The sequence below is a fragment of the Nocardioides abyssi genome (assembly GCF_030412915.1).
GTDB lineage: Bacteria > Actinomycetota > Actinomycetes > Propionibacteriales > Nocardioidaceae > Nocardioides > Nocardioides abyssi.
The window spans coordinates 1-115,343 of sequence record NZ_JAUHJR010000009.1 but is presented as its reverse complement, the minus strand read 5'-3'; the positions used below and the strand labels follow the sequence as shown (position 1 = coordinate 115,343).

The following is a 115,343-nucleotide window of genomic DNA, read 5'->3' as shown; positions in this document are numbered from 1 at the left end:
GACGGTGGTGCTCCTCGGCGGGGTGGTCGGGCTGCTGCTGTTCAACACCCAGATGCAGCAGGCGTCGTTCGCCGCCACCGCCCTGGAGAAGCAGGCCGACGCGCTCGCCGCCCGCGAGCAGACCCTGACCATGGAGATCGAGCGCCTCCGCGACCCGCAGACGATCGCCAAGCGGGCCACCCGCCTCGGCATGGTCGTGCCCGCGGCCCCCGCGTTCCTCGACCTCGACACCGGGCGGATCGAGGGCGACCCCACGCCCGCCGGGCCCGAGGGCAGGCTCCCGATCAGCCCCGGCCAGCCCGCGCTGCCCGCGGTGCTGGACCCCGCGCCGAACGTCGTCACCGTCGAGGCGCCGCCCGAGGGCGTGCTGCCCGAGGACCGCGGCCGCGGCAACGGCGGACGAAACTCCGGCGACACGACGCGTGGTGACGGCCGCAATGGCGACCGCGGCGGTAGAAACGCCTCACAGGAGTCCCAGCAGTCACAGGGGTCCCAGCAGAACCAGCAGAACCAGCAGCAGACCCGGCAGGGCCGCGCCCGCGGCTGACCCGGGCCCCCCGCACCACCCCCGTCCACCACAGCACGCAGCACCCCGGGAGACCACGTGCGCCGTACCCGCCCCGTCCGCGGCCGACGCGGCGCCCTCCGCGGCTCGCCTCAGCTGCGGCTGCGGGTCGGGTTCGTCCTCATCGCGATGGTGCTCTCGGTCTTCGGTGGCCGGCTCGTGCAGCTGCAGGGCCTCGACCCGGGGTCGTACGCCGCGATGGCGGCCGCCGAGGGCACCCAGGACGTGGTGCTCCCGGCCCGGCGCGGCGACATCCTCGACCGCAACGGCGAGCCGCTGGCCAACTCCGTCGACGGCCTCATGGTCGTGGCCGACCCGAAGCTGACCGCCGAGCAGGCGCCGGAGATCGCGACGTTCCTCGCGCGCCGGCTCGACGTGGACTACCCCTCGACGCTGGAGCGGCTGCGCGAGGCGGGCAGCCGCTTCGAGTACATCGCGCGCCAGGTGCCCTCGACGCTGGCCAACGACGTGGTCTCCGAGGCGCGCGAGCGCGGCTACGACGGGATCCTGACCCGGCGCGACCCGGTGCGGGAGTACCCCGCCGGCGACGTGGCGGCCAACATCGTCGGCGCGCTCGGCACGCCCGACCCGGAGAAGGGCGACCAGCCCCTGCTCGGCCTCGAGCTGGCCTTCCACCACTGGCTGGCCGGCAAGGACGGCTCGGCGCGCTACGAGGTCGGCGGCGGCAACAAGCTGCCGCTGGGCGACAACCTCAAGGTCGCCCCGGTCGACGGCAAGGACCTGCGCACGACGATCGACCGCGAGATGCAGTGGTACGCCCAGCGCGTGCTCCGCCAGACCGTGCAGACCTCGCGGGCCGAGTCGGGCTTCGCGGTCGTCATGGACTCCCGCACCGGCGACATCCTCGCCCTGGCCGACCACCCGACGTTCGACGCCAACTCCCCGGAGCTGGCCGACAAGGGCAGCCGCGTCTCGCGCGCCCTCGGCGACGTCTACGAGCCCGGGTCGGTGGAGAAGGTGCTCACGGCCGCCGCGCTCATCGACGCCGGCAAGGTGACCGCCCGCACCCGGATCACCGTGCCGCCCCAGCTGCAGCGCCAGGACAGCCCGATCGGCGACTGGTTCGACCACGGCGAGATCAAGCTGACCCTCGCCGGCGTCATCGCCAAGTCCTCCAACATCGGCACCGTGCTCGCGGCCGACAACTTCGAGCCCGGCCAGCTGCGCGACTACCTCGTCGACTTCGGGCTCGGGGCACGCACCGGCCTCGGCGTGCCCGGCGAGTCCGGCGGCATCCTGCCCAGCGGCAGCCTGTGGACCGACCAGACCGAGGACCGCATCGCCTTCGGCCAGGCGCTCTCGGTCAACGCCGTGCAGATGGCCGCGGCGGTCAACACGATCGCCAACGGCGGCGTGCGGGTGGACCCCAACATCATCCAGGGAACCGCCGAGCTCCCCGACGGCACCGAGGTCGGCACCGACACCGCGACCCGCCGCCGCGTGGTCAGCGAGGACGCCGCCCGCCAGACGATGAAGATGATGGAGCGCGTCATCGACCCCGACGCCGGCGTCGCGCCGGCCGCCGCCGTGCCCGGCTACCGCGTCGCCGGCAAGACCGGCACCGCGCAGCGCGCCGTCGCGGGCGGCTACAACGGCTTCACGGTGTCCTTCGCGGGCTTCGCCCCGGCCGACGACCCGCGGTTCACCGTCTACGTCGTGGTGCAGGACCCGGCCAACGGCGGGGGCGGCGGCTCGGTCGCCGGCCCGGCGTTCAGCAAGCTCATGGGCTACGCCCTCGGCCGCTACGGGGTCCCCCCGACGGGCACGCGGCCCTCCCGCCTGCCGGTCGAGTGGTGAGCCGCGGCGATACCCTCGCCGGGTCATGAACGCCCCCACCAGCCGCCCCCGCCACCCCCGCCGCACGACCCTCGCCGACCTCGCGTCGGCCGTGGGCGGCCTGAGCACCCGGGGCGGGGAGGGCGCCGACGACACCGCGGTCACCGGCGTCTCGCTGAGCTCCCAGCGGGTCCGGCCCGGTGACCTGTACGCCGCCCTGCCGGGCGCCCGCGTGCACGGCATCGACTACGTGGCGGGTGCCGTCGAGGCGGGTGCGGTCGCCGTGCTGACCGACCCGGCCGGCGCCGACCGGGCGCCCGCCGACGTACCCCTCCTGGTGGCGGACGACCCCCGGCGCCTGCTGGGGCGCCTGGCCGCCCAGGTGAACGGCGACCCGGCGACGCGGATGCGGATGGTCGGCGTGACCGGCACCCAGGGCAAGACGACGACGACGCGGCTGGCCGAGAGCGGCCTGACCGCCGCCGGCGTGCCCGCCGCGGTGATCGGCACGGTCGGCACCCGGGTCCGCGGCACCGACGTGGCGACGACGCTCACCACCCCCGAGGCGCCCGACCTGCACGGCCTCTTCGCCGCGATGGTCGAGCAGGAGGTCGACACCTGCCTGATGGAGGTCTCCAGCCACGCGCTGGTGATGGGCCGGGTCGACGGGATCGTCTTCGACGTCGCGGTCTTCCTCAACCTCGGCCGTGACCACCTCGACTTCCACGCCGACGTCGAGGACTACTACCGCGCCAAGGCGTCGCTGTTCACCCCCGAGCGGGCCCGGCGCGCGCTGGTCAACGTCGACGACGAGCACGGCCGCCGGTTGGTCGCCGAGACGACGCTGCCGGTCCGCACGTTCTCCGCCACCGGCGCCGAGGCCGACTGGCGCGCGGTCGACGTCGAGCTGCACCCGCACGGCTCGCGGTTCCGCGTCGTCGGTCCGGACGGCGTCGACGTGCCCGCGGCCTGCCCGATCCCCGGCGGCTTCAACGTGGCCAACACCCTCGCGGCCGTCGCCGCCTGCGCCGAGGCGGGGCTGGACCCGGCCACGGTCGCCGACGGCATCGCCACCGGCGCGGGCGTCCCCGGCCGGCTCGAGCGCGTGGAGGCCGGCCAGGACTTCGTGGTGGTCGTCGACTACGCCCACAAGCCCGACGCCGTCGAGGCGGCCGTGGCCGCCCTGCGCCCGGTGACCGAGGGCCGGCTCGTCGTCGTGCTCGGTGCGGGCGGTGACCGCGACCCCGGCAAGCGGCCGACTATGGGCGAGATCGCCTCCCGGCTCGCCGACGTGCTGGTCGTGACCGACGACAACCCCCGCACCGAGGACCCCGCCGCGATCCGCGCCGCCGTGCTGGCCGGCGCGACCGGGGGAGCCGAGGTCGTCGAGGTCGGCGACCGCCGCGCCGCGATCCGCGAGGCGCTCGCCCGCGCGCGGGCCGGCGACGTGGTGCTGGTGGCCGGCAAGGGGCACGAGACCGGCCAGGAGGTGGCCGGCGTGGTCCACCCGTTCGACGACCGCGAGGTCGTGCGCGAGGAGCTGGAGGCGGTGCGGTCGTGATCGCGATGACGCTCGACGAGGTGGCGGCGGTCGTCGGTGGCACCGTCGACGGCGACGGCACCACCCGGGTGACCGGGCCGGCGTACCTCGACAGCCGCGAGCCCGTCGTCGGCGGGCTGTTCGTGGCGGTCGCGGGGGAGCGGGTCGACGGCCACGAGTACGCCGCGCACGCCCACGCCGTGCTCGGCAGCCGGCGGACCGGGCGCCCCTCGGTGCTGGTCGACGACCCGGTCGCGGCGCTGGCCCGGCTGGGCCGCCACGTCGTCGACGGGACCGGCGCCACCGTGCTGGCGCTGACCGGGTCCCAGGGCAAGACCGGCACCAAGGACTACCTCGCCCACGTGCTCGCGACCGTCGCCGGCAGCGGGGTGCCCGACAGCACGGTCGCGACCCGGGGCAACTTCAACAACGAGATCGGCGTCCCCCTCACCGTGCTGCGCGCGACCTCCGACACCACCCACCTCGTCGTCGAGATGGGGGCGCGCGGCATCGGGCACATCCGCTACCTGTGCGAGGTCGCGCCGCCGACGGTGGCCGCGGTGCTCAACGTCGGCACCGCCCACCTCGGCGAGTTCGGCTCCCGCGAGGCGATCGCCCGGGCCAAGGGCGAGATCGTCGAGGCGCTCCCGGCCACCGGCACGGCCGTCCTCAACGCCGACGACCCGCTGGTCGCGGCGATGGCGCCGCGCACCGAGGCCTGCGTGCTGACCTTCGGAGAGGCCGGCGACGTCACCTGGCGCGGGCTCGAGCTCGACGAGCTCGGCCGCCCGACCTTCGAGCTCGGCCACGCGGGGGCCTGGCACCCGGTCGCGCTGCGGCAGGTCGGGGCCCACCAGGTCGCCAACGCCGCCGCGGCCGCCGCGATGGCGCTCGCCGTCGGCTGCGAGGCCGCCGACGTCGCGACCGCGCTGTCGACCGCGGAGAGCGCGTCGCGCTGGCGGATGGAGCTGCGCGAGCGGGCCGACGGCCTGGTGGTGCTCAACGACACCTACAACGCCAACCCGGCGTCGACCGTCGCCGCGATCGAGGCGCTGGCCGCCATCGGGCGGCGCGGCACGCGGCGTACGGTCGCGGTGCTGGGGGAGATGCGCGAGCTCGGCCCCACCAGCCACGACGACCACGTCGGCGTGGGCCGTGCCGCGGCCGAGGCCGGCATCGACGTCGTCGTCGCTGTCGGGGACCCGGCCGCCGGCATCGCCGAGGGCGCCCGGTCGGTCGCCGGCTGGAGCGGTGAGGCGATGCTCACGGCGGGGCGGGACGAAGCACTGGCCTGGGTGCGGAAGAATGCTGCGGCCGGGGACGCCGTCCTCGTCAAGGCCTCGCGCGGAGCCGCGCTCGAGGTCGTCGCGGAGGGACTGCTGGAGGCCGTGTCGTGAGAGCCGTACTGCTCGGGGGTGGGCTCGCCCTGCTCATCTCCCTGCTCGGCACCCGGGTCGCCATCACGCAGTTCACCCGGCTGGGCTACGGCCAGGAGATCCGCGACGACGGCCCCACCAGCCACCACACCAAGCGCGGCACGCCCACGATGGGCGGCGTCGTCATCATCGCCGCGACCGTCATCGGCTACTTCGCCGCCAAGCTGATCACGATGAGCGAGCCGTCGGCCTCGGCGCTGCTGCTGCTCTTCCTCTTCGTCGGCATGGGCCTGGTCGGCTTCCTCGACGACTTCATCAAGATCTCCAAGCAGCGCAGCCTGGGCCTGCGCAGCAAGGCCAAGATGGTCGGGCAGACCGTCATCGCGCTGGTCTTCGGCTTCCTGGCGCTCTCGCCGTGGCTCGAGGACGACCGCGGCCGCACGCCCGCCTCGGACCACATCTCCTTCATCCGCGACTTCACCGCCTTCGCGCTGCCGACCGTCGTGGTGATGGCGCTGATCTGGCTGATCGTCACCGCCACCTCCAACGCGGTGAACCTCACCGACGGCCTCGACGGGCTCGCCACCGGTGCGAGCGTGATGGTCTTCGGCGCCTACACGCTGGTCAACATCTGGCAGAACAACCAGTCCTGCGAGATCTCGCCCGGCGCCACCTGCTACGAGGTGCGCGACCCGCTCGACCTGGCCGTCATCGCCGCCGCGATCACCGGCGCCTGCTTCGGCTTCCTGTGGTGGAACGCCTCGCCGGCGCAGATCTTCATGGGCGACACCGGCTCGCTCGCGCTCGGCTCGGCGCTCGCCGGCTTCGCGATCCTCACCCGCACCGAGCTGCTGCTCGTCGTGCTCGGCGGGGTCTTCGTCGTCGAGACCCTCTCGGTGATGCTCCAGGTCGGCTGGTTCCGGATCAGCGGCGGCAAGCGGATCTTCCGGATGGCACCCATCCACCACCACTTCGAGATGCTCGGCTGGGAGCAGGTCACGGTCGTCATCCGGTTCTGGATCGTCACCGGCCTCTGCGTCGCCGCCGGCCTCGGCATCTTCTACGCCGAGTGGGTCGCAGGAATCTGATGGGCGCCGCCGACCGTCTCGACAGCCTCGGCCAGACCGAGTCCTGGGAGGGCGTCCGCGCCGTCGTCGCCGGCTTCGGGGTCTCCGGCTTCGCCGCCGCCGACAACCTGCTCCACCTCGGTGCCGACGTCACCGCGCTCGACGAGTCGGCCTCCGGCAAGGAGGAGAAGGCCGAGCTGCTCGAGGTGCTCGGTGCCTCGATCCGGCTCGAGCAGGGCGCCACGGCCGTCCTTCCCGACGACGTCGACGTGCTGGTCACCAGCCCCGGCTGGCGCCCCGACGCGCCGCTGCTGGCCCAGGCCCACGCCCGCGGCGTGCCCGTCTGGGGCGAGGTCGAGCTCGCCTGGCGCCTGCGCCACCCCGAGCACGCCGCGCCCTGGCTGGCGGTGACCGGCACCAACGGCAAGACCACGACCGTGCAGATGCTGGACGCGATCCTGCGCGCCGCCGGCCTGCGCAGCGTCGCCGCCGGCAACGTCGGCCTGCCGCTGGTCGAGGCGGTCATGGACCCCACGCCGTACGACGCGCTGGCCGTCGAGCTCTCCAGCTTCCAGCTCCACTACACCCGCTCGATGGCGGCCGAGTCCGCGGCCGTGCTCAACCTCGCCGAGGACCACCTGGACTGGTACGCCGGCGGCTGGGCCGGCGACGCGGACCCGATGACGGCGTACGCCGCCGACAAGGGCCGCGTCTACGAGGGCGTCCAGCGCGCCTGCGTCTACAACGTCGCCGACCCCGCGACCGAGCGGCTGGTCCGCGAGGCCGACGTGCAGGACGGCGCCCGTGCGATCGGCTTCACCCTCGGCATGCCGGGCGTCGGCATGGTCGGCCTGGTCGAGGACATCCTCGTCGACCGCGCCTTCATCGAGGAGCGCGGCACGAGCGCGGCCGAGCTGTGCACGGTCGCCGACCTCGCCAGCCCCGCCCCGCACTTCGTCGCCGACGCGCTGGCGGCGGCCGCGCTCGCCCGGGCCCACGGGGTCTCCCAGCAGGCGGTCCGCGACGGGCTGCGCGCCTTCCGCCCCGACGCCCACCGCATCGCGGTCGTGGCCGAGCACGAGGGCGTCACCTGGGTCGACGACTCCAAGGCCACCAACCCCCACGCGGCCCAGTCCTCGCTGCAGGCCCACGACCCGGTCGTCTGGATCGCGGGCGGCCTGGCCAAGGGCGCGCGCTTCGACGACCTGGTCCGCACGGTGCGCGACCGGCTGCGCGGCGTCGTCCTCCTCGGCCGCGACCGCGGGGTGGTCGCCGAGGCGCTCGCGCGACACGCGCCCGATGTGCCCGTGATCGACGTCGACGCCGGTGAGACTGGTGCCGAACAGGCTCCCATGGAGCGCGTCGTGGAGGCGGCGGCCACGTTGGCCCGACCCGGCGACACGGTCCTGCTGGCTCCCGGATGCGCCTCCATGGACCTGTTCGCCAGCTACGCCGACCGCGGGGAGCAGTTCGCGGCCGCCGTGCGCAGGAGGACCGGGCAGCACTGAGGCAGCGAGACGAGGAGGCGGGCCGTGTCCACCACCGTCGAGCCGCCCAGCAGCCGGTCGGCCGGCCGGCCGAGCCGTGAGCCGGGGGAGTCCCGCACGTCCCCGACGGCCCGGGAGCCCGCCGAGGCCGCCGAGCCGCGCACCGGTCGGTTCGCCTGGTTCGCGGCGGTCCGCGAGGCGCTCGACAAGCCGCTGACGGCCTACTACCTGCTGCTCGGCGCGTCCGGGCTGCTGCTCACCATCGGTCTGATCATGGTGCTGAGCGCGTCGAGCGTGTACTCCTTCCGCGTCTTCGACAACTCCTACGCGATCGTCACCCGCCAGCTCATGTGGGTCGCGCTGGGCCTGCCGGCGGCGTACGTCGCCAGCCGGATGAGCACGCGCTGGCTCAAGCGGCTCGCGTTCCCGGCGTACCTCGTCGCGCTCGTGCTGCTGCTGATGACCGCCTTCCTCGGCGTCACCGTCAACGGCAACCAGAACTGGCTCGCGCTCGGCCCGATCCAGATCCAGCCCTCGGAGATCGCCAAGCTGGCCCTGGTCATCTGGGCCGCGGCGACCTACGCCAACAAGGAGCGCCGGCTCGGCCAGCTGCACCAGATCATGGTGCCGGTCGTCCCCGGCCTGCTGCTGGCCACCGCGCTCGTCGTCGTGGGCCGCGACCTCGGCACCGCGCTGGTCTTCATGGCGATCCTGCTCGGCCTGCTGTGGGTGGTCGGTGCGCCCGCGCGCTTCTTCACCTTCAGCCTGTCGATCCTCAGCGTGCTGGCGATCTTCATCGCCTCCACCAGCTCCGAGCGGCTGGGGCGCATCACCAACTTCGTCGACCCCTTCCAGGACTACCACGACGCGGGCTGGCAGCCCGCCCACGGCCTGTACGCGCTCTCGACCGGCGGCGTCTTCGGCCAGGGCATCGGCGCCAGCCAGCAGAAGTGGGGCGACCTGCCCGAGGCCCACACCGACTTCATCTTCGCCGTGCTCGGCGAGGAGCTCGGCCTGGTCGGCACGCTGCTCGTCGTGGGGCTCTTCCTGACCATCGCCTACGCCGCGCTCCGGGTCGCCCGCGAGACCGCCGACCCGTTCGTGCGCTACTGCACCTTCGGCATCGTGGTGTGGCTGATCGGCCAGATGATCATCAACGTCGGCATGGTGCTGGCCCTGCTGCCGGTCATCGGCATCCCGCTCCCGCTGGTCTCCTACGGCGGGTCCGCGCTGCTCCCGTCCCTGGTGGCCCTCGGCCTGCTCATCGGCTTCGCCCGCCGCGAGCCGGAGGCGGCCCGCGCCCTCGCGCACCGCAAGCGCGAGCGCGGCCGCTCGCTCGTAGGCTGACCCGCGATGCGCGTCCTGCTCGCCGGCGGTGGAACCGCCGGCCACACCTCGCCCCTGCTCGCCACCGCCGATGCCCTCAAGCGGCTGCGGCCCGACGTGGAGATCACCTGCCTGGGCACGCCCCGCGGGCTGGAGAACCGCGTCGTGCCCGAGGCCGGCTACCCCCTCGAGCTCATCCCGCCGGTGCCGCTGCCCCGCAAGGTCGGCGGCGACCTGCTGCGCGTGCCGTCCCGGCTGCGCGCGGCCGTCCGCGCGACCAACGACGTGCTCGACCGGGTCCGGCCCGACGTGGTCGTCGGCTACGGCGGCTACGTGTCGGTGCCGGCGTACCTCGCCGCCCGCCGTCGCGGGGTGCCGGTCGTCGTCCACGAGCAGAACGCCCTGCCCGGCATCGGCAACAAGGTCGGGGCGCGCGTCGCGCGTCGTGTCGCGGTGTCCTTCCCCGACACGCCGCTGCCCAAGGCGGAGTACGTCGGCCTGCCGATCCGCCGGATGATCGCCACCCTCGACCGGCCGGCGCTGCGGGCCGAGGCGCGGGCCTTCTTCGGGCTCGACCCCGACCTGCCCACGCTCGTCGTGACCGGCGGCTCCCAGGGCGCGCGCCGGCTCAACCAGTCGGTCTCCGGTGCTGCCGAGGCCCTCGGTGCGGCCGGCGTGCAGGTGCTGCACGTCGTCGGCCCGAAGGGCGAGGCGACGCCCGTGGCGACCGGCACGCCGTACGTCGTCGTCGACTTCGTCGACCGGATGGACCTCGCGCTGGCCGCCGCGGACCTGATGGTCTGCCGGGCCGGCGCCAACAGCGTCACCGAGGCCGCCGCGTCCGGCGTGCCCACGGTCTTCGTGCCGCTGCCGATCGGCAACGGCGAGCAGGAGCACAACGCCCGGCCCGTCGTCGACGCCGGGGGAGCGCTGCTGGTCTCCGACGCGGCGTTCACCTCCGAGTGGGTCGCGGCGACCGTCCCGGGCCTGGCCCACGACGCCGAGCGGCTCGCCGCGATGAGCGCGGCCGCCAGCGGCCTGGTCCCGCGCGACGCCGACGAGGAGCTGGCCCGCATCGTGCTCGAGGTCGGCGGGGCCGGCGCGTGAGGATCCCCGTCCCGGACGTCGTCCCGCCCGCCGAGGAGCTCGGCCGCGTCCACTTCGTCGGCATCGGCGGCGCCGGCCTCTCGGCGATCGCCCGGATCATGCTGGCCCGCGGCATCGGGGTGAGCGGCAGCGACGGCGTCGACAGCGCCACGCTGGCGTCCCTGCGCGAGGCCGGCGCGACCGTCTTCGTCGGCCACGACGCCGCCCAGGTGGGCGACGCCGACACCCTCGTGGTCTCCACCGCGGTCCGCGAGGACAACCCGGAGTACGTCGAGGCCGTCCGCCGCGGCCTGCGCGTCCTCCCACGCTCCTCCGCGCTCGCCTCGGTCATGGCCGGTCGCCGCGTCGTCGCCGTCGCCGGCACCCACGGCAAGACCACCACCACCTCGCTGCTGACCGTCGCGCTCCAGTCCGCCGGCGCCGACCCGACCTACGCGGTCGGGGGCGAGCTCGCCGCCACCGGCACCAACGCGGCCGAGGGCAGCGGCGACCTCTTCGTCGCCGAGGCCGACGAGAGCGACGGCGCGTTCCTGCACTACGCGCCGCACGCCGCCGTCGTCACCAACGTCGACGCCGACCACCTCGACCAGTGGGGCACCCCGGAGGCGTACGCCGCCGCGTTCGACGAGTTCGCCGACACCGTCTCGCCCGACGGGTTCCTCGTCTGCGTGGTCGACGACCCCGGGGCGGCGGCGCTGGCCGAGCGGCACCGGGCCCTCGGCCGCCGCGTCGTCACCGTCTCCACCCGCGCCGACGCTGCGGACTCGGTCGACGTCGGCCCGGACGCGCTCGCGGGGATCACGCTCTGGTCGCCCGGCGACCACTACCTCGCCGACGCGCTGGCCGCGCTGGCCACCGGGCTGGCCCTCGGGCTCGACCACGCCGCGCTGGCGGCCGGCCTGGCGGCGTACACCGGGACGAAGCGGCGGATGGAGCGCAAGGGCGAGGCCGGCGGCGTCCGCGTCTACGACAGCTACGCCCACCACCCCGCCGAGATCATCGGCGACCTGCAGTCGGGTCGCGCGCTGGCGGGGGAGGGGCGGCTCGTCGTCGCCTTCCAGCCGCACCTGGTCTCGCGCACGCGGATCTTCGGCGAGGCGATGGGTCAGGCCCTCGGCGCCGCCGACGAGGTCGTGCTCACCGACGTCTACCTCGCCCGCGAGGAGGCCGACCCCGACGTCACCGGGGCGTACGTCGCCGGCTCGGTGCCGCTGCCGGCCGACCGGGTCGCGTTCGTGCCCGACCTGGCCGACGTCGCCGCCGAGCTCGCGCGCCGCGCCCGCCCCGGCGACCTGGTGCTGACGCTCGGCGCCGGCACGATCACCACCGTTGGCCCCCTCGTGCTGGAGCTGCTGGCCGACCATGGCTGACCGGTCGAGCACCGACACCTTCGAGCGCACCCGCCGCCGGTTCGTCCGCCGGCAGCGGGCCGGCCGGCGACGCCGCTGGCGGCTCGTGCTCGCGGTGGTGCTGGTGCTCGCGCTGCTCGTCGGCGGGCTGTGGCTGGTGTTCTTCTCCGAGCGGCTCGCCGTGCAGGGCGTCGAGGTGCGCGGCACCGACCGGCTCAGCACCGGCGAGGTCCGCAGCGCGGCCGCCGTCCCGACGGGGGAGCCGCTCGCCACGCTCGACCTCGCGGCCATCGAGGCCCGGGTCGAGACCCTGGCGCCGGTGCGCGAGGTCGACGTGTCGCGGCAGTGGCCGGACAAGGTGCTGGTCGAGGTCACCGAGCGCACGCCGGTGGCGGTGGTCGCGATCGGCGGCGACGTCCGCGGGCTCGACGCCGAGGGCGTGGTCTTCGACCGCTTCCGCAAGGCACCTCCGGGCCTGCCGCGCGTGCAGGTCTCGGCCGACGTCGCCGACGACGCGCTCGTCGAGGCCGCCGCGATCGTCGCGGCCCTGCCCGAGGAGCTCGCCGCCGCGGTCGACCACGTCGAGGTCCGCACGATCGACCAGGTCTCGCTGGCGATGCGCGACGGCCGCACCGTCCGGTGGGGGAGCTCGGACGCCTCGGAGCAGAAGGCCGAGGTCCTCGCCGGCCTCCTCGCCGCCCAGGAGGCCCCGATCTACGACGTCTCCGTCCCGGGCCAGCCCACCGTCTGCACCCAGCCCGCCGTCTGCGGCGACGACTGACCCGTCCCCGCACGACGCGGCACGCCCCGACGCGGCACACACGACGGGAGGCACGACACGCGCGACACGCGGCGTGTCCTCCCGGATCGGACCGGGTGTGCTGCCTAGTGTCGTCCGCACGACGAGGTTGACATAACTATAACCCTCCACCTGAGGGTCAGAGTTGCGGACACGCCGAGTCGGACGACTTCCCCGCGCGGGCCACCACCCGCGCCGCGTCGCACCCAGACCCGTACCGACCTCCATCGAAAGGCGAAGCCGCCGTGGCAGCTGCACAGAACTACCTGGCCATCATCAAGGTCGTGGGCATCGGCGGTGGCGGCGTCAACGCCGTCAACCGGATGATCGAGGTGGGGCTCAAGGGTGTCGAGTTCATCGCGATCAACACCGACGCCCAGGCCCTCCTCATGAGCGACGCCGACGTCAAGCTCGACATCGGCCGCGAGCTCACCCGCGGCCTCGGCGCCGGCGCCAACCCCGACGTCGGCGGCCGTGCCGCCGAGGACCACGCCGACGAGATCGAGGAGGTCATCAAGGGCGCCGACATGGTGTTCGTGACCGCCGGCGAGGGTGGCGGCACCGGCACCGGCGGTGCGCCGGTCGTCGCCCGCATCGCCCGCTCGCTGGGCGCCCTGACCATCGGTGTCGTCACCCGGCCGTTCGCCTTCGAGGGCCGCCGCCGCGCCAACTCCGCCGAGGAGGGCATCGCCGCGCTGCGCGAGGAGGTCGACACCCTCATCGTCATCCCGAACGACCGGCTGCTCTCGATCAGCGACCGCAACGTCTCGGTGCTCGACGCGTTCAAGCAGGCCGACCAGGTGCTGCTCCAGGGCGTCTCGGGCATCACCGACCTGATCACGACCCCGGGCCTGATCAACCTCGACTTCGCCGACGTCAAGTCGGTCATGGCCAACGCCGGCTCCGCGCTCATGGGCATCGGCTCGGCCCGGGGCGAGGACCGCTCGGTCGCCGCCGCGGAGATGGCGGTCTCCAGCCCGCTGCTGGAGGCGTCCATCGACGGCGCCCACGGCGTGCTGCTCTCGATCGCCGGCGGCTCCGACCTCGGCCTGTTCGAGATCAACGAGGCCGCGGCCCTGGTCGCGCAGGCCGTCCACCCCGAGGCCAACATCATCTTCGGTGCGACCATCGACGACGCCCTCGGTGACGAGGTCCGCGTGACGGTCATCGCCGCCGGCTTCGACGGGGGGACGCCGAAGCGTCGCGACGAGGGCACGGTGCTGCGCCGCGAGCCCAAGCCGCAGCAGTCGCAGGAGGAGACCCGCAACGCCGCGCAGGCGCTCGCGGCCGGTCGCCAGGAGGCGCCGCGCCAGGAGCAGCGCGAGCCGGTGGCCGCGGCCACCCGCCCGCAGGGGGCCCCGAGCCAGCAGGGGTACCAGGGCCAGCAGGGCCAGGCCCAGCCCCAGCAGGCGCAGCGCCCGGCGCCGCGGCAGGTGCAGTTCGACGACGACGAGCTGGACGTCCCGGACTTCCTGAAGTAAGCCGCAGGAGCACCGTGTACGCCTTCCGCACGACGCACGGCCCTGCTGGCCGGTCCGTGGAGCTCGCCTTCACCGACCGGCTCGGCGGGGTCAGCGCCGCGCCGTGGGACGAGCTGGACCTGGCGATCGAGGGCGAGGACCCCGAGGAGGCCCGTGCGGAGAACCTCTGCCGGGTGCTCGCGGACTTCGCCCCCGACGCCGGCCTGGCCGACCTGCGGCAGGTGCACGGCCGCGAGGTCGTCACCGCGGACGGACCGGTCGAGCGCGTGCCCGGTGACGGCATCGTCACCACCCGCTCCGACGTGGTGCTGATGGTCCGCGCGGCCGACTGCGTGCCGGTGCTGCTGTCCGGGGGCACGGTCGTGGGCGCGGCCCACGCCGGCCGGGCCGGGGTGGCGGCCGGGGTCGTCCCGGCGACGGTGGAGCGGATGCGTGAGCTGGGTGCGGCCGACGTGGTCGCGTGGATCGGCCCGCACGTGTGCGGGGGTTGCTACGAGGTGCCGGAGCAGATGCAGGAGGAGGTGGGGTCGGTGGAGCCGACGACGGTCGCGACGACGACGTGGGGCACGCCGTCCCTGGACCTCGGCGCGGGTGTCCGCGCCCAGCTCGAGCGCCTCGGCGTGGAGGTCGTCGACGTCTCCCGCTGCACGGTGGAGTCGCCCGACCTCTACTCCCACCGGCGCGACGGCCGGGGCGCGGGGCGCCACGCCGGCCTGGTCCGGAGGGTCGCGTGAGCAGGCGGGCCGAGCTCGCCGCCGGCCTGGCCGCGGTCCGTGAGCGGGTCGCCGGCGCGTGCGCCGAGGCCGGTCGCGACGTCGACGAGGTCACCCTCGTCGTGGTCACCAAGTTCTTCCCGGCCTCCGACGTGTGCCTGCTCGCCGACCTCGGGGTCACCGACGTGGGGGAGAACCGCCACCAGGAGGCCCAGGCCAAGGCCGAGGAGTGTGCCGACCTCGGCCTGCGGTGGCACTTCATCGGCGGGCTGCAGTCCAACAAGGCGGCCGCCGTGGCGGCGTACTCCTCGGTCGTGGAGTCCGTCGACCGGGCCAAGCTGGTCGGTCCGCTCGCCCGGGGCGCGGCCGGCCGGGAGCAGCCGATGGACGTGCTGCTCCAGGTGAGCCTGGACCCGCCCGGCCGGGAGGGCCGTGCGGGGGTCGACCCCGACGACCTGGGGGCCCTGGCCTCCCGGGTCGAGCAGGAGCAGGACCTGCGGCTGCGCGGCCTGATGGCCGTGGCGCCGCTGGGGGAGGACCCGGCGACGGCGTTCGCCCGGCTGGCCGAGGTGCGGGCGGCGTTCGTCGCCGAGCACCCGGCGGCGACCTGGCTGTCCGCCGGCATGTCCGGCGATCTCGAGCACGCGGTGCGCCTCGGCGCGACACACGTGCGGATTGGCTCGGCGGTCCTCGGTTCGAGGCCCACGGGCAAGTAGTGTCCGATTCATCCAAGGAGTGCCCCTCGCGGGCGCTGAGTCCCGAAAGGTCACACCCATGAGCGGCGCGATGCGCAGGATCGGCGAGTACCTCGGCCTGCTCGAGGACACCGGCCGGTACGACGACGAGTACGACGGCGACGACTACCACACCCAGGAGACGACGCCCGTCGCCGCGGCAGCGCGTGCCCAGCGGCCTCGTCCCGCCGGCCCGGCTCCCGTCGCGGACCTCGCCGAGCGCCGCCGCCCGGTGGCGCCGGTCGCCTCGGTGCCCGCGCCCGGCGTGGTCGCCGAGCTCAGCCGGATCACGACCCTGCACCCGAGCACCTACAACGAGGCGCGCACCGTGGGGGAGAACTTCCGCGAGGGCGTCCCGGTCATCATGAACCTCTCGGAGATGGACGACGCCGACGCCAAGCGGCTCGTCGACTTCGCTGCCGGCCTGGTCTTCGCCACCCGTGGCACGATCGAGCGCGTCACCAACAAGGTGTTCCTCCTGTCGCCGCCCAACGTCTCGGTGGCCGCGGAGGACAAGCAGCGGATCGCCGAGGGCGGTTTCTTCAACCAGAGCTGAGCTGAGGGGTACTTGAACGCCGTCTGGCAGATCGCTTACGGCCTCACCTGGGCGTTCGTCGCACTGCTGTGGGTGCGCTTCATCGTCGACTGGGTGCAGGTCTTCGCCCGCTCGTGGTCGCCCTCGGGCCCGCTCCTGGTGCTGCTCGAGGTCGTCTACTCGATCACCGACCCGCCGATCAAGGCGCTGCGCCGCGTCGTCCCGCCGCTGCGGCTGGGGAGCGTGGCGCTGGACCTGAGCTTCATCCTCGTGATGATCCTGGCCTGGGTCCTGCTCAACATCTTCCGCGGACTGGCCTACTAGAGCCTTCGAGAGCCGTCGAGAACCTGGCGCGTCCGGCCCCGGTGACCGGCGTCTCTCGTCGAGTCACACCTGTCCCAGGCCAGACGCTATTGTTCGACGGAGCAGCTGCCAGACGCTCTGCCACAACCGACACGACAACGAATGGGTGAGGTCATGCCGCTGACGCCTGAGGACGTGAGCAACAAGCGCTTTACTCCTGTCCGGCTCCGCGAGGGCTACGACATGGGGGAGGTCGACCAGTTCCTCGACGAGGTGGAGGCCGAGCTCGCGCGGCTCACGAAGGAGAACGACGACCTCCGGGCGAAGCTGTCCTCCGTGCAGTCGGGCACCCAGGCGGTGCCGGTGGCCCAGCCGGAGCCCACTCCCGAGCCGGTCGCCGAGAAGGCCCCCGAGCCGGAGCCGGTCGCGCAGCAGCCGGTCGCCGCTGCCGTCGGTGGCCCCGTGGAGACCATCCGCGTCGAGACGGTCCCGCAGGCCTCCAACGCTGCGGCGCGCCTGCTCGAGATCGCCACGCGCAACGCGGACGAGCTCGTCGAGGAGGCCAAGAACGACGCCGACAAGATCGTCGGCGAGGCCCGCACCAAGGCCGAGCGCCTCGAGTCGGAGTCGAAGTCGAAGGCCGACCGCCTCGAGTCCGACGCCCGCACCCGCGCGCAGATGCTCGACTCCGAGACCGCCGAGCGTCGCCAGCAGATGTTCGGTGAGCTCGAGCGCGAGCGCGACCGCCTCAGCAACGAGGTGGAGACCCTCCGCTCGTTCGAGCGCGAGTACCGCTCCCGCCTCAAGACCTACTTCACCCAGCAGCTCGAGGCCCTCGGCTCCGCCGAGAGCGCCGCGCCGACCGACGAGCAGCCCGCCCCCAAGCGGCTCCGCTCGATCCTCGGCGAGGACGAGAGCTGAGCAGCACCACAGCTGCGACGTAGGACCTCCGGACGGCCGGCCCCACTGGGGTCGGCCGTCCGTCGCGTCCGGGGTGCGGTTGGCGTGGCCCCCGCGCTCCGCTAACCTCCGCCCACACGGTGGCCCCACGTCACCGGGACCGGCCCGAGGAGGACCGATGGCAGGCAGCGCTGGGAGGACCACCGCGAAGGCGGCGGGCAAGGGAGCGGCCAGCACGAAGGCGGCAGCGGACCAGGCGCCGCTGGCCAGCCTGGTCGTCAAGGAGGGCGAGGAGGCCTGGACGAGCGCCGAGCTCGCCGAGGTCATCGACGAGCTGCACCAGCAGCGCGAGCACAGCGCGACGATCATCGAGGGGCTCGACGACGAGCTGACCGGGCTGATGCGCGACTCCGGGGACGGCGCCGGGCAGGACCAGGCCGACATCGGGTCGACGTCCTTCGAGCGCGACCACGAGCTCACCGTGCTCAACAACGAGCGGGAGAAGGTCGCGCAGATCGACCGGGCGCTCGGCCGCATCGACGACGGGACGTACGGCGTGTGCGAGTCGTGCGGCGAACCCATCGGCAAGATGCGGTTGATGGCTTTCCCGCGTGCGACACTCTGCATGCCATGCAAGCAGCGCGAGGAACGTCGCTGAGCGACGACACCGACCGTCCCGCCGTACCCTCGACGCCGCGCAGGCTCCGCCTCCGGCTGCTGCTCGCCGCGGTCTTCGCGGTGCTGTACGCCGTGGACGTGGTCTCCAAGGTCCTGGCCGTCGAGCACCTGACCGGGCGCCCCGACGTCGAGGTGGTCGGGGACCTGCTGGTCCTGCACCTGGTGCGCAACCCGGGTGCGGCGTTCAGCACCGGCACGGAGTACACCGTGGTGCTGTCCTGCATCGCGGCCGGCGCCGCCGTCGTGGTGCTGTGGCTGGCCCGCCGGGTCGGCAACGTCGTCTGGGCGGTCGCGCTCGGCGTCCTGCTGGCCGGCATCGTCGGCAACCTGACCGACCGGCTGCTGCGTTCGCCCGGGCCGCTGCGCGGGCACGTGATCGACATGTTCATGCTGCCCAACTGGCCGGTCTTCAACGTGGCCGACATCTGCATCAACGTCGCGGCGGGGCTGATCCTGCTCCAGGCGTTCCGCGGCGTGCGCATCGACGGCAGCCGAGACGGAGACGACGCATGACCCAGGTCGACCACCGCAGCCTGAGCGTCCCGGACGGCCTCGCCGGCGAGCGCGTCGACGCCGCCATCGCGCGGATGTTCGGCCTGTCGCGGACCCGCGCCGCCGACCTGATCGCCGAGGGCCACGTGCGCCTCGACGGGGCCGAGATCGGCAAGAGCGACCGGGTGCTGCCCGGCGCGGTCATCGACGTGACGATCCCGAGCATGGTCGACCCGCTCGAGGTCGTGCCGGAGATCGTCGAGGGCATCGGGATCATCCACGACGACGACGCGATCGTGGTGATCGACAAGCCGGTCGGCGTCGCCGTGCACCCCTCGCCCGGCTGGTCCGGCCCGACGGTGGTCGGCCACCTCGCGGGCGCCGGCTTCCGCATCGCGACCAGCGGCGCCTCGGAGCGCCAGGGGATCGTGCAGCGCCTCGACGTCGGCACCTCGGGCGTGATGGTGATCGCCAAGTCCGAGCACGCCTACTCGGTGCTGAAGAACGCCTTCCGCAACCGCACGGTCGACAAGACCTACCACGCGCTCGTGCAGGGCCACCCGGACCCGTTGGAGGGCACCGTCGACGCCCCGATCGGCCGGCACCCCAAGGCCGACTACAAGTTCGCGGTGATGGCCGACGGCCGCCCGAGCGTCACGCACTACAACACCCTCGAGGCGCACCGGTTCGCCAGCCTGCTCGAGGTGCACCTCGAGACCGGCCGCACCCACCAGATCCGGGTGCACATGGCCGCGCTCAAGCACCCGTGCGTCGGCGACATGACCTACGGCGCCGACCCGACGCTGGGCCGACGGGTGGGCCTGGAGCGGCAGTGGCTGCACGCGGTGCGGCTCGGCTTCGAGCACCCCGAGACCGGCGAGCAGGTGAGCTACGAGTCGACGTACCCCGCCGACCTGGCGCACGCGCTCGAGGTCATCCGTGACGCCCACTGAGCCCGGGACCGGTCCGGACGAGGTGACGGTCCGCCCGGCCGTGCCGGGCGACGCGGGCGCGATCGCCGCCGTCCACCTGCGCGCCCGCCGGGCCGCGCCGATGCCCGAGCCGGCCCACCCCGACAGCACGCTCGCCCCGTTCCTGGCGACCCGCATCGGTGCCGACCAGGTGTGGGTCGCGCAGGCGGGGGAGCGGGTCGTGGGCTACGCGCGCCACACCGCGACCTGGCTCGACGACCTGTACGTCGACCCGTCGGCCGCCCGCCAGGGCATCGGTTCGCTGCTGCTCGACGTCGTGAAGGACCGGCTCGCGGACGGCTTCTGCCTGTGGGTCTTCGCCTCCAACACCCCGGCCCGCGCGTTCTACGCCCGCCACGGGCTCGTCGAGCTCGAGGAGACCGACGGGTCCGCCAACGAGGAGCGGGCGCCCGACGTGCGCCTGGCCTGGCCGGGGCGCGAGCCGCTGCGCTTCCTCCGCGGGCTGGTCGACGAGGTCGACGAGGAGCTCGGCGACCTGCTGGCCCGCCGGGCGGCCCTGACCCGGGCGATCCAGCCGCTGAAGACCGACCGCACGCGTGACCCCGCCCGCGAGCGGGAGGTCGCCGAGCGGGTCGCCCGCCGCGCCCCCGCGCTCGGCGCCGACCGGCTCGTCCCCGTCGTCGACGCGATCATCACCGCCTCCCTGGACGCGGCCGCGTCCAACCGCTGACGGGTGCGTCACGCCCGGCGGGACTGTCGGCGGTGAGTGCCAGCATCGGGTCCGGCCGTCGAGTAACCTGACGTCCTTCCCCCAGGATCGACGCCGGGCCGTCCACCCGGTGGCTGGTGCTGCCCTACCGCCGCTTCGACCCAGAGGAGCTCGATACCGCCGATGTCGACCGGCTCGAAGGACTCGTTCGTCCACCTCCACGTCCACACCGAGTACTCCATGCTCGACGGGGCGGCCCGCCTCGGCGCGCTCACCGGACGTGCGGCCGAGCTGGGGATGCCCGCGGTGGCCATGACCGACCACGGCAACGTGTTCGGCGCCTACGAGTTCTACTCCAAGGCCAAGTCCGCCGGCGTGAAGCCGATCATCGGCATCGAGGCGTACTTCACGCCCAACATCTCCCGCTTCGAGCGCAAGGGCGTCAACTTCTACGACGGCGGCCCCGACGACGTCTCGGCCCGCGGTGCCTACACCCACATGACGCTGCTCTCGGAGTCGACCGAGGGCATGCACAACCTCTTCCGGCTCTCGACCGGAGCCTGGCGCGACGGCTTCTTCAAGCAGCCGCGCATGGACCGCGAGCTGCTGGCCCAGCACGGCAAGGGCATCATCGGCACGACCGGCTGCCCGTCCGGCGAGGTGCAGGTCCACCTGCGCTATGGGCAGTACGACGCGGCGCGCAAGGTCGCGGGCGAGTTCCAGGACATCCTCGGCCGGGAGAACTACTTCCTCGAGCTGATGGACCACGGCCTCGACATCGAGAACCGGGTCCGCGACGGCCTGCTGCGCCTGGCCAAGGACCTGAAGATCCCGCTGCTGGCCACCAACGACTCCCACTACGTGATGCGCGAGGACGCCAAGTCCCAGGAGCACCTGCTCTGCATCAACTCCGGCTCCACGATGGACATCCCGGCCGGCGACGGCCCGGGCCAGCGGTTCGCGTTCTCCGGCGACGGCTACTACCTGAAGTCCGCCGAGGAGATGCGGGCGCTGTGGGTCGACAAGTACCAGCTGCGCGAGGCGTGCGACAACACCCTGCTCATCGCCGAGCGGTGCGACGTGCAGTTCTCCGAGGCCGTCGGCAAGTACATGCCGAAGTTCCCCTGCCCGCCGGGCGAGAGCGAGGACTCCTGGCTGGTCAAGGAGGTCGAGGTCGGCCTCGCCAGGCGCTACCCGGCCGGCGTGCCGGAGCACGTGCGCAAGCAGGCGGAGTTCGAGCTCGGCGTCATCACCCAGATGGGGTTCCCGGGGTACTTCCTCGTCGTCGCCGACTTCATCGGCTGGGCCAAGGACAACGGCATCCGCGTCGGCCCCGGCCGAGGCTCCGGTGCGGGCTCGATGGTCGCCTACGCGCTGCGGATCACCGACCTCGACCCGCTCGAGCACGGCCTGATCTTCGAGCGGTTCCTCAACCCCGACCGCGTCTCGATGCCCGACTTCGACATCGACTTCGACGAGCGCCGGCGCGGCGAGGTCATCCGGTACGTCACCGACAAGTACGGCGACGACCGGGTCAGCTACATCATCACCTACGGCACGATCAAGGCGAAGCAGGCCGTCAAGGACTCCAGCCGCATCCTCGGCTACCCGTTCGCGATGGGCGACCGGATCACCAAGGCGATGCCCGCCGCGGTGATGGGCAAGGACGTCCCGCTCCAGGAGATCTTCAACCCCGAGCACAAGCGGTTCGGCGAGGGCGGCGAGTTCCGCTCGCTCTACGAGGCCGACAACGACGTCAAGAAGGTCGTCGACACCGCGATCGGCATCGAGGGCCTCAAGCGCCAGTGGGGCGTGCACGCCGCCGGCGTGATCATGTCCAGCGAGCCGCTGCTCGACATCATCCCGATGCTCAAGCGCCCCGCCGACGGCGCGATGATCACCCAGTTCGACTACCCCACCTGTGAGGGCCTCGGCCTGATCAAGATGGACTTCCTCGGGCTGCGCAACCTCACCGTGCTCGACGACGCGGTGAAGAACATCGCGATGAACCGCGGCGAGACCGTGGTGCTCGAGGACCTGCCGCTCACCGACGAGGCGACGTACCGCCTGCTCCAGCGCGGCGACACGCTCGGCGTCTTCCAGCTCGACGGCGGCCCGATGCGCGCCCTGCTGCGCTCGATGCGCCCCGACACCTTCGAGGACATCTCCGCGGTCGGCGCGCTCTACCGCCCCGGCCCGATGGGTGCGGACTCCCACAACAAGTACGCCCGCCGCAAGACCGGTCGCGAGCCGGTCGAGGCGATCCACCCCGAGCTGGCCGAGCCGCTCGAGGACATCCTGGGCGAGACCTACGGCCTGATCGTCTACCAGGAGCAGGTCATGGCCATCGCGCAGAAGCTCGCGGGCTACAGCCTGGGCCAGGCCGACATCCTGCGCCGCGCGATGGGCAAGAAGAAGAAGGAGGAGCTGGACAAGCAGTTCGCCGGCTTCTCGGCCGGCATGCAGGAGCGCGGCTACTCCATGGCCGCGGTCAAGACGCTGTGGGACATCCTGCTGCCGTTCTCCGACTACGCCTTCAACAAGGCCCACTCCGCGGCGTACGGCCTGGTGTCGTACTGGACGGCCTACCTCAAGGCCAACTACCCGGCCGAGTACATGGCCGCGCTGCTCACCTCGGTCAAGGACGACAAGGACAAGTCCGCGATCTACCTCAACGAGTGCCGCCGGATGAAGATCCGGGTGCTCCCTCCGGACGTGAACGAGTCGGCGTCGAACTTCACCCCGGTCGGCACCGACGTGCGCTTCGGCCTCACCGCGGTCCGCAACGTCGGCGGCAACGTCGTCGACGGGATCGTCGCCGCCCGCGAGGAGAAGGGCCGCTACACCGACTTCAACGACTTCATGGAGAAGGTGCCGGCCCACGTCTGCAACAAGCGGGTCGTGGAGTCGCTGATCAAGGCCGGCGCCTTCGACGAGATGAACCACCGGCGCCGGGCGCTGGTCGCCATCCACGAGACCGCGGTCGACCAGTACGTCGACATCAAGCGCAACGAGGCGATCGGGCAGGACTCGCTCTTCGGGGGGATGGACGCCGACTCCGGCGGCGGGTTCGGCATCTCGGTGACCGTGCCCGACCTCGACGAGTGGGACAAGATGACCCTGCTCGGCCACGAGCGGGACATGCTCGGTCTCTACGTCTCCGACCACCCGCTGCTCGGCCTGGAGCACGTCCTCTCCAACGGCACCGACTGCTCCATCGGCCAGCTGATGCTCGACGAGGACCGCTCCGACGGCTCGCCGATCACGGTCAGCGGCCTGGTCACCTCGGTGCAGCGCAAGATCACCAAGCGCGGCGACGCCTGGGCGATGATCACGCTGGAGGACCTCGACGGTGGCATCGACGTGCTGCTGTTCCCCAGCTCCTACCAGCTGGCGAGCACCTACCTGACCGAGGACGCGATCCTCACCGTCAAGGGCCGGCTCTCGCGCAGCAAGGACCAGCCCGAGATCCACGGCCAGGAGGTGACGGTCCCCGACATCTCCGACGGCCCGTCCGGGCCCGTGGTCATCAAGGTGCCGCAGACGCGTGTGAACACCGATGTCGTCGCTCACCTGAAGGACGTGCTCTCCACCCATCCCGGCATGACCGAGGTGCACCTGCGCGTGCTGATGCGCGACAAGACCCTGGTCATGCGCATCGGCGACCACCACCGCGTCACGCCGAGCCCGGCGCTCTTCGCCGACCTCAAGCAGCTGCTGGGGCCCGGGTGCCTGACCAGCTGACCGCGCCGTCCCGCGACCGGGCCGGTGCGGCGGCGTCCGCGCGCCGCTCGCCGGTCCTGGTGCTGGTGGTGCAGGCGCTCCTCGTCGTGGCCGCGCTGGCGCTGGCTGGCCTGGTCGCCGGCGTCATCTGGTTCCAGCTGTGGTCGCCCCCGGCCGGCGTGGTCCGCGACGGCCGGTGGCTGACCGACGAGGCGGGCCTGCGCGACTCCTTCGCCGGCACCGGCCTCTACGTGCTGGTGGCGGTGCTGACCGGGTTCCTGGTCGGCGCGGCGACGGCCTACCTCCTCGACCGCTCCGAGCTGGTCACCCTGGCGGCCACGCTCGTCGGCGCGGCGCTCGGGGGCTGGTTGATGCTCCGCCTCGGGCTGGAGTGGGGCCCGCCGGACCCGCAGGTCCTCGCCCGCACGGCCGCCGACGGCACCGAGCTCGACGGCGCGCTGGTCGTCGACCTGCCGCACGCCTGGCTCGCGCTCCCCGGCGGCGCGCTGGTCGGCACGGCGGTCGTCTTCCTCGTCACCACCAAGCGGCCGACCGGCCACCGTCCCGGCTAGCAGACGCAGACCGCCCCCGGCTCAGGGAGCCGGGGGCGGTCTGGTCGCAGCAGGTGTCAGTGCTGGTGCGCACCGCGGGTGTCACGGCCCTGCTCGTCGTCGTAGAAGTCGCGGCTCCCGGACTTCGCGAGACCGCGGCTGACCATGTAGCCGATCGTCAGCAGGGTGACGTAGAACCAGGCCTCCTGGGCGCCGAAGTCCGAGGCGTCCACGACCGCCGAGGCGATGAGGACGCCGACGACGGCGGCGAGGTAGGCGATCAGCTCGGTCGTCTTGAACGACGCCTTGGTCTCGGTGCTGATCCGGCGGGTGGCGGTGTGGCCGGTGCCGGCGGTGTCGTTGGTCGTTGCCATGTGTTGCTCCTTGGGTGTGCTCTCGCGGACCGACCCCATGTCGACCCGTTGCGAAGCACGTCGGGGGAAGTCCGGCGGACCGGACAGCAGGAGGTGCCCGACGCCCGACCGGGGCGAGCCTCACCCGACGGGGCGGTAGGGCGCCGACCACACGTGTCCTCGGTCACGGCCCGGCCACGTGGGGCGGACGCGGGTCCGCGGTCAGCGCGCGATCGGTGCGACGACGGCCGAGGTGGCCGCGACCAGGTCAGTGGGGGAGAGGCCGAGGTCGAGCCCGCGCCGCCCTCCGGAGACGTAGACCGTCGGGTGGTCGAGCGCGGTCGCGTCGACGACGGTCGGGTGCGGGCGCTTCTGGCCGACCGGCGAGATCCCGCCGGCGACGTACCCGGTGGCGCGCTCCGCGGCCGCGACGTCGGCCATCGCAGCCCTGCTCCCGCCCAGCGCCCGGGCGAGCGCCTTGAGGTCGAGCTGGCGGTCGACCGGCACGATGCCGACGGCCAGCTTGCCGTCGACGTTCGCCATCAGGGTCTTGAACACGCAGGCCGGGTCGAGCCCGAGCGCCTCGGCGGCCTCGAGGCCGAAGGAGGCCGCGCGGGGGTCGTGCTCGTACTCGTGGGTGGTGAACGCGATCCCCGCAGCGCTCAGCGCGACGGTCGCGGGCGTGCCGCCCGCGCGGGCGGCTTTCTTCTTCGCCATGGTTCCTCGGGTGTCGGGACCGCTAGTTCGGCGACCAACGGGTGCGCGCCACGTCGGTGGCGGGCAGGGACGGGATCACGTTCATCGCCCGCAGCTCGGTGCGCAGCAGGTCGGTGACCAGCACCAGGCGCTCCTCGGCGTCCTCGGCCTCGAGCAGCATCTGGCGCTCGGGCATCGGGAGCGGGGCGCAGGCCGCCAGCGTCCAGGAGAGGTACGACGGGTCGCGCGGCAGCGTGCCGTCGTACGGGTCGGTGCGGATCTCCGAGAGCGCCGCGCGGTAGGCGACGAAGGTGGCGCGGGCCTGCTCGAGCAGCGAGTCGGGGACCGGCTTGGTCGGCTCGGGCCGGTCGATGACGTGCCCGACGGGGAAGATCCCGGTCGGGTCGAGGTGGTCCAGCTCGATGCGGTCCAGCCCGACCGCGACGACGTCGAAGGAGCCGTCGGGGTGCGGCTCGACCTCGGTGAGCTGCACGCGCACGCCGATCCGGTAGAGCGACTGGGCACCGTGGTCGCCGACCTCGTAGCCCTCGCGGATGGCGACGGACCCGAAGACCCGCTCGGCGGGGTCCTCCACGCGCAGCAGGTGGTGGACGAGCGCGCGGTAGCGGTCCTCGAAGACGGTCAGCGGCACGCTGACGCCGGGGAAGAGCACCGCGTTGAGCGGGAACATCGGCAGCGTGTCGGTCACGGGTCCAACCTAGTGCGCGCCCGGGCCCGTCCGGCCAGCGTCACCGGTTCGGGGCGGTGGGGCGCGCGAACGTAGGATCGGGCCATGATCCGCCGCATCGACCTGCGCGGGACCGAGGGTTCCGTCGACTACCGCGACGTCGTCCCGAGGGCCGACTTCGACGTCGAGGCAGCGGTGCCCGCGGTGCATGCGATCTGCGAGGCGGTGCGCACCCGCGGCGTGGACGCGATCAAGGAGTACGCCCGCCGGTTCGACGGCGTCGAGCTCGACGAGCTCCGCGTCCCGGCCGGCGCGACGACCGAGGCGCTCGAGCGGCTCGACCCCGACATCCGCGCCGCGCTGGAGGAGTCCGTCCGCCGCCTGCGCGCGACCTGCGAGGCCGAGCTCGAGCGCGACGCCGTCACCGACCTCGGCCCGGGCGCCCGCGTGACGCACCGCAAGGTGCCGATCCGCCGCGTCGGCCTCTACGTGCCCGGCGGCCTCGCGCCGCTGGTCTCCAGCGTGCTGATGAACGTCGTGCCCGCTCAGGTCGCCGGCGTCGAGTCGATCGCGCTCGCCTCCCCGCCGCAGAAGGACTTCGGCGGCGCCGTGCACCCGACGATCCTCGCGGCGTGCGCGCTGCTCGGGGTGGAGGAGGTGTACGCCGTCGGCGGCGCCCAGGCGATCGCGATGTTCGCCTACGGCACCGGCCCGTGCGAGCGGGTCGACCTGGTCACCGGTCCGGGGAACATCTACACCGTCACCGCCAAGCGTCTGCTCAAGGGCCTGGTGGGCATCGACTCCGAGGCCGGTCCGACGGAGATCGCGATCCTCGCCGACGACACCGCCGACGCGGCGTACGTCGCCGCCGACCTGGTCAGCCAGGCCGAGCACGACCCGCTGGCCGGCGCCGTGCTCGTCACGCCGTCCGAGCGGCTGGCCGCCGCGGTGGAGGCCGAGCTGGAGACCCAGGTCCTGGCCACCAAGCACACCGAGCGGATCCGCACCGCGCTGACCGGCCCGCAGTCGGGCGTCGTGCTCGTCGACGACCTCGAGCAGGGGCTGGAGGTGGTCAACGCCTACGCCGCCGAGCACCTCGAGATCCAGACCGAGGACGCAGCCGGCTGGGCCGCCCGGGTGCGCAACGCCGGCGCGATCTTCGTGGGCCCGCACGCCCCGGTGAGCCTCGGCGACTACTGCGCCGGCTCCAACCACGTGCTGCCCACGGGCGGCTGCGCCTGCCACTCCTCGGGGCTCTCGGTGCGCGCGTTCACCAAGTCGGTGCACGTCGTGGACTACTCCCGCGACGCGCTCGCCGAGGTGGCCGACCACGTCGTGACGCTGGCCGAGGCCGAGGACCTGCCGGGCCACGGCGCCGCGGTGCGGGTCCGGTTCCAGGGCTGACCGGGGCCGAGATGACCTTCCCCCCGATCCGGGAGGAGCTGCGCGGCCTCGAGCCCTACGGCGCCCCCCAGCTGGACGTGCCGGTCCAGCTCAACACCAACGAGAACCCCTACGGCCCCTCCGAGGCCTGCGTCGCTGACATCGCGGCGTCGGTCGCGGAGGCCGCCCGGGGGCTGCACCGCTACCCCGACCGCGAGCACGTCGCCCTGCGCGCCGCGCTGGCCGACTACCTCGCGCGCGACACCCCGCACGGGATCGGGGTCGAGCAGGTGTGGGCGGCCAACGGCTCCAACGAGGTGATGCTGCAGCTGCTGCAGGCCTTCGGCGGGCCGGGCCGCTCGGCGCTGAGCTTCGCGCCGACGTACTCGATGTATCCCGAGTACGCCCGCGACACCTCCACCGAGTGGGTGCAGGGGCGCCGCGAGGACGACTTCTCCCTCGACCTCGACGCGGCCGCCGCGCTGGTGCGCGAGCACCGGCCGAGCGTGGTGCTGCTGCCCTCGCCGAACAACCCGACCGGCACGGCGCTGCCGCCCGAGGCGGTCACCGTGCTGTGCGAGGCGGCGGCGTCCTACGAGCCGCAGGGCTTGGTCGTGGTCGACGAGGCGTACGGCGAGTTCCGGCGCGCCGGTGTCCCGAGCGCGCTCGAGCTGCTGCCGACTCACCGCAACCTGGTCGTCACCCGCACGATGAGCAAGGCCTTCGCCGCCGCAGGGCTGCGGCTGGGCTACCTCGCTGCGGACCCGGCGATCTGCGACGCGATCCGCGTCGTGCGGCTGCCCTACCACCTCTCCGCGGTCACCCAGGCGGCCGCGCTGGCCGCGCTGCGGCACGCCCCCGAGCTGCTCGGCAAGGTCGACAACCTGCGCGCCGAGCGGGACCGGACCGTGACCTGGCTGCGCGAGCAGGGCCTGCAGGTGGCCGAGAGCGACGCGAACTTCGTGTTGTTCGGTGCCTTCGCCGACCGTCATGCTGTGTGGCAGGGCCTGCTGGACCACGGCGTGCTGGTGCGCGAGGTGGGCCCGCCCGGCTGGTTGCGGGTCTCGATCGGAACACCCGAGGAGATGGCGGCGTTCCAGCAGGCACTGGCCGACGTGCTGGCGCACGTGACCGAGACGGAAGAGGGACAGCCATGAGCAGGACCGCACGCATCGAGCGGCAGACCAGCGAGTCGAAGGTGCTCGTCGAGGTCGACCTGGACGGCTCCGGCCGCCACGACGTCTCCACCGGCATCGGCTTCTACGACCACATGCTGACCGCGTTCGCGCGGCACAGCCTGGTCGACCTCACCGTGCACTCCGAGGGCGACCACTGGATCGACGCCCACCACACCACCGAGGACACCGCGATCGCGCTGGGCCAGGCCCTGCGCCAGGCGCTCGGCGACAAGGTCGGCATCCGCCGCTTCGGCGACGCCACCGTGCCGCTGGACGAGGCGCTCGTCCACGCGGTCGTCGACGTCTCCGGGCGGCCCTACTGCGTGCACACCGGCGAGCCGGAGGGGCAGCAGTACGTCCAGCTCGGCGGCAGCACGCCGGCGTACCTCGGCTCGCTGACCCAGCACGTCTTCGAGTCGATCGCCTTCCACGGCCACTTCGCCCTGCACGTGCGCGTGCTGGCCGGCCGCGAGCCGCACCACATCGTCGAGACGCAGTTCAAGGCGTTCGCGCGCGCGTTCCGCGACGCCGTGGCGCTCGACCCGCGCGAGACGGGCATCCCGTCGACCAAGGGTGCTCTGTGAGCGCACCGAAGGTCGCGGTCCTCGACTACGGGTCCGGCAACCTCCGCTCGGCCGTGCGCGCGGTCGAGCGCGCGGGCGCCGACGTCGAGCTGACCTCCGACTTCGACACCTGCCTGGCCGCCGACGGCCTGCTGGTGCCCGGCGTCGGCGCGTTCGCCGCCTGCATGGAGGGCCTGCGCGCGATCAAGGGCGACCGGCTCATCGGCCGCCGGCTCGCGGGCGGCCGCCCGGTCCTCGGCATCTGCGTCGGCATGCAGATCCTCTTCGGCCGCGGCGTCGAGCACGGCGTGGAGGCCGACGGCTGCGACGAGTGGCCCGGCGTGGTCGAGCGGCTCCAGGCGCCGGTCGTGCCGCACATGGGCTGGAACACCGTCGAGGTGCCGGAGGGCTCGACGCTCTTCTCCGGCATCGAGGACGAGCGGTTCTACTTCGTGCACTCCTACGGCGTGCGCGAGTGGGAGCTGGTCACCAACGACCGCACCCGGGCGCCGCTGGTGACCTGGGCCGAGACGGGCTCGACTCCTGGGGCCGGTGATCGGTTCGTCGCGGCCGTGGAGAACGGCCCGCTGACGGCCACCCAGTTCCACCCGGAGAAGTCCGGCGACGCCGGCGCGGCGCTGTTCCGCAACTGGGTCGCCTCGCTCTGACCCGGGCGCGGGCCCGCCCCGCGTCGTACTGCTCTGACCTGCACCTGTCCCTGACCCAGGAAGAAGCCATGTCCTACCTCCAGCTCCTGCCCGCCGTCGACATCACCGAGGGCCGCGCGGTCCAGCTCGCGCAGGGCGTCGCCGGCTCCGAGCGGGCGTACGGCGACCCGGTCGCCGCCGCGCGCCGGTGGCAGGACGCCGGGTCGGAGTGGCTGCACCTGGTCGACCTCGACGCGGCGTTCGGCCGGGGCTCCAACCGCGAGCTGCAGGCCGAGATCGTCGGCGCGCTCGACATCGACGTGGAGATGAGCGGCGGCATCCGCGACGACGAGTCGCTCGAGAGCGCGCTCGCGACCGGCTGCCGGCGGGTCAACATCGGCACTGCCGCGCTGGAGAACCCCGAGTGGTGCGCGCGGATCATCGCCGAGCACGGCGACCGGATCGCGATCGGCCTCGACGTGCGCGGCACGACGCTGGCCGCGCGCGGCTGGACCAAGGACGGTGGCGACCTCTACGAGACGCTCGCGCGCCTCGACGCCGAGGGCTGTGCGCGGTACGTCGTCACCGACGTCAACAAGGACGGCATGCTCGCCGGGCCCAACCTGCAGCTGCTGCGCGACGTGTGCGCGGCCACCGACCGGCCGGTCATCGCCTCCGGCGGAGTCTCGACGCTCGACGACATCCGCGCGCTGATGGACCTCGTACCCGAGGGCGTCGAGGGCGCGATCGCCGGCACCGCGCTCTACGAGGGGCGCTTCACCCTCGAGGACGCCCTCGCCCTGACCCGCGGCGGGGCGCAGTGACCCTCGCGGTCCGGGTCATCCCGTGCCTGGACGTCGACGCCGGCCGGGTGGTCAAGGGCATCAACTTCCAGGACCTCCGCGACGCCGGTGACCCCGTCGAGCTGGCGAAGGTCTACGACGCCGAGGGTGCCGACGAGCTGACCTTCCTCGACATCTCCGCCTCCCACGAGGGCCGCTCGACCACGATGGAGATCGTCTCGGCCACCGCCGAGCAGGTCTTCATCCCGCTGACCGTCGGCGGCGGCGTCTCCTCGCCGGCCGACGTCGACCGCCTCCTGCGGGCCGGCGCCGACAAGGTCGCGGTCAACACCGCGGCGATCCGCCGGCCCGAGCTGGTCGCCGAGATCGCCGACCGCTTCGGCAACCAGGTGCTCGTGCTGTCCGTCGACGCCCGCCGCGCCGCCGGCACCGACTCGGGCTTCGAGGTCACCACCCACGGCGGTCGGCGGTCCGCCGGCCTCGACGCGGTCGCGTGGGCCGTGCGCGCCGCCGAGCTCGGCGCGGGGGAGATCCTGCTCAACGCCATGGACGCCGACGGCACCCAGGACGGCTTCGACCTCCGGCTGATCGAGGCCGTGCGCCGCGAGGTCTCGATCCCCGTCATCGCCTCCGGCGGCGCCGGCGCCGTCGAGCACTTCCCGCCCGCGGTCGACGCCGGCGCCGACGCCGTCCTCGCCGCCACGGTCTTCCACTTCGGCACGCTGCGCGTCGGCGACGTCAAGCGCACGCTCTCCGAGGCCGGCCACCCCGTCCGGTGACGGCCCGGTGACGGGCGAGCGATGAGGGTGGTCGCGCTGCACGTCGCGCCCGAGCGGCACGCGGCGATGGAGGAGCGCGCCGCGATCGAGGTCGTCGCGGGCCGCGGCGTCGTCGGCGACCGGTGGTGGGGCACCAGGCACCGGCACGTCTCGGTGCAGTCGGTCGAGGCGCTCGCTGCGGCCGCAGCCGAGCTCGGCCGGCCCGTCCCGCCGAGCGCCACGCGGCGCACGGTCACGGTCGCGGGGCTCGACGTCCCCACCGACCCCGGCGCCCGGCTGCTCGTCGGCCCGGGAGACGACGGTGCACAGGACGGCGCGGACGGCGTGCTGCTCGAGGTGGTCCGCGTCGCCGCGCCGTGCCGGGTCATGGAGACGTCGATGGGCCCCGGGGGAGCAGTCGCGCTGCGGCGGCGCGGCGGCTCGATCCTCCGTGCGCTCACGTCGGGAACCATCCGCCTCGGCGACCGCGTCACCCTGCTCTGACGCCGTGGCGCGTTGTCTCAGGGGACTTGCGGGGGTCTTGAACAAACCTCAGGGATGAGCCCGGGGGAGGCTTGATCCGAGGTCGGCAGAGTTCAGGTCATCAAGCACCACGGCGTCGGAGAGACCGGCGGCCCCCTCCCGAAAGGCTCCCCCCCGATGACGAACACCACCGCCGCCCCGAAGTCCCGCAAGGCCGTCAAGAACACCAAGGCCGGCCGCAAGAACCGCAAGACCGCTGTCAAGCTCGTCGCCTCGGTCGCGCTGGTCGCCGGCGCCGCGTCGGTCGCGGGCCTGGGCACGTTCGGTGCGTTCACCTCCACGACCTCGGCCACCGAGTCCGTCGCGGCCGGCACCCTCGTCCTCGGCCAGGGCACCGCCACCCAGGGCCCGAGCATCGCCGCGGCCGGCCTGGTCCCCGGCGACACCGTCGAGCGCGACGTCGTGCTGACCCGCGGCGCCAACGACGAGAAGTTCGGCACCGTCTCCCTCACGACCACCGCCGCGACCAGCAACCTGCTGTCGACCGACACCACCAACGGCCTGCAGATCAGCGTCGACCAGTGCCCCACTGCGTGGGTCAAGGTCGACGCGAACAAGACCAACGGCGCGCTGCGCTGCAACGGCGCCACCCCGACCCAGGTGCTCGCCCCCCGCCCGGTCGTGGGCGCCAACCTCGCCCTGCCGATCGCGACCGGCACCCTCAACGACACCAAGGTCTCCAACCTCCGCGTGACGCTCAAGTTCCCGGTCGACGCCGACAACCGGTTCCAGGGCCTGGCCAACACCATCGGCCTGACCTTCGACGCCACCCAGCGCGCCAACGAGAACCGCTGACCCCGCCCCACCTCCTCGCCACGGATTCCGGTCGCCCTCGGCGGCCGGAATATCGTGGCGCGTCCGGGTGCTCAGCCCGGGTCGAGGGAAGCAGGAGCGGGTGACGGACGAGCACGAGCAGGGCCGGGGATCGACCAGCGCGGGGTTCCGCGTGCTGTGGGTGGCGATCAAGCGCGAGCCGTGGATCTTCACGTTGTCCACCCTCGGCAGCGTGCTCTTCGGCGCGCTGACCGTCGCCGACGCGTGGGTCCTCGGCTGGGCCACCGACCACGTCGTGCTGCCGGCGTTCGAGACCGGCGAGGTCGGCGCCGACATGCTGCTGGCCGTCCTCGGCCTCTTCCTCGGCGTGGCCATCCTTCGGGCGGTCGGCATCGTCGCCCGTCGCCTCGGCGCCGGCGTCATGCAGTACCGCATGCAGGCCCACACCCGCCGCGCCGTCACCCGGCAGTACCTCACCCTCCCGATGGAGTGGCACCAGCGCCACCCCACCGGCCAGCTGCTCTCCAACGCCAACTCCGACGTCGAGGCCGCCTGGGGGCCGATCGCGCCGCTGCCGATGGCGGTCGGCACCGTCGCGATGATGGTGATCGCCGTCGTGCAGATGCTGCTGGCCGACGTGGTCCTGGCCCTGGTGGGCCTGACGATCTTCCCGGTCGTCATCGCGGTCAACGTCGCCTACCAGCGCCTCGCCCAGGGCTGGATGACCCGCGCCCAGCAGCTGCGCGCCGAGGTCAGCGAGATCGCGCACGAGTCCTTCGACGGCGCGATGGTCGTCAAGACGCTTGGCCGCGAGGGGGAGGAGACCGAGCGGTTCGCCTCCCGCGCCCGCGAGCTGCGCGACGTCAACATCCGCGCCGGCCGGATCCGCGCGGCGTTCGACCCGACGCTCGCGGCGCTGCCCAACATCGGCGTCCTCGTCGTCCTGGCCGTGGGCGTCTCCCGCGTGCTCAGCGGCGCCGCCGACGCCGGCGCGGTCGTGACGGTCGCCTACCTGCTCACCATCGTCTCCTTCCCGATCCGCTCCATCGGCTGGCTGCTGGGCGAGTTCCCGCGCAGCGTCGTGGGCTACCGCCGGGTGCGGGGCGTCCTCGACGCGACCGGCGAGATGCCGTACGGCGAGCGCACCGCGGCCGCGGCCGCACCGGCCGGCGCGCGCGGCGCGGGCCTCGTCGTCGACGGGCTGGCCTACTCCTACGAGCCCGGCCGCCGGCTCCTCGACGGCGTCGACCTGTCCGTCGAGCCGGGCCGCACCGTGGCGGTCGTCGGCGCGACCGCCTCCGGCAAGAGCACGCTGACGATGCTGCTCAGCCGCCTGGTCGACCCCGACGCCGGCCGCATCCTGCTCGACGGCACCGACCTGCGCGACCTGGCCCGCGGCGAGCTGGCCGAGACGGTCGCGAGCGTCCCGCAGACGCCGTTCCTCTTCGACGACACCGTCCGCGGCAACGTCACCCTCGGCGCCGACGTCACCGACGAGGAGGTGTGGGCGGCGCTCCGGGCCGCGCAGGCCGACGGGTTCGTCGCCGCCCTGCCGCACGGGCTCGACACCCGGCTCGGCGAGCGCGGCACCTCGCTCTCCGGCGGCCAGCGCCAGCGGATCTCGCTGGCCCGCGCCCTGGTGCGCCGCCCGCGCCTGCTGGTCCTCGACGACGCGACCTCCGCGGTCGACCCCGAGGTGGAGGCGCGCATCCTGGCCGCGCTGCGGGACGCCACCGGCGCCGGCCCGACGCTGGTGGTCGTCGCCTACCGCAAGGCGACGATCGCGCTGGCCGACGAGGTCGTCCACCTCGAGGACGGGCGGATCGTCGACCGCGGCACGCACGCCGAGCTGCTGCGCCGCAGCCCGTCGTACGCCCACCTGGTCAACGCCTACGAGACCGAGCACGACGACGTCCACGACGACCGGGAGGTGAACGCATGAGCACGGTGATGGACTCCGGCGAGGAGATCGGCGCGATCCGCACCATCCGCCGCGGCGTGCACTTCTCGCCCGAGCTGAAGGAGGGCATCCGGGGCACGCTCGCGCTCGCGGTGCTGGCCTCGGCCGGCCAGGTCGTCGTCCCGATCGCCGTCCAGCAGGTCCTCGACCGCGGCGTCAACGGTCCGGGCGGGCCGGACGTGTCCTTCACCGTCTGGGCCGGGGTCATCGCCGCGCTCGCGATCGTGGCGACCAGCTGGGCGTCGTACGCCATGACCACCCGGCTCTTCACCTCTGCCGAGCGCGGTCTGGCGACGCTGCGGACCAAGGCGTTCCGGCACGTCCACGACCTGCCGCTGCTGACGCAGAACACCGAGCGCCGCGGCGCGCTGGTCTCCCGCGTGACCAGCGACGTCGACCAGGTCAGCCAGTTCCTCGTCTTCGGCGGCCTGCTCTTCGTCGTCAGCGTCGGGCAGGTGCTCGTCGCGACCGTGGTGATGGTCGTCTACAGCTGGCAGCTCGCGCTGGTCGTGTGGCTCTGCTTCGCGCCGCTGTTCCTCTCGCTGCGCTTCTTCCAGCGCAAGCTCTCCGACGCCTACGGCACCGTGCGGCGACAGGTCGGCCTGATGCTCTCGGCCGTCTCCGAGCCCGTCGTCGGCGCGGCCGTCGTGCGCGCCTACGCCGTCGAGCACCGCACCCAGCGCCGCATCGACGAGGCGATCGACGCCCACAAGGCGGCGAGCACGCGCGCGCAGGGCTTCACGGCGTTCTCGTTCTCCCTCGGCGGCGTGTCCGCCGGCCTCGCCAACGCCGGCGTGCTGATCGTCGGCATCTGGCTGGGCCAGGGCCGCCTGTGGGGCGGCGACATCACCGCCGGCCAGGTGCTGGCGTTCGCGTTCCTCGTGACGCTGTTCGTCGGCCCGGTGCAGATGGGCACCCAGATCCTCACCGACGCCCAGAACGCGATCGCCGGCTGGCGTCGCGTCATCGGCATCCTCGAGACCCCCGCCGACCTCGTCGACCCGGGGGAGGCGGGCGAGGTCCTGCCGCGCGGGCCGATCGACGTGCGCTTCGAGCACGTCTCGTTCGCCTACCCCACCGGCCCGCTCGTCCTGCGCGACATCAACCTGGCGATCGCGTCGGGCACCCGCGTCGCCGTCGTCGGCGAGACCGGCTCGGGCAAGTCGACGGTCGCGAAGCTGCTGACCCGCCTGATGGACCCCTCCGAGGGGCGCGTGCTCCTCGACGGCGTCGACGTGCGCGACATCGGGTCCACCTCGCTGCGCCGCAGCGTGGTGCTGGTGCCGCAGGAGGGCTTCCTCTTCGACGACACCCTCGCCGCCAACGTCCGCTACGGCCGCCTCGAGGCCACCGACGACGAGATCCGCGCCAGCGCGGAGGAGCTCGGCCTCGGCGACTGGCTCGCCGGCCTGCCCCGCGGCATCGAGACCCCGGTCGGCCAGCGCGGCGAGTCGCTCTCGGCGGGGGAGCGGCAGCTGGTCGCGCTCCTGCGGGCCCACCTCGCCGACCCCGACCTGCTCGTGCTCGACGAGGCCACCAGTGCCGTCGACCCCGCGCTGGAGATGCGGATCGGCCGGGCGCTCGAGCGGCTCATGAACGGCCGCACCTCGGTCACCATCGCCCACCGCCTCTCGACCGCCGAGAACGCCGACGAGGTCGTCGTCGTCGACCGCGGCCGGGTCGTCCAGCGGGGGCCGCACGCTGCCCTCGTCGCCGAGCAGGGCGGGGTGTACGCCGGCCTGCACGCCTCCTGGGTCGCCCAGCAGGGCCGCTGACGGGCTGCTGTCGGGCCGCCGCCGAGCTGCTGGTCCGGCTGGTGGAGGGTGGGCCGTCGACGACCCGGGACCACCCTAGGGCCGGCATGGCCCGGACGGACTAGTGCCGACGGGTGGTTTTGCCGTCGGCCCGTGACAGGCCCCTGACGGGGTCGTTGGAGGGTCGCTGCCCCTGCCCCCTGGGGTATCGACTCCCCGCCACGAGAGGTGACCCATGCCCTCCACCCCGTCCACCCGCCTGCGGAGCGGACCGCTCGCGGTCCTCCTCACCGCGCTGGCCCTCGTGCTCGGCGCGCTGAGCGCCGCACCGGCCGCTGCGGCGACCGAGTTCGAGTTCTCGGGGGTCGTGTCCGATCCCTTCGCAGGTCCGGTCAGCGGGGTGACGGTGACGGCGAGGAGCACGGTGTCGACCACGGCGGCGCCGGTCACGGCCGCCAGCAACGCCGAGGGCCGCTACGCCCTGAAGCTCCCCGAGGGCACCTACAAGGTCAGCTACGAGAAGTCCGGCTACGTGACGGAGTGGTGGAAGAACGCCGGCTCCGAAGCACTGGGCAGCGTCGTCAGCGCCGCCGATGCGGCTGCGCATGTCGAGCTGGCCCGCACCGAGGCTCCGATCACCGGAACGGTCCGTTCGTCCCAGTCCGGCGCGCCTGCGATCAGCGGGGTCTCGGTCGAGGTGTGGCGTCGTACGGTCACGGCGAGCGGCGTCGAGTTCGTCGAGAAGGCCACCGGCACCACCAATGCCTCCGGGAACTTCGCGGTCCCGGTGCCGTGGGGCGACAACTACGTCATCGGTTTCGTCGGAGCCTCGGCGTTCGCCGAGGAGTGGTACGACGACCAGCCGACCCGTGACGCCGCGACGACGGTGAGCGTCGCAGCCGGTGCCGGTCGATCGCTCGGCACCGTCCAGCTCGACCGCGTGCGCCGGCAGGGGACGATCTCGGGCGCCGTCCTCACGTCGGACAACCGTCCGATCGACGGCGCCACGGTCACCGCCTACAGCTTCCGCGTGGACGGCGACGGCAAGCAGATCTGGGAGGAGACCAGGAAGGGGGCCACTGAGGCGGACGGCACCTACTCGCTCGACCTGGACCCCGGCTATTACCGCATCGGGTTCTCCAAGCCCGGCCACACCACTGTGTTCCACGGCGGCGGGGGACGCGTCGAGGAGGGCACGGACCTCGCCGTGTCCGACGGACAGCAGCGGACCGGCATCGACGTCAAGCTCGCGCTGCCCGGTCGCGTCACCGGTCGGCTGGTCAACCCGGACGGCACGCCGTACGCAGCGGGCGGCACGACGCTGACCTTCTTCCGCGAGGTCCGTGACCGCGAGCCCGAGACCAACACCATCCGCACCTCGTGGCAGGTAGCCGGCGGCGGGCCCGTCGCCACCGATGCGACCGGCTACTACGAGCAGGTCCTCCCGGCTGGCACCTACCGGGCGAAGGTCACGCTGCCGGGCCTGGGGGAGGGATTCCTGCCCGGCCTGGTCGGCCTGGACAAGGCCGCCGACGTGACCGTGGCGGCCGAGAAGGTCACGGCCGTCCCCGCCCGCACCATCGCCACCAGCCTGCTGAGCGGCACCGTGCGCAACCCGCAGGGCACGGGCGTCAGCGGCCTGGGCGTCGACGCCCACTACCGCCTCGTCACCGACATCCGCGACGGCGTCGCCGTCACCACCGATGTCGCCAGCCCCGTCGCGACCACGACCACCGGCGCAGGCGGCGCCTGGTCGGTGCGCGTGGCCCACCGGCCCTACCGCGTGAGGCTCTCCGGCAGCGTCGGCGGCCAGCGGGTCGAGACCTGGTGGCCGGCCTCCACCACCCGTGCCGGCGCCACCGACGTGGTCGTCGCCGGCCCGACGCCGAACGTCGACTTCACCGTCGGCCGCTCGCAGGTGCAGAACACCGCTCGTCCGTGGATCTCCGGCGGTGCCAAGGGCGGCACCCGGATGACGGCCAACAAGGGCACGTGGACCCCGGGCACCACGCTCGCCGTGCAGTGGCTGGGCAACGGCTCGCCCATCAGCGGCGCGACCGGCGACACCTACACGCCGTCGTCGTTCTCCTCCGGCATCCGCTACTCGATCCGCGTCACCGGCACCCAGGCCGGCCTGGAGCCGCTGACGGTCACCTCGCAGCAGACCGGCCCGAGCGCCGGCATCTTCGGCGGGGCCGCCTTCGAGAACCGCCTCCTGCCGAGCATCACCGGCACCCCCGCCACGGGGTCGACCCTCACCGCGACCAATGGCGAGTGGAGCACCACGCCGACGGCGTTCGCCTACCAGTGGACCGCCGACGGCACCGCCATCGCCGGTGCCACCGGGCGGACCTTCGACCCGACCGAGGCGCAGGTCGGCCGCCGGATCGCGGTCCGCGTCACCGCCACCGGGGGTGGCACCGCGACGGCGACCTCCGAGCCCACGGCCCAGGTCACGCGCGGCGCGATCACCAACCGCGTCCTCCCGACCGTCACCGGCACCGCCCGCGAGGGCGAGCGGCTCACCGCCACCGGCGGCACCTGGTCGGTCGACGCCCCGGCGCTGGCCTACCAGTGGTTGGCCGACGGCGTCGCCGTCGCCGGCGCGACCGGTGACCAGCTGCTGCTCGGCGCCGCCCAGGTCGGCAAGCAGGTCTCGGTCCGCGTGACCGCCAGCCGGCCCGGCCTGACCGCCTCCAGCGCGGAGTCGGCGCGGACCGTCGCGGTCGTCGCCGACCTCGAGGAGATCGTCAACACCGCCCGGCCGGTGGTCACCGGCACCCCGGTCGTCGGCGGCACCCTCGCGGCCACCGCCGGCTCCTGGACCCCGAGCCCCACCTCGGTGACCTACCAGTGGCAGGCCGACGGCACGGCGATCCCCGGCGCCACCGGCTCGTCGTACTCGCCGACCGGTGCCGTCCTCGGTCGCCGGCTGACCGTCGTCGTGACCGCCCGCCGAGCGGGCCACCGCGACGCGGACGCCACCTCGCTGCCGACGGCCGCGGTCGCCGACAGCCCGGTGGCCGTCACCCAGGGGCCGCGGGTCACCGGCAAGGCGCGGGTCGGCGCCCGCCTCACCGCCTCGGCCGGCACGTTCAGCCCCGGTGACGCCACGGCGTCCTACCAGTGGCTGCGCGACGGTCGTGCGGTCCCCGGCGCCACCGCCGGCAGCTACCGGGTCACGGCCGACGACCTCGGCAGCCGGATCGGTGTCCGGGTGACCTACACCCACCCGACCCGCGCCACGACCCAGCGCGCCACCTCCCTCGGGGCGCTGGTCAAGGCGGCGCCGAAGCTGCGGCTGGTCTCGTCGGCCCGGGGCCGGACCGCCGTGCTCCGGCTCGTCGTCACGGCCCCCGGCACCGACCCGACCGGCCGCGTGCGCGTCCTGGAGCGCGGCCGCGTGGTCGCCACCGGCCGGCTGCAGGACGGCCGGGTCCGCCTGGTCGTGCGCAAGCTGTCGGACGGGATGCACGCCTTCACGGTGAAGTACGCCGGCGACCGGCTCACCGCGTCGGGCCAGCGCACGGCCCGGATCGGCATCCCGGGCTGACCGGGCCGACCGGGCGGATGGTCCTGCGTTGACGGGGGCCGGGGATACTGAGCAGGTGAGCTCCCTGGCCCCCGACATCGCCGACCGCCTCAAGCGCACCGCCGACGGACTGGTCCCGGCGGTGGTGCAGCAGCACGACACCGGCGAGGTGCTGATGCTCGGCTGGATGGACGACGAGGCGCTGCACCGCACGCTGACGACCGGCCGGGCGACGTACTGGTCGCGCTCGCGCCAGGAGTACTGGCTCAAGGGCGAGACCTCCGGCCACGTCCAGTGGGTCAAGGAGGTCCGCCTCGACTGCGACGGCGACACGCTGCTGGTCAAGGTCGACCAGGAGGGCGCCGCCTGCCACACCGGCGACCGCACCTGCTTCGACGCCGTCGAGCTCCCGACCCGTGGCTGACCCCGCGGCCCGCCGGACCTTCGGGCCGCTCGTCCTCGCAGGCCTCGCCGGGGCGACGCTCGCGGCCGTCGGTGGCAGCCGCCCGTGGGCCGAGGCCGCCGCGGGCAGCGGGGGAGAGGCGGCATTCCTGGGCTACGCGGCGGGCGACACCGGCGAGATGCCGGCCGCGACCGCGGTGGCGCTGGTCGTGCTGGCCTGCTGGGGCGTCCTGCTCGTCACCCGCCGGCGGGTGCGCCGCGCGGTCGCCGTGCTGGGCGCCGTCGCCGCGCTCGGCCTGGTCGCGGCGGTGGTGGTCGGCTGGTCCTCGACCGTCGACGACGTGCGTGCGGCGTACGACGCCACCGGCTCGACCCCCGAGGTCGGCCGGACCGCGTGGCTGTGGGCCTCGGCGCTCGGCTCGCTCGTGACGCTGGTGGCCTCGGTGGCGGCCGTGCGCCTCGTGCCGGGCTGGCCGGAGATGGGCAGCCGCTACGACGCCCCGGCCGGTGGGCCCGCGGCCGCTCCGGAGGCGGTCGCGCCCGAGGACGCGACCAACATCGACCTGTGGAAGGCGATGGACGAGGGACGCGACCCGACGGCCTGACCGCGGCCCGGGTGTCGCTAGGATCGCCCCGTCACCACGACCCCCGATCGAGGAGCTCTCCGCATGTCTAGTGCCCACCACGGCAACACCCCCGCGGCCTGGACCGCCGTCGTGGTCGCCCTGCTCGGCTTCGTGGTCGGTGGTGTCGGTCTGATGCTCGACCCGGTCAGCTTCGTCGTCTTCTGGGTCGGCGTGGCGATGGTCGTCGTCGCGCTGGTGATCTTCATCGCCATGGACAAGATGGGCATGAACGAGTGACCTCGCGGTGACCCTCCGGCAGCGCCTCCTGGCGCCCGGGGTCACCCTCGGCGGCCTCGCCGCCGCCGCGCTGGCGCTCCGCCTGCGCGACCCGCACGAGCCCGGCGCCTGGGGCGTGTGCCCGAGCGCGGCGCTCGGCCTGGCCTGTCCCGGCTGCGGCGGGCTCCGCGCCGTCAACGACCTGACCCACGGCCGCTGGGCCGACGCCGCGTCCAGCAACCTGCTGCTGGTCGCGCTGCTCCTGGTCCTCGCCGTGGTCGGCGGCTGGTGGGTGCTGCGCCGGCGACCGGACGGACGCAGCCCGGTCTCCCCGCGGCTGGCTCGCGGTGCGACCGTCACCCTCGGGGTCGTCGCGCTCGCCTTCACGGTGCTGCGCAACCTCCCCGCGGGCGCCTGGCTCGCCCCCTGACCTGCAGCGGGGGAGGAGCCGCGTGACAGACTCGTGACGTGCGGCTCCGCCTGTGCCGCCACCCGATCCATGCCTGAGGAGCAGCCGTGTCCGTGCTCGACGACATCGTCGACGGGGTCCGCGCCGACCTCGCGGAGCGCGAGGCGGCCCTGCCCCTCGCCGACCTGCGGGCGGCCCTCGCCGACGTCGACCCGCCGCGCGACCCGATGCCGCACCTGCGTGCGCCGGGCTCGAGCGTCATCGCCGAGGTCAAGCGACGCAGCCCCAGCAAGGGCGACCTCGCCGACATCCCCGACCCCGCCGTGCTCGCGAAGGAGTACGCCGCCGGGGGCGCCGCCGCGATCAGCGTGCTGACCGAGCAGCGCCGGTTCGGCGGCAGCCTGGCCGACCTGCGCGCGGTCCGCGCGGCCGTCGACGTGCCGCTGCTCCGCAAGGACTTCATCGTCTCCAGCTACCAGCTCGTCGAGGCCCGCGCCAACGGCGCCGACCTGGCGCTGCTGATCGTGGCCGCGCTGCCCGGCGACGAGCTGCGCCGCCTCCACGACGAGGCCCGCGAGCTGGGGCTGACCGTGCTCGTGGAGGTCCACGACGAGGTCGAGACCGAGCGGGCCGTGGAGCTCGGCGCCGAGCTGGTCGGCGTCAACGCCCGCAACCTCAAGACGCTGGAGATCCACGCCGACACCTTCGGGCGGCTCGCGCCGCTCGTGCCCGACGACCGGGTGAAGGTGGCCGAGTCGGGGATCTTCTCGCCCGCCGACGTCGAGCGGTTCGTGGGCGAGGGTGCCCGCGCCGTGCTCGTCGGCGAGGCGCTGGTCAAGGACGGCGACCCGCAGGCCGCCGTCCGCGCGATGACAGGAGTGGGCGCATGACGACCGAGGTGCACCGCACGACGAGCTACGACGCCGACGAGCGCGGCTGGTTCGGCGGGCCCGAGCAGGGCTGGGGCGGCCGCTTCATGCCGGAGGCCCTGGTCGCGGCGCTCGACGAGCTCACCGAGGCCTGGCACGAGGCCATGGCCGACCCGGCCTTCGTCGCGGAGTTCGACGCGATCCTGCGCGACTACGGCGGCATGCCGAGCCCGCTCTACCACGCCGAGCGGCTCAGCCGGCAGGTCGGCGCCCGCATCCTGCTCAAGCGCGAGGACCTCAACCACACCGGCGCCCACAAGATCCGCAACGTCCTGGGCCAGGCCCTGCTGACCAAGCGGATGGGCAAGACGCGCGTCATCGCCGAGACCGGGGCCGGGCAGCACGGCGTCGCCAGCGCGACCGCGGCGGCGTACTTCGGGCTCGACTGCACCGTCTACATGGGCGCGGTCGACACCAGGCGCCAGGCGCTCAACGTCGCGCGGATGCACCTGCTCGGCGCCGAGGTGGTGCCGGTGGAGTCCGGGAGCGCCACGCTCAAGGACGCCATCAACGAGGCGCTGCGCGACTGGGTCGCCAGCGTCGACCGCACGGCGTACCTCTTCGGCACCGCCGCCGGCCCGCACCCGTTCCCCAGCATGGTCCGCGACTTCACGCGCGGCATCGGCGACGAGGCGCGCGCCCAGGTCCTCGAGCGGTACGGCGTGCTGCCGGACGCGATCGCCGCGTGCGTCGGTGGCGGGTCCAACGCGATCGGCCTGTTCACCGCGTTCCTCGACGACGAGGGCGTGGCCATCCACGGCTTCGAGCCCGGCGGCGAGGGTGTCGACACCCCGCGCCACGCGGCGACGATCCACGCAGGTGAGAAGGGCGTGCTGCACGGGGCGCGCACCTACGTCCTGCAGGACGCCGACGGGCAGACCATCGAGTCGCACTCGATCTCGGCCGGTCTCGACTACCCCGGCGTCGGCCCGCAGCACGCGCACCTGGCCGCGACCGGCCGCGTGACCTACACGCCGGTCACCGACGTCGAGGCGATGGACGCGATGGCGCTGCTGAGCCGCACCGAGGGCATCATCCCGGCGATCGAGTCCGCCCACGCCGTCGCGGGGGCGATGCGCGTCGCCCGCGAGCTGGCCGCCGAGAAGGGGCCGGACGCGACCGTGCTGATCAACCTCTCCGGCCGCGGCGACAAGGACATGGGGACCGCGATCGAGTGGTTCGGCCTGGGCCGCACCGAGGCCGAGATCTCCGACGACGTCACCGAGGAGCCGGTCGGATGACCCGCACGACCACCGTCACCGCCAGCACCGCCTTCGAGCGGGCCCGCGCCGAGGGCCGAGCGGCCCTGGTGGGCTACCTGCCCGCGGGCTACCCCGACGTGGCCGGGGGCATCGACGCGCTCAAGGCGCTCGTCGACTCCGGCTGCGACGTCATCGAGATCGGGCTGCCCTACAGCGACCCGGTCATGGACGGGCCGACCATCCAGGCCGCGGCGCAGGCCGCGCTCGAGGGCGGCGTGCGCACCACCGACGTGCTGCGCACCGTCGAGGCGGTCGCCGCCACCGGCACGCCCACGCTGGTGATGACCTACTGGAACCCGGTCGAGCGCTACGGCGTGCCGCGCTTCGCCGCCGACCTCGCGAGCGCCGGGGGAGCGGGCCTGATCACCCCCGACCTGACCCCCGACAGCGCGCCCGAGTGGATCGCCGCCGCCGACGAGCACGGCCTGGACAAGGTCTTCCTCGTCGCGCCTTCCTCGACCGACGAGCGGATCGCGATGACGACGGCCGCGTGCCGCGGGTTCGTCTACGCCACCGGGATCATGGGCGTCACCGGCACCACCCAGACCACCGCCGCGGCCGTCGCGCCGCTGGTCGCCCGCACCCGCGCGCTCAGCCCGGAGGGCTCCGACCTCCCGGTCGGCGTCGGCGTCGGGGTCAGCACCGGCGACCAGGCCGCCGACCTCGCCGAGCACGTCGACGGCGTGATCGTCGGCTCCGCGTTCGTGCGCCGCCTGCTCGACCACGCCGACGACCGCCCCGCGGGCCTGCGCGCGCTGGGCGCCCTGGCCGAGGAGCTCGCCGCGGGGGTCCGGCGTGGGTAGGTCCGCCCGTCTGCGCACCGCCCTCGCGTCGACCCTCGCCGCCGGCCTGCTGCTCGCCGGGTGCGGCGGCGAGAGCGGCGACGGCGAGGTCACCGGCAGCGTCGTCGACCCGCCGTTCGAGGTGGCCGCGACCCCGCTGACCGACACCGAGGGGAAGCCCTTCTCGCTCGCCGACGACACCGACGCCCGGCTGACGCTGGTGTTCTTCGGCTACACCCAGTGCCCCGACATCTGCCCGATGGTGATGCAGACCCTCACCTCCGGGCTCACCAAGCTCAGCGACGAGGAGCGCGAGCAGGTCGACGTGGTCTTCGTGACCACCGACCCCGCGACCGACACCCGCGCGGTGCTGCGCGACTACCTCGACCGGTTCGACCCGTCGTACGTCGGCGTGCGCGGCGACCTCGACACGACCGCCACGGTCGCCGAGTCGGTCGGCGTGTTCGTCGCCGACGGCGAGGAGCTGGCGTCGGGGGGCTACGACCTCGGCAGCCACGGCACCTACGTGATCGCGGTGGACGGCAACGACCGGGCGCCGATGTTCTGGCGCCAGGACACCTCCGCCGACGAGTTCCGGTCCGACATCTCCAGCCTGCTGGGTGACGCGTGAGCGGGCTCGGCGGGATCACGCCCGACCTGGTCGCGGGCCTGGCCACGCTGAGCATCCCGAGCCCGAGCGAGGGCACGTGGTACCTCGGCCCGGTGCCGCTGCGGGGGTACGCCCTGTCGATCATCCTCGGGATCGTCGTGGCCGTCTGGCTCTCCGAGCGCCGCTGGGTCGCCCGCGGCGGCACGGCCGGGGACATCCAGGACCTCGCGATCTGGGGCATCCCCTTCGGCCTCGTCGGCGGTCGGCTCTACCACGTCGCCACCGACAGCGGCCGCTACTTCGGCGAGGGCAACAACCCCGTCACCGCGCTCTACGTGTGGCGCGGCGGGCTCGGCGTGTGGGGCGCGATCGCGCTCGGCGCCGTCGGCGTCCTCATCGGCGCCCGGCTCAAGGGCATCCGGCTGCTGCCGGTCCTCGACGCGATCGCACCGACCGTGCTGGTCGCCCAGGCGATCGGGCGGTGGGGCAACTGGTTCAACCAGGAGCTCTTCGGCAAGCCCACCGACCTGCCGTGGGCGCTGGAGATCGATCCCGCCCACCGGCCCTCGGGCTACCTCGACCAGGCGACCTTCCACCCCACGTTCCTCTACGAGTGCCTGTGGAACCTCGCGGCTTTCGCCGTCGTGGTCTGGCTCGACCGCCGGCTGCGGCTCGGCCACGGGCGCGTGGCCGCGCTCTACGTGATGGCCTACACGCTGGGCCGCGGGTGGATCGAGATGCTGCGCATCGACGACGTCGAGCTCGCCGACGTCGGCGGGCTGCGCTTCAACGTGTGGACCTCGATCGTGCTGTTCGTGCTCGCGGCGGCGTACTTCGCGTGGTCCTCGCGGCGCCGACCCGGCCGGGAGGAGAGCGTCCACCTCGACGGACGTGAGGTCGGCGACGTCCGAGACGACGTCACGAGGTGACCCACGCCCGCAACGCGGTGGTAACCTGACGGCTCCGCGTGGGCCAACGTCGTCCCTGCACCTTCCTCAGCTCCTCGGGCCGATCCGGTCCGTCCCGCTGAATCCTGCATGTGCCGACCAGCCGGCCGCCTCGTCCCGGAGCCTTCTCACCGAGCCTCCGTGCGGGGACCGGCTCGACGACGGGAGAACCCAGTGCCCTACCCGCACGCGTTCCCGCCGCCCCAAGGGCTCTACGACCCCAGCCACGAGCACGACGCGTGCGGTGTGGCTTTCGTCGCGAACCTGTCAGGCGCCGCGAGCCACGAGATCGTCCGCCAGGGCGTGACCGCGCTCCTCAACCTCGACCACCGCGGAGCCGCGGGCGCCGAGACCAACTCCGGCGACGGCGCCGGCATCCTCATCCAGGTCCCCGACGCCTTCCTGCGCGAGGTCGTGGACTTCGAGCTCCCCAGCCGCGGTGCGTACGCCGTCGGCACGGCGTTCCTGCCGGGTGACGACGAGGCGGTCGCCGCCACCCGCCGCCGCCTCGAGGAGCTCGCCGACGAGGAGGGCCTCGAGGTCCTCGGCTGGCGCGACGTGCCGGTCGACCCCGCGCCGCTGGGGCAGACCGCGCTCGGCGTCATGCCGACCTTCGCCCAGCTCTTCGTGGCCGGCAAGGGCACCCGCCTGACCGGCCTGGGCCTGGAGCGGATGGCCTTCTGCCTGCGCAAGCGCGCCGAGCGGGAGACCGACGTCTACTTCCCGTCGCTGTCCTCGCGGACCCTGGTCTACAAGGGCATGCTCACCCCCGCGCAGCTCGACGTGGTCTTCCCCGACCTGCGCGACGAGCGGGTGACCTCGGCGATGGCCGTGGTCCACTCGCGCTTCTCGACCAACACCTTCCCGAGCTGGCCGCTCTCGCACCCGTTCCGCTACATCGCGCACAACGGCGAGATCAACACGGTCATGGGCAACCGGAACTGGATGCGCGCCCGCGAGGCGCTGCTGCAGTCCGACCTCATCCCGGGCGACCTCGAGCGGCTCTACCCGATCTGCACCCCGGGCGCCTCGGACTCCGCGTCGTTCGACGAGGTGCTCGAGCTGCTGCACATGGGCGGGCGGTCGCTGCCGCACTCGGTGCTGATGATGATCCCCGAGGCGTGGGAGAACCACGGCGAGATGGACGCCAAGCGCCGCGCGTTCTACGAGTTCCACTCCGCGATGATGGAGCCGTGGGACGGCCCCGCCTGCGTCGTCTTCACCGACGGCTCACAGATCGGCGCCGTGCTCGACCGCAACGGCCTGCGCCCCTCCCGCTACTGGGTCACCGACGACGGCCTCGTCGTGCTGGCCTCCGAGGTCGGCGTCCTCGACATCGACCCCGCCAAGGTGGTCCGCAAGGGCCGCCTGCAGCCGGGCCGGATGTTCCTCGTCGACACCGACGAGGGCCGGATCATCGAGGACGAGGAGATCAAGGCCGGGCTCGCCGCGGAGCACCCCTACGAGGAGTGGCTGCACGCCGGGCTCATCCACCTCGACGACATCCCCGAGCGTGAGCACATCGTGCACACCCATGCCTCGGTGACCCGTCGCCAGCAGGTCTTCGGCTACTCCCAGGAGGAGCTGCGGGTCATCCTCTCGCCGATGGCCAACACCGGCGCCGAGCCGATCGGCTCGATGGGCACCGACACCCCGATCGCGGCGCTCAGCGACAAGCCGCGGCTGCTGTTCGACTACTTCAACCAGCTCTTCGCGCAGGTCACGAACCCGCCGCTGGACGCCATCCGCGAGGAGCTCGTCACCTCGCTCAACGGCACCATCGGCCCGGAGTCGAACCTGCTCGAGCCGCAGCCGGCCTCGTGCCGGCAGGTCGTGCTGCCGTTCCCGGTCATCTCCAACGACGACCTGGCCAAGATCCGCCACATCAACCGCGACGGCGACATGCCGGGGTTCATCACCCACGTCTCCCGCGGCCTCTACGAGGTCGAGGGTGGCGGCGAGGCGCTCGCCCGCCGGATCGAGGAGATCTGCGGCGAGGTCAGCCGGGCGATCGCCGACGGGGCGCGGATCATCGTGCTTTCCGACCGGCACTCCACCGCCGAGCTCGCGCCGATCCCGTCGCTGCTGCTCACCGGCGCCGTCCACCACCACCTGGTCCGCGAGAAGACCCGCACCCAGGTCGGCCTGCTCGTCGAGGCCGGCGACGTCCGCGAGGTCCACCACGTCGCGCTGCTCGTCGGGTACGGCGCCGCGGCGGTCAACCCCTACCTCGCGATGGAGTCCGTGGAGGACCTCGCCCGCGACGGCTACTACGTGAAGGCCGACCCCGAGGTCGCGGTCAAGAACCTGGTCAAGGCGCTCGGCAAGGGCGTGCTGAAGGTGATGTCCAAGATGGGCGTCTCCACCGTGGCCTCCTACACCGGCGCCCAGATCTTCGAGGCCGTCGGGCTCTCGCAGTCGGTCGTCGACCAGTACTTCACCGGCACGACCAGCAAGCTCGGCGGGATCGAGCTGGGGACCATCGCCGAGGAGGTCGCCCGGCGCCACGCCACGGCGTACCCCCGCGGCGGGATCTCCCCGACCCACCGCGAGCTGGAGACCGGCGGCGAGTACCAGTGGCGCCGCGACGGCGAGCCGCACCTGTTCGACCCCGAGACCGTCTTCCGCCTGCAGCACTCCACGCGCGCCGGCCGCTACGACGTGTTCAAGCAGTACACCGCGCGCGTCGACGAGCAGTCGGTCCGCCTGATGACGCTGCGGGGGCTCTTCCGGTTCAAGGGTGCGGAGGTCACCGGCCGGGAGGCGATCCCGGTCGAGGAGGTCGAGTCGGTCGAGTCGATCGTCAAGCGGTTCTCGACGGGCGCGATGTCGTACGGCTCGATCAGCCAGGAGGCGCACGAGACCCTCGCGATCGCCATGAACCGGCTCGGCGGCAAGTCGAACACCGGTGAGGGCGGCGAGGACCCCGAGCGGCTCTACGACCCCGAGCGCCGCAGCGCGATCAAGCAGGTCGCCTCGGGCCGCTTCGGCGTGACCGCGGAGTACCTCACCAACTCCGACGACATCCAGATCAAGATGGCGCAGGGCGCCAAGCCCGGCGAGGGCGGCCAGCTGCCTGGCCACAAGGTCTACCCGTGGGTGGCCAAGACCCGGCACTCCACGCCGGGCGTGGGCCTGATCAGCCCGCCGCCGCACCACGACATCTACTCGATCGAGGACCTGGCGCAGCTGATCCACGACCTGAAGAACGCCAACCCCGCGGCTCGCGTCCACGTGAAGCTGGTCTCGGAGATGGGCGTCGGAACGGTCGCGACCGGTGTGTCCAAGGCGCACGCCGACGTCGTGCTCATCTCTGGCAACGACGGTGGCACCGGCGCGTCGCCGCTCACCTCGCTCAAGCACGCGGGCGGTCCCTGGGAGCTCGGCCTGGCCGAGACCCAGCAGACGCTGCTGCTCAACAACCTGCGCGACCGGATCGTCGTGCAGGCCGACGGGCAGCTCAAGACCGGTCGCGACGTCGTCGTGGCCGCGCTGCTGGGCGCCGAGGAGTTCGGCTTCGCCACCGCGCCGCTGGTGGTCTCGGGCTGCATCATGATGCGCGTCTGCCACCTCGACACCTGCCCCGTGGGCGTCGCGACGCAGAACCCCGTGCTGCGCGAGCGCTTCAACGGCAAGGCCGAGTACGTCGTGAACTTCTTCGAGTTCATCGCCCAGGAGGTGCGCGAGTACCTCGCCGAGCTCGGCTTCCGCAGCATCGACGAGGCCGTCGGCCGCGTCGACGCCCTGGACGTGGGCGCGGCGGTCAACCACTGGAAGGCCGCCGGGCTGGACCTCACCCCGGTCCTGCACGTGCCCGAGCTGGCCGAGGGCGCGTCGCTGCGCAACACGACCGGCCAGGACCACGGGCTGGAGAAGGCGCTCGACGTCACCACGCTCGTGCCGCTGGCCGAGGCCGCGCTCGAGCGCGGCGAGCCGGTGCGCGCGCAGGTCGAGATCCGCAACGTCAACCGCACCGTCGGCACGATCCTCGGCCACGAGGTCACCAAGCGGTACGGCGGCGAGGGGCTGCCCGAGGGCACGATCGACCTCACCTTCACCGGCTCGGCCGGCCAGTCCTTCGGCGCGTTCGTGCCGAAGGGGATGACCTTGCGGCTGGAGGGCGACGCCAACGACTACGTCGGCAAGGGCCTCTCCGGTGGCCGCATCGTCGTGCGGCCCGACCGCGCGGCGTCGTTCCGCTCCGAGGAGCAGGTCATCGCCGGCAACACGATCGGCTACGGCGCCACCTCGGGCCGGATCTTCCTGCGCGGCGGGGTGGGCGAGCGGTTCTGCGTCCGCAACTCCGGCGCCTGGGCCGTCACCGAGGGCGTGGGCGACCACGCCTGCGAGTACATGACCGGCGGGCGCGTCGTCGTCCTCGGTCCCACGGGCCGCAACTTCGCCGCCGGCATGTCCGGCGGCGTGGCCTGGGTCCTCGACCTCGACCCGAAGCGGGTCAACCCCGAGCTCGTCGAGCTCTCGCCGGTCGCCGGCGAGGCCGCGGCCGAGCTCGAGCAGCTGGTGCGCGAGCACCAGGAGGAGACCGGCTCGGAGGTCGCGGCGCAGCTGCTGGCCGACTGGCCGGCCGCCCTCGAGCGCTTCACCGAGGTCATGCCGACCGACTACCGCAAGGTCCTCGAGGCCAAGGCCAAGGCCGAGGCCGACGGCCTGGACGAGAACCAGACCGCCCACGCGATGATGGAGGCCCTCCATGGCTGACCCCAAGGGATTCCTGAAGGAGGGCCGCGAGGTCGCGGTCCGGCGCCCCGTCGAGGAGCGCGTCCAGGACTGGAACGAGGTCTACCCGGGATCGGCGGGCCGCGCGCTGCTGCCGATCATCACCCCGCAGGCCGGGCGCTGCATGGACTGCGGCATCCCGTTCTGCCACCAGGGCTGCCCGCTGGGCAACCTGATCCCGGAGTGGAACGACCTGGTCTGGCGCGACGACTGGGACGACGCGATCGAGCGGCTGCACGCGACGAACAACTTCCCGGAGTTCACCGGCCGGCTCTGTCCCGCCCCGTGCGAGACGGCCTGCGTGCTGGGCATCAACCAGGACCCGGTGACGATCAAGAACGTCGAGGTCACGATCGCCGACCGCGCGTTCGACTCCGGCTACGTCCGTCCGCAGCCGCCGGAGTGGCTCTCGGGCCGCACCGTCGCGGTCATCGGCTCCGGCCCGGCCGGCCTGGCCGCGGCCCAGCAGCTCACCCGCGCCGGTCACACCGTCGCGGTCTACGAGCGGGCCGACAAGATCGGCGGGCTGATGCGCTACGGCATCCCCGAGTTCAAGATGGAGAAGAAGTACCTCGACCGGCGCCTGGACCAGATGCGTCGCGAGGGCACCGTCTTCCGGGCAGGGGTCGAGGTGGGCACCGGGTCGCTGACCGCCGAGAAGCTGCGCGAGCGGTACGACGCCGTCGTGCTCGCCATCGGCTCGACCGTCCCGCGCGACCTCCAGGCCCCGGGCCGCGAGCTCGGCGGCATCCACCAGGCGATGGAGTTCCTCCCGCAGGCCAACCGCGCCGCGCTGGGGGAGACCGTCGAGGGGCAGGTCACCGCGACCGGCAAGCACGTCGTGATCATCGGCGGCGGCGACACCGGCGCGGACTGCCTCGGCACCTCCACCCGCCAGGGCGCGGCCTCGATCACCCAGCTGGAGATCATGCCCGAGCCGCCGGAGACCCGGCCCGCGGGACAGCCGTGGCCGACGTACCCGATGACCTTCCGCGTCTCCTCGGCCCACGAGGAGGGCGGCGAGCGGGTCTACGCCGTGTCGACCAAGGAGTTCCTCGGTGACGAGGACGGCAACGTCCGCGCGCTGAAGCTGGTCGACGTGCGGTTCGAGGACGGCAAGCTGGTGGAGGTCGAGGGCACCGAGCGGGAGATCCCGGCGCAGCTGGTGCTCTTCGCGATGGGCTTCACCGGCCCGGAGCAGCCCGGCCTGGTCGAGCAGCTCGGCGTCGACCTCGACGAGCGCGGCAACGTCGCCCGCGACCAGGGTTACCAGTCCTCGGTGCCGGGTGTCTTCGTCGCCGGCGACGCGGGCCGCGGCCAGTCGCTCATCGTGTGGGCGATCGCGGAGGGTCGCGCCGCGGCCGCCGCGGTCGACACCTACCTGACCGGCAAGACGGCGCTGCCGGCGCCGGTCAAGCCGACCGACCGTCCGCTGATGGTCTGAGCAGCACCCGCACGACCCGCGCACGGGGCCCCCGGTCTGGACCGGGGGCCCCGTCGCACGTCGCGGCCGCCGCACGCACGCGGCGTGTTGGAACGATCAAAGGAACGCTAGGCTGGGCCCGTGCGTAGAGCCAAGATCGTCTGCACCCTCGGTCCCGCGACCTCCTCGCCCCGCCGGATCCGGGAGCTGGTGTACGCCGGCATGGACGTCGCCCGGCTCAACATGAGCCACGGCTCCCACGAGGACCACGCGGAGGCCTACCGTCTCGTGCGCGAGGCGGCCGACGCCAGCGGCCACGGGGTCGGCATCTTCGCCGACCTGCAGGGCCCGAAGATCCGGCTGGAGAAGTTCGCCGGCGGACCGGTCCAGCTGCGCCGCGGCCAGGAGTGGACGATCACCACCCGCGACGTCCCGGGCGACGCCGAGGTCGCGGGCACGACGTACAAGGGCCTGCCCGGCGACGTCAACGTCGGCGACCCGATCCTCATCGACGACGGCAAGGTCCGCCTGCGGGTGACCGAGGTCGGTGGGACGGACGTCCGCACCGAGGTGCTCGTCGGCGGCCGCGTCAGCGACAACAAGGGCATCAACCTGCCGGGCGTCGCGGTCTCGGTCCCGGCGCTGTCGGAGAAGGACGAGCGCGACCTGCGCTTCGCCCTCGCGCTGTGCGTCGACTTCGTCGCGCTCAGCTTCGTGCGCAGCGGCGAGGACGCCGAGGACGTCCGCCGGATCATGCGCGAGGTCGGCGTCTCGGTGCCGGTCATCGCCAAGATCGAGAAGCCGCAGGCCATCGAGAACCTCGACGACGTCGTCGCCGCCTTCGACGGCTTCATGGTCGCCCGCGGCGACCTCGGCGTGGAGTGCCCGTTGGAGGACGTGCCGTTCCTGCAGAAGCGGATCATCGAGAAGGCCCGCCTCAACGCCAAGCCCGTCATCGTCGCCACCCAGATGCTGGAGTCGATGATCGGCAATCCCGCGCCGACCCGCGCCGAGGCCTCCGACGTCGCCAACGCCGTCCTCGACGGCGCCGACGCGGTGATGCTCTCGGGCGAGACCAGCGTGGGGGAGTACCCCGTGCACACCGTCGAGACCATGGCCCGCATCGTCGAGGCCACCGAGCGGCACGCGCTCTCCGCCGAGGCCGTCGACCACGTCTCGACCATCGATTGGGACCCCCACACCAAGGGCGGCGTCATCGCCAAGGCCGCTCTCGAGGTCGCCGAGCGCGTCGAGGCCAAGTACGTCGTCGCCTTCACCCAGTCCGGCGACTCCGCCCGCCGCATGTCGCGCCTGCGCGGCTCGGTGCCGATCCTCGCCTTCACCCCCGAGGCCGCCGTGCGTTCCCAGCTCTCGCTGTCGTGGGGCGTCGAGACCTTCAAGACCGCCTCGGTCGAGCACACCGACGAGATGGTCCGCCAGGTCGACGAGCAGCTGCTCAAGATCGGCCGGGTCAGCGAGGGCGACAACGTCGTGATCATCGCCGGTGCCCCTCCGGGCATCCCCGGCTCCACCAACGCCCTGCGCATCCACCGGATGGGCGACGCCATCAAGGGCGTGGCGCCGGCCTACCGCCGCGCCACCTGACCCGCCCCGGCTGCCCCGGCTGGTTGAGGAGCGCGCGCTCGGCTGCCCCGGCTGGTTGAGGAGCGCGCGCTCGGCTGCCCCGGCTGGTTGAGGAGCGCGCGCTGGCGCGCGTCTCGAAACCTGCCACGCTGGTGCCCCGAGTGGGATTCGAACCCACACTGGATGGTGTTTGAGACCACTGCCTCTGCCGTTGGGCTATCGGGGCGCGGGGCCAGACACTATCGCCCGCACAGACGGTTCCCTTAAGTCGAGTTGATCGCTACAGTTTGGGCCATGACCTGGACGAGACCGTGGCGGTGGCCGGCGGGATGGGCGAGGGCGAGCAACGAGCAGGCGGTGGACAATGCGCGCGCCGCGACCGTCGCGTGCAGCCGTCGGCTCGTCGAGCGGGCCGACGCGGCGGCGTACGTCGAGCGGGTGGACCGCGAGCGGTCCCGCCGACCCGCACGACCCGCATGACCGGCGTGACCCGGCGCACCTGCTGACGGGGTCAGCCGGTCCGTCCGTGGGACGGGCGGGGGAGCCGTCGCTACCCTGTGGCGCGTGACCGAGCCCGCCCCCGTCCCGAGTAGCACCACGCGCACCGTCGTGATCGCCGAGGACGAGGTGCTGATCCGGATGGACCTCGCCGAGATGCTCGGCGAGGAGGGGTACGACGTCGTGGGCCAGGCCGGCGACGGGGCGCGAGCGATCGAGCTGGCCCAGGAGCTCCGCCCCGACCTGGTGATCCTCGACGTGAAGATGCCGGTGCTCGACGGGATCGCGGCGGCCGAGGCGATCGCCCGCGACCGGATCGCGCCGGTGGTCATCCTGACCGCGTTCTCCCAGCGCGAGCTGGTGGAGCGGGCCCGCGACGCCGGTGCGATGGCGTACCTCGTCAAGCCGTTCTCCAAGTCCGACCTGGTGCCGGCCATCGAGATGGCGGTGAGCCGGTTCTCCGAGCTGAGCCTGCTGGAGGCCGAGGTCGCGGACCTCTCCGAGCGGCTCGAGACCCGCAAGTCGGTGGACCGGGCCAAGGGCGTGCTGCAGCAGCAGCTGGGTCTCTCCGAGCCCGACGCGTTCCGCTGGATCCAGAAGACCGCGATGGACCTGCGCCTCTCGATGCGCCAGGTCGCCGACGGCGTCGTGGAACACGGTCCCGGCGTCGCCGGCTGAGCCGTCTCCAAGCCTTCGGGGTCGCCGGCACGTCACCGCTAGATCACGGTCCGGTAAAGCCGACGCGCGCCGGGCCGGATGTGCCCCGCGCCACGTTGCGTCCCCCTAGACTCTGCGGGCGGTGCCCGTCGGGTGCCCGTCGGGTGCCTGGATGGGAGGACCGGTTTGAAGTCTCGTCACTACGTCCGCACGGTCGGTGCGAGGGCGGTGAGGAAGGGCCTGGTCGGCACGATGTTGCTGGGCCTGGTGCTCCCGCTGCTCCTGCTGGTCGGCGGCTCGAGCGCGAGTGCAGCGACCCTCTGCCTCCCCAAGCCGGACGAGACGGGCTGCATCAGCGGCACCGTCGGCTCCCGCTCCGACCCGGTCGCCGGGGTCGACGTCATCCTGCGCGACGCGCAGGGGACCGACATCGAGACGGTCACCACCGAGGCCGACGGCAAGTTCAGCTTCACCGTCACCGAGGCCGGCGACTACTTCGTCGTCCTCGACGACGAGTCCCTGCCCGACGGCCTCGAGCAGCAGCCGCCGCGGGCGGCCATCGCCGGTCCGGACGGCTCGGTCAAGGTCACCGCGAACCTCGGCTCGGCGGTCTCGCCGATCGTCGAGGTGCGCGACGAGGACTACGACGCCGGCGGTGACTCCTTCACCGACCAGATCGCGCAGTCGGTGGTCAACGGCCTGCGCCTGGGTCTGCTGCTCGCGCTCGCGTCGCTCGGCCTCTCGCTGATCTACGGCACCACGGGCCTCTCGAACTTCTCCCACGCGGAGCTGGTCACCCTCGGCGGCATGGTCGCCTACGGGCTGGTCAACCTCGCCGGGATGAACCTCTGGCTCGGCATCGTCGCCACCACGATCGTGTGCGCGGCGGTCGGCTACCTCCAGGACCGCCTGCTCTGGCAGCCACTCCGGCGCCGAGGGCTCGGGCTGACCCAGATGATGATCGTGACGATCGGCCTCGCGCTGGCCGCGCAGTACGCCTACCAGTACTTCGTGGGCGCCTCGCTGCAGAAGGTGGTGGTCCGCGACTTCGGCACCACCTCGTTCGGCCCGGTCACCCTGACGAACCTCTCGTTCCTCGCGATGGCCGTCGCGATCGTCGCGATCGGGCTGGTCGGCTTCGTGCTGGTCCGGACCCGCATCGGCCAGGCCACCCGCGCGGTCTCGGACAACCCGGCGCTCGCCGCGGCGTCCGGCATCGACGTGGACAAGATCATCCGCCTCGTCTGGACCGCCGCCGCGGGCCTCGCCGGTCTCGCCGGCGTGCTCTACGCGCTGGTGATCAGCAACGGCATCCGCTGGGACACCGGCATGCAGATCCTGCTGCTGCTGTTCGCCGCGGTCACCCTGGGCGGCCTCGGCACGGCGTTCGGCGCCTTCGTCGGCTCGATCATCATCGGGCTCGTCGTGGAGCTGGCCGGACCGCTGGGCGCGCCCGGTGACCTCAAGTACGCCGTTGCCCTGGCCATCCTGATCGTGCTGCTGCTGGTGAGGCCCCAGGGCATCCTCGGCCGCGCCGAGCGGGTCGGCTGAAGGGGAGAGGGACTCAATCCATGGACACCATCCTCGACATCCTCAGCGCGGTCATCCGCGAGGCGATCAGCCCCGGCACGGCCGCTGTCGCCATCGCCGTCATCGGCCTGAACCTGCACTTCGGCTACACCGGCCTCCTGAACTTCGGCCAGTCCGGCTTCATGCTCCTCGGCGCCTACGGCTTCGCGATCTCGCTGGTGCACGACGTGCCCCTGCCGCTCGCGGTGCTGGTCGGCCTGGGCCTGGCGTTCGTCTTCGCGCTGGTGCTCGGCATCCCCACACTGCAGCTACGCGGTGACTACCTGGCGATCGTGACGATCTCGGCGGCGGAGATCATCCGCTTCGTCGGGCGGCTCTCGAACCTCAAGGACCTCACCGGCGGCGCCCAGGGCATCCAGGGCCGGACCTACCAGCCGGCCTTCGTCGACCTGTCGTTCTTCGGTGACGGCGCCTGGACGCTCGCGCCGTTCAACTACACCGACGTCGCCGACGGGGCCGGCTGGGTCCGGGCGCTCGGCGGCCTCGTGTTCGCCGCCTGCATCGTCGCGACCGTGCTCGTCGGCCGGCGCCTCAAGCGGGCGGCCGACCCGACCCGCACCGCGCCGCGGACGGGCCTGGACGGGACCCTCGGCAAGGTGGCCGCGGTCGTCCTCGTGCTGATCGGCCTCTACGCCCTGTTCTTCGCCATGCCGGTCACCTACGGGCGCTCCGGCGTCAACGGCTGGTGGGTCCGCGCGGTGGCCTGGACGCTCGTCGCGCTCAGCACCCTCGTGGTTTACCTGCTGGTCCGCAGCCCCTGGGGCCGCCTGCTGCGCGGTGTCCGCGAGGACGAGGACGCCATGCGCAGCCTCGGCCGCAACGTCTTCGCCGTGAAGATGCAGTCCCTGGTCATCGGTGGTCTCTTCGGCGCCCTGGGCGGCATGGTCTACGTGCTCGCCTCGACCGTGCAGCCCGACGCGCTCGGCCGCCAGATCACGTTCTTCTCCTACACCGCCCTGCTGCTGGGTGGCGCCGCGACGATCCTCGGCCCGGTGCTCGGCACCGTGCTGTTCTTCTCGGCGCGCATCCTCATCCGGGAGTCGGCGCGTGCCTACGTGCCCGACAGCATCATGAGCGCCCAGCAGACCGAGCAGTTCTCGTTCATCGTGGTCGGTGTCGCGCTGGTCCTGCTCGTGATCTTCCGACCGCAGGGAATCCTGGGCAACAAGAGGGAGCTCCGGTTCAATGTCTGAGACCACCATCGGTACGCCGTCGCTCGCCGACCCGGCCGCCCGCCGCGCGCTCATGGCCGGGGTCACCCCCGAGCCGGGCGCGGCCAAGCAGGACCCGATCCTCAAGGTCGACAAGATCGAGCGTCGCTTCGGCGGCATCACGGCCGTCGACGTCGAGCACCTCGAGGTGCAGCGCGGCATCATCACCGCGCTGATCGGGCCCAACGGTGCCGGCAAGACGACGTTCTTCAACCTCATCACCGGCTTCGACAAGCCCAGCTCGGCGGGCTCGGGCGCGGCGTGGGAGTTCGACGGCCGGTCGCTGTCGAAGACGTCGGCCTCGAGCGTCGCCAAGGCCGGCATGGTGCGCACCTTCCAGCTGACGAAGTCCCTCAACCGGATGACGGTGATGGACAACATGATGCTCGGCGCGCAGGACCAGTCCGGCGAGAACCTCCTCAAGTCCGTCTTCAAGCCGCTGTGGCGCGGCCAGGAGAAGGACGTGGAGGAGAAGGCCAAGGAGCTGCTCGCCCGCTTCAAGCTGCTGGAGAAGAAGGACGACTACGCCGGCAGCCTCTCCGGCGGCCAGCGCAAGCTGCTCGAGATGGCCCGGGCGCTGATGAGCGACCCGAAGATGATCATGCTCGACGAGCCGATGGCCGGCGTGAACCCGGCGCTGACGCAGTCGCTGCTCGGCCACATCCAGGCGCTGCGCGACGAGGGCATGACCGTGCTCTTCGTCGAGCACGACATGCACGTGGTCCGCCACATCTCCGACTGGGTCGTCGTCATGGCCGAGGGCCGTGTCGTCGCCGAGGGCCCGGCCGACACCGTGATGTCGAACCAGGCCGTCATCGACGCCTACCTCGGCGCGCACCACGACACCGACCTCGGCGACGACGAGGTCCTCACCGAGGGTGCGCTCGAGCAGATCGAGGCCGAGGTCCGCGCCGACGAGGCCGCCCACGAGGCGGTCGACGAAGCCAAGCACGACCAGCAGGGAGACAAGTCGTGACCCAGACCCAGACCGCCTCGCCGTCGGCGGGGTCCCAGCAGGCCGTCATCGAGGCCAAGGACCTCGTGGCGGGCTACCTGCCGGGCGTCAACATCCTCAACGGCTGCAGCCTGGTCGCCCACCCCGGCGAGATGATCGGCATCATCGGGCCCAACGGCGCCGGCAAGTCCACCCTGCTCAAGGCGATGTTCGGCCTGGTGAAGGTCCACTCCGGCAGCGTCACGCTGCACGGCGAGGACATCACCAACAACCGCGCCAACAAGCTGGTGCAGGCCGGCGTCGGCTTCGTGCCGCAGACCAACAACGTGTTCCCCTCGCTCACCATCGAGGAGAACCTGCGGATGGGTCTGTTCCTCCGGCCCAAGAAGCTGCAGGAGCGCCTCACCGCGATGTGGGACCTCTTCCCGACGCTCCACGAGCGCCGCGACCGCAGCGCCGGCGCGCTCTCGGGCGGTGAGCGGCAGTCGCTCGCGATGGCCCGCGCGCTGATGATGGAGCCCAAGGTGCTGCTGCTCGACGAGCCCTCCGCGGGCCTGTCGCCGGTGCGCCAGGACGAGACCTTCATCCGCACCCGCCAGATCAACAAGACCGGCGTCTGCGTGGTCATGGTCGAGCAGAACGCCCGTCGCTGCCTGCAGATCTGCGACCGCGGCTACGTGCTCGACCAGGGCCGCGACGCCTACACCGGCACCGGTCGCGAGCTCGCCAACGACCCCAAGGTGATCGAGCTGTACCTCGGCACGCTCGCCAAGGACGTCGACGAGCAGCGCGACTCCGGCCCCGCCTGAGCGGCCCGCCAGCCGGCGTACGCCGCACGGACACCGAGCCGCCCGTCCCCCTCGTGGGGGCGGGCGGCTTCGTCGTTCCCGGGCCTTGCTGGCGCAGGGTCGTTGCGGCGGGGGCAGTTATGAGGACGAGGTACGTCGTGGGTCGCGGCGGAGCCGCCGGCCTCCGGCTGGTTGAGGAAGGCGCGCAGCGCCTGTCTCGAAACCCGTCGAAAAACTCGTCGAGGTTGCTGTCCGCATCGCTCGCTGACCTGGGGAAACAGTGCCAGCACTGTCGGTGGTCGCTGCTTGAGTAGACCCATGGCCAAGGACTCTCGACCTCACGCGCACCCGGTGTGCCGCGCGGTCGCGAAGTCCCACAAGAAGGTCGCCGCAACGGCCGAGGCCCGGCTGTGGTCGATGTCTGACACCGAGGTCGCCGAGGCGCTGCTCGAAGCCACCCGCCTCCGCGCACGCGTCGAGGCGCTCGAGCTCCGCCTCGCTGCCGAGGCCGACCGCCGCGCGATTGGGGACAAGGTCGGCGCGACCGACACGGCGTCGTGGTGGGGACACGAGACCCGCCAGGACAGGCCGGCCGCGAAGCGCCGCATGCGGCTGGCCGAGTCCCTCGACTGCCACGCACCGACGTCAGCGGCGCTGGCTGAGGGCGCGATCAGCGTGGACCACGCCCGAGTGATCGCCGAGTGCGTTGACAAGCTGCCGGACGACCTCGAGGACCCGACCATCCCGGAGCGGGCTGAGAAGCACCTCCTGAACGAGGCGCTGGACGTCACGCCGAAGACGCTGGCGATCCTTACCAAGCACGTCCTTACCGTCGTCGCACCTGAGATCGGCGAGGAACGCGACGCCCGCGCCTTGGAGCGCGAGGAACGAGAGGCCCGCGCCAAGGCGTGGCTGACCATGGCACCGGACGGGCGAGGCAGCTACCGCGGGAAGTTCTCCATCCCGACCCTGCACGGCGAAATGCTGAAGGAGATGCTGCTCGCCTTCGCCGCACCGAAGCACCAGGCAGCCAACAAGCAGGATGACCAGCACCAGTCTGAGGTCGTGGAGCGGAGGCCCTCCCCGGAACGGATGGGCGACGCGTTCTGCGAGTTGCTCGAACGCCTCCCCGCCGACAAGCTCCCGAAGCTCGGCGGTCTCAACGCCTCCGTGGTCGTCCTCATCGACTACTCGGACCTGCACAGCGACATCGGCCGCGCCACCCTGGAGTCCGGCGAACCGATCTCCGCTTCGCTCGCCCGGCGTATGGCCTGCGAGGCGGGCCTCATCCCCGCCGTCCTCGGTAGGAGGTCAGAGCTCCTCGACCTCGGCCGGACCGCCCGGCTGTTCTCCGGCGCTCAGCGCCGCGGACTGGCGATCACCCAGAAGACCTGCACCACGATCGGCTGCGACTGGCCGGCGCACCTCTGCCACGCCCACCATGACGACAGCTGGCTCCACGGCGGGAAGTCAGACACGAACAACGCACGGCTGCTCTGCCCCCGCCACCACGCCCGGATCCACGACCCGAGGTTCGAGACCGCTCGCCATCCTGACGGCGGTGTCTCGTTCCACATGCGGACGTAGGCCACCTCGTTCCTGCGTCGTACGGCGCCTGCCGCATCGCGTGGGGGCGGGCGGCTTCGTCGTACCGGATGGCCATGACCGACCGCCGCGGCACTTGTAACGCGCGGTTGCCCACGCTGTAGGCACGCTGCAGCGCACCTACAGAGCAGTGGACGGTCCGTTACACGCGCCACCGCCGGCCCGGGGAGACCCAGGGCCACCCCCACACATGCGACGAGACCCCGGACCAGGAGGTCCGGGGTCTCGCCGTGGTGCGTGTTGAACAGCCGATCGCTCAGCCGTCGACCGTGGAGGTCATGAGGTCACTTGGTGCCCTCGACGGTGGAGGCGAAGACGTTCTTGTTGGTGGCGTCGTAGGTGTAGATGCCGACGAACGCGGAGGACGGGTCGTTCTCCTCGTCGATCGGACCGATGCCAGACGGGCCGGTGTAGCGGATCTCGGAGCCCTCGTCGAGCAGCGCGACGCAGTCGGCGAACGAGGAGCACTCCTCGCCGTCGGAGGCGCCGGAGACGGCCGCGAGGTTCTCCTGGATGGTGGTCGGGTCCGTGGCGCCGCCCTTGATCGCCGCGAGGGCGCCGAGGATGGTGGCGTCGTAGGACTCGGCCGCGTAGGCGTAGTCGCTGAGCTCCTCGCCGTTGACCTTCTGGTTCCAGCCCTGGAGCAGGTCCTTGAAGTCCGAGGAGGCGTCAGCACCCGGGATGGTGCCCTGGGCGCCCTCCATCGTGCCCTCCGGGAAGTCCTCGGAGTAGTCCGCGGTGTTGCCGTCGGTCAGGTAGGTCTTCGACATGTCCCAGCCCTGCGAGACGAGCTCGGGCACGATGGCCTTGGTCTCGTCGAACGCGAGGATGACGATGGCGTCGGGGTTGGTCGCGAGGACCGCGCTGACGTCGGACGAGAAGGTCGTCTGACCGGCGGGGAACTCGTTGCCGTCGCCCTTGCAGCCGTAGGTGCACTCGCCACCGGAGGCCTCGACGGTCTCCTGGACGGCGTTGCGCAGGCCGGTGCCGTAGGTGTCGCTGAAGACCAGGAAGCCGACGCGCGAGTAGCCGTCGCTGGAGATCAGGGTGCCGAGGGCCGAGCCCTGGATGCCGTCCGGCGGGGCGGTGCGGAAGTAGTAGTCGGAGTAGCCCGACAGGTCCACCGCGGTGTTGGCCGGAGAGATCTGGACGATCTTGGCGTCGGTGAAGGTGTCGACGACGTTCAGCGTGACGCTGGACGACGCGGCGCCGACGACGATCGAGGGCTTGGCGTTGACCAGGCGGTCGGCCGTCGCGGTGCTGACCGCGAGGTCGGTGGTGTCGCCGGAGTCGAGGACCTGGTGGCACGCGTCGGCGCCGTTCACGCCGCCCGCGGCGTTGATGTCGGAGACGGCCAGGCCGACGCCCGCGATCTCCGGCGGGCCGAGGTAGGCCAGGTTGCCGGTCAGGGGCAGGATGCCGCCGACCTTGTAGGTGTCGGCGCTGGTGGTGCCGTTGCCGCACTTGTCGTTCGTGAACTCGCCCGAGGGAGCGCTGCTCGACGACTCGGCCGCCGACGGGGACGAGGTGTCCTCGGCCGCGGGCTCGCTGTCGTCCTCGGAGCCGCAGGCGACCAGGGCGAGGGACAGCGCGGCGGTGCCGGCCATCAGCTTCACCCAGGAGGCGGTGGTGGTTCGATTCACGTGGTGAACCTTTCTGTCAGGTTGGTGCAACCGCAGGTTCCCGACCCCCGGGAGGCCGGTCATGGCTCGGTCACCGTAGGACCGGCCACGGGGTGGTGTGGCGAACGGCACCTTGTCGTCACCAAACCGTTACGTCAACGACGCACGACGGCGCGTCACCGGACCGCTGCGACCACCTGGACCAGCACCGGCGCCACCACGAGTGCCGGCAGCAGGTCGGCGACGGGCACCTCGCGGATGCGCAGCAGCCGGAGCGCGACCCCCACGAGCAGCAGGCCACCGGTCGCCGTCACGGCGGCGAGGTGGGCGTCGGGGAGGACGTCGCCGAGCGCGACGCCGACGAGCGTCAGGGACCCCTGGACCGCCACGACCGTCACGCAGGCGGCGAGCACACCCCAGCCGAAGGACGCCGCGAACGCGATCGCGGCGAAGCCGTCGAGCGCCGACTTCAGCAGCAGCTGGTCGGCGCCGTTGCCGAGGCCGTCGTTGATCGAGCCGAGGATCGTCAGCGGGCCGGTGCAGAAGATCAGCGAGGAGACGACGAAGCCCTCGACGAAGCGCTGCCGGTCGGCCGACCCCTGGCCGCCGGCCAGGCGCCGCTGGAGCCACCCGCCGAGCGACTCGACCCGCTCCTCGAGTCGCAGCAGTGAACCGGTGATCCCGCCGACCAGGAGGGCGCCGAGGACGATGAGCACGGGTGCGCTGTCGCCGACCGTCTCGGCGAGCCCGTCGTCGAGCACGGCCATCGCGGACGTGCCCGCGATGAGCAGCGTGACCAGGCCGAGGCCATCGGTCACGACCTCCCGGGTCCGGACCGGCAGGCGGTTGCCCAGCAGCAGGCCGACGAGGCCGCCGGCGAGGACGGCGAGGACGTTGACCAGCGTTCCGACTCCGGGGACCACGCTTCTCCTCAACAGGGTCTGACAAGACCGGCGGGGGGAGCGTAGTCTCGGCCGGGAAGGTCGGGTCCTCGGGGACCGGACGCCGACCGGTTGGACCGTAGGAGCCCGTCGTGGGCTGGGGGAAGGCAGGGCGCATGCACCGCTCAGTGGTGACGTTGAGGTGCGCCGAGCCGACGGACGCGCCGCTGCTCGCGGACCTGTGGTCCGACGACCTGCGCCGTGCCGACCGGCAGGAGCAGGTGGCCGACCTCGAGCTGATCGTCAAGGCCGCCGCGCAGTCGCCCGAGCAGCGCATCGTCGTCGCCGAGTACGACGGCAACCCGGCCGCCGCGGTCTTCCTGCGGGTCACGACGCTGAGCCCGCTCAACCTCGACCCGACCGTGCAGGCGCTCTCGCCGCACGTGCTCCCGCAGTACCGCCGCCACGGCGTGGGCCGTGCGCTCATGGAGGCGGCGGTGACCTTCGCCGAGGAGCAGGGCGTCGGCCACGTCGCGACCGCGGCCACCTCGGGCTCGCGCGACGCCAACCGCTTCATGGCCCGTCTCGGGCTCGGCCCGCAGGCGGTGCTGCGCGTCGCCACGACCCACGCGCTGCGGGCGCGGCTGACCGCGCTGCGGCCCGCGCACGAGCGGGGCGGGCGCCAGCTCACCCAGGTGCTGGCCGCCCGGCGCTCGCAGCGCCGCTCGCAGGCCGCCGGCTAGAGGCCGACCCGCTCCTTGGGGATCAGCGCGCAGGTGATCCGCGAGGTGCACACCCGCTTGCCGCGCTCGTCGGTGATGACGATCTCGTAGGACGCCGACGTGCGGCCCAGGTGGATGGCCGTGGCGACGCCGGTGACCAGGCCCGAGGTGGCCGAGCGGTGGTGGGTGGCGTTGATGTCGACGCCGACCGGGACGCGGTCGGGGTGGGCGTGGATGCCCGAGCCGATCGAGCCGAGGCTCTCGGCGAGCACCACCGAGGCGCCGCCGTGGAGCAGGCCGTAGGGCTGGCCGTTGCCCTCGACCGGCATCGTCGCGACGACGCGCTCGGCGGAGAGCTCCACGAGCTCGATGCCCATCTTCTCGTTCAGCGTGCCCATGCCCTGCGGCATGGAGGCCAGGTACTCCTCGACGTCCATGCCCGCATTCTCGCCGACCCCGCGACCGTCGGTGACGGCGGATAGAGTCGACGGGTGCCTGACACCCCCGCTCCGGCCCCCTCCGCGGACCCCGCTGCCGTGACGCCTCGCCTGCTCCTGCTCGACGGCCACTCGCTGGCCTACCGGGCCTTCTTCGCCCTGCCGGTGGAGAACTTCTCCACGACCACCGGGCAACACACCAACGCGGTCTACGGCTTCACCTCGATGCTGATCAACGTGCTGCGCGACGAGCAGCCGACCCACCTCGCGGTCGCCTTCGACGTCTCCCGGCAGACCTTCCGCCTGGAGGAGTACGCCGAGTACAAGGCCAAGCGCGCCAAGACGCCGGGGGAGTTCAGCAGCCAGCTGCCGCTGATCGAGGAGGTGCTCGACGCGCTGCGGATCCCGTTCCTGAAGAAGGACGGGTTCGAGGCCGACGACATCATCGCCACGCTGACCACCCAGGCGCTCGCGGACGGCATGGAGGTCTTGATCCTCACCGGTGACCGCGACTCGCTGCAGCTGGTCACCGACCGCTCGACCGTGCTCTACCCGATGCGCGGCGTCTCCGACCTCGCGCGGATGACCCCCGAGGCGGTCGAGGCCAAGTACGGCGTGCCGCCGCACCGCTACCCGGAGATCGCCGCGATCGTCGGCGAGACCTCCGACAACCTGCCCGGCGTGCCGGGCGTCGGCGTCGGGTTCGCCGCGAAGTGGATCAACACCTACGACGGGCTCGACAACGTCATCACCCACGCCGACAAGATCACCGGCAAGAAGGGCGAGGCCCTGCGGGCCCACCTCGGTGACGTGATCCGCAACCGCCGGCTCAACGCGCTGGTGCGCGACCTCGACCTGGAGCTGGCCCCGTCCGACATGGCGATCCGGCCCTGGGACCGCCAGGAGGTGCACACCCTCTTCGACGGCCTGGAGTTCCGGGTGCTGCGCGACCGGCTCTTCGAGACGCTGAGCTCGGAGGAGGAGATCGACGACTCCGGCTTCGACGTCGACATGAGCGTCCTCGGCGCCGGCGAGCTGACCGCGTGGCTGGCCGAGCACGCCTCCGGCAGCGACCGGGTCGGCGTGCACGTCACGGGCCGTTGGGGTGCGGGCACCGGTGACGTCGACGCGCTGGCCCTGGCCACGGTCGAGGGCGCGGCGGCGTACGTCACCGCCGAGACGATGGACCCCGCCGACGAGGAGGCGCTGCGCGCCTGGCTCGCCGACCCCGACCGGTGGAAGGTGCTGCACGACGCCAAGGGGCCCATCCTCGCGCTCGACGCGTGGGGGATGCCGCTGGCCGGGCTGGCTCGCGACACCGCGCTGTCGGCGTACCTCGCCCGTCCCGACCAGCGCTCCTACGACCTCGCCGACCTCACCGTCCGTTACCTCAAGCGCGAGCTGCGCACCGGTGCCGCCGACGACGGCCAGCTGAGCCTGGACGGGATCGGCAGCGAGGCGACCGGGCAGGTCGACATGCTGCACGCCCGCGCGGTCCTCGACCTCGCGGCCGCGCTCGACGAGGAGCTCGCCGACCGCGGCGGCACCCGCCTGCTGGAGGACATCGAGCTCCCGCTCGTCGACCTGCTGGCCACGCTGGAGCGCACCGGCATCGCGGTCGACACCGAGCACCTCGAGGACCTCGAGCGGCACTTCGCCGGCGAGGTGAAGCTGGCGGCCGAGGACGCCTTCGCGGTCATCGGCAAGGAGATCAACCTCGGCTCGCCCAAGCAGCTGCAGGTGGTGCTCTTCGACGAGCTCGACATGCCGAAGACCAAGCGGACCAAGACCGGCTACACGACCGACGCCGACGCGCTGCAGGCGCTCTACGTCAAGACCGAGCACCCGTTCCTGCTGCACCTGCTGCGCCACCGCGACGTCGCCCGGCTGCGGCAGACCATCGAGGGCCTGCTCAAGACGGTGGCGCCCGACGGGCGGATCCACACCACGTTCAACCAGACGATCGCCGCGACCGGACGGCTCTCCAGCACCGACCCGAACCTGCAGAACATCCCGATCCGCACCGAGGAGGGCCGGCGCATCCGTGAGGCCTTCGTCGTCGGCCCGGGCTTCGAGTCGCTGATGACGGCCGACTACAGCCAGATCGAGATGCGGATCATGGCCCACCTCTCCGAGGACGCGCTGCTGATCGAGGCGTTCCGGTCCGGCCACGACTTCCACTCGGTCACCGCGGCGCGGGTCTTCGACGTGCCGGCCGAGGAGGTCGGTCCCGAGCAGCGGGCCAAGATCAAGGCGATGAACTACGGCCTGGCCTACGGGCTCTCGGCCTACGGGCTGGGCCAGCAGCTGGGGATCGAGCCGTCCGAGGCGCGGGTGCTGATGGACGAGTACTTCGAGACCTTCGGTGGCATCCGCGACTACCTCGGCGGCGTCGTCGACGAGGCGCGGCGCACGGGCTACACCGAGACGATCTACGGTCGTCGGCGCTACCTGCCCGACCTGACCAGCGACAACCGCCAGCGCCGCGAGATGGCCGAGCGGATGGCGCTGAACGCCCCGATCCAGGGCTCCGCCGCCGACCTGATCAAGATCGCGATGCTCAACGTCGACCGGGCGGTGCGCGAGGCCGGGTTGCGCTCGCGGATGCTGCTCCAGGTCCACGACGAGCTCGTGCTCGAGGTCGCCGAGGGGGAGCGCGAGGCGCTCGAGGAGCTGGTACGCCGCGAGATGGCCGGCGCCGCCCAGCTCGCCGTGCCGCTCGACGTCTCGGTCGGCACCGGCCGCAGCTGGCACGAGGCCGCGCACTGACCGTGGGGCGACCCATCCGGTGACGGCGCCGCACCGAACCACCCGAGGCGCCCGCTGCGCGGCCCGCGGGGGAGCAACGGGCGGGCGCCACCCAGACAACGACCCCGGGAGGGTGGGGAACGGATGAGCAGCGCCGAGACGGCCACGGACCTGCACGCGGTGATCGGCGAGGCACCGGCCGCGGTGCTGGTCGTCGACCTGGGGCGCGGCACGGTCGTGCACGCCAACGACGTCGCCCAGCAGCTCGCGCCCGGTGTCGACCTCCCGGTCGCGCTCGAGCAGTGGTCCGGCGCCGCGCAGCTGCGCGACGCCGCCGGCACCGAGCTCTCCGACTCCGCCCACCCGCTGAGCCGGCTGCTGCGCGCCGAGCCGGTCCCCGGCCAGAAGGTCTCCGCCCAGCGCACCAGCGAGATGGGCGACTCCCGCACCCCGCTGTGGATGATCGGGCTGCCGATGTCCGGCGCGCCGATGCTCGACGACCACGCCCTCGTGGTCTTCCTCTCGGTCCGCGAGCGGCAGGCGGCCGCCGCCGTCGAGGCCTTCGCCGACCAGGAGGCGAAGGTGCGCGATCGGGCCGTGCTCGCGACCGGCCTGTCCTTCACGGTCGCCGACGCCCGGCAGCCCGACATGCCGCTCATCTGGGTCAACCCGGCGTTCACCGCCACCTCCGGCTACTCCTTCGAGGACGCCGTCGGCCACAACTGCCGGTTCCTCCAGGGCCCGGGCACCGACCGCGCCGAGGTGCGCCGGGTCCGCACCGCCCTCGACGCGGGCGAGCCCGTGACGGCGACGCTGCTGAACTACCGCAAGGACGGCCTGGCCTTCTGGAACCAGGTCACCATGTCGCCGATCCTGGACGAGAAGGGCGAGGTCTCCCACTACGTCGGCGTGCAGAGCGACGTCAGCGGGCGGATCGAGGCCGACCGGCAGCGCGACGCCGCCGAGGGCCGGCTGCGGCTGATGGCCGAGGCCAGCGAGCAGCTGAGCGGCGAGCTCGACATCGACGAGGCACGCGCCCGGCTGCTGCAGCTGCTCGTGCCGGCGCTCGCCGACATGGCGGTCTTCCTGCACACCGACGAGCAGGGTGCGGTGACCGAGCACCGCGTCATCCACCGCGACGCCGAGCAGCAGCCGGTGCTCGAGGAGCTCGCCGGCCGGCTGGCCGGGTCGCTCCCCGCGGGCGGGGTGGTGTCGCGGGTCCTCGACGGCCGCTCCCACCGCCTGCTGGCGGAGGAGGGGGCGGCGTACGTCGGCGACGCCGAGCTGGCCCGCGAGGTCTCCGACCGCCTCGACGTCGGCTCCACCCTCGTCGTGGCGCTCCCCGGGCGACTCGGCGTGCGCGACCTGGCCGTGCTCAGCAAGGTGCGGGGGCGCCCGTTCAGCGACGCCGACGCCGAGGTCGCGGTCGACCTGGGCCGGCGGGCGGGGCTGATCCTGGACAACCTGCGGCTCTACGCCTCCCAGACGCTCATCGCCCAGACGCTCCAGCGCAGCCTGCTGCCGCAGCTGCCGACCCTCGACGGCGTGCGGATCGAGGCCCGCTACCTGGCGGGCGCGGACGAGGCCGAGGTCGGCGGCGACTTCTACGAGGTGCTCGAGCTGCCGGGGGAGCCGGCCGACGGCCGGCACCCGTTCGGCCTGGCCGTCGGCGACGTCGCCGGCCATGACGTGTACGCGGCCGCCGCGATGGGCCAGCTCAAGGGCGTGCTCCGCGCGACCGCGAGCTCGCAGCGACTGATGCCGGCCGCCGTCCTGCGGCAGGTCGACGAGCTGCTGCCCGCGCTCAACGTGACCTCGCCGCTGGCGACCATGCTCTTCGGGCACTTCGAGCCGCTCGCGGGCGCGCGGTGGCGGCTGACGCTGTCCAGCGCCGGCCACCCGCCGCCGCTCCTGCGCCACCCCGACGGCAGCACGGAGGTCGTCGACCTCGGCGAGGCGCGGGGGCCGATCCTCGGCTTCGGGACGTGCGAGCGGGGCGAGACCAGCATGGTCCTCGAGCCGGGCACGACCCTGCTCGCCTACACCGACGGCCTGGTCGAGCGGCGCGGCGAGCCCCTCGACGTCGGCATCGACCGGCTGCGCGTCGCCGTCTCCGTCGGCCCGGAGGTCAGCACCGACCACGTCGTCAGCGCTCTCGCCGAGCGCCCGGACTCCGACGGCGGCGCCGACGACGACGTGGTCGTCGTCGCCGTCCAGCTCCTGCCCTGACCCTCCCGCTCGTCGAGCGGCGAGCGCCCGCTCAGCCGGTGGTGCGGCCGGCGTCGACGGTCTCGCGGTCCGGGGCGGCGCGGCCGAGGAGCGCGACGGCGACGAGCACGGTGAAGAGCGCGGCGTCGAGGCCGAGGACCAGGCTGACGAGCGACTCCACGGAGTGCACGAACGGCGCGGTGCACAGCAGCGCGACGAGGGTGGCCCAGATCGCGAGGATGGCGCGCCACTGCTGCCGGGCGAGCGCGGAGTAGAGGAGCAGCTGGACCATCGAGAGCAGCGTGCCGACGAGGGCGAAGAGCCAGAGCAGGTCCTTGACCTCCTCGAAGTCCGAGCCGCCGACGAAGACGAGCGCGAGGTCGGGCAGCAGCAGGGTGCCGCCCATGCCGCACAGGCCGAGCGCCATCGCCACCACCAGCGCCTTGACCAAGGTGCTGCTGTCCGCGCCGCGGGTGGCCATCGACGGGAAGGCGATGACGGCCACGAACTGCGGCAGGAACAGGATCGCCTTCACCAGGATCAGCCCACCGGCGTAGAGGCCGGCGGTGTGGTCGTCGAGCACCGCGCGGGCCAGCAGGATGTCGGCGTTGGACAGCGCGAAGAACGCGAGCAACGCCTGGCTGCTGCCGGCCACCTCGCGGATCAGGTCGCCGGCCGAGACCTCGGTGGTCGGTGCGGCCGAGCGGGGCCGGCGCAGCGCGACGTACCCGATGACCACCGGCAGCCACGCCCCGATGGCCACGCCGAGCACGGCGGCGAACTCGGTGCGCCACACGAGCAGGAACCCGACGCCGGCGGCGACGCGACCGACGCCCTGCGCGAGATAGACCAGCGCGAGCGGCGCCCACCGCCGCTCGCCCTGCAGCACCCCGGCCTGGCCACCCATGATCGTCAGGGGGGCGGCGGTGATCGCGACGAGCGCGGCGGTCGGCAGGCTGTCGAGCCGCAGCACGGCGTCCATGACCGGGGCGAGCGCGAGCAGGACCAGCGCGAGCACGAGGGCGCTGCGGTAGGACACCGTCAGCACGACCCGCTCGACGGCCACGACCGACTCCGGCGCGGCCGAGATCCGGCGCGCCCCGGTGGCCTGCAGGCCGAGGGACAGCACGTTGACGACGAGCAGCACGCCCATGATCGCGGAGAACGCGCCGAAGTCGCTCGGTCCCACGAGGTGGGCGACGAGGACGGTGTAGCCGTAGGTGGCGACGTTCATGACCGCCATGGCCACCGCGATCGCGGCGCCGCTCCTCAGCAGCGCGCGGAAGCCGCCGGGGGTCTCAGACACGCGGGGAAGCCTAAGGGGAGGCCCACCGCTCCCGACGGGGGATGGTTGGATCGCCGCGTGTCCGACTGGCGAGGGTGGGTGCCGCGCGCGTGGTCGCTGGCGCTGGCGCTGCTCCTGCTCGGTCCGGCGCTCGGCCCCGGCCACCTGCTGACCTACGACATGGTGTGGGTGCCGGACCTCGCCGTGCGGCCCGACGTGTGGGGCGTGGGCTCCGGCCTGCCCCGGGCGGTGCCGTCGGACGCGGTGGTCGCGGTCCTCGACGAGGTCGTCCCCGGCGCGCTCCTGCAGAAGCCGGTCCTGCTCGGCGCCCTGGTCGGCGGCGGGCTCGGCGCGGCCCGCCTGGTGCCCGGCGACTCGCTCGCCGCCCGGCTGGTCGCCGTCGCGGTCTACCAGTGGAACCCCTTCGTCACCGAGCGGCTGCTGCTGGGCCACTGGCCGGTGCTGGTGGGGTACGCCGTCCTCCCGTGGGTGCTGCTCGCCGGTCGCCGCTGGCGCGAGACGGGCCGGCTGCCGGCGTCGCTGCTCGTGCTCGCGCCGCTGGGGTGCCTCAGCGCGAGCGCCGGGCTGGCGACGGCCGTCGCGCTGCTGGCGGTCGCGGCCGGCGGGCGGCGTACCGCTCCGGCCTTGGCCCTCGCGCTGGCGGCCAACCTGCCGTGGCTGGTGACCGGCGCGCTGCACGCTGTCGACGCCCGGACCGACGCGGCCGGGGCGGAGCTGTTCGCTCTCGGCCCCGACGGCGTGCTGCCGCCGCCGCTGGCCGCGCTCGTGCTCGGCGGCGTGTGGAACGGCGAGGTCGTGCTGCCCTCCCGCGATGGCGTGCTCGCCTGGCTGGGCCTGGTGGTGCTCGTCGTGCTGGCGGCGGCGGGTGCCCGTCGCTGGGTCCGCACGAGCGCCCGGCGCGACGTCGTCGCGCTGGTGCTGTGCTGGGCGGTCGGCCTGGTGCTCGCGCTGCTGACCTGGGCCGCCCCCGACGCGGTCGGCTGGCTCGCCGCGCACGTGCCCGGCGCGGGCCTGGTGCGCGACGGGTCCCGGCTGCTCGTGCTGTGTGCCCCGCTGGTCGCGGTGCTCGCGGGTTGTGGCGCGGCCGCGCTGCTGGCCCGTGCCGCCGGCCCGACGACCGGCACCACACCCCGGGTCGTGCTCGCCGGCGTGCTCGCCGCCGCGCCGGTGACGCTGATGCCCGACGCCGCGCTCGGCCTGTCCGGCCGCCTCGAGCCCACCACCTACCCCGCGTCGTACGCCGCGGCGCGCGACGCCGTGGACGGCGCCGGGCCGGGTGACGTGCTCGCGCTGCCGCTGTCCAGCTACCGCCAGCCGTGGTGGAACCACGACCGCAAGGTGCTCGACCCGCTGCCGCGGCACCTGCCGCGCGACGTGGTCGCCAGCGACGAGCTGGTGGTCTCCGACGTCACCGTCGCGGGCGAGGACCCGCGCGTCCGCGAGGCGGCCGCGGCGCTCGCGGCGCCCACGCCGGGGGAGCGGGCCGACCGGCTGGCGGCGCTCGGGATCGGCCTGGTCGCGCTCGACCGGCTCGCTCCGGGGACGGCCCCGGCGGTCGCCGGCGAGGTGCTGCTCGACACCGAGGAGCTGCTGGTCGTGGAGCTTCCCGGAGCGGTGGACCGGCCGGTGCGGACCTCGTGGGTGGTCGCGGCGGTGCTCGCCTGGACGACGTGGCTGGCGGTGGTCCTGGGAGCGCCGGGGCTCGCCCTGGCCCGGGCGCTGCGCGGCCGCCGGAGACGCCCCGAGACAGCGCCCGGAAGGGGGCCGGAGACAGGGCCGGAGACATCGACGTGACGGATGTCTCCGAAATGCAACACCCGGACCTCGGCGCTGTTACGGTTCTGGCCGAACCTAGGGAGGGGTTTTCAACGTGGGAAGCATCCTGAGCACCTTCGGTGCCCTGGCCATCGGCGGCATCGTCGCCTCGGCCACGATCGTGGGCGTCGTGTCGTCGCAGACCAGCCCCAGCGGTGAGTCGCCGGCGAACGTCAACCAGCCGGTCATCCAGTACGGCTCCGAGAGCTGACCCCAGCCCTCACGCTCGTCAGCCGCGCCCGCGTCGCCGTCCTCGGCGGCGTCGGCGCGGGGCGAGCACCTCGTCAGGGTCCTCCGGGTCCTGGCTGTCGATCCTCGTCCCGTTGAGCGCGGCGAGGACGACCAGCGCGAACGACTGCTGGGCGTGCTGCCAGGTGTAGGCGTGGCTCATCTCGCGCGCCCCCTTGCCGAGCCGATCGCGCTCCTCGTGGTCGCGCAGCAGCAGCCCGAGCGCGGCCGTGAGCTCCTCGGGGGTGTCGACGAGCAGCCCCGAGCGGTGGTCGGCCACCGACTCCTGCGTGCCGCCGGCGGACCGGTAGGCGACCGTCGGGGTGCCGTGCATCCCGGCCTCGCCGATGACCAGGCCCCACCCCTCCTTCAGCGAGGGCAGCGCCAGCACCCACGCCCGCTCGTAGACCTCGTGCTTGCGCGCCTCGTCGACGTGCCCCTCGAGGACGACGGTGTCGCCGGCGCCCCGGGCGCGGGCGTACTCCTGCAGCTCGGCCTCCCACCAGCCGCCGCCGACCACGTGCAGGCGCAGGTCGGGGTGCTCCGCGCGCAGCTCGAGCGCCGCGTCGATCGCGTGCTCCACCTGCTTGTGCGGCACAAGGCGGCCGACGACGGCGATCGTCGGGGTGGGGGAGGCGCCGGGGTCGACGGGCACGACGGGGTCGGTGCCGTTGTGGACGACCGCGACCCGGGGGCCGCGCACGCCCAGCTCGCGCAGCTCGGCGCGCGTGGCGCGCGAGACCGCGACGTACTGGCAGTGGCGGTAGAGCCACGGCGCGAGCCGTCGCTCGATCCACCACCCGACGCGGCCGGTGAGCCCGCGGTAGACGACCGGCCACTGCTCGCGGTGCACGTGGTGGACCAGCACGACGACCGGCTTGCGGGTCACCAGCCGGCTGAAGAACGGCAGGCCGTTCTGCACGTCGACGACGACGTCGACCGGTCCCTGGCCACGGCGGGCCAGCTCGCCGGAGGCGAGGGCGCGCATGCCGGCGGGGTAGACGGAGAGCTTGGAGCCCCGGCGCACGAAGCGGATGCCGTCGACGACCTCCTCGGGCGGAGCGGCCGCGTGGGCGGCGCAGAAGATCGTCACCCGGCAGCCGCGCTCGACGAGACCGGCGGCCATCTTCTCCAGGTAGCGCTCGGCGCCGCCGCCCTCGGGGTTGCGCGTGTCGCGCCAGCTGAGGAAGGCGACGTGCCTGCCGCGCAGGGCCTCGAGGGCCTCCGTCGATCCGTCTCCCACGCTTCGCACCCGGGCGAAGGTACCAGTGGGTAAGGTTCCGGCGTGCCGAGCCAGACCCCGCCCGTGACCGCTGCCCGGCGGCGGCCCTGGAAGGCGACGCTGCGTCGCTCGGTGCGCCTGTTCGGCGAGTTCCGGCACGAGCAGGACGATCCGGCGCGGTTCTACACCGCGCTGGCCGAGGACTCCGCCGACCAGCTCGCCACCTACGCCCCGCTCGACGGCGCGGTGCTCCTCGACGTCGGCGGGGGGCCGGGCTACTTCCGCGACGCGTTCCGCGCCGCGGGGGCGACGTACTGGGCCCTCGACGCCGACGTCGGCGAGCTCTCCGGCCTCGGCGGCATCGCCTCCGGCACGGTTGTCGGCAGCGGGATGGAGCTGCCGTTCCGCACCGGCTCGGTCGACGTCTGCTACTCCTCCAACGTCCTCGAGCACGTGCCCGACCCGTGGCGGATGGCCGACGAGATGGTGCGCGTGACCCGCCCCGGCGGCACGGTCTTCATCTCCTACACGCTCTGGTACGGCCCCTGGGGCGGCCACGAGACCGCGCCCTGGCACTTCCTCGGCGGGCGGCGGGCGCGCCGCAGGTACACCGCGAAGCACGGCCACGAGCCGAAGAACAAGTACGGCGAGTCGCTCTTCGCCGTGACCACCGGCGCGGGCCTGCGCTGGGCGCGGGCGCAGCAGCAGCTCGGCGTGGCCGAGGTCGTCGACCTCACCCCCCGCTACAACCCGCGCTGGTCGCGGTTCCTGCTGCGCGTGCCGCTCGTGCGCGAGGTGGTGACGTGGAACCTCGTGATCGTCCTGCGCAAGCGATGAGCACGAGCAGCGACCCGGCGAGCGGCCCCGCTGCCAGCTCGGCCGGGACCTTCCGGTTCCGCCTGCTGGCCGCGTGCGTGGTGCTGGTCGGCCTGGCCTTCGTCCAGGACCCCGGCCTGCTCGCCGCCGACACCAAGCTCGACCTCGCGCTCGCGCCGGCCGACTGGCTCGCGCGCGCCCTGCACCTGTGGGACGCCGAGGGCGCCTTCGGCCAGCTGCAGAACCAGGCCTACGGCTACCTCTGGCCGATGGGGCCGTTCTTCCTGCTCGGCTGGCTGGTCGACCTGCCGGGCTGGGTGGTCCAGCGGCTCTGGCAGGGCCTGGTCATGTCCGTGGCCATGGTCGGCACGGCCAAGGTCGCCCGCGCGCTCGGCGTCCGCTCCGACCTGGCCTGCCTGCTCGCCGGCTTCGCCTTCGCGCTCTCGCCGCGCCTGCTGACCACGCTCGGGCCGATCTCGATCGAGGCCTGGCCGAGCGCGCTGGCCCCCTGGGTGCTCCTGCCGCTGGTGCGCGGCGCCACGCAGGGTTCCCCCCGCCGTGCCGCGGCGCTCTCGGCCCTCGCGGTCGCGATGGTCGGCGGCGTCAACGCGGCGGCGACCTTCGCGGTCCTCCCGATGGGCATCGTCTGGATCCTGACCCGCACCGGCGGTGCCCGGCGGCGGTCGCTGATGCTGTGGTGGCCGCTCTTCACCGCGCTCGGGACGCTGTGGTGGCTGGTGCCGCTGTTCGTGATGGGCGCCTACAGCCCGCCGTTCCTCGACTTCATCGAGACCACGACGGTGACGACGTTCCCGACGACGATCTTCGACGCGCTGCGCGGCACCTCCAACTGGGTGCCGTACGCCGACGGCGGGTCGCGTGCCGGCAACGACCTGCTCCGCACCTCCTGGGTCCTCGTGCTGAGCGGGGTGCTGCTGCTCCTGGGGGCCGCCGGCCTGCTGGACCGCCGGACCCCGCACCGGGCGTTCCTCGGGCTCTCGCTGCTGGTCGGTGTCCTCATGGTCACCGCCGGCCACCGCGGCGCGGTCGAGGGCTGGTTCGCCGCCCCGTTGGCCGACCTGCTCGACGGCGTGCTGGCGCCGCTGCGCAACGTCCACAAGTTCGACCCGGTGGTCCGGCTGCCGCTCGTGCTCGGCCTGGCCTTCGTCGTCGACCGGCTGCTCGTCGCGCTCCGCGAGCAGCGCGACGCGCCGCGCGCCGACCGCTTCAACCAGCGGGTGCTGGTCGCCGCCGCCGTCCTCGCCGTCATCGGCTGCGCGGCCCCGGCGGTCCAGGGGCGGGTGGAGCCCGCCGGCGCGACGCTGGGCGTCCCGGACTACTGGCAGGAGACCGCCGACTACGTCGCCGCGGAGTCCGCGGGCGGCACGGCGCTGCTGGTCCCCGGGTCGCCGTTCGGCCAGTACCTGTGGGGCGACACGGCCGACGAGCCGATGCAGTGGCTCGCCGACTCGCGCTGGGCGGTCCGCAACGTCATCCCGCTGACCCCGCCGGCCACGATCCGGATGCTCGACGGCCTCGAGCGGCGCCTGGCCGAGGGCGACGGCTCCCCGGGCCTGACCGCCGCGCTCCAGCGCGCCGGCGTCGAGCACCTGGTGGTCCGCAACGACATCGAGCGCTCCGACGACGTGCCCGACCCGGTGCTGGTCCACCAGGCCATCGAGGCCTCGCCCGGCATCGAGCGGGTCGCCGGTTTCGGCCCGCCCGTCGGTGGCGACGCCCACCTGCGCGACGACCAGCAGCGGGTGCTGGTCAACGGCGGCTGGCAGGCCGAGCGCGCCGCCGTCGAGGTGTACGCCGTGGGGTCGCCGTCCGCGGCCCCGGCCGCGGTCTCCGGTGGCGCGCCGACCGTGCTGGTCGGTGGGCCCGAGGACCTGCCCGACCTGCTCGACCTCGACGACGTGCTCGGCGACGGCCCCGCGGTGCTGGCGCCCGACGCCGACTCGGAGGCGTCGCCGGACGGCGACCCGGGCCGGGTCGTGCTGACCGACGGCCTGCGCGAGCGCGAGCGCTCCTTCGCGCGCATCCACGACGGCTACTCCGCGGTGACGACCCCCGGCGACGTGCGCCGCGAGGACCGCCCCGTGACGGACTACCCGCTCGACGACATGGACCGCTGGACGACGAAGGCCCGGCTGGTCGGCGCCGCGGCGCTCTCGGCGTCGTCGTCGATGTCCGACGGCGGCACCACCGGCGGCAGCGAGCGGGGCCGGCTGCCCTACGCCGCGCTCGACGGCGCGCCCGACACCGCCTGGGACTCCGGCTTCGCCACCGAGGGCCTGGCCTGGTGGCGCGTCGACCTCGACGAGCCGCTGGAGGTCGAGGAGCTGACGGTCACCGCGGCGCGCCACGACGGCCGCCAGCGGCTCCGCGTCGTCACCGACCACGGGGCCAGCGACCCGGTCGAGCTGAGCCCCGGCGGCACCCGCCGGGTGCTGCTCCCCGACGGCGAGGACGGCAGCACCGCGGTGACCTGGCTGCGCGTCGAGGCGGCCGGCGGTCCCTCGACCGAGCGGCTCTCCGTCGCCGAGGTCGACGTGCCCGGCCTGGACGTGCGGCGCGTGCTCGACCTGCCGACGGTCCCCGAGGAGTGGGGCGCCCCCGACGTGGTCGCGCTGCGCGCCGACCTCGACGGCCGCACCGGCTGCGCGGAGGTCTCCCTCCAGGACCGGTGCGCCGCCGGCCGCGAGCGCACGGGGGAGGACGGCCCCGTGGTGCGTCGCGCGTTCACGCTCCCCACCCCGGCGGCGTACGACGTGTCCCTGACCGCGCGGCCCCGTGCCGGCGCGGCCCTCGACGCGCTCGTGCTTAACGACCAGCCCGCCGGCGCGGTGGCCGGCTCCCTGGCGCTGCCCGACCCCCGCGCCGGGGCGGTCGCGGCGATCGACGGCGACCCCTCCACGACCTGGCTGGCCGATCCCACCGACGACCAGGTCGAGCTGCGGCTGTCGTGGCTCGGGCGGCGCCTGGTGACCGGCCTCGACCTCGACGTCGACGCCGACGTCGCGGCGCGGCTGCCCGACCGGGTGCTGCTGACCTTCACCCGCGCCGGGCGCACCGTCGAGCTGCGCGAGGTCGAGCTCGGCCGCGACGGCCGGGCCGCCTTCCCGGGCGTGCGGGCCGACGGCCTGACCGTCCAGGTGGTCTCCGCCGAGCCGGTCTCCGACCTCGGGTTCGACGGCTCGTCGGCCCTGGTGCCGGTCGGCATCGGCGACGTCTCCGTGACCGGCGTGCCGTTCCTCCCGCTCGGGCTCACCGACCGGGCGGTGAGACGCCCGTGCGGCTCGGGCCCGGACCTGCGGGTCGGTTCGCGGCTGCTCCGCACCGCCGTCACCGCCTCCGCCCTCGAGCTGCTCCAGGGCGCCGAGGTCCCGGCCGAGGTCTGCGGCCCGGGATCCACCGGCCCGCTGCCGCTCGCCGCCGGCACCGCCGAGGTCGCGGCCGAGCGCAGCGACGCCTTCGACGCGGCCACCGTCGTCCTGACCTCGACCACCGCGGACGCCCCCGCTGCCGCCCCGAGCCCCGCGACCACCGAGGGCGGCGCGGGCACCGGCAGCCCGGTCACCCGCTCGCTCCAGCCCGCCCCGGGCGACACGCTCGTCGTGCTGCGGGAGAACGCCAACGCGGGCTGGGTCGCCACCCAGGACGGCGAGGCGCTCGAGCCGGTCGTGGTCGACGGCTGGCAGCAGGGCTTCCGGCTGGCCGGCGACGGACCGGTCGAGGTGCGCTTCGCCCCCGACCGGACCTACCGGCTCGGCCTGCTCGGTGGAGCGGTCGCGCTGGTCGGCCTGCTCGTGGTGGTCGCGCTGACCCGCCGGCGCTGGTCGGGTCCGGTCCCGCCGCCGCTGGCCGACCGCCGGGTCCCGGCGGTGGTCGCGGGCGGGCTCGCGCTCGCCGGGGCCGGCCTGGTCGCCGGCACGGTCGGCCTCGTCGTCGGCGCGCTGACGACCGGCGCGCTGGTGCTGCTCGGCCGGAAGGCGCCCGAGGTGGCGCCGTGGGTGCTCGCGCTGCCGCTGCTGGCCGCCGCGGCGGCGTACGCCGCGACCCCGTGGGGGAGCAGCGCCGGCTGGGCCGGGGACGACGCCTGGGTGGGCTACCTGGCGCTGGTGCCGTTCGTCGCGGTGGTCGCCTCGGTCGGCTCCGCCCGGGTGCGCCGGGGCGGCACCAGGCGCTTCAGCCGCATCGCCGGGACCTCGAGCAGCCGGTAGCCGACCTCGGCGGCCACCAGGCTGCCGACGAGGGCGAGCACCAGGATCTGCGGCCCGTGGCCGCCGAAGATCGGCCAGTCCATGACCGCCATCACCCCGTGCAGCACGAGCAGGTGGAAGGCGAAGAGGCTGTAGGAGACCAGGCCGAGCCGGCGCGCGACGGGGTGGCCGAAGGCGCGGCCGAAGCCGCTGCGCTCGTCGGCCATGACGCCGGGCAGCACCAGCAGCAGCCCGATGGCGGTGTAGAGCAGGTTCTTGGTCAGCGACTCGGTGGTCGTCGGCGCGACCAGCACGGTCGGCCCCGCCAGCGGCGTCGCGGCGACCAGCAGCAGGCCGCCTGCGAGCGCCCAGCAGGCACCCGCCTGGCGACCCGGCGCGAGCAGGCGCGCGGCCGTCACACCCCCGCGGGTGGCCAGCACGTGCACCAGCGCCAGGCCGATGCCGGCGGCGAACCAGGTCAGGTAGCCCGGGAGCCACTGCCCGGTCGCCCCGCCGGTCCAGGTGTCGGCCCAGTCGGCCCCGTGCAGGTGCCACCAGACGGTGACGGCGCTCATCGCCGCCAGCACGGCGACCACCCGCGGCGTCGACAGGCGACGGCCGCGGCCGGTCGCGGCGAGCATGAGCAGCGGCAGCAGCAGGTAGAAGCAGACCTCGACCGCGAGGCTCCACATGTGCGTGAGGCCGTCCGGCGGCAGCGGGTCGACGAAGGTGTTGCCCATCAGCAGGGTCGTCACCCACGCGCCGACGCCGAGGTCGGCGTTGTCCTCGATGAGCAGCAGCGCCAGCACCGCCGCGACGACGTACACCGGCGTGATCCGCAGCAGGCGCCGCCACAGGTAGCTGCGCGTCGAGGGCCGGGGGAGCGCCACGGCCGCGCGGGCGAGGTAGGGGCGCGAGAGCAGGAAGCCCGAGAGCACGAAGAAGACCGCGACGCCGACGTCGAGCCGCGAGAGCAGCGTGCCCCAGAAGCCGTGCCGGCCGTAGTCGCCGGACCAGAAGGCCACGTGCGTGGTCAGCACCGCCAGCGCCCCGACCGCCCGCAGCGCGTCGAGCGCGGGGAAGCGGGGAGCGGTGCTGGTGTCGAGCTCGACGGGCGCCGCCGCGACGGTGGTCATGCGTCCTCCTCCGGCTCCGCCTGGCCGACGACCAGGGCGTCCACGCACAGCGTGACACCCGGGTCGAGGCCCTCGAGCCTGATCGTGTCGAAGTCGTCGTCGGGCACGACCCGGACGAAGACCGTGCCGAGCCCGCTGACCAGGTCGGCGGTCGTGCTCGTGCCGCCGGCCTCGACGCGCAGGGCGGTGTCGGCGGAGACGAGGTAGTCGATCTGCACCCACCAGCCGATCGCGAGCGCGGGGCCGGGCAGCGGGATGTCGCGACCGGGCTCCCGGACCCGCCAGCCGCACCCCGGCACCGGCCCGGGCGCCGCCTCGAGGGCGTCGTCGACCTGCGCCGGCACGATGGTGCCGTCCTCGCGCAGCACGTGGAGCCGCTCGGTGCTGTCGGGGAACTGGGCGACCCCGCTGAGCATCGGCAGCAGCACCGAGAGCGAGTTGTACGGCGGTCCGAACGCGCCGCTGACGTCGGAGGCCAGCGCCTGGTCGGCCAGGTCGAGCGACGAGACCCCCTCGAGCTCCTCGATCGCGCCGCCGAGCATCACCTTGCCGGGGTGGTCGTCGTGCCACACCCGGGCGTAGGCCCACGAGCTGGCCAGCCCCGAGCCGGCGACGAGCACCGTCGCGGCCGCCACCAGCCGGCGCCCGGGCACCTTGGTCAGCAGCGGCTCGGCGCGCGTGCGGCTGGGCTGCGCCGCGCCGACCAGGCCCATCGAGGCCAGGCCCAGGCAGAGCACCAGGGCGCAGGCGGCGTCGGTGAGGTAGCGGTACTCCGTGCCGGCGACCGACCCGACGACCTGCGCCCGTGTGGTCAGCAGCAGCACGAAGTCACCGGCGAGGTACGCCGCCAGCAGGACCCACGCGCGCCAGGTGCGCTCGCGCCGCAGCGCGAGCCCCGCGACCACCAGCGCGATGACCGTCCAGGAGACGTGGACCGACCACTCCGGGGGCGTCGCCCGGGCAACCGGCGCGATGTCGGTGGTCCAGTGCCACGGACCGCCGAGCACGCCGGTGGTGAAGGAGTCCCCGAGCATCCGGTGCGCGAGCTCCCAGGCGCCGACGGGCCGCTCGTCGGAGGAGATCTGCGGGACGCGCAGCACGTAGTAGACGAGGAACGCCGCGCCGCCGGCCAGCCCGGAGAGCACGGCGGGCCAGTAGGCGCGCACCACGGTGAGCACGCGGCGCACGGGACCGCCGGTGGCGAACCAGCCGAGTGCCAGGAATGCCAGCACCGGGAAGACCAGCAGCGTCTTGACGTAGCAGCACAGCCCGAAGCCGAGGATCACGAGGGTCACGGCCAGCCAGCGGAGCCTGCGGGTGCGCAGGTAGTGCACCCAGGCCGCGACGGCGGCGAAGACGACCGCCTGGAGCGGGACCTGGTTGAGCGCGGCGGCCCACCACATCATCGCGGGCATGGTCACCGCGGTGGTCAGGTAGAGCGCGAGCGGGACCAGGATCCCTGGGCGGGTGCCGAAGAGCGTGACGAGCATCCACACGCAGCACGCGCTCGCCGCGGCCGTCATCGCCAGGCTGGTGGCGGCCAGCAGCGGCCAGCTGAGCTGGTCGCTCGTCGACGCCACCCAGGCCAGGAAGCGGCCCCACGGCATGAACTGCGCGGCGTACGGCTCGACGAGCTGCCCGGCCGAGAGGCCGTCGGCGGCCGTGGCCTCGTCGACGAGCTGGTAGTCGTCGCCGTAGAAGAAGCCGCCCGCGAGCGCCCACGCGCGGAAGCCCAGCTGGGCCAGCACCATCGCGACCGCCGCGCCGAGCACGACGCCCGGGCCGTCGAGAGGTCGCCGGGTGCGGCCGCCGATGGCCCGCGCTCGTCTGATCAGTCCCCGCACGCGGCGAAGTCTGCCCGTCGGGCGCGGCCGCGGACGAAGTACGGCGGGTTTTCGTCGAAACCGTGCACAGTTCCTGTGACGCGCGTTACGTTCACGGTCGATGACTTTCCTGGGGAGGGAATGCGGTGCGAAAGATTGCTGGACGCGTGTTGATCGCCATCGGCGGTTTCTTGGTGGTGGCGGGGCTGCTCACCACGACCTGGGCCCCGGGGGTGGTGAAGAAGACGCCGGTCGACGTCGACCAGACGACGCGCCTCGACGGCGAGGCGACGAAGCTCGGGGAGACCTTCCCGGTCAACGTCACCAGCATCACCAAGGCCGACAGCGAGGCCTCGACCGACGACACGACCGTCTGGGTCAACACCTCGTGCGTGGTCGACGCGTCCGGCGGTGACGTCCCCGCCTGCGTCGACGGCGAGGACGAGCGCCTCGTGTCGGCGACGATGGGCACCTTCGCCACCGACCGCGTCACCGCGCTGGGCCGCGACCACGAGAACCTGCCGGCCGGCACCACGCCGTACGAGGGCATCGTCAACAAGTTCCCCTTCGACACCGAGAAGAAGGACTACCCCTACTGGGACGGCACCCTCGGTCGCACCGTCGACATGGCGTTCGTCGAGGAGACCGAGATGGACGGCCTGACCGTCTACCACTTCGCCTCCAGCGTCGTGGACGAGGCGATCGAGGTCGCCGAGGGCACGCCCGGCACCTACAGCCAGGCGGTCGACATCTTCGTCGAGCCCGTCACCGGTGCGGTCGTCAACCAGGAGCAGTCCCAGCAGCGCTTCCTCGAGGACGGCACCCAGGTGCTCGACCTCAACGTCTCCTTCACCGAGGACCAGCTCGCCACCAGCATCACCGAGGCCAAGGACAACGCCGCCAGCCTCACCCTGATCACCGAGACCGTCCCGCGGATCGGCTTCATCGGCGGCGCGGTCGCGCTGGTCCTCGGCGCGCTGCTGCTGCTCGTCGGCCGGCCCCGCCCGGCCGCGAGCCCGCGCGCCGCGGCGATGCCCGCCTGACCCACCTCGACGCCAGCTCCTGAGCCGGTCGGGCCCTCGGCCCGGCCGGCTCAGGCGCGCGTGGCGCCGAAGATCGCGGTGCCGGGCGTCAGCCGGCCGCGCACCTGCGACCAGCCGCCCCAGACCCGGTCGTGCCCGGCCGGCCACTCCGGCTCGAGCAGGTCGGTGAGGACGAACCCGGCGCCGGCCAGCACCGCGACCCAGTCGCCCAGGGTGCGGTGGTGCTCGACGTACGACACCTCACCGGAGGCGTCGTCCACCTCGACGTACGGCGTGCGGTCCCAGTAGGACTGGCTCGCCACCAGCCCGGCCTCGCCGGGGTCGTCGGCGAACATCCACCGCGTGGGGTGGGTGATCGAGAACGCGTAGCGGCCACCGGACCGCAGCACGCGGGCGGTCTCGGCGACCGCCACCTCCAGGTCGCTGACGAACTGCAGCGCGCCGAAGGAGGAGAAGACGACGTCGAACGACGCGTCGCGGAACGGCAGCGCGGTCGCCGTCGCCCGCACCGACGGGACGACCACGCCGGTCTGGTCGTCGATGCGGCGTGAGTGCTGGAGCTGGCGCATCGACAGGTCCAGCCCGACGGCCCGGCCGCCCTGGGCGCGGACCCACCGCGAGCACTGCCCGGCGCCCGACCCGACCTCGAGCACGTCGCGGTCCCGGACGACGCCGAGGACGCCGGCCTCGGTCTCGGTGAACCCCTCCGGCCCCCACACGAAGCCGACGTCGCCGAGGAACTCCCCGTGCGTGGCCTGGTACTCGTCGGCGTACCGGTCCCAGTCGGGCCCGTTCGCCCGCCGCGACTCGGCCTCGTCGACGGCGCGCCGCTCCACCCGGACCGGGGGCAGCGGCGGGTGGTGCCGGGAGTCCGGGGCGCCCGGGTCGCCGTCCCGGTTGTCCGGACGGGTGCCGGCCCCCTCCGGGCCCTGGCCGCTCATGCGGGCCCCGCGCCGAGCGCGCGACGTCGGTTGAGCGGCAGCCGCCCGGCGAGCTCGCCGAGCGGGCCGACCGCGCGGCCGAGGGAGTCCACGGAGTCCGACAGCGAGGGGATGAGCCCCGCGAGCTCCTGGAGCCGCGGCTGGATGGTCTCGAGCGTCTCGCCCAGCGCAACGAGCTGGTCGAGCGTGCCGCCGTCGGCGACCAGCTTCTCGACGAAGCCGTCCTCGGTCAGCACCCGGTCGGCCAGCCCCCCGGGCGCGAGCACCCGGTCGAGCACGCCGCCCTCGGCGGTCAGCCGGTCCAGCGCGCCGCCGGCCGCGAGCAGCCGGTCGAGCGCGCCGCCCTGGGCGGCCAGCTGGTCCAGCGGACCGCCGTCGGCCAGGAGCCGCTCGAGCGCGCCGCCGTCGGCCAGCAGCCGCACGAGCGGGCCGTCCTCGGCCAGCAGCCGGTCCAGCACGCCGTCGCGCTGCACGAGCCGGCCCAGCGGGCGGTCGGGTGCGAGGAGGTCGGCCAGGGCGCCGGCCAGCCGCATGGGTCCGTCCTCGTCCGCGAGCAGGCGCGTGAGCTGCGCGGCGTACCCCTCGTCGCCGATGACGCGCAGCAGCAGGTCGGCGTAGCCGCCCGGTCGGCGCAGGGGCCCGTCGGGGGCGGCCAGGCGGCCGAGCTGGAGCGTGGTCTGCGTGGCCGCGGCGGTCAGCCGGACGGGCAGGGTCGCGGCGCCGACGAGGGCGGGCAGGAGGGCCATGCCGGGCAATCTAGCGGCGCGTCGTCGGCCGGCCGAGCACCGGGAAAGGCGAAGCGGGCGCGGACCCTGAGGTCCGCGCCCGCCCCCGCCCCGCCAAGGTGCGGTCGGCTCCCGGTCAGCCGCTCCTGCGAGCGCCCTGCCGGGGGTTCTTCGGCCAGGAGCCCGGATCGAGCGGGTCGCTGCCCGCACGGACCTCCTTGCCGTCGTTCTGGCCACCGTTGTCGGTGTCGCGGTCGCACGGGTTGGTCTTGTACCTGCGGACCTCCGCGCCGTCCTTGAGCCCGTCGCGGTCGGTGTCGGCCCGCTTCGGGTTGGTCGGGCACTTGCCGTAGCGCTTGTTGGCCGAGCCGGTGACCTCCTGCTTGTCGGTCAGCCCGTCCTTGTCGGTGTCCTTCTTGCGCGGGTTGGTCTTGAGGTTCTTGACCTCGCGCCCGTCGCCGAGACCGTCCTTGTCGGTGTCCTTCTTCAGCGGCTTGGTCTTGGTCTGCTTGACCTCGCGACCGTCGTTGAGGCCGTCGTTGTCGGTGTCCTTGTCCAGCGGGTCGGTCCGGGTGCCGTTCACCTCTCGGCCGTCGCGCAGGCCGTCACCGTCGGTGTCCGGGTCCAGCGGGTCGGTGTCGTGGGTGTTGACCTCGGCGCCGTCCTGGAGCCCGTCGCCGTCGGTGTCGGGGTCGAGCGGGTTGGTGCCCGCGGCGACCTCCTCGGCGTTGTCCAGGCCGTCCCGGTCGGGGTCGCCGGCGTTGACCGGGTTGTCGTCGGTCGGGTCGAGCGGGTCGGTGCCGGCCTCGACCTCGGCGCCGTCCTCGACGCCGCCGTTGTCGGTGTCGGCGTCCTTCGGGTCGGTGCCCGCCTGCTCCTCCTGGCCGTCGGTCAGCCCGTCGTCGTCGGTGTCGGCGTTGTTCGGGTCGGTCCCGGCATCGGTCTCGTCGCCGTCGCTGACCCCGTCGTCGTCGGAGTCCGGGTCACGAGGGTCGGTCGGCTCGTTGCCGAAGGCGTCGTTCTCCGAGCCGGAGGTCTCCTCGCCGTCGCTCAGGCCGTCCCCGTCGGTGTCGACCCGGGCGATGTCGTCGCTCGGGTCACGCGGGTTGGTGCCGTTGCGCACCTCGACGCCGTCGATCACGCCGCCGTCGTCGGTGTCGGCGTCGTTGGGGTCGGTCGGCGCCGCGTTGAACTTCCCGTTGGCGGAGCCGCTGGTCTCCTGCCCGTCGCCGAGGCCGTCGTTGTCGGTGTCGGCGTCGTTGGGGTCGGTCGGCCGGCCGCCGAAGGCACCGTTGGTCGAGCCGCTGGTCTCCTGGGCGTCGGTCAGGCCGTCGCCGTCGCGGTCGTTCTGGCCGGCCGGCGGGGTGACGCTGAGGTCGTCGGCGGGCACGTCGCGCGGGTTGGTGCCGTTGGCGACCTCCTGGCCGTCGCTGACGCCACCGTTGTCGGTGTCGACGTCGCGCGGGTCGGTCCGGTAGGTCGTGACCTCCTGGCCGTCGGTCAGGCCGTCGTCATCGGTGTCGGCGTCGTTCGGGTTCGTGCCGAGCTGGACCTCGCGGCCGTCGCTCAGCCCGTCGTCGTCGCTGTCGGCGTCGGTCGGGCTCGTGGGCCGGTTGCCGTAGAGGCCGTTGGCCGAGCCGCTGGTCTCCTGGGCGTCGGTCAGCCCGTCACCGTCGGTGTCGGTGGTGGGGTTGTCGTCCCGGGCGTCCTTCGGGTTGCTGCCGCGGCCCACCTCGGTCCCGTCGTCGACGCCGCCGGCGTCGGTGTCGCGGAGGAGGGGGTCGGTGGTCAGCTGCACCTCACGGCCGTCGTTCAGCCCGTCGCCGTCGGTGTCGCCGCGCAGCGGGTCGGTGCCCCGGGTGACCTCCTGGCCGTCGGTGAGCCCGTCGTCGTCGGTGTCGGGGTCGTTGGGGTCGGTGCCGATCTGCACCTCGCGACCGTCGTTCAAGCCGTCACCGTCGGTGTCGGGCTTGGTGGGGTCGGTCTTGCCGTCGGGGTTGCCGGGCGCGGGGAAGGGGTTCTTGCTCCCGCTGTTCTCCTCGGCGTCGGTCAGGCCGTCCTTGTCGGTGTCCTCGGTGCCGGCCTCCGTGCCGCAGTCGAAGCCGCCGGCGACGTTCGTGGCGGAGACCTGCATGGGGAAGAGGTCGACGTCGGCCACGGTGATTCCGCTGCCGCCCAGCAGGCCGGGGAGCAGCTCGAGCTCGAGGTCCAGCAGGCTGGCCTGTGCCTGCACCGACGTGCCGTCGGCCGAGATCGTCTGGGTCTGCTCGCCCAGCGACAGCTCGAGCCGCAGCAGCGGGTTGCCCGGCACGGGCAGGCTGAACGGCACGCCGGGGGCGAGCGGCTGGACCTGCTGGCCCGCCGCGCCGATGGTGACGACCGGGCGGTCGTAGGTGACCGTCGACGTGCCGGCGGTGCCGGTCGCCCGCGCGGTCAGCCGTGGGGCGCTCGCCACGCCGACCCTGAGGTTGGCGCCGAGCAGGCGCAGGTCGACGGCGGAGCCGATGGCCTCGGCGACGACGGTGCGCCGGCTGCTGCCCTGGCCGGCCGGCTCGAAGCGGGTGGACTGCTCGAGGCCGACGGTGCCGGGGACCTCGACGAGCGCCCCGACGACGGGGATGTCGAGCACGGCGGCGTCAGCGGTGCGGATCGAGGAGCGCGACACGTCCGGGACGCTCGGCAGGCACTGGCCGCCGGTCCCGAGGCGGGCGCGGGCCGACGCGTTGGAGACACCGAGGGTGAGCACGCCGGGCAGCGAGCTGGTCGGCACGATGCTCGCGGTGTCGGGGGCGGTGTTGTCCGGCGGCGCGGCCTGCTCGGCCTCGGCCAGGAGGCCCGGCAGCTGCTGGCCGAGCAGGGCGGCGTCGAGGTTCGCGGCCCGCGCGGTCACGCGGGGCGTCCCGGTGCCGACGGTGCCGCGCACCGGGCCGAGGCCCAGGTCGACGGCCCGGAAGCCGGCGACGCCGAGCACGTCGGCGTGGAGGATCTCGGCGGTGACCGCGGAGGTCACCCCGCCGGGGACGGGGAGGGGTGCGGCCGTGGCGGCGGGGGCCGCGACGACCGAGAGGGAGAGGGCGGCTGTCGAGAGTCCGACGGCGGCCCCGAGGGCACGCTTGAGCAAGGGATGTCTCCTGTGGCGGGGTCCGGGGGGACGGTGCTCGCGCGCCAGGGAACGCCGTGCCGCAAGGGGCAGGACGTGGACGAGGGAGCACCGGGCGAGGGGCGGACCGGCGTCGCAGGCAGGGGGTGCGTGCGGGGCGGGGCAGCACGTCGCTCGAGGGGGTCGTACCCGGCCGGGGACCGGGTATGCACTGACCGTACCGCCGCGGGGCGGCCGGAGTTGGCTCCGTCTCGCGCGGCGGCGTACGCTGGCTGTCGCGCCAGAGGTCTGCCTGCGTCCCGGACGGAGTGGACCCTCGCTCGCTATCAGCCCGACCTGCCGCTCCGCGGCTCCCGGGCACGACACCACCGGTAGTGAAAACGGCCTTCCGCGCGCGTCCGCACGACTTCTGCCCACCCAAGGATCTGTCTCTACATGACGAGCACCATCTCCACTCTTCCGGACTACGACGCGCCCCAGGTGGCGGTCAACGACATCGGGTCCGAAGAGGACTTCCTCGCCGCGATCGACGCGACCATCAAGTACTTCAACGACGGTGACATCGTCGCCGGCACCATCGTCAAGGTCGACCGCGACGAGGTCCTCCTCGACATCGGCTACAAGACCGAGGGCGTCATCCCCTCGCGCGAGCTGTCGATCAAGCACGACGTCGACCCCTCCGAGGTCGTCGAGGTCGGCGACGAGGTCGAGGCCCTCGTCCTCCAGAAGGAGGACAAGGAAGGCCGCCTGATCCTGTCCAAGAAGCGCGCCCAGTACGAGCGCGCCTGGGGCACCATCGAGCAGGTCAAGGAGGAGGACGGCGTCGTCGAGGGCACCGTCATCGAGGTCGTCAAGGGCGGCCTGATCCTGGACATCGGCCTGCGCGGCTTCCTGCCCGCCTCGCTGGTGGAGATGCGTCGCGTCCGCGACCTGCAGCCCTACGTGGGCCAGACCCTCGAGGCCAAGATCATCGAGCTCGACAAGAACCGCAACAACGTGGTCCTGTCGCGCCGTGCCTGGCTCGAGCAGACCCAGTCCGAGGTCCGCCACGGCTTCCTGACCCAGCTGCAGAAGGGGCAGATCCGCAAGGGCGTCGTCTCCTCGATCGTCAACTTCGGTGCGTTCGTGGACCTCGGCGGCGTCGACGGCCTCGTCCACGTCTCCGAGCTCTCCTGGAAGCACATCGACCACCCGTCCGAGGTCGTCGCCGTGGGCGACGAGGTCACCGTCGAGGTCCTCGACGTGGACATGGACCGCGAGCGTGTCTCCCTGTCGCTGAAGGCGACGCAGGAGGACCCGTGGCAGCACTTCGCCCGCACCCACCAGATCGGCCAGATCGTGCCGGGCAAGGTCACCAAGCTGGTGCCCTTCGGCTCGTTCGTCCGCGTCGAGGAGGGCATCGAGGGCCTGGTGCACATCTCCGAGCTGGCCGAGCGCCACGTGGAGATCCCCGAGCAGGTCGTCCAGGTCAACGACGACGTCATGGTCAAGATCATCGACATCGACCTCGAGCGTCGCCGGATCTCGCTGTCGCTCAAGCAGGCCAACGAGACCGCCACGGCTGCCGACGTCGAGGAGTTCGACCCGACGCTGTACGGCATGACCGCGACCTACGACGAGCAGGGCAACTACGTCTACCCCGAGGGCTTCGACCCGGAGACCGGCGAGTGGCTCGAGGGCTACGAGGAGCAGCGCGCGACCTGGGAGGAGCAGTACGCCAAGGCGCACGCCCGCTGGGAGGCCCACGTCAAGCAGCAGCAGGAGGCCGCCAAGGCCGAGGTCGAGGCCGGCGAGGCCACGTCGTACTCCAGCGGCGGCACCGACGAGGCTGCCAGCACCGAGGGCGGTGGCGGCGGCGGTTCGCTCGCCTCCGACGAGGCGCTGCAGGCGCTCCGCGAGAAGCTCACCGGCGGCCAGTGATCACTCGCTGATCACCCTGGTCCGCGGGTAGCACCCGCACCACGCACGAAGGCCCGGTCACCTCACGGTGACCGGGCCTTCGGCGTCCTCGGGATAGGTGTCGGTGTCACCAGCCCGAGGCTGGGGAGCGGAACTGCGGGTCCTCGAAGCGGGAGGCGGGCGGACGGGACGGCCCATGGCCGTCGTGGGTGGTGCGGCGGACGGTCTCGACGGCCAGGGCGGTCGCGACCAGCAGGAGCAGGATCAGGAAGGTCATGGCAGGAATCCTGCTCCTGTCCGGATCCTGCCACGAGTGGCAGGAATGTCAGGGTGCATTGATTTCCTGCCAACGCCTGCGGCATGATCGCCGGATGCGCAACGTGGTGGTGCTCGTCCAGGACGGGGCGGAGCCCTTCGGGCTCGGCTCGATGTGCGAGGTGTGGGCCGAGCCCTACCACCCCGACGACGACAACCCGGTCTTCGACTTCAAGGTCGCCACGCCCCGACCGGGGCGGGTGCGCGGCGCCTCCGGCTTCGACCTGCACGTCGAGCACGGGCTCGACGTGGTCGCGGAGGCCGACCTGGTGTGCGTGTGCCCGAAGCGGGACTACCTCGACCCCTCGCCGGAGGTCGCGGCCGCGGTGGCGGCGGCGTACGACCGGGGTGCGACGATCTTCGCCCACTGCACGGCCGCCTTCGTGCTGGGCGAGGCCGGCCTGCTGGACGGTCGGCACTGCACGACGCACTGGCGCCACGTCCAGGCGCTGGTCGAGCGCTTCCCCGAGGCGAAGGTCGACGCCGACGTGCTCTACGTCCACGACGGGTCGGTCGTGACCGGCGCCGGCTCCGCCGCCGGGCTGGACGCCGCGCTGCACCTGCTGCGCGAGACCTTCGGTGCGGCGACCGCGGCCGCGACGGCGCGGCGGATGGTCGTCCCGCCGCACCGCGACGGCGGCCAGGCTCAGTTCATCGCCCACGCCGTGCCGGACTGCGACGCCGAGACGCTCGGGCCGCTGCTGACCTGGATCGTGGAGCACCTGGGGGAGGACCTCGACGTGGAGACCCTCGCCCGCCGCGCGCTGATGTCGCCGCGGACCTTCGCCCGCCGGTTCCGTGCCGAGACCGGGGCCACCCCGCACGCCTGGGTCACCCGGCAGCGGGTGCTGCGCGCCGAGCAGCTGCTCGAGCGCTCGGACAAGCCGGTGGAGTGGATCGCGACCGAGGTCGGCTTCGGCAACGCCGCCACGCTGCGCCACCACTTCTCCCGCGTGCGCGGGGTCAGCCCGCAGCAGTACCGCCGCCAGTTCGCCTGCTGAGGCGGCTCGCCGGTCTCCTCAGCGCGGCAGGCGGTCGCGCAGCACCTTGCCGGTCAGCGTGCGCGGCAGCTCGTCGAGGAACGACCAGGTCTTGGGCCGCTTCGGCGGGGCCAGCCGCTCGCGGACGTACGCCGCCAGGTCGGCCTCGGTCGCGGCGCCGACGACCGCCGCGCACACCCGCTGCCCCCACTGCTCGTCGGGCACGCCGTACACCGCGACGTCCTCGACCCCCGCGTGCTCGCGCAGCACCTGCTCCACCTCCAGCGGGTAGACGTTGACGCCGCCGCTGATCACCAGGTCCTCGCGGCGCCCGTCGAGCACGAGGTAGCCGTCGTCGTCGAGCCGGCCGAGGTCGCCGACGGTGAACTCGTCGCCGTCCCACGCCGCGGCCGTCTTGTCCGGGGCGCCGTGGTAGACGAACCGGGCGAACTCCGGCACCGCGCACCAGATCGTGCCGTCCTCGGCGATCCGCAGCCGTCGGCCGGGCCGGGCGCGGCCGACGGTCCCGGGCCGCTCGAGCCACTCCTCGCCGGAGCAGACGGTGAACTGGCCCTCGGTGGAGCCGTAGAACTCCCACGTCGACCCCGGCGGGAAGACATCGAGCAGCCGCCGCTTGACCTTCTCCGGGCACGGCGCGCCGGCGTGGGCGACGAGCCGGAAGCAGGACAGGTCCGGCCAGCCGTGCTCGTCCCAGTGGGCGAAGAGCCGCTGCAGGTGCGTCGGCACGCAGAACATGGTCGTCGGCCGCTCGACCTCGATGGCCTCGGTCACCACCGCCGGGTCGAACGGTCCGGGCACGACGACCCGGCCGCCGGCGAGCGCGGTGCCCATCGCGAACCGGAGCGGTGCGGAGTGGTAGAGCGGGCTGAGCACCAGGTTGGTGTCGTCGGGGGAGAAGCCCCACAGGTCGCGCTCCTCGGCGACCAGCGCCCGCGCACCGGCCTCGTCCAGCAGCCCGCTGAAGACGCCCTTGGGGGTGCCGGTGGTCCCGCTGGTCATGTGCATCGGCCGGCCCAGCGGCAGCCCGCGGCGCGTCCCGGGGTCGACCAGCCCGGCCAGGGTGTCCTCGTCCTCGACGACCAGCGTCGGGTCCAGCCCGGCGAGGATGCGGGTGCGCTCGTGGGTGGTCAGGCGCGGGTCCAGCGGGATGGGGAAGACGCCCCGCGCGAGCAGCGAGACGACCGCGTCGAGGTACGTCGTCGAGCCCGCCACCAGGAGGGCGACCCGGTCGCCGGGTCGGAGGTCGCGGCCGGCTGGGGTGGTCACCGCGGCAGCGTAGTCATCGCGGCCGGAGGGTTCACCCGGCGCCGCCGCCGTGGCAACCTGGGGCGCGGGGCGTCGAGAGCGCGAGGAGGCCGTCGTGACGGCTGAGGAGACCCAGGACGAGCCGGGGCGGGCCGACGACCCGGACTCGGTCTACATCACGGTGCGCCGGGCCTTCCCCGTGCTCGGGTCGGTGCGCGTGCGCAAGCGGGCGCTGACGGCGATCTCGCACGCCCTGGAGCAGGAGATCGCGAGCCGCGTGCGGAAGCCGGTGCTCTTCGGGGGGTTCCAGACCGACCGGTTCCTGGCGCCCGCGCTCTCGCGCTGGGAGCAGCTCGCGGAGGTGGCGCGGGCCTGTGTCGTCTTCGTCGACCCCGGGGGCCGGCCGGTCGCGACCGACGGCGTCGAGGTGGCCGCCATCGACCCCGCCGCCCCGCTGCGCGAGGAGTGGCTGGTCGTGTGCGACGACGACGCGTTCGCCTGCGTGCTGTCGGCCTGGGAGATCCCGGGCCTGGAGCTCGACGACGACGGCGACCGCATCTTCGACCTGGTGTGGAGCGTGGAGCCCGAGCCCACCCGGGTGGCGGCCCGCACCTGTGCCCGGCTGGCCCACCAGGCCGGCGCCCCGGGGGCCGACCGGCTGGTGGCGGAGCTGGCGGCCGAGCCGGCCGCGCAGACCAACGTGCGCACGACGTGGCAGGTGGCGACCCGGGTGCTCGCCTACCTCGGCGGCGCTCCGGGCGAGGGGGCCGCGCTGCGCCACCCCTGGCCCACCTGAGCCGGTCCTGCGGGGTCCGCGAGCGCCCGCGGCCGGTGCGGACGGGGTCGGTGCGGTGACGTACGTTGGCGCCCATGCGTGTGGGACTCACCGGCGGCATCGCCTCGGGCAAGAGCACGGTGTCGGCGATCCTGGTCGAGCTCGGCGCGGTCCTCATCGACGGTGACGCGCTGGCCCGCGAGGTGGTCGAGCCCGGGACACCCGGCCTGCAGCAGGTCGTGGACGCGTTCGGGACCGGCGTGCTGACCGCCGACGGCGACCTCGACCGGCCGGCGCTCGGCGCGATCGTCTTCGCCGACGAGGCGCGGCGCAAGGAGCTCGAGGCGATCATCCACCCGCTGGTCTTCGAGCGGATCGTGGAGCTGGAGGCGTCGGCGACGCCCGACGACCTCGTCGTCCACGACATCCCGCTGCTCGCCGAGTCCGGCCGCGCCCCGACCTTCGACGCCGTCGTCGTCGTCGACGTCCCGGTCGAGACGCAGGTCGAGCGGATGCTGACCCAGCGCGGCATGACCCGCGAGGACGCCGAGGCCCGGGTGCGGGCGCAGGCGACCCGCGAGGACCGGCTGGCGATCGCCACCCACGTCATCGACAACACCGGCACGCTCGAGGACCTCCGCCGCCGCGTGCTGGAGGTCCACGCCGACCTCACCGGGCCGGCCGCGTGAGGCGGCGTACGACGGCCCTGCCCGCGCTCGCGGTCACGGCCGTGCTGGCGCTCGGCGCCTGCTCCGGCTCGTCCACGTCCGCCGGCGGGCCTGGGGGCACGACGACCGGGCAGCCGTCGGCGGGCGCGAGCACGAGCGCGTCCGCGCCCGCGGCCGACCCGGCCGCGCCCACCGGGTGGGGTCCCACCGAGGGTGAGCTGGCGGAGGCGCGGGAGCTCGTCGCCGGGTGGGACGCGGCGCAGCTGGCCGGTCAGGTGATCGTCGGCCGGTTCCAGGGTGCCGACCCGGCCGAGGCGGCCGCACTGGTCCGCGACCTGCACCTGTCCGGCCTGTGTGTGACGGCCGGCAACGTCGTCGACGCCGACCAGGTCCGTGCGCTCAACGCCGCGGTCAGCGAGGCGGTGGCGGCCGACGGCCGCGAGGTCCCGGCGCTGCTGGGCGTGGACCAGGAGGGTGGCTCGGTGAGCCACCTGCGGGGGATCGCGACGGAGTTCCCGTCCTTCGCCCACGCCGGGGCTGCCGTCGCCCAGGGGCGCGAGGGCCGCGACATCGTTCGTCGGGCGGCCGAGACGACCGGCCTGGAGCTGCGCGACCTCGGCTTCACCTGGGTCTTCGCCCCGGTCGCGGACGTGACCGTCGGTGCCGCCGACCCGACCATCGGCACCCGGTCGCCGTCGACCGACCCCGAGCTCGCGGCGGCCGCCGTGCGCGCGGCCGTCGAGGGCTACAACGCCGCCGGCGTCGTCTCGACGACCAAGCACTTCCCGGGCCACGGATCGGTGACCGCCGACAGCCACGAGTCGCTGCCGGTGCTCGGCCGGACGGCCGAGGAGCTGGCCGCCACCGACCTGCTGCCCTTCGAGGCGGCGGTCGAGGCCGGGGCGCCGGCGATGATGATCGGCCACCTCGACGTGGAGGCGATCGACCCGGGCGTGCCGTCCAGCCTCTCGGCGCCGGTCTACGACTTCCTGCGCGACGACGTCGGCTTCGAGGGCGTCACGATCACCGACTCCCTCGGCATGGGAGCGGTGATGGGGCGGGAGAAGCCGGCCGTCACCGCGCTCAACGCCGGGGCCGACCTGCTGCTCATGCCGCCGGACACGCGCCACACCCACGCCGTCGTGACGGCCGCGATCGAGTCGGGCGAGGTCACGCGGGAGCGGGCCGAGGAGGCCGCGGCGATGGTCGTCGCGCTGCAGACGTGGCAGCAGCGGGTCGCCGACGAGGTGCCGGTGCCCCCAGACGCCGACGAGCTCGCGGGAGAGGCCTCCCGCGAGCTCGACGCGACGTACTAGGCGGTCCGGACCCCGCTCAGGCGGCCAGGTCCGGGTCGGCGATCCGGCGCAGCTTCTGCAGCGCCTCCCGCTCGAGCTGACGCACCCGCTCGGCGGAGATGCCGTGCTTGGCGCCGATGTCGGCCAGCTTGTGCTGACGCCCGTCGGTGAGGCCGTAGCGCGAGCGGATGATGTCGGCGGCGCGGTCGTCGAGGTGGCCGACCAGGCTGTTGAGCCGGTCGCGCGACTCGGTGTCGAGGACGGTGAGGTCCGGGCCGGGCGCGGTCTCCTGCGCCATCAGGTCGCCGAGCGAGGTGTCGCCGTCCTCGTCCACCGGGGAGTCGAGGCTGACGTGCTCACGCCCCCACGACATCAGGTCGAGGACCCGATCGATGTCCATGCCGAGCTCCGCGGCGATCTCCTGCGGCTCGGGCTCGCGGCCGAGCTGGCGCTCCAGGGTGCGGCGGGCGCCGCCGACCTGGTTGAGCTCCTCGACGACGTGCACGGGCAGCCGGACGACGCGGGCCTGCTGGGCGATGCCACGCGTGATCGCCTGGCGCACCCACCAGGTGGCGTAGGTGGAGAACTTGTAGCCCTTGGTGTAGTCGAACTTCTCGACCGCACGGATCAGGCCGGTGTTGCCCTCCTGGATCAGGTCGAGCATCGGCATCTGCGCGCGGCCGTACTTGCGCGCGATGGAGACGACGAGCCGGAGGTTGGCGGTGATGAACTGGTCGACGGCCTTGCGACCCTCCTCGGCGAGCCACTCGAGCTCCTCCTGGTTGGCCGACATGGGAGCCCCGCCCTTGCGACGCCCGATCCGGCCCTGGGCCAGGAGGTGCTCGGCGAACAGGCCGGCCTCGATCGTCTTCGACAGCTCCACCTCGGCGGCGGCGTCGAGCAGGGCGTTGCGGGCGATCTCGTCCAGGTAGAGACCGACGCTGTCGCGCCCCTCGATCTCCCGAGCCCCGGACTGTGCGGTGCGTGTGGCCATGCGATGCCCCTCCTCACTGTGAGCACCTGCCCAGGTCCTCACGCCGTCTACAACGCACCCGGTGTCCCGGCGATTCCCGGACCAAACCTGAGTGCCTTCACTGGAGACGACGACCGAGGAGCCCCCGGAGTTGCACGGCCGCAGTACTCTCAGCCAGTTCTCAGGACGCCGTCCCCTCGAGAGGTGTTCGGCGCGGTCGCGCCGGCGGATGGCTGCCCGGCCAGGCCCATCCGGTCGAGCATCCAGGCGAGGCTGAACGCCCGGTCGTGCCAGGCCTTGTAGCGGCCCGAGACGCCGCCGTGGCCGGCCGACATCTCGGTGCGCAGCAGGACGTCGGCGTCCGGGTTGGTCGCGCGGATCCGAGCCACCCACTTGGCCGGCTCGACGTAGAGCACGCGGGTGTCGTTGAGCGAGGTCTCGGCGAGGATCGGCGGGTAGGGGCGCTCGGCGACGTTGTCGTACGGCGCGTACGACGCCATGTACTCGTAGACGGCCGGGTCCTCCTCGGGGTTGCCCCACTCGTCGTACTCGGTCACGGTCAGCGGCAGCGTCGCGTCAAGCATCGTGGTGAGCGCGTCGACGAACGGCACGCCCGCGACGACCCCGGCGAACATCTCCGGCGCCTGGTTGGCGACCGCGCCCATGAGCAGGCCGCCGGCGCTGGCGCCCTCCGCGACGAGCGTGTCCGGCGTCGTCCAGCCGGTGTCGACGAGGTGGCGGGCGCAGGCGACGAAGTCGGAGAAGCTGTTCTGCTTGCTCATCAGCTTGCCGTCGTCGTACCACCGCCGGCCCATCTCGCCGCCGCCGCGCACGTGGGCGATCGCGAAGGCGGCGCCGCGGTCGAGCAGCGAGAGCCGGGCGACGGAGAAGTAGGGGTCCATCGACGCCTCGTAGGCGCCGTAGCCGTAGAGCAGCGTCGGGATCGGGCGGGTGCCCATCGTCTCGTCCTCGCGGGAGTCGCGGCGGCAGACGATCGAGATCGGGATCCGCTCGCCGTCCTCCGCGGTCGCCCAGAGCCGGTGCTCCTGGTAGTCGGCAGGGTCGTAGCCGCCCAGGACCGGCGCCTGCTTGAGCAGGGTCAGCTCTCGGGTGCGGACGTCGTAGTCGTAGACCGACGAGGGCACCGCCATCGTGGTCCAGCCGATGCGCACGGTGGGCTGGGCGAAGCCGGGGTTGCCGCCGGAGCCGACGGTGTAGAGCGGCTTGGAGAACTCCACCAGGTAGTCCTCGCCGGGGCCGTCGGCGCCGAGCTCGATGATCCGCAGCTGGGTGAGGCCGTTGCTGCGCTGGTGGACGACGAGGTGGCCGGCGAAGGCGTCGACGTCCTCGAGGCGGACCTCGGGGTCGTGGGGGACCAGCGGCACCAGGTCCGCGATCGGCGTCGGCTCGACCGGCGCGGTGCCGATCTCGAAGTCGGCCCCGGCGGCGTTGTGCAGCACCAGGAACCGGTCGTCGCCGGCGATGACGGCGTGGTCGAGGGAGTACTCGATGCCCTCGACCCGCTCGGCGAAGACCTGGAGGCCGAGCTCGGGGTGGTCGGCGTCGAGGTAGCGGTACTCCGAGGTGACCTTGGAGCCCGCCGCGACCACGATGAAGCGGTCGGTGCGGGTGCGGCCGACGCCTACCCAGAAGCGGCCGTCGGTCTCGTGGTGGACCAGCTCGTCGTCGGCCTGGGCGGTGCCGAGGCGGTGCCGCCAGATCTTGTCGGCGCGCCAGGAGTCGTCGACGGTCGTGTAGTAGAGGTTCTCGCCGTCGCGGTCCCAGGTGGCCCCGCCGATGACGCCGGTGATCTCGTCGTCCAGCAACCCGCCGGTGCCGAGGTCCTTGACGCGCACGGTGTAGCGCTCGTCGCCGACGGTGTCGGTGGAGTAGGCCAGCAGGGTGCCGTCGGGGCTGATCGAGGAGCCGCCGAGGGAGAAGAAGTCGTGGCCCTCGGCGAGCGCGTCGAGGTCGAGCAGCACCTCCTCGCCGGGCAGTGCCGGCTCGTCGGGCGCGCAGTCCTCCGCCGGGGTCGGCGGGGTCCAGTCGTCGGGGTCGGCGACCGGGACGCGGCAGGTGGCGCCGTACTCCTTGCCGGCGAAGGTGCGGCCGTAGTACCAGTGGCCGCGGTTGCGCGTCGGCACGGACAGGTCGGTCTCGCGGGTGCGGGCCTTGATCTCCTCGAAGATCGACTGCCGCAGGTCGGCGAGGTGGGCGGTGCGCTCCTGGGTGTAGGCGTTCTCGGCCTCGAGGTGGGCGAGGACCTCCGGGGAGTCCTTGTCCCGCAGCCACTCGTAGTCGTCGACGCGGGTGTGGCCGTGGATCTCGCGGGTGGTGGGGCGGCGGTCGGCGACGGGTGGGACGGCGGCGGGCTGCATGCCGGCAACGCTAGCGTCGGGCCCGTGGAGACCGGACGGGCCGTCGACCTGAACGCCGACCTCGGCGAGGAGGTCACCGACGACGCCGCGCTGCTCGCGGTCGTGACGAGCGCGAACGTCGCCTGCGGCTACCACGCCGGGACCGCCGCGATCATGCGCGCGGTGTGCGCCGAGGCCGCCGAGCGCGGGGTGTCGGTGGGGGCGCAGGTCTCCTACGACGACCGGGAGGGCTTCGGGCGGGTCGCCCGCGACGTGCCCTCCGAGGTGCTCCGCGAGCAGGTCGCCGACCAGGTCGGGACGCTCTCGTCGATCGCGGCCGGGGCCGGCACGGTCGTCCGCTACGTCAAGCCGCACGGGGCGCTCTACCACCGGGTCATCGACGACGAGGAGCAGGCGGCGGCGGTGCTGGCCGGCTCCGGCGACCTGCCGGTGCTGGGGATGCCGGGCCGGTTCCTGGACCTGGCCGGCGCAGCCGGGCGGGAGATGCGGCTCGAGGGGTTCCCGGACCGGGGGTACGCCGCCGGCGGCCGCCTGCTGCCGCGCGGCGAGCCGGGCGCGCTGCTGGAGGACGCCGACGCGATCGCCGCCGCGGCCCTCGGGCTCGCGCCGCGCGTCGACTCGCTGTGCCTGCACGGCGACACCCCCGGCGCGGTCGTCAACGCGCGGGCCGTGCGGGCCGCGCTGGAGGCCGACGGGTGGACGTTGCGGGCGCCCTGGGGTCGCGGGTGAGCGTGCGCGCCCGGCCCGTCGGCCCGTCCGCCGTGCTCGTCGACGTGGCCGGACCCGGCGAGGCCCTCGCCCTGGCCGCCTGGGTCCGCGACCGTTCGCTGCCCGTCGTGGAGGTCGTCCCCGCGGCCGCGACCGTGCTGCTCGACGGCGTCGACCCCGCCGCGGTGCTCCCGGCGCTGGCGGCCTGGGAGCCGACCGCGGAGGCGCCGACCGGCGGGCTGGTCGAGGTGTCGGTGACCTACGACGGCGAGGACCTTGACGCGGTCGCCGACGCGTGGGGGACCACCGTCGCCGAGGTGGTCGAGCGGCACGCCGCGCTGACCTTCGTCTCCGCTTTCTGCGGCTTCGCGCCGGGCTTCGCCTACCTCGCCGGCCTGCCCGACGAGCTGTCCGTGCCGCGGCTGGACTCCCCGCGGCCGCGGGTGCCCGCCGGGTCCGTCGCTCTCGCCGGCACCTGGTGCGGCGTCTACCCGACGGCCTCGCCCGGCGGGTGGCGCATCATCGGCCGCACCGACGTCGGCCTCTGGGACACCCGGCGCGAGCCCCCGGCTCTGCTCCCACCCGGGACCCGCGTGCGGTTCGTGCCCGCATGAGGCTGCACGTGCTGGCCGCCGGCCACCTCACCACCGTCCAGGACCGGGGCCGCCCCGGCTGGGCGCACCTCGGCGTGCCGCGCGCCGGCGCCCTCGACGCGCCCGCGGCCGACCTCGCCAACCGGCTCGTCGGCAACCCCGCCGACGCCGCCGTGCTCGAGACGACGCTCGGCGGCCTCGCCGTCCGCGCCTCCGCCGACTGCTGGGTCGCCGTCACCGGCGCCGAGGGACCCGTGCTCGTCGACGGCCGCCCCCGCGGGCACGCCCGGGCCGAGCGGCTCCCCGCCGGCGCCCTCCTCGAGCTGGGTACGCCGCGGCGCGGGGTGCGCTCCTACCTCGCCGTCGCGGGCGGCATCGCGGTCGAGCCGGTGCTGGGCTCCCGCTCCACCGACACGCTCGCCTGGGTCGGTCCGCCCCGCGTGGAGGCCGGGGCCGTGCTGCCGGTCGGGCTGCCCCCCGGGCCGCCCGCGGCGCTCGACACCCCGCGGCCGGGTCGTCCGGGGCCGCTGCGCCTGCACCCCGGCCCGCGGGCCGACTGGTTCGCCGGCGACCCGGTCGCAGCGATGTGCCACGCGGCGTACACCGTGGAGGAGGCGTCGAACCGGGTCGGGCTGCGCCTGGCCGGGCCGCCGCTGGAGCGCGTGCGGAGCGGGGAGCTGCCCAGCGAGGGGATGGTGCTCGGCGCGGTGCAGGTGCCGCCGAGCGGGCGGCCGGTGGTGTTCCTGGCCGACCACCCGGTGACGGGCGGCTACCCGGTCGTCGCGGTCGTCGACGCGGGCGACCTGTGGCGGTGCGCCCAGCTGCGGCCGGGCGACGAGGTGCGGTTCAGCCTTGCTCGTCCGGCAGCGGCGGCGGCACCCACGCGCTGAGCGCCGGGTCGTCCTCGGCGTAGGAGCGCACCGGCCCGGCCGGCGTCTCGGCGGTCTCGAAGCGGACCGTGACCACGCCCCGGCCCGAGCCCCACACCCAGCCGCGGCCCATCTCGGTGTGCTCGACGTCCATGCCGGGCGCCCAGGTGCGGCGCGAGTGGTGCGGCACCTCGACCTCGGGCAGCGGCTCCTCCTCGGCCTCGGTCTCGCCGAAGAGGTCCTCCTGCACCCAGTCGGCCAGGCCCGAGACGCCGACGCCGAGCAACCGGACACCGCCGGAGGTGTCGAGGTCGGCGAGCAGCGCCCGGGCCGTGCGGGCGATGGTGGCGGTGGCGTCGGTGGGGGAGACGAGCGTGCTGGACCGGCTGAGCGTGGTGAAGTCGTGCAGCCGCACCTTGATCGTGATGGTCCGACCCGACAGGCCGTGCTTGCGCAGCCGCGTCGCGACCTCCCCGGCCTGGCGGGTGAGCAGCCCCTCCATCAGCCGGCGGTCGGTCAGGTCGGTGTCGTAGGTGCCCTCGACGCTGACCGACTTCGCCTCCCGGTCGGCGACGACCGCTCTGTCGTCCTGCGCCCGGGCCAGCGACCACAGGCCCGAGCCGTGCGCCTTGCCGACCAGGCGGACGAGCTCGTCGAGGCTGACCGCCTCGAGGTCGGCCACCGTGGTGATGCCGGCGCGCCGCAGCCGCTCGGTCGTCGCCGGCCCGACGCCCGGGATCACCGTGACGCTCATCGGGCGCAGCAGGTCGCGCTCGGTGCCGGGCGCGACGACGACCAGGCCGTCGGGCTTGTCGAGGTCGCTGGCGACCTTGGCGATGAACTTGCTGGTGCCGAGCCCGACCGACGCGGTCAGGCCGCGTGTCGCCTCGGTGACGCGGCCGCGCAGCTCCTCGGCGAAGGCGGTCACCGTTTCCACCTCCAGGTCCGGCAGGCCGGCCCGCTCGAGGTCGACGAACGCCTCGTCCAGCGACAGCGGCTCGACCAGCGGCGAGACCGAGCGCAGCAGCGACATCACCGCGTGCGAGGCCTCGCGGTAGGCGTGGAAGCGACCGCTGAGGAAGGCCGCGTGGGGGCAGCGCGAGCGCGCCTCGCGCGTCGACATGGCCGAGCGGACGCCGTACACCCGGGCCTCGTAGGACGCCGTCGAGACGACCCCGCGCCCGCCGACCCCGCCGACGACCACCGGCTTGCCGCGCAGCGAGGGCTTGTCCCGCTGCTCGACCGCGGCGAAGAACGCGTCGAGGTCGAGGTGCATGACCGATGCGTGCGCCCGCATCAGCGCCCCCTCCGGCCGGTCATGGGCGGAACCTACCTGCGGCCCACCTCCCGTCCCCAGGTGACGCCTCGCGCGTCGTCGTCCACAGGTCCCCTCGCACACCCGCCCCACGGCCGGTCGCCCCGGGGAGCGTCGACCCATGACCACATCGCACCCGGCCAGCGGCCGCTCCCCGTACACCGCCCGCACGACCGAGGACCTGCTGGCCGCCGTGCCCGTCGTCCTCGGCTTCCGACCGCGGGAGTCGATCGTCCTGCTCACCTTCGGCGGCGACCGCTCCGTGCACGCCCGCATCGACCTGCCCACCACCCAGCACGAGGCGGAGGCGGCCGCCCGGCAGCTGCTCGAGCCGTGCCGGCGCCAGCGGGTCCGCGCGGTCGCCCTCATCCTCGTCACCGGCGACGAGCGTGCGGCGAGCCGGGCCGCCCGCGCCGCGGTCCGGGCCTTCACCCGCGAGGGGATCGACGTGGTCGAGTCCGTCCGCGCCCATGAGGGCCGGTGGTACGTCGCCTGCGGGTCGCGCGACGGGGTGCCGGCCCACGGCGTGCCCTACGACGTCTCCGCCCACCCGTTCACGGCGCAGGCCGTGCTCGACGGGCAGGTCATGCTCGACTCCCGCGAGGCGCTCGCCGAGTCCGTGGCCGCCGACCCCGCCCGGGTGCACGCCGTCCTCGAGGCGGTCGTCGCGCTGCCCGGGGGCGAGCCCTCGGTGCCGGCGGAGAGCCGGTGGGCCGCCGAGCTCGTCGACCGCTGCGTCCAGGCGGGCACCGCGCCGACCGACGCCGAGGTCGCGCGCCTGGTCGTCGGGATGCTCGACGTGCCCGTCCGCGACGCGACCTGGGAGCTGATGCGCCGCTCCGAGGCAGCGGCGCACGTCCGCTTCTGGACCGACGTCGTCCGCCGCACCCCGGACGCCTTCTTGGCCGACCCGGCCGCACTGCTCGGCTTCGCCGCGTGGCTGTCGGGGCACGGCGCGCTGGCCTGGTGCGCGGTCGACCGCTGCCTCGACGTCACCCCCGGCCACCGGCTGGCCGGCTACCTCGCGCAGGTCCTGACCAACGCGGTCCCGCCCACGGTCTGGGACGAGGCGGGCGCCGGCTGACGCCGGCTCATGCGGGGCGCCGCCGAAGTGGGTACCTCCTCGACGTGGCGACCACCCTGATGACAGGCACCCGCGACGTGCGAGAGGCTGCCCGGCATGGGTGAGGAGGTCGACGCACAGGAGTTCTCGCGGGCCGACCGCACGCGGCACCGCGAGAAGGTCCGTCGGTGCCTCGACGTCTTCGCCCGGATGCTGCGCGACTCGCGCTTCGACACCGACGACCCGATGACCGGGCTCGAGGTCGAGCTCAACCTCGTCGACGAGCTCGGCGACCCGGCGTTGCGCAACGCCCAGGCGCTCGAGGCGATCGCCGACCCGGACTTCCAGACCGAGCTGGGCCAGTTCAACATCGAGATCAACGTGCCGCCGGCCAAGCTGCGCGAGGGCGGGCTGCGGACCTTCGAGGACGAGCTGCGGCGCAGCCTCAACGACGCCGAGGCCAAGTCGTCCGCGGTCGGGGCGCACCTGGTGATGATCGGGATCCTGCCGACGCTCACCCCGGACCACATGAGCCCGGACAGCCTCAGCCCCAACCCGCGCTACAAGCTGCTCAGCGAGCAGATCCTCGACGCCCGCGGCGAGGACATCGCGATCTCCATCGACGGGCCGGAGCGGCTGGTGACGACTACCGACTCGATCGTCCCGGAGGCGGCCTGCACCAGCACCCAGCTGCACGTGCAGACCTCGCCGGCCCAGTTCGCGTCGTACTGGAACGCCAGCCAGGCGATCTCCGCGGTCCAGCTCGCGGTCGGCGCCAACTCGCCGTACCTCCTCGGCAAGGAGTTGTGGCGCGAGACCCGCATCCCGCTCTTCGAGCAGGCCACCGACACCCGCAGCGAGGAGCTCAAGGCCCAGGGCGTGCGCCCGCGCGTGTGGTTCGGCGAGCGGTGGGTGACGTCGGTCTTCGACCTGTTCGAGGAGAACGTCCGCTACTTCCCGGCCCTGCTGCCGATCACCGACGAGGAGGACCCGCTGGCCGTCCTCGAGGGCGGCGGCACCCCCAACCTCGCCGAGCTGCGGCTGCACAACGGCACGATCTACCGGTGGAACCGGCCGGTCTACGACATCGCCGGCGGGGTGCCCCACCTGCGGGTGGAGAACCGGGTGCTCGCCGCCGGCCCGACGGTCGCCGACACCGCGGCCAACGCCGCCTTCTACTTCGGCCTGGTCCGCCACCTCGCCGAGAGCGAGCGGCCGCTCTGGTCGCAGATGTCCTTCAGCGCGGCGGAGGAGAACTTCCACGTCGCCGCCCAGCAGGGGATCGACGCCCACGTCTACTGGCCCGGCGTCGGCCAGGTCCGGGCGACCGAGCTGGTGCTGCGCCGGCTGCTGCCGATGGCGCGGGCCGGCCTGGACGCCTGGGGCGTGGAGGCGGCGGAGTCCGACCGGCTGCTCTCGATCATCGAGCAGCGCTGCCTCACCGGGGTCAACGGCGCGGAGTGGTTCGCCCGGCGGATGCACGACCGCGCCGGCGAGCAGCGCTACGACGCCCTGCGCGCCACGCTGCTGGAGTACCGCGAGCGGATGCACAGCAACGAGCCGGTCCACACCTGGGACTGACGCCCCCGCTCACCGCTCGCGCAGCCGCTGCCAGGTGCGGCCGGCGCCGGAGCGGGGGTCGCGCCAGCCGCGCCGGTTGGCCACGACCATGACCAGCGGCGCGCCCGCCTCGGCGTACGCCGTGCAGGCGGCGGCGAGCCACGCGGCGTCGACGTCCTGCAGGTCCAGCTCGCCGGTGCGGGTGAGCCACACCAGGGGCTCGTCCGCGCCGTCGCGCCGGGTCGCCGCCCGCATCGCGGCGACGGCGTCGGCCCGCAGCGCGTGGTCGAACCGGTCCTCGGGACGCACCGCCAGCACCCGCTCGACCCCGCCCGGCACCCCGACGTGGACCAGCGGCAGGTGCACCCGCCGCCGCTCGGAACGGGCGTGGTCCAGCACCGCGCGCCGCAGCAGCCGGTCCAGCCGGGCCGGCACCGGCCCGGGCACGCCCGGGGGAGCGGCTGGCGACACGGCTCCCTGACCGGCTGGGGGCTCGGTGGCGGGGGTCGAGGTCACGTCCCCAGCCTCCCGCAGGACGGGCCGGGCCCGCGCTCGCTCTCCACAGGCCGCTCATCGTCCATCGGCTACCGTGCCAGGCATGGGAACCGTGGTGGTGGGCTACGTGCCCAAGCCCGAGGGTGAGGCAGCGCTGGCGACGGCGATCGACGAGGCACGGCTGCGCGGCGCGAAGCTGGTCGTGGTCAACTCCCACCGCGGGGGTCCCGACCTCGACCGCGAGGCGGCCCAGGAGGCCGAGGCCGAGCTGGCCGCGGTCGAGTCGCGGCTCGCGGGCACGGGCATCGAGCACGAGGTGCGCCACCTCATCCGCGGCTTCGAGCCGGCGGAGGACCTGATCAGCATCGCCGAGGCCAACGACGCCGAGCTGATCGTCATCGGGCTGCGTCGCCGCTCGCCGGTCGGCAAGCTCATCCTCGGCAGCAACGCCCAGCGGATCCTGCTGGACGCCAAGTGCCCGGTGCTGGCCGTCAAGGGCGGTGCCTGAGGTGCACGCCGCCTCGATGACCGCGCTGGTCGAGGAGCACCTGGCCAAGGCCCGGGCGGCCGACGCCGGCCGCAGCGCCCACACGACGTACGGCGGCCAGGAGCACCGGCTGCGACAGACGCTCATCGCGCTGGCCGCCGGCCACCGCCTCGGCGAGCACGACTCCCCGGGCGAGGCCACCCTCCAGGTGCTGCGCGGATCGGTGCGCCTGCACGCCGGTGCCGAGACCTGGGACGGCGCCGAGGGCGACCTGCTCGTCATCCCCGCGGAGCGCCACGACCTCGAGGCCGTCGCCGACGCCGCCGTCCTGCTGACGGTCGTCACCGGGACCCGGCCGCCCGCCTGACCCGCTCGGGCAGGATGGGCCTCATGCCCAGCACGCCTGCCATCCACATCACCGGCGACGAGGCCGCTGACCGCGTCCTGACCGAGGACCCGTTCGCGCTCCTGGTCGGGATGATGCTCGACCAGCAGTACCCGATGGAGCACGCGTTCCGCGGCCCCGCCAAGGTCCTCGACCGCTTCGGCTCGCTCGAGCCGGCGCGCATCGCCGCGGCCGACCCGGAGGAGTTCGCGACCCTCTGCTCGACCCCGCCGGCGATCCACCGGTTCCCGGGCTCGATGGCGACCCGCCTGCAGGCGCTGGCCGCGCTGGTGGAGGAGAGGTACGACGGCCGCACCGAGCGGCTGTGGACCGAGGCGACCACCGGCAAGGACCTGCTGAAGCGGGTCCAAGAGCTGCCGGGCTTCGGCAAGCAGAAGGCGCAGATCTTCGTCGCGCTGCTGGCCAAGCAGCTCGGCGTCCGTCCCGACGGCTGGGAGCAGGCGGTCGGCGACTACTCGATGGAGGGCTACCGCTCGGTCGCGGACGTCGTCGACGGCGACTCCTTGCAGAAGGTGCGCGACTTCAAGAAGGAGAAGAAGGCCGCCGCCAAGGCGGCTGCGGGCTCCTGACCTGCGGCGGCACCCGCCCGGGGCCCTGGGTCCGTTCCCGACCACCGGCCACGCCGGGTGCGGGAAGTGGGTGCTGATGCCGTGCCCTCACCGACCCCGTGGCAGAATGAACATCGCGGCTCTTGACATGTGCGGGCTCTGCTGCGCCCGAGAGTCGCCCCGTAGCTCCACAGTCCGTTGACGAGAGGTGTTCGTGTCCTCGACCGCGCGCAAGATTCCTTCCGAGGTGCTCTCGCACCCCGCCGTCGTGGCTCTCATCGAGCGAGGCCAGCCGTCCGGCAGCCTGAGCCCGGAGGACGTCCGCCAGGCGAGTGAGGACGCGGCCGTCGAGCCGAAGCACCTCAAGTCGCTCCTGGCGCACCTCAGCTCGCTGGGCATCTCCGTCGACATCAGCGCCAGCGCCCAGCGCGCCGTGGCCGCGACGACGGCCCGCAAGACGACGACGGCCAAGACCGCCAAGAAGGCCCCGGCCAAGAAGGCGGCCGCCGCTGCTCCCACCGAGGAGGAGGCGGCCCCGGCGAAGAAGACCGCGGCCAAGACGGCGAAGACCGCGAAGACGGCCAAGAGCGCTGCCGCCAAGACCGCCGCCGAGCCGGTCCCCGCGGTGGCGGCGCCGGTCATCGGCCCCGACGGCAAGAAGATCCTCCCCGACGTCCCGGACGAGCAGTTCGAGAAGGACGTCGCGCAGGACCCGACCATCAAGGCGGACGAGGAGGAGGCCACGGCCACCTCGACGTTCGTCGTCTCCTCCGCCGACGAGACCGACGAGCCTGCCCAGCAGGTCATGGTCGCCGGCGCGACCGCCGACCCGGTCAAGGACTACCTCAAGCAGATCGGCAAGGTCCCGCTGCTCAACGCCGAGATGGAGGTCGAGCTCGCCAAGCGGATCGAGGCCGGCCTGTTCTCGGAGGAGAAGCTGGCCAAGGGCGGCAAGATCACGCCGAAGCTCCTCGAGGAGCTCGAGTGGATCGCCGAGGACGGCCGCCGCGCCAAGAACCACCTGCTCGAGGCCAACCTGCGCCTCGTGGTCTCGCTGGCCAAGCGCTACACCGGCCGCGGCATGCTCTTCCTCGACCTGATCCAGGAGGGCAACCTCGGCCTCATCCGTGCGGTCGAGAAGTTCGACTACACCAAGGGCTACAAGTTCTCGACGTACGCCACGTGGTGGATCCGCCAGGCGATCACCCGCGCGATGGCCGACCAGGCCCGCACCATCCGCATCCCGGTGCACATGGTCGAGGTCATCAACAAGCTGGCTCGCGTCCAGCGCCAGATGCTCCAGGACCTGGGTCGCGAGCCCACCCCGGAGGAGCTCGCCAAGGAGCTCGACATGACCCCCGAGAAGGTCATCGAGGTCCAGAAGTACGGTCGCGAGCCCATCTCGCTGCACACGCCCCTCGGCGAGGACGGCGACTCGGAGTTCGGTGACCTCATCGAGGACTCCGAGGCGATCGTGCCGGCCGACGCCGTGTCGTTCACGCTGCTCCAGGAGCAGCTGCACGCGGTCCTCGACACGCTCTCCGAGCGCGAGGCCGGCGTGGTCAGCATGCGCTTCGGCCTCACCGACGGCCAGCCCAAGACCCTCGACGAGATCGGCAAGGTCTACGGCGTGACCCGCGAGCGGATCCGCCAGATCGAGTCGAAGACGATGTCGAAGCTGCGCCACCCGTCGCGCTCGCAGGTCCTGCGCGACTACCTGGACTGACACCAGCCCCGCCGACGTACGCCGGCACCGACCGAGCCCCGCACCTCTCGAGGTGCGGGGCTCGGTCGTTCCTGGACGCGATCGGGACGCGCGGAGGTCATGCGGACGGTGCCACCGGCGGCTCCGTCCGCATGACGTCCTGGGTGGTCAGCCGCCGGCGACGAGGACGACGGCGGCGGCGCAGAGCGCGAGCCCGAGGGCCTGGCCGCGGTGGACGGTCTCGCGCAGGACGAGTGCGGCGAGCAGGACCGTGACGGCGGGGTAGAGCGAGGTGAGGACGGCCGCGACGGCGAGCAGGTCCTCGCGGGTGGCGAGCAGGAACAGCCCGGTGGCGGTCGCGCCCAGCAGGCCGCTGACCACGCCGAGGGCGGCGCCGCGCTCCCGCGGGACCCAGGAGGCGCGGACGACGAGCGCGACCGCGACGATCGCCAGGCCGGCGACGCCCTGGTTGACCGCGAGGGGGAGCAGGCCGGCGCCCTCGCGCACCTCGGCGAGCGCGGCGAACATCGCGCCGAAGCCGAGCCCGGCGAGCACGCCGTCGAGGAGGCCGGACGAGCGCGGGGCCGGACGGCCGTCGACGGCGACGTCCGCGGGCGTCCGCGAGACCAGCCAGATGGCCGGGAGGGCGGCGACGAGGCCGAGCCAGACGAGCAGGCCGGGGCGCTCGCCGGCGAGCAGCCCGACCACGACCGGCACCAGGGTCGCCCCGACACCGGAGACCGGGGCGACGACGCCCATCCGTCCCGAGGACAGGCCGCGGTAGAGGAACGCCGTGCCGAGCCCGTTGCCGATCCCGCCGAGGACCGCCCAGCCGAGGTCGGCACCGGTGGGGGAGCCGTCGACGACGGTGGCGAGCGCCAGCACGGCGGTGGCCCCGGCGACCTGGGCGGTGAGCGCGACGGCCCAGGCGGTGGAGCGCTGGGAGGCGAAGCCGCCGACGAAGTCACCGAGGCCGTAGGCGAGGGCGGCCCCGAGCGCGAGCAGCGCGCCCATCAGGTGACGACGACGCCGACGGCCCAGGTCGCCGCGGCCATCATCGCCGCGAGCAGCTCGATGAGGATGCTGAGGCCCGCGGCCTTCAGCGCGTGCACCGTCGACGGCCAGGCCGCCGACGCGCCGACGCGGCGGTGCTCGGCGAGGTAGACGCCGAGCACGAAGCCGAGCAGCAGGCCGACGACGGGGACGACGAAGAAACCGACGAGGCCGAGCGCACCGCCGACGGCCAGCGTGGAGCCGGGGATGCCGGCGTCCTGGAGCCGGCGGCCCGGCACGGCGTACTTCACGATCGCGCCCAGCGCGAGGACGGTGACCGCGACAGCGAAGACCGTCCACGCGGTGCTCCCGCCGACGTCGACGGCCCAGACCAGGACGGCGGCGAGGACCAGCAGCGTCCCGGGCAGGACAGGGACCAGCACGCCGATGATCCCCACGGCGATGACGACGGCGAGGAGGACCTCGAGCAGGCTCACGGGATCACCCTGTCACGTGGTGGTGCGGCCGCGGTGGAAATGGCCGACGGCCCCGGACATCGTCCGGGGCCGTCGCTAGGTCTGGGTGGGTCGTCGGTCAGCGCTCGTCGGGAGCAGCTGCTGTAGGGGTCCCGGTCAGCTTGTGGGTCTCGTCGACGACGTTCGCCGCGATCTCCTTGAGCTTGTCGCCGTGCTCGCGTGCGTGGTGGGCGCAGAAGAGCAGCTCTCCGCCCGTCTGGAGCTCCACACGGAGGTAGGCCTGGGCTCCGCAGCGGTCACAGCGGTCCGCAGCGGTCAGCGGGGCGCTGGGGGCAACGGCAGTGGTCACATCGGCCTCATTTCTTCAGTCTCGGTACCAGGCTCAACGTGTGAGCGGGGCGAAGGATTCCCGCGGCCACGTGGTGCCTGACACCTCGATCTCATCACGATCAGTGTTGCCCGTTACCGGGGTTTCCATGCCCCGGACCTCGAGAGGCCCGGATCACGATCACCCGTGGTGGGTGGACAACGACTGGTCCTTGGGATTGTGACGGGGTGCGGACCGTCCCGGTGCCCGTTCGGCTCACCTCGAGCCAGATCGTGTCCGCATCGTGACGTCCCGCGTGCTGCTGGGTGCTGCTGGGGTCTCGCTGGGTGGTGCCGGCTGTGCTGCGGCTCACCGTAGTGGCGGCCGGACCTGGCGTGGCTCCGGGGGGCCGCGGCGTGTCGCGGGTAGATTCGGAGCCGCACCTCCGACGGATGGCACGCCGCCGTCGGCCCGTCGTACCGCAGGAGCCCCACGATCGCCGACAACACCTACAACGCAGCGCACCTCCTGGTCCTCGAGGGCCTCGAGGCGGTCCGCAAGCGCCCCGGGATGTACATCGGCTCGACCGACACCCGCGGCCTCATGCACTGCCTGTGGGAGATCATCGACAACGGCGTCGACGAGGCGCTCGGCGGCCACGCCGGCCGGGTCGAGGTCACGCTGCACCCCGACGGGTCCGCGGAGGTCCACGACGACGGTCGCGGCATCCCCACCGACAAGGAGCCCAAGACCGGGCTGCCCGGTGTCGAGGTGGTCGCGACCAAGCTGCACGCGGGCGGCAAGTTCGGCGGCGGTTCGTACGTCGCCACCGGTGGCCTGCACGGCGTCGGCCTGTCGGTGGTCAACGCGCTGTCGACGCGGATGGACATCGACGTCGAGCGCTCGCCCGCGGTCCAGGGGATCTCGTTCCGCCGCGGCGTGCCCGGGGTCTTCGCCGAGGAGGGCCCGGCGGCCGACTTCGAGGCGCGGTCGGGGCTGACCCGCAAGGGCGGCCGGGTGGCCAAGGGGCGCACCGGCACGCGGATCCGGTTCTGGCCGGACCGGCAGGTCTTCACCAAGGACGCGGGCTTCGTCTACGACGAGCTCGTCACCCGCGCCCGCCAGACGTCGTTCATCGTGCCCGGCCTCGAGCTGGTCATCCGCGACCTGCGCGGCTCCGCCGACGGTGGCGAGCTGGTCGAGGAGAAGTTCCGCCACGACGGCGGCATCACCGAGTTCACCGACTTCCTCGCCTCCGACGAGCCGGTCACCGACGTGCTGCGCCTGCAGGGCTCCGGCACGTTCACCGAGACCGTCCCGCTGCTCGACGACAAGGGCCACATGACCCCGCAGGAGGTCGAGCGCGAGCTCGCCGTCGACGTGGCGGTCCGCTGGGGCACCGGTTACGACACCGAGCTCCGGTCGTTCGTCAACGTGATCGCCACGCCCAAGGGCGGCACGCACGTCGCCGGCTTCGAGCAGGCGGTCACCCGCACCTTCAACGACACGATGAAGGCCGCGAAGGTGCTGAAGGTCAACGACGACGACGTGACCAAGGACGACGTGCTCGAGGGCATGACCGCGGTCGTCACCGTGCGGCTGGCCGAGCCGCAGTTCGAGGGCCAGACGAAGGAGATCCTCGGCACCCCCGCCGCGCGCACCGTCGTACGCCGCGTGGTCGCCGCCGAGCTCAAGCAGTTCCTCACCTCCAGCAAGCGCCAGGAGAAGGCGCAGGCCAAGCTGGTCATGGAGAAGGTCGCCGGCGCGGCGAAGACCCGCATCGCGGCGCGCCAGCACAAGGAGACCCAGCGGCGGAAGAACGCCCTCGAGTCCTCCGCCCTGCCCTCGAAGCTCGCCGACTGCCGCGCCACCGACAACGACCGCACCGAGCTGTTCATCGTCGAGGGTGACTCCGCGCTCGGCACCGCCAAGCTCGCGCGCAACTCCGAGTTCCAGGCGCTGCTGCCCATCCGCGGCAAGATCCTCAACGTCCAGAAGGCCTCGGTCGGCGACATGCTGAAGAACGCCGAGTGCGCCTCGATCATCCAGGTCGTCGGCGCCGGCTCGGGGCGGACCTTCGACCTCGACGCGCGGCGCTACGGCCGGATCATCTTCATGGCCGACGCCGACTCCGACGGCGCGCACATCCGCTGCCTGCTGGCGACGCTGTTCTTCAAGTACATGCCCGACCTGATCCGCGAGGGCCGCGTCTACTCCGCGGTGCCGCCGCTGCACCGCATCGAGATCTCCAACCCGCGCAAGGGCATGGACAAGTACGTCTACACCTACTCCGACGACCAGCTGCAGCGGAAGCTGGCGGAGCTGAAGAAGAAGAACATCAAGTGGAAGGACCCGGTCCAGCGCTACAAGGGCCTCGGCGAGATGGATGCCGACCAGCTGGCCGAGACCACCATGGACCCCCGCCGCCGGACGCTGCGCCGGATCACCGTCGACGACGCCGACGCCGCGGCAGGTGTCTTCGAGCTGCTGATGGGCTCCGACGTCGCCCCGCGCAAGGAGTTCATCGTCCAGGGCGCCTACGAGGTCGACGTCGACGCGCTCGACGCCTGAGGTCCCTGTGGAGGACCGGCCGGCGACCCCGCACCGACGCGTGCGTCGGGTGCCGCCCGGCCCGCTGCGGGCCGTCGGCTGGCTGGTGGCCGTGGTGGTCGCCGTGCTGTGGGCGTTCTCGGCCGGCGTGGAGTGGTCGGACGCCCGCCACTGCGGGCCGCAGGCCACCGACTGCGACCTGGGGGCGCTCGACGGGATCCTCTGGGCGGCCGTCGCGCTGCTCGGCGTGCTCCTCGTCATGGCCTGCGTCGAGCTGTGGCTGCTGGTCCGGCGGCGGCGTGCTGTCCCAGGTGTCGACGTGGCCGGGCGCGGGTAGGTCGGGTCCATGGGCCATCGTCTTGCGCGCGCGTTGGGCGCCTCTTTGTTGCTGTCAGGGTGCCTCACGCTCCTGGTCGCCTTCTTCTGCCACCTCGCGGGCGAGCCGGACGGGATGCACGCGAGCGCGGTGTGGGTGCTCACCACGCTCGGACTGCTGCTGGTCGGCAACTCGCTGGTCGTGCTGGTCGTGGAGTCGCAGGTGCGGTCCGAGCGCGCGCCCGCGGCCGGCTGAGGCTCACGCAGCCACGTCGGGCACCGGCGCGGGGACGCGGACGACCGGCATGAGCTTGTCGGCGCGCGGGGTACGACGGGCGTCGCGCCGGCCGAGGTCGGCGACCTGCTCGAGCCACGCCGCGCGCCCCTCGGCCGAGCTGCCGTGCACCGGGCCGATGCGGGTGGCCGGCACGGGGCGGAGGCCGCAGAAGCGCAGTGTGCTGCGGCGCAGCTGCCGGACCGCGCTGTCGCCCATCAGGCCACGCAGCCACCAGCCGGGGGAGTCGGTCGTCATGATCACGCGGGCGGACCGGCCGGCGAGCAGGCCCTGGGGGAGTCCGTTGTCGCGGTACCGGTAGGCCCAGCCGCGCTCGAGCGTCCGGTCGAGGAAGCCCTTGAGAACCGCCGGCACCGAGCCCCACCAGACCGGCGCGATCACGACGACGTGGTCGGCGGCGACGAGCGAGGCCTGCGCGCGGAGGAGGTCGGGCTCGAGTGGCTGCTCGGCGCGCAGCCCCCGGCGCAGGTCGAGGTCGAAGTCGAGGTCGCGCAGGGCGAGCAGCTCGACGTCCGCGCCCGCGGAGCGGGCGCCGACGGCGTACCGCTCGGCGAGGGCGGCGCAGAGCGAGCGGTCGTCGGGATGGGCGTCGAGGACCAGGATCCGGGACATGGCGGTCTCTTTCTTGACGGTGTAAAGATCGGGTGACATGCAGCCTCGGGTACTATCTTTCGCGTGTCAAGATCTTCGTCCGCCTACCACCACGGCGACCTCCGCCGCGCGCTCGTCGACGCCGGCACGGCGCTCCTCGAGGAGCAGTCGCCCACGAACGTGAGCCTGCGCGAGGTGGCCCGGCGGGCAGGAGTGAGCCACGCGGCGCCGTACCACCACTTCGGCGACCGCGGAGGCCTGCTCAAGGCGATCGGCGACGGGTGCATGCGCGACTTCCTCGACCGCCAGGAGGCCGCTGCCGCGGCGGAGGCAGACCCGGCCGAGCGGCTTGTGGCTCTGGGCGAGGCCTACGTGTCCTTCGCCGCGGAGAGGCCGCACGCCTTCGCGCTGGTCTTCGACCCCGAGCTCTGCCCGCCGCAGGACCCGAGCCCGGAGCGCGCACCGCTCATCGCCCGCAACGAGGAGCTGCTCGCCGAGTGCGTCGCGGCGTGGCTGACCCACCGAGACCGCGGACCGGAGGACCTCGAGGCGCTGGCGACGGCGTTCTGGGGCACGGTCCACGGGCTGGCGGCGCTGGTCGGCGAGGGGCAGCTCGACCGAGGGCAGGTGGCGCCGGCGCTGCACGCGCTGGTGCGCTGAGCCCCGCGGGGGGACCGTCGGCTCATCGGCCCGGCTGGCAACATGGACGGGGTGCCCACCCGTCTCGTCGTCGCCCTCGTGGCGGTGCTGGCTCTCGTCACCGGGTGCACGGGCGACGGCGGGGACGACGCGCCCGCCAGTGAGGGCCCGGCCGCGACGGAGCAGGCGCCGCCGCCCAGCCCGTCCGAGCGCCTGGGCCTGGGCACCGGCTGGGGACCGACCCGCGCGGAGCTCGACAGCGCCGCCCGGCGGGTCGGTCGGCTGCGGCTGCCGCAGCTGGCCGGCCAGGTCGTCGTGGCGAGGTACGCCGGCACGCGGGCGCCCACCGAGCTGGTGCGTCGCCTCCACCTGGGCGGCGTGGTGGTCTTCGACGACAACGTGGCCGGCCCGGAGCGGCTCGCCACGGCGTTGCGGCGGCTGCAGCGCGGATCCGGTCGCGGGTGGCCGGTGATGACGGCGGTCGACCAGGAGGGCGGCCTCGTCCAGCGGGTCGGCGGGGCGGTCACGGCGTACCCCTCCTTCATGAGTGCCGGGGCCGCCCGCGACCCCGCGCTGACCCGGCGCGCCCACCGCGCCCTCGGGGCGGAGCTGCGGGGGATCGGCCTCAACGTCGACCTCGCGCCGGTCGCCGACGTGACCGTCGGCCCGGCCGACCCCGTGATCGGCTCCCGCTCGCCGGGCTCCGACCCGGGCGTGGTCGCTCGGCACGCGGTGGCGGCGGCGCTCGGCCTGCGCGGCGCGGGCGTGGTGCCGGTGGTCAAGCACTTCCCCGGGCACGGGTCGCTGACGACCGACAGCCACGTCGCACTGCCGGTGCAGACCCGGACGGTGCCGCAGCTGGAGCGGGTCGACC

Annotated in this window: 101 protein-coding genes, 1 tRNA gene and 1 pseudogene (1 of these 103 running past the window's edge); 79 read left to right on the top strand and 24 right to left on the bottom strand. The window is 73.5% G+C overall.

What is annotated here, in order from left to right:
* From ftsL to QWY29_RS17490, 22 genes are all read left to right on the top strand, one after another.
* Positions 1–547 carry the 3' portion of a cell division protein FtsL gene (gene ftsL / locus QWY29_RS17595; RefSeq protein WP_300962425.1) on the top strand. It extends 140 nt beyond the left edge of the window, so 547 of the gene's 687 nt are visible here — the last part of the coding sequence; its start codon lies beyond the left edge, outside the window; it ends in the stop codon at positions 545–547.
* Between the two features lie 57 nt (positions 548–604).
* A complete protein-coding gene (locus tag QWY29_RS17590; protein WP_300962423.1) occupies positions 605–2,383 on the top strand; it encodes a peptidoglycan D,D-transpeptidase FtsI family protein in 1,779 nt (592 codons plus the stop codon).
* Positions 2,384–2,408: 25 nt separating this feature from the next.
* Positions 2,409–3,923 carry a UDP-N-acetylmuramoyl-L-alanyl-D-glutamate--2,6-diaminopimelate ligase gene (locus QWY29_RS17585; protein WP_300962422.1) on the top strand — a complete coding sequence of 505 codons (1,515 nt, stop codon included), beginning with the start codon at positions 2,409–2,411 and terminating at the stop codon, positions 3,921–3,923.
* A 5-nt stretch (positions 3,924–3,928) separates the two neighbouring features.
* Positions 3,929–5,299, top strand: coding sequence for a UDP-N-acetylmuramoyl-tripeptide--D-alanyl-D-alanine ligase (locus tag QWY29_RS17580; RefSeq protein WP_300962459.1), 1,371 nt, complete (start codon positions 3,929–3,931; stop codon positions 5,297–5,299).
* Positions 5,296–6,366: a phospho-N-acetylmuramoyl-pentapeptide-transferase gene (gene mraY / locus QWY29_RS17575; RefSeq protein ID WP_300962421.1), complete on the top strand. Its 1,071-nt coding sequence runs from the start codon at positions 5,296–5,298 to the stop codon at positions 6,364–6,366. The genes QWY29_RS17580 and mraY overlap by 4 nt, the downstream gene beginning before the upstream one ends.
* Entirely contained in the window at positions 6,366–7,853 is a 1,488-nt protein-coding gene (murD, locus tag QWY29_RS17570) for a UDP-N-acetylmuramoyl-L-alanine--D-glutamate ligase (RefSeq protein WP_300962420.1), read from the top strand. Before mraY ends, murD begins: the two co-directional genes overlap by 1 nt.
* 24 nt (positions 7,854–7,877) lie before the next feature.
* Complete coding sequence (ftsW, locus tag QWY29_RS17565) at positions 7,878–9,179, top strand: putative lipid II flippase FtsW (protein WP_300962419.1); 1,302 nt, start codon at positions 7,878–7,880, stop codon at positions 9,177–9,179.
* Positions 9,180–9,185: 6 nt separating this feature from the next.
* Positions 9,186–10,265 (top strand): undecaprenyldiphospho-muramoylpentapeptide beta-N-acetylglucosaminyltransferase, encoded by a 1,080-nt coding sequence (gene murG, locus QWY29_RS17560; protein WP_300962418.1) that lies wholly within the window; start codon positions 9,186–9,188, stop codon positions 10,263–10,265.
* Positions 10,262–11,635, top strand: a complete 1,374-nt coding sequence (gene murC / locus QWY29_RS17555; RefSeq protein ID WP_300962417.1) for a UDP-N-acetylmuramate--L-alanine ligase — start codon at positions 10,262–10,264, stop codon at positions 11,633–11,635. Before murG ends, murC begins: the two co-directional genes overlap by 4 nt.
* On the top strand, positions 11,628–12,395 hold the full coding sequence (locus QWY29_RS17550) for a cell division protein FtsQ/DivIB (protein ID WP_300962416.1): 768 nt from the start codon (positions 11,628–11,630) through the stop codon (positions 12,393–12,395). Before murC ends, QWY29_RS17550 begins: the two co-directional genes overlap by 8 nt.
* 263 nt (positions 12,396–12,658) lie before the next feature.
* A complete protein-coding gene (ftsZ, locus tag QWY29_RS17545; RefSeq protein ID WP_300962415.1) occupies positions 12,659–13,894 on the top strand; it encodes a cell division protein FtsZ in 1,236 nt (411 codons plus the stop codon).
* A gap of 14 nt (positions 13,895–13,908) precedes the next feature.
* Positions 13,909–14,628 (top strand): purine nucleoside phosphorylase YfiH/LACC1 family protein, encoded by a 720-nt coding sequence (locus QWY29_RS17540; RefSeq protein ID WP_300962414.1) that lies wholly within the window; start codon positions 13,909–13,911, stop codon positions 14,626–14,628.
* Entirely contained in the window at positions 14,625–15,323 is a 699-nt protein-coding gene (locus QWY29_RS17535; RefSeq protein ID WP_300962413.1) for a YggS family pyridoxal phosphate-dependent enzyme, read from the top strand. The genes QWY29_RS17540 and QWY29_RS17535 overlap by 4 nt, the downstream gene beginning before the upstream one ends.
* A gap of 58 nt (positions 15,324–15,381) precedes the next feature.
* Positions 15,382–15,897 carry a cell division protein SepF gene (locus QWY29_RS17530; protein ID WP_300962412.1) on the top strand — a complete coding sequence of 172 codons (516 nt, stop codon included), beginning with the start codon at positions 15,382–15,384 and terminating at the stop codon, positions 15,895–15,897.
* Positions 15,898–15,909: 12 nt separating this feature from the next.
* On the top strand, positions 15,910–16,200 hold the full coding sequence (locus tag QWY29_RS17525; RefSeq protein ID WP_300962410.1) for a YggT family protein: 291 nt from the start codon (positions 15,910–15,912) through the stop codon (positions 16,198–16,200).
* A 153-nt stretch (positions 16,201–16,353) separates the two neighbouring features.
* On the top strand, positions 16,354–17,100 hold the full coding sequence (locus QWY29_RS17520; RefSeq protein ID WP_300962409.1) for a DivIVA domain-containing protein: 747 nt from the start codon (positions 16,354–16,356) through the stop codon (positions 17,098–17,100).
* Between the two features lie 157 nt (positions 17,101–17,257).
* A complete protein-coding gene (locus QWY29_RS17515; protein WP_300962408.1) occupies positions 17,258–17,737 on the top strand; it encodes a TraR/DksA family transcriptional regulator in 480 nt (159 codons plus the stop codon).
* Positions 17,710–18,270, top strand: a complete 561-nt coding sequence (gene lspA / locus QWY29_RS17510; RefSeq protein ID WP_300962406.1) for a signal peptidase II — start codon at positions 17,710–17,712, stop codon at positions 18,268–18,270. The genes QWY29_RS17515 and lspA overlap by 28 nt, the downstream gene beginning before the upstream one ends.
* Positions 18,267–19,202, top strand: a complete 936-nt coding sequence (locus tag QWY29_RS17505) for an RluA family pseudouridine synthase (protein WP_300962405.1) — start codon at positions 18,267–18,269, stop codon at positions 19,200–19,202. Before lspA ends, QWY29_RS17505 begins: the two co-directional genes overlap by 4 nt.
* Complete coding sequence (locus QWY29_RS17500; RefSeq protein ID WP_300962404.1) at positions 19,189–19,911, top strand: GNAT family N-acetyltransferase; 723 nt, start codon at positions 19,189–19,191, stop codon at positions 19,909–19,911. The genes QWY29_RS17505 and QWY29_RS17500 overlap by 14 nt, the downstream gene beginning before the upstream one ends.
* 162 nt (positions 19,912–20,073) lie before the next feature.
* Complete coding sequence (gene dnaE, locus QWY29_RS17495; protein ID WP_300962402.1) at positions 20,074–23,634, top strand: DNA polymerase III subunit alpha; 3,561 nt, start codon at positions 20,074–20,076, stop codon at positions 23,632–23,634.
* Positions 23,619–24,185, top strand: coding sequence for a hypothetical protein (locus QWY29_RS17490; RefSeq protein ID WP_300962401.1), 567 nt, complete (start codon positions 23,619–23,621; stop codon positions 24,183–24,185). Before dnaE ends, QWY29_RS17490 begins: the two co-directional genes overlap by 16 nt.
* Positions 24,186–24,241: 56 nt before the next feature.
* Here QWY29_RS17490 and QWY29_RS17485 read toward each other — a convergent pair whose 3' ends face one another.
* From QWY29_RS17485 to QWY29_RS17475, 3 genes are all read right to left on the bottom strand, one after another.
* Entirely contained in the window at positions 24,242–24,538 is a 297-nt protein-coding gene (locus QWY29_RS17485; protein ID WP_300962400.1) for a hypothetical protein, read from the bottom strand.
* Positions 24,539–24,739: 201 nt separating this feature from the next.
* Positions 24,740–25,234: a Cys-tRNA(Pro) deacylase gene (gene ybaK, locus QWY29_RS17480; RefSeq protein WP_300962399.1), complete on the bottom strand. Its 495-nt coding sequence runs from the start codon at positions 25,232–25,234 to the stop codon at positions 24,740–24,742.
* Positions 25,235–25,256: 22 nt separating this feature from the next.
* Entirely contained in the window at positions 25,257–25,922 is a 666-nt protein-coding gene (locus tag QWY29_RS17475) for an LON peptidase substrate-binding domain-containing protein (RefSeq protein ID WP_300962398.1), read from the bottom strand.
* Positions 25,923–26,006: 84 nt separating this feature from the next.
* On the opposite strand from QWY29_RS17475, the gene hisD reads away from it, so the two are divergent.
* The 23 genes from hisD to pyk all read left to right on the top strand — a co-directional run bounded on the left by hisD (position 26,007) and on the right by pyk (position 53,744).
* Positions 26,007–27,305 carry a histidinol dehydrogenase gene (gene hisD / locus QWY29_RS17470; RefSeq protein ID WP_300962396.1) on the top strand — a complete coding sequence of 433 codons (1,299 nt, stop codon included), beginning with the start codon at positions 26,007–26,009 and terminating at the stop codon, positions 27,303–27,305.
* A gap of 11 nt (positions 27,306–27,316) precedes the next feature.
* Complete coding sequence (locus QWY29_RS17465) at positions 27,317–28,441, top strand: histidinol-phosphate transaminase (protein WP_300962395.1); 1,125 nt, start codon at positions 27,317–27,319, stop codon at positions 28,439–28,441.
* Positions 28,438–29,046 carry an imidazoleglycerol-phosphate dehydratase HisB gene (hisB, locus tag QWY29_RS17460; RefSeq protein WP_300962394.1) on the top strand — a complete coding sequence of 203 codons (609 nt, stop codon included), beginning with the start codon at positions 28,438–28,440 and terminating at the stop codon, positions 29,044–29,046. The genes QWY29_RS17465 and hisB overlap by 4 nt, the downstream gene beginning before the upstream one ends.
* The gene (gene hisH / locus QWY29_RS17455) at positions 29,043–29,693 is read left to right on the top strand and encodes an imidazole glycerol phosphate synthase subunit HisH (RefSeq protein WP_300962393.1); all 651 of its coding nucleotides are present in this window, start codon (positions 29,043–29,045) and stop codon (positions 29,691–29,693) included. Before hisB ends, hisH begins: the two co-directional genes overlap by 4 nt.
* A 68-nt stretch (positions 29,694–29,761) precedes the next feature.
* Positions 29,762–30,496 (top strand): bifunctional 1-(5-phosphoribosyl)-5-((5-phosphoribosylamino)methylideneamino)imidazole-4-carboxamide isomerase/phosphoribosylanthranilate isomerase PriA, encoded by a 735-nt coding sequence (gene priA, locus QWY29_RS17450; protein ID WP_300962391.1) that lies wholly within the window; start codon positions 29,762–29,764, stop codon positions 30,494–30,496.
* Entirely contained in the window at positions 30,493–31,254 is a 762-nt protein-coding gene (gene hisF, locus QWY29_RS17445) for an imidazole glycerol phosphate synthase subunit HisF (RefSeq protein WP_300962390.1), read from the top strand. The genes priA and hisF overlap by 4 nt, the downstream gene beginning before the upstream one ends.
* Positions 31,255–31,275: 21 nt before the next feature.
* The gene (locus tag QWY29_RS17440; protein ID WP_300962389.1) at positions 31,276–31,737 is read left to right on the top strand and encodes an MOSC domain-containing protein; all 462 of its coding nucleotides are present in this window, start codon (positions 31,276–31,278) and stop codon (positions 31,735–31,737) included.
* A 156-nt stretch (positions 31,738–31,893) separates the two neighbouring features.
* Positions 31,894–32,571, top strand: coding sequence for a TasA family protein (locus tag QWY29_RS17435; protein WP_300962388.1), 678 nt, complete (start codon positions 31,894–31,896; stop codon positions 32,569–32,571).
* 100 nt (positions 32,572–32,671) lie between these two features.
* Positions 32,672–34,492 (top strand): ABC transporter ATP-binding protein, encoded by a 1,821-nt coding sequence (locus QWY29_RS17430; RefSeq protein ID WP_300962386.1) that lies wholly within the window; start codon positions 32,672–32,674, stop codon positions 34,490–34,492.
* Positions 34,489–36,285: an ABC transporter ATP-binding protein gene (locus tag QWY29_RS17425; RefSeq protein WP_300962385.1), complete on the top strand. Its 1,797-nt coding sequence runs from the start codon at positions 34,489–34,491 to the stop codon at positions 36,283–36,285. The genes QWY29_RS17430 and QWY29_RS17425 overlap by 4 nt, the downstream gene beginning before the upstream one ends.
* Positions 36,286–36,499: 214 nt before the next feature.
* Complete coding sequence (locus tag QWY29_RS17420; RefSeq protein WP_300962384.1) at positions 36,500–39,817, top strand: carboxypeptidase regulatory-like domain-containing protein; 3,318 nt, start codon at positions 36,500–36,502, stop codon at positions 39,815–39,817.
* A gap of 55 nt (positions 39,818–39,872) precedes the next feature.
* Positions 39,873–40,220, top strand: coding sequence for a phosphoribosyl-AMP cyclohydrolase (gene hisI / locus QWY29_RS17415; protein WP_300962383.1), 348 nt, complete (start codon positions 39,873–39,875; stop codon positions 40,218–40,220).
* On the top strand, positions 40,213–40,803 hold the full coding sequence (locus QWY29_RS17410) for a Trp biosynthesis-associated membrane protein (protein WP_300962382.1): 591 nt from the start codon (positions 40,213–40,215) through the stop codon (positions 40,801–40,803). The genes hisI and QWY29_RS17410 overlap by 8 nt, the downstream gene beginning before the upstream one ends.
* Positions 40,804–40,866: 63 nt before the next feature.
* Complete coding sequence (locus tag QWY29_RS17405) at positions 40,867–41,061, top strand: HGxxPAAW family protein (RefSeq protein WP_300962381.1); 195 nt, start codon at positions 40,867–40,869, stop codon at positions 41,059–41,061.
* A gap of 7 nt (positions 41,062–41,068) precedes the next feature.
* Entirely contained in the window at positions 41,069–41,470 is a 402-nt protein-coding gene (locus QWY29_RS17400; RefSeq protein ID WP_300962380.1) for a DUF2752 domain-containing protein, read from the top strand.
* 86 nt (positions 41,471–41,556) lie between these two features.
* Positions 41,557–42,339 (top strand): indole-3-glycerol phosphate synthase TrpC, encoded by a 783-nt coding sequence (trpC, locus tag QWY29_RS17395; RefSeq protein WP_300962379.1) that lies wholly within the window; start codon positions 41,557–41,559, stop codon positions 42,337–42,339.
* Positions 42,336–43,619, top strand: a complete 1,284-nt coding sequence (gene trpB / locus QWY29_RS17390) for a tryptophan synthase subunit beta (protein ID WP_300962378.1) — start codon at positions 42,336–42,338, stop codon at positions 43,617–43,619. The genes trpC and trpB overlap by 4 nt, the downstream gene beginning before the upstream one ends.
* On the top strand, positions 43,616–44,443 hold the full coding sequence (gene trpA / locus QWY29_RS17385; protein ID WP_300962377.1) for a tryptophan synthase subunit alpha: 828 nt from the start codon (positions 43,616–43,618) through the stop codon (positions 44,441–44,443). Before trpB ends, trpA begins: the two co-directional genes overlap by 4 nt.
* Positions 44,436–45,053, top strand: a complete 618-nt coding sequence (locus QWY29_RS17380) for an SCO family protein (protein ID WP_300962375.1) — start codon at positions 44,436–44,438, stop codon at positions 45,051–45,053. Before trpA ends, QWY29_RS17380 begins: the two co-directional genes overlap by 8 nt.
* Positions 45,050–45,961, top strand: a complete 912-nt coding sequence (gene lgt, locus QWY29_RS17375; protein ID WP_300962373.1) for a prolipoprotein diacylglyceryl transferase — start codon at positions 45,050–45,052, stop codon at positions 45,959–45,961. The genes QWY29_RS17380 and lgt overlap by 4 nt, the downstream gene beginning before the upstream one ends.
* Positions 45,962–46,153: 192 nt before the next feature.
* The gene (gene gltB, locus QWY29_RS17370; RefSeq protein ID WP_300962372.1) at positions 46,154–50,698 is read left to right on the top strand and encodes a glutamate synthase large subunit; all 4,545 of its coding nucleotides are present in this window, start codon (positions 46,154–46,156) and stop codon (positions 50,696–50,698) included.
* Positions 50,691–52,160, top strand: a complete 1,470-nt coding sequence (locus QWY29_RS17365; RefSeq protein ID WP_300962370.1) for a glutamate synthase subunit beta — start codon at positions 50,691–50,693, stop codon at positions 52,158–52,160. Before gltB ends, QWY29_RS17365 begins: the two co-directional genes overlap by 8 nt.
* A gap of 120 nt (positions 52,161–52,280) precedes the next feature.
* The gene (pyk, locus tag QWY29_RS17360) at positions 52,281–53,744 is read left to right on the top strand and encodes a pyruvate kinase (RefSeq protein ID WP_300962369.1); all 1,464 of its coding nucleotides are present in this window, start codon (positions 52,281–52,283) and stop codon (positions 53,742–53,744) included.
* 129 nt (positions 53,745–53,873) lie between these two features.
* Here pyk and QWY29_RS17355 read toward each other — a convergent pair.
* Positions 53,874–53,949 (bottom strand) — tRNA-Leu (locus QWY29_RS17355).
* Positions 53,950–54,017: 68 nt separating this feature from the next.
* On the opposite strand from QWY29_RS17355, the gene QWY29_RS17350 reads away from it, so the two are divergent.
* From QWY29_RS17350 to QWY29_RS17320, 7 genes are all read left to right on the top strand, one after another.
* Positions 54,018–54,203 carry a hypothetical protein gene (locus QWY29_RS17350; RefSeq protein ID WP_300962367.1) on the top strand — a complete coding sequence of 62 codons (186 nt, stop codon included), beginning with the start codon at positions 54,018–54,020 and terminating at the stop codon, positions 54,201–54,203.
* 84 nt (positions 54,204–54,287) lie between these two features.
* Positions 54,288–54,899: an ANTAR domain-containing response regulator gene (locus QWY29_RS17345; protein WP_300962366.1), complete on the top strand. Its 612-nt coding sequence runs from the start codon at positions 54,288–54,290 to the stop codon at positions 54,897–54,899.
* A gap of 165 nt (positions 54,900–55,064) precedes the next feature.
* Positions 55,065–56,429, top strand: a complete 1,365-nt coding sequence (locus QWY29_RS17340) for an ABC transporter permease subunit (RefSeq protein ID WP_300962365.1) — start codon at positions 55,065–55,067, stop codon at positions 56,427–56,429.
* Between the two features lie 20 nt (positions 56,430–56,449).
* The gene (locus tag QWY29_RS17335; protein WP_300962364.1) at positions 56,450–57,661 is read left to right on the top strand and encodes a branched-chain amino acid ABC transporter permease; all 1,212 of its coding nucleotides are present in this window, start codon (positions 56,450–56,452) and stop codon (positions 57,659–57,661) included.
* Positions 57,654–58,655 carry an ABC transporter ATP-binding protein gene (locus QWY29_RS17330; protein ID WP_300962363.1) on the top strand — a complete coding sequence of 334 codons (1,002 nt, stop codon included), beginning with the start codon at positions 57,654–57,656 and terminating at the stop codon, positions 58,653–58,655. The genes QWY29_RS17335 and QWY29_RS17330 overlap by 8 nt, the downstream gene beginning before the upstream one ends.
* Complete coding sequence (locus QWY29_RS17325; RefSeq protein WP_300962362.1) at positions 58,652–59,443, top strand: ABC transporter ATP-binding protein; 792 nt, start codon at positions 58,652–58,654, stop codon at positions 59,441–59,443. Before QWY29_RS17330 ends, QWY29_RS17325 begins: the two co-directional genes overlap by 4 nt.
* Positions 59,444–59,614: 171 nt before the next feature.
* Positions 59,615–61,009, top strand: coding sequence for an HNH endonuclease signature motif containing protein (locus tag QWY29_RS17320; RefSeq protein ID WP_300962361.1), 1,395 nt, complete (start codon positions 59,615–59,617; stop codon positions 61,007–61,009).
* 302 nt (positions 61,010–61,311) lie between these two features.
* Here QWY29_RS17320 and QWY29_RS17315 read toward each other — a convergent pair whose 3' ends face one another.
* Together QWY29_RS17315 and QWY29_RS17310 are read right to left on the bottom strand one after the other, a co-directional pair.
* The gene (locus QWY29_RS17315) at positions 61,312–62,670 is read right to left on the bottom strand and encodes an ABC transporter substrate-binding protein (protein WP_300962360.1); all 1,359 of its coding nucleotides are present in this window, start codon (positions 62,668–62,670) and stop codon (positions 61,312–61,314) included.
* 155 nt (positions 62,671–62,825) lie between these two features.
* Complete coding sequence (locus QWY29_RS17310) at positions 62,826–63,572, bottom strand: DUF554 domain-containing protein (RefSeq protein ID WP_300962359.1); 747 nt, start codon at positions 63,570–63,572, stop codon at positions 62,826–62,828.
* Between the two features lie 134 nt (positions 63,573–63,706).
* Here QWY29_RS17310 and QWY29_RS17305 point away from each other — a divergent pair, with 134 nt between their 5' ends.
* Entirely contained in the window at positions 63,707–64,273 is a 567-nt protein-coding gene (locus tag QWY29_RS17305; RefSeq protein WP_300962358.1) for a GNAT family N-acetyltransferase, read from the top strand.
* Here the strand turns inward: QWY29_RS17305 and QWY29_RS17300 are convergent.
* Positions 64,270–64,689 carry a hotdog fold thioesterase gene (locus tag QWY29_RS17300; RefSeq protein ID WP_300962356.1) on the bottom strand — a complete coding sequence of 140 codons (420 nt, stop codon included), beginning with the start codon at positions 64,687–64,689 and terminating at the stop codon, positions 64,270–64,272. The two genes, QWY29_RS17305 and QWY29_RS17300, sit on opposite strands and share 4 nt — an antisense overlap.
* A 54-nt stretch (positions 64,690–64,743) precedes the next feature.
* Between QWY29_RS17300 and polA the strand changes: the two genes are divergently transcribed.
* Positions 64,744–67,458 (top strand): DNA polymerase I, encoded by a 2,715-nt coding sequence (gene polA, locus QWY29_RS17295; RefSeq protein WP_300962355.1) that lies wholly within the window; start codon positions 64,744–64,746, stop codon positions 67,456–67,458.
* A gap of 123 nt (positions 67,459–67,581) precedes the next feature.
* Positions 67,582–69,666, top strand: coding sequence for a SpoIIE family protein phosphatase (locus QWY29_RS17290; protein WP_300962353.1), 2,085 nt, complete (start codon positions 67,582–67,584; stop codon positions 69,664–69,666).
* A gap of 31 nt (positions 69,667–69,697) precedes the next feature.
* Here QWY29_RS17290 and QWY29_RS17285 read toward each other — a convergent pair whose 3' ends face one another.
* Positions 69,698–70,951, bottom strand: coding sequence for a lipopolysaccharide biosynthesis protein (locus QWY29_RS17285; protein WP_300962351.1), 1,254 nt, complete (start codon positions 70,949–70,951; stop codon positions 69,698–69,700).
* A gap of 57 nt (positions 70,952–71,008) precedes the next feature.
* Between QWY29_RS17285 and QWY29_RS17280 the strand changes: the two genes are divergently transcribed.
* Together QWY29_RS17280 and QWY29_RS17275 are read left to right on the top strand one after the other, a co-directional pair.
* Positions 71,009–72,745: an MmpA family trehalose lipid delivery protein gene (locus QWY29_RS17280; RefSeq protein WP_300962349.1), complete on the top strand. Its 1,737-nt coding sequence runs from the start codon at positions 71,009–71,011 to the stop codon at positions 72,743–72,745.
* Between the two features lie 76 nt (positions 72,746–72,821).
* Positions 72,822–72,977: a hypothetical protein gene (locus QWY29_RS17275; RefSeq protein WP_300962348.1), complete on the top strand. Its 156-nt coding sequence runs from the start codon at positions 72,822–72,824 to the stop codon at positions 72,975–72,977.
* A gap of 18 nt (positions 72,978–72,995) precedes the next feature.
* On the opposite strand, the gene QWY29_RS17270 is transcribed toward QWY29_RS17275, so the two are convergent.
* A complete protein-coding gene (locus tag QWY29_RS17270; protein WP_300962346.1) occupies positions 72,996–74,246 on the bottom strand; it encodes a glycosyltransferase family 4 protein in 1,251 nt (416 codons plus the stop codon).
* A gap of 33 nt (positions 74,247–74,279) precedes the next feature.
* Between QWY29_RS17270 and QWY29_RS17265 the strand changes: the two genes are divergently transcribed.
* Both QWY29_RS17265 and QWY29_RS17260 read left to right on the top strand, forming a co-directional pair.
* Positions 74,280–75,053 (top strand): class I SAM-dependent methyltransferase, encoded by a 774-nt coding sequence (locus QWY29_RS17265; protein ID WP_300962344.1) that lies wholly within the window; start codon positions 74,280–74,282, stop codon positions 75,051–75,053.
* Entirely contained in the window at positions 75,050–79,258 is a 4,209-nt protein-coding gene (locus QWY29_RS17260; RefSeq protein ID WP_300962343.1) for an alpha-(1->3)-arabinofuranosyltransferase domain-containing protein, read from the top strand. Before QWY29_RS17265 ends, QWY29_RS17260 begins: the two co-directional genes overlap by 4 nt.
* Here the strand turns inward: QWY29_RS17260 and QWY29_RS17255 are convergent.
* Positions 79,144–80,373, bottom strand: coding sequence for an acyltransferase family protein (locus QWY29_RS17255; RefSeq protein WP_300962342.1), 1,230 nt, complete (start codon positions 80,371–80,373; stop codon positions 79,144–79,146). The genes QWY29_RS17260 and QWY29_RS17255 overlap by 115 nt on opposite strands.
* Positions 80,370–82,217: a hypothetical protein gene (locus QWY29_RS17250; RefSeq protein WP_300962341.1), complete on the bottom strand. Its 1,848-nt coding sequence runs from the start codon at positions 82,215–82,217 to the stop codon at positions 80,370–80,372. The genes QWY29_RS17255 and QWY29_RS17250 overlap by 4 nt, the downstream gene beginning before the upstream one ends.
* Positions 82,218–82,363: 146 nt before the next feature.
* On the opposite strand from QWY29_RS17250, the gene pgfA reads away from it, so the two are divergent.
* Positions 82,364–83,239, top strand: coding sequence for a cell envelope lipid trafficking protein PgfA (pgfA, locus tag QWY29_RS17245; protein WP_300962339.1), 876 nt, complete (start codon positions 82,364–82,366; stop codon positions 83,237–83,239).
* A gap of 50 nt (positions 83,240–83,289) precedes the next feature.
* Here pgfA and QWY29_RS17240 read toward each other — a convergent pair whose 3' ends face one another.
* From QWY29_RS17240 to QWY29_RS17230, 3 genes are all read right to left on the bottom strand, one after another.
* Positions 83,290–84,180: a class I SAM-dependent methyltransferase gene (locus QWY29_RS17240; RefSeq protein ID WP_300962338.1), complete on the bottom strand. Its 891-nt coding sequence runs from the start codon at positions 84,178–84,180 to the stop codon at positions 83,290–83,292.
* Entirely contained in the window at positions 84,177–84,926 is a 750-nt protein-coding gene (locus tag QWY29_RS17235) for a hypothetical protein (protein WP_300962336.1), read from the bottom strand. The genes QWY29_RS17240 and QWY29_RS17235 overlap by 4 nt, the downstream gene beginning before the upstream one ends.
* Before the next feature lie 115 nt (positions 84,927–85,041).
* On the bottom strand, positions 85,042–88,026 hold the full coding sequence (locus QWY29_RS17230) for a hypothetical protein (RefSeq protein ID WP_300962335.1): 2,985 nt from the start codon (positions 88,024–88,026) through the stop codon (positions 85,042–85,044).
* Positions 88,027–88,440: 414 nt separating this feature from the next.
* On the opposite strand from QWY29_RS17230, the gene rpsA reads away from it, so the two are divergent.
* Positions 88,441–89,925: a 30S ribosomal protein S1 gene (gene rpsA / locus QWY29_RS17225; RefSeq protein ID WP_300962334.1), complete on the top strand. Its 1,485-nt coding sequence runs from the start codon at positions 88,441–88,443 to the stop codon at positions 89,923–89,925.
* A 106-nt stretch (positions 89,926–90,031) separates the two neighbouring features.
* Here rpsA and QWY29_RS17220 read toward each other — a convergent pair whose 3' ends face one another.
* The gene (locus QWY29_RS17220; RefSeq protein ID WP_300962332.1) at positions 90,032–90,181 is read right to left on the bottom strand and encodes a hypothetical protein; all 150 of its coding nucleotides are present in this window, start codon (positions 90,179–90,181) and stop codon (positions 90,032–90,034) included.
* A 94-nt stretch (positions 90,182–90,275) separates the two neighbouring features.
* Between QWY29_RS17220 and QWY29_RS17215 the strand changes: the two genes are divergently transcribed.
* Positions 90,276–91,220 carry a GlxA family transcriptional regulator gene (locus QWY29_RS17215; protein ID WP_300962331.1) on the top strand — a complete coding sequence of 315 codons (945 nt, stop codon included), beginning with the start codon at positions 90,276–90,278 and terminating at the stop codon, positions 91,218–91,220.
* An 18-nt stretch (positions 91,221–91,238) separates the two neighbouring features.
* Here QWY29_RS17215 and QWY29_RS17210 read toward each other — a convergent pair whose 3' ends face one another.
* Positions 91,239–92,486, bottom strand: coding sequence for a class I adenylate-forming enzyme family protein (locus QWY29_RS17210; RefSeq protein ID WP_300962330.1), 1,248 nt, complete (start codon positions 92,484–92,486; stop codon positions 91,239–91,241).
* 94 nt (positions 92,487–92,580) lie between these two features.
* Here QWY29_RS17210 and QWY29_RS17205 point away from each other — a divergent pair, with 94 nt between their 5' ends.
* From QWY29_RS17205 to QWY29_RS17195, 3 genes are all read left to right on the top strand, one after another.
* Positions 92,581–93,261: a DICT sensory domain-containing protein gene (locus QWY29_RS17205; protein WP_300962329.1), complete on the top strand. Its 681-nt coding sequence runs from the start codon at positions 92,581–92,583 to the stop codon at positions 93,259–93,261.
* A 74-nt stretch (positions 93,262–93,335) separates the two neighbouring features.
* On the top strand, positions 93,336–93,929 hold the full coding sequence (gene coaE / locus QWY29_RS17200) for a dephospho-CoA kinase (RefSeq protein WP_300962328.1): 594 nt from the start codon (positions 93,336–93,338) through the stop codon (positions 93,927–93,929).
* Positions 93,926–95,224, top strand: a complete 1,299-nt coding sequence (locus QWY29_RS17195; RefSeq protein ID WP_300962327.1) for a glycoside hydrolase family 3 N-terminal domain-containing protein — start codon at positions 93,926–93,928, stop codon at positions 95,222–95,224. Before coaE ends, QWY29_RS17195 begins: the two co-directional genes overlap by 4 nt.
* Positions 95,225–95,240: 16 nt before the next feature.
* On the opposite strand, the gene QWY29_RS17190 is transcribed toward QWY29_RS17195, so the two are convergent.
* Positions 95,241–96,197, bottom strand: a complete 957-nt coding sequence (locus QWY29_RS17190) for a sigma-70 family RNA polymerase sigma factor (protein WP_300962326.1) — start codon at positions 96,195–96,197, stop codon at positions 95,241–95,243.
* 149 nt (positions 96,198–96,346) lie between these two features.
* Positions 96,347–98,554 carry a S9 family peptidase gene (locus QWY29_RS17185; protein WP_300962325.1) on the bottom strand — a complete coding sequence of 736 codons (2,208 nt, stop codon included), beginning with the start codon at positions 98,552–98,554 and terminating at the stop codon, positions 96,347–96,349.
* A gap of 24 nt (positions 98,555–98,578) precedes the next feature.
* On the opposite strand from QWY29_RS17185, the gene QWY29_RS17180 reads away from it, so the two are divergent.
* From QWY29_RS17180 to QWY29_RS17170, 3 genes are read left to right on the top strand one after another with little or no spacing between them, the layout of a single operon-like run.
* A complete protein-coding gene (locus QWY29_RS17180) occupies positions 98,579–99,283 on the top strand; it encodes a 5-oxoprolinase subunit PxpA (RefSeq protein WP_300962323.1) in 705 nt (234 codons plus the stop codon).
* Positions 99,280–99,876: a 5-oxoprolinase subunit B family protein gene (locus QWY29_RS17175; RefSeq protein ID WP_300962322.1), complete on the top strand. Its 597-nt coding sequence runs from the start codon at positions 99,280–99,282 to the stop codon at positions 99,874–99,876. The genes QWY29_RS17180 and QWY29_RS17175 overlap by 4 nt, the downstream gene beginning before the upstream one ends.
* Positions 99,873–100,745 carry a 5-oxoprolinase subunit C family protein gene (locus tag QWY29_RS17170; protein ID WP_300962321.1) on the top strand — a complete coding sequence of 291 codons (873 nt, stop codon included), beginning with the start codon at positions 99,873–99,875 and terminating at the stop codon, positions 100,743–100,745. The genes QWY29_RS17175 and QWY29_RS17170 overlap by 4 nt, the downstream gene beginning before the upstream one ends.
* On the opposite strand, the gene QWY29_RS17165 is transcribed toward QWY29_RS17170, so the two are convergent.
* The gene (locus tag QWY29_RS17165; RefSeq protein WP_300962320.1) at positions 100,702–102,021 is read right to left on the bottom strand and encodes a DNA polymerase IV; all 1,320 of its coding nucleotides are present in this window, start codon (positions 102,019–102,021) and stop codon (positions 100,702–100,704) included. The two genes, QWY29_RS17170 and QWY29_RS17165, sit on opposite strands and share 44 nt — an antisense overlap.
* A 139-nt stretch (positions 102,022–102,160) precedes the next feature.
* On the opposite strand from QWY29_RS17165, the gene QWY29_RS17160 reads away from it, so the two are divergent.
* Together QWY29_RS17160 and QWY29_RS17155 are read left to right on the top strand one after the other, a co-directional pair.
* Positions 102,161–103,123 (top strand): DUF4192 domain-containing protein, encoded by a 963-nt coding sequence (locus QWY29_RS17160; RefSeq protein ID WP_300962319.1) that lies wholly within the window; start codon positions 102,161–102,163, stop codon positions 103,121–103,123.
* A gap of 96 nt (positions 103,124–103,219) precedes the next feature.
* Positions 103,220–104,683 (top strand): glutamate-cysteine ligase family protein, encoded by a 1,464-nt coding sequence (locus QWY29_RS17155; RefSeq protein ID WP_300962318.1) that lies wholly within the window; start codon positions 103,220–103,222, stop codon positions 104,681–104,683.
* 9 nt (positions 104,684–104,692) lie between these two features.
* Here QWY29_RS17155 and QWY29_RS17150 read toward each other — a convergent pair whose 3' ends face one another.
* On the bottom strand, positions 104,693–105,178 hold the full coding sequence (locus QWY29_RS17150) for a hypothetical protein (RefSeq protein ID WP_300962317.1): 486 nt from the start codon (positions 105,176–105,178) through the stop codon (positions 104,693–104,695).
* A gap of 82 nt (positions 105,179–105,260) precedes the next feature.
* On the opposite strand from QWY29_RS17150, the gene QWY29_RS17145 reads away from it, so the two are divergent.
* The 4 genes and pseudogenes from QWY29_RS17145 to QWY29_RS17130 form a co-directional block, all read left to right on the top strand.
* Positions 105,261–105,665: a universal stress protein gene (locus tag QWY29_RS17145; RefSeq protein WP_300962316.1), complete on the top strand. Its 405-nt coding sequence runs from the start codon at positions 105,261–105,263 to the stop codon at positions 105,663–105,665.
* Positions 105,658–106,011 (top strand): cupin domain-containing protein, encoded by a 354-nt coding sequence (locus QWY29_RS17140; RefSeq protein ID WP_300962314.1) that lies wholly within the window; start codon positions 105,658–105,660, stop codon positions 106,009–106,011. Before QWY29_RS17145 ends, QWY29_RS17140 begins: the two co-directional genes overlap by 8 nt.
* A gap of 23 nt (positions 106,012–106,034) precedes the next feature.
* Positions 106,035–106,619, top strand: a complete 585-nt coding sequence (locus tag QWY29_RS17135; RefSeq protein WP_439117450.1) for an HhH-GPD-type base excision DNA repair protein — start codon at positions 106,035–106,037, stop codon at positions 106,617–106,619.
* Between the two features lie 622 nt (positions 106,620–107,241).
* Positions 107,242–108,324 (top strand): annotated as a pseudogene (locus tag QWY29_RS17130) (RNA polymerase sigma factor); the annotation flags it as partial.
* Positions 108,325–108,471: 147 nt separating this feature from the next.
* Here the strand turns inward: QWY29_RS17130 and QWY29_RS17125 are convergent.
* The 3 genes from QWY29_RS17125 to QWY29_RS17115 all read right to left on the bottom strand — a co-directional run bounded on the left by QWY29_RS17125 (position 108,472) and on the right by QWY29_RS17115 (position 110,121).
* Entirely contained in the window at positions 108,472–109,317 is an 846-nt protein-coding gene (locus QWY29_RS17125; protein WP_300962310.1) for an EamA family transporter, read from the bottom strand.
* A complete protein-coding gene (locus tag QWY29_RS17120) occupies positions 109,317–109,793 on the bottom strand; it encodes a DUF456 domain-containing protein (protein ID WP_300962309.1) in 477 nt (158 codons plus the stop codon). The genes QWY29_RS17125 and QWY29_RS17120 overlap by 1 nt, the downstream gene beginning before the upstream one ends.
* 97 nt (positions 109,794–109,890) lie before the next feature.
* On the bottom strand, positions 109,891–110,121 hold the full coding sequence (locus QWY29_RS17115; RefSeq protein WP_300962308.1) for a DUF7455 domain-containing protein: 231 nt from the start codon (positions 110,119–110,121) through the stop codon (positions 109,891–109,893).
* A 453-nt stretch (positions 110,122–110,574) separates the two neighbouring features.
* Here QWY29_RS17115 and QWY29_RS17110 point away from each other — a divergent pair, with 453 nt between their 5' ends.
* The 3 genes from QWY29_RS17110 to QWY29_RS17100 are packed head-to-tail and all read left to right on the top strand — an operon-like array spanning position 110,575 to position 113,200.
* Positions 110,575–112,650, top strand: a complete 2,076-nt coding sequence (locus QWY29_RS17110) for a DNA gyrase/topoisomerase IV subunit B (protein ID WP_300962458.1) — start codon at positions 110,575–110,577, stop codon at positions 112,648–112,650.
* Between the two features lie 49 nt (positions 112,651–112,699).
* The gene (locus QWY29_RS17105; RefSeq protein ID WP_300962307.1) at positions 112,700–112,966 is read left to right on the top strand and encodes a hypothetical protein; all 267 of its coding nucleotides are present in this window, start codon (positions 112,700–112,702) and stop codon (positions 112,964–112,966) included.
* A gap of 48 nt (positions 112,967–113,014) precedes the next feature.
* On the top strand, positions 113,015–113,200 hold the full coding sequence (locus QWY29_RS17100) for a hypothetical protein (protein ID WP_300962306.1): 186 nt from the start codon (positions 113,015–113,017) through the stop codon (positions 113,198–113,200).
* Between the two features lie 3 nt (positions 113,201–113,203).
* On the opposite strand, the gene QWY29_RS17095 is transcribed toward QWY29_RS17100, so the two are convergent.
* A complete protein-coding gene (locus QWY29_RS17095) occupies positions 113,204–113,851 on the bottom strand; it encodes an NAD(P)H-dependent oxidoreductase (RefSeq protein ID WP_300962305.1) in 648 nt (215 codons plus the stop codon).
* A 63-nt stretch (positions 113,852–113,914) separates the two neighbouring features.
* On the opposite strand from QWY29_RS17095, the gene QWY29_RS17090 reads away from it, so the two are divergent.
* Both QWY29_RS17090 and QWY29_RS17085 read left to right on the top strand, forming a co-directional pair.
* Complete coding sequence (locus tag QWY29_RS17090; RefSeq protein ID WP_300962304.1) at positions 113,915–114,490, top strand: TetR/AcrR family transcriptional regulator; 576 nt, start codon at positions 113,915–113,917, stop codon at positions 114,488–114,490.
* A 51-nt stretch (positions 114,491–114,541) separates the two neighbouring features.
* Positions 114,542–115,343 (top strand): glycoside hydrolase family 3 N-terminal domain-containing protein (locus QWY29_RS17085; RefSeq protein ID WP_300962303.1); only part of this gene is annotated, 802 nt, incomplete at its 3' end.

Bases quoted from the DNA above. Each gene is read 5' to 3' on its own strand.
- QWY29_RS17585 (WP_300962422.1), top strand. From the start codon at position 2,409: ATGAACGCCCCCACCAGCCGCCCCCGCCACCCCCGCCGCACGACCCTC.
- QWY29_RS17580 (WP_300962459.1), top strand. From the start codon at position 3,929: ATGACGCTCGACGAGGTGGCGGCGGTCGTCGGTGGCACCGTCGACGGC.
- murD (WP_300962420.1), top strand. From the start codon at position 6,366: ATGGGCGCCGCCGACCGTCTCGACAGCCTCGGCCAGACCGAGTCCTGG.
- murG (WP_300962418.1), top strand. From the start codon at position 9,186: ATGCGCGTCCTGCTCGCCGGCGGTGGAACCGCCGGCCACACCTCGCCC.
- QWY29_RS17550 (WP_300962416.1), top strand. From the start codon at position 11,628: ATGGCTGACCGGTCGAGCACCGACACCTTCGAGCGCACCCGCCGCCGG.
- QWY29_RS17530 (WP_300962412.1), top strand. From the start codon at position 15,382: ATGAGCGGCGCGATGCGCAGGATCGGCGAGTACCTCGGCCTGCTCGAG.
- QWY29_RS17520 (WP_300962409.1), top strand. From the start codon at position 16,354: ATGCCGCTGACGCCTGAGGACGTGAGCAACAAGCGCTTTACTCCTGTC.
- QWY29_RS17515 (WP_300962408.1), top strand. From the start codon at position 17,258: ATGGCAGGCAGCGCTGGGAGGACCACCGCGAAGGCGGCGGGCAAGGGA.
- lspA (WP_300962406.1), top strand. From the start codon at position 17,710: ATGCAAGCAGCGCGAGGAACGTCGCTGAGCGACGACACCGACCGTCCC.
- QWY29_RS17505 (WP_300962405.1), top strand. From the start codon at position 18,267: ATGACCCAGGTCGACCACCGCAGCCTGAGCGTCCCGGACGGCCTCGCC.
- dnaE (WP_300962402.1), top strand. From the start codon at position 20,074: ATGTCGACCGGCTCGAAGGACTCGTTCGTCCACCTCCACGTCCACACC.
- QWY29_RS17485 (WP_300962400.1), bottom strand. From the start codon at position 24,538: ATGGCAACGACCAACGACACCGCCGGCACCGGCCACACCGCCACCCGC.
- ybaK (WP_300962399.1), bottom strand. From the start codon at position 25,234: ATGGCGAAGAAGAAAGCCGCCCGCGCGGGCGGCACGCCCGCGACCGTC.
- hisD (WP_300962396.1), top strand. From the start codon at position 26,007: ATGATCCGCCGCATCGACCTGCGCGGGACCGAGGGTTCCGTCGACTAC.
- QWY29_RS17465 (WP_300962395.1), top strand. From the start codon at position 27,317: ATGACCTTCCCCCCGATCCGGGAGGAGCTGCGCGGCCTCGAGCCCTAC.
- hisB (WP_300962394.1), top strand. From the start codon at position 28,438: ATGAGCAGGACCGCACGCATCGAGCGGCAGACCAGCGAGTCGAAGGTG.
- priA (WP_300962391.1), top strand. From the start codon at position 29,762: ATGTCCTACCTCCAGCTCCTGCCCGCCGTCGACATCACCGAGGGCCGC.
- QWY29_RS17440 (WP_300962389.1), top strand. From the start codon at position 31,276: ATGAGGGTGGTCGCGCTGCACGTCGCGCCCGAGCGGCACGCGGCGATG.
- QWY29_RS17435 (WP_300962388.1), top strand. From the start codon at position 31,894: ATGACGAACACCACCGCCGCCCCGAAGTCCCGCAAGGCCGTCAAGAAC.
- QWY29_RS17425 (WP_300962385.1), top strand. From the start codon at position 34,489: ATGAGCACGGTGATGGACTCCGGCGAGGAGATCGGCGCGATCCGCACC.
- QWY29_RS17420 (WP_300962384.1), top strand. From the start codon at position 36,500: ATGCCCTCCACCCCGTCCACCCGCCTGCGGAGCGGACCGCTCGCGGTC.
- QWY29_RS17405 (WP_300962381.1), top strand. From the start codon at position 40,867: ATGTCTAGTGCCCACCACGGCAACACCCCCGCGGCCTGGACCGCCGTC.
- trpB (WP_300962378.1), top strand. From the start codon at position 42,336: ATGACGACCGAGGTGCACCGCACGACGAGCTACGACGCCGACGAGCGC.
- trpA (WP_300962377.1), top strand. From the start codon at position 43,616: ATGACCCGCACGACCACCGTCACCGCCAGCACCGCCTTCGAGCGGGCC.
- QWY29_RS17365 (WP_300962370.1), top strand. From the start codon at position 50,691: ATGGCTGACCCCAAGGGATTCCTGAAGGAGGGCCGCGAGGTCGCGGTC.
- QWY29_RS17350 (WP_300962367.1), top strand. From the start codon at position 54,018: ATGACCTGGACGAGACCGTGGCGGTGGCCGGCGGGATGGGCGAGGGCG.
- QWY29_RS17335 (WP_300962364.1), top strand. From the start codon at position 56,450: ATGGACACCATCCTCGACATCCTCAGCGCGGTCATCCGCGAGGCGATC.
- QWY29_RS17330 (WP_300962363.1), top strand. From the start codon at position 57,654: ATGTCTGAGACCACCATCGGTACGCCGTCGCTCGCCGACCCGGCCGCC.
- QWY29_RS17305 (WP_300962358.1), top strand. From the start codon at position 63,707: ATGCACCGCTCAGTGGTGACGTTGAGGTGCGCCGAGCCGACGGACGCG.
- QWY29_RS17300 (WP_300962356.1), bottom strand. From the start codon at position 64,689: ATGGACGTCGAGGAGTACCTGGCCTCCATGCCGCAGGGCATGGGCACG.
- QWY29_RS17290 (WP_300962353.1), top strand. From the start codon at position 67,582: ATGAGCAGCGCCGAGACGGCCACGGACCTGCACGCGGTGATCGGCGAG.
- QWY29_RS17260 (WP_300962343.1), top strand. From the start codon at position 75,050: ATGAGCACGAGCAGCGACCCGGCGAGCGGCCCCGCTGCCAGCTCGGCC.
- QWY29_RS17255 (WP_300962342.1), bottom strand. From the start codon at position 80,373: ATGACCACCGTCGCGGCGGCGCCCGTCGAGCTCGACACCAGCACCGCT.
- QWY29_RS17240 (WP_300962338.1), bottom strand. From the start codon at position 84,180: ATGAGCGGCCAGGGCCCGGAGGGGGCCGGCACCCGTCCGGACAACCGG.
- QWY29_RS17235 (WP_300962336.1), bottom strand. From the start codon at position 84,926: ATGGCCCTCCTGCCCGCCCTCGTCGGCGCCGCGACCCTGCCCGTCCGG.
- rpsA (WP_300962334.1), top strand. From the start codon at position 88,441: ATGACGAGCACCATCTCCACTCTTCCGGACTACGACGCGCCCCAGGTG.
- QWY29_RS17220 (WP_300962332.1), bottom strand. From the start codon at position 90,181: ATGACCTTCCTGATCCTGCTCCTGCTGGTCGCGACCGCCCTGGCCGTC.
- QWY29_RS17215 (WP_300962331.1), top strand. From the start codon at position 90,276: ATGCGCAACGTGGTGGTGCTCGTCCAGGACGGGGCGGAGCCCTTCGGG.
- coaE (WP_300962328.1), top strand. From the start codon at position 93,336: ATGCGTGTGGGACTCACCGGCGGCATCGCCTCGGGCAAGAGCACGGTG.
- QWY29_RS17190 (WP_300962326.1), bottom strand. From the start codon at position 96,197: ATGGCCACACGCACCGCACAGTCCGGGGCTCGGGAGATCGAGGGGCGC.
- QWY29_RS17185 (WP_300962325.1), bottom strand. From the start codon at position 98,554: ATGCAGCCCGCCGCCGTCCCACCCGTCGCCGACCGCCGCCCCACCACC.
- QWY29_RS17170 (WP_300962321.1), top strand. From the start codon at position 99,873: ATGAGGCTGCACGTGCTGGCCGCCGGCCACCTCACCACCGTCCAGGAC.
- QWY29_RS17165 (WP_300962320.1), bottom strand. From the start codon at position 102,021: ATGCGGGCGCACGCATCGGTCATGCACCTCGACCTCGACGCGTTCTTC.
- QWY29_RS17160 (WP_300962319.1), top strand. From the start codon at position 102,161: ATGACCACATCGCACCCGGCCAGCGGCCGCTCCCCGTACACCGCCCGC.
- QWY29_RS17155 (WP_300962318.1), top strand. From the start codon at position 103,220: ATGGGTGAGGAGGTCGACGCACAGGAGTTCTCGCGGGCCGACCGCACG.
- QWY29_RS17145 (WP_300962316.1), top strand. From the start codon at position 105,261: ATGGGAACCGTGGTGGTGGGCTACGTGCCCAAGCCCGAGGGTGAGGCA.
- QWY29_RS17135 (WP_439117450.1), top strand. From the start codon at position 106,035: ATGCCCAGCACGCCTGCCATCCACATCACCGGCGACGAGGCCGCTGAC.
- QWY29_RS17125 (WP_300962310.1), bottom strand. From the start codon at position 109,317: ATGGGCGCGCTGCTCGCGCTCGGGGCCGCCCTCGCCTACGGCCTCGGT.
- QWY29_RS17095 (WP_300962305.1), bottom strand. From the start codon at position 113,851: ATGTCCCGGATCCTGGTCCTCGACGCCCATCCCGACGACCGCTCGCTC.